Below are 115,343 nucleotides of genomic sequence, written 5' to 3'. Positions count from 1 at the left end.
CACGGACGATGTCTTCCAATGGGCTATGGAAGTACATAAACGTACGCCGCCTGTTCATTTTCCTCGAACAATCGATCAAAAACGGGACAAACTGGGTGGTATTTGAGCCGAATGACGAGAGGCTATGGGCCCGTGTCCAACGCACGATCGATTCTTTCCTGACGCGTGTCTGGCGAGATGGCGCGTTGATGGGCTCAAGCCCGCAGGAAGCCTTTTACATCCAAATCGGCAGAAGCACGATGACGCAAGATGATATCGACAATGGCAGATTGATCTGCGTGATTGGTGTAGCTCCTGTCAAACCAGCAGAGTTCGTCATCTTCCGTATTACACAAAAAACATCTGATCAGCAATAATTCACGGTGAAAAATGGTGTGAGGAAAGGGGTACAGTATGGCAGATCGCAAGGATCCATACCGCAAGTTTCGGTATCGGGTAGAGATGGACGGCATTCAGCAGGCGGGATTCAGTGAGGTGTCGGGCTTTGATGCGTCTGTGGACGTAGTCGAGTATCGCGAAGGCAATGAGGTGATTACACCGCGCAAGCTCCCGGGCTTGGCGAAGTACGGGAACATCACGCTGAAATGGGGCGTGACGGATTCGATGGATTTGTACAACTGGATGCAGGATACCATCCAGGGCAAGGTCGCACGCAAAACGGTCACGATCATTGCCATCAATGAAGCCGGAGATGATGTCGCTACATGGAAGGTCATCGAAGCATGGCCGACCAAATACACGGCGCCTGATTTTAATGGTACGTCTTCAGAGGTAGCGATTGAGCAGCTGGAAATCGCCCATGAAGGAATGACACGCACGAAATAATAGAAAATCCCGATGTCAAAGAGTGGCAAAGAAAAGGCTTATCTTTGTCACTCTTGCTGGCCTCGGATGATGAGGAGGATGACACCATGGCATTTAAAACGGAATATGAATTTGAGCTCCCGCGCGGCTATGTGGATGAAGAAGGGAACCTGCACAAGCGGGGCGTCATGCGCTTGGCGACGGCTGCCGACGAAATTTTGCCGATGAGAGATCCGCGTGTCCAGCAAAATCCCGGCTACTTGACGATTATTTTGTTGACGAGAGTGATTACCAAGCTGGGAGATGTACGGGGAATTGACACAAGAGTGGTGGAACGGCTGTTCACGGCGGATCTCGCGTACCTGCAAAACCTGTACAGACAAATCAATGAATTGGACAGCTCGATGTTCAAGACATCTTGTCCGAAATGCGAGCATGAATTTCAGGTAGACATGGCTTTTTCAGGGGCGCTGGAGGGAGTATGAGTGGATACCCCGTCGACAAGATCTATGAAGAAGCCGCCTTCATCGCCTACTACTTTCACTGGCCTCACGACGAGATCATGTCGATGGAACACAAGGAACGGCGGCGCTGGTGTGAGGAGATATCCGCCATCAATCGCAAGCAAAATGACGAACCGGAAAATGTTTTTGATGTGTTTAAGCGGAGGTGATTCTGGTGTTCGCCAATGAGAATCCGTTTTACACCAACCTCCGATTTCGCGTGGACTTTCTTCCGTTTGGATTGGAGATGGATGGCATCTGGGTCGCTGGATTTAGTGAAGTGTCCGGACTGGCAGTCGAAACAGAGCTGGAGGAGTACCAAGAGGGCGGCGTGAATCATTTCGTCCACAAGCTGCCGAAACGCAGCAAGTTTCCCAACTTGGTCTTCAAACGAGGGTTTGTGAGATCAAACGAGCTGTGGAGATGGTATGAGGAATTCCACTTTGGCCCGCCAGAAAAGCGTAAGCGAAAGCAAGGGGCAATCATTCTTATGGACGCAAACGGAAACGACGTGGGGGCTTGGGCATTTGAAGGGGCGTATCCGGTCAAGTGGGTAGGACCGGAGTTCCGGGCCACGCATGGAGAAGTAGCCGTCGAGACATTGGAAATCGTGCACCACGGCTTAAAATCGTATTTTTAAGCCTTATTCCGTCTGCAAGGAGCAAAAGAAACGATGATAACGATCAAGGCGCTCCCACCTTCGCGTCGTCCATTACTGTTGCCAAGGGCGTCCAACCAAGGCTTTGCACAGAGTATCATGCAGAAGTATCGGCACGGGGAAGGTCGCGATCCCGGCTATCTCGCTTTGATCCATCGTGATTTTTCGCCGAGTATCGGAGGGCAGGAAAACCACTATTATCAGACCTTCATTTATGTACGCATGCACGGACAAATGGGCTCCTACCTCGGATTGAATCGAGAAAGGTTGCCGAACGGACAGGCAGGCTTACCAGGGTCAAAAGAGCCCGTAGTCATGACGCAAGCATCGGGATCAGGACGAAAAGTACGACCTGCTACTTTGATACATGAGCTTTTTCAGAAGTGGGAGTCATCCAAAATAACCGAGAAGGTTTACCTCCCACGGCTCACAGTTGTCTCAAATGGACCAGATAGATATCGCTGGTCCAGCTATGTTCAGTCTTCGGTTCAGCGAGCAAGCTCATTTGAAAAATGGCTGCTGCTGTGGCGGTTAAAAGAGCAGATACACCCGGTCGATTTTGCCGCGCCTCTTTTGAAAGCAATTGTTTCAGACAGCAAGGAAACCGTACGTGAAAGTTTTTGGACACCTGAGACTCCCTATGTTTCACCGGAGTTTTTGGTACACACGATGCGAATGGGTGATCCTGCTGGACGCAGGAGCTTGCAACATGAATTTGAACGGATACGGTTCGAATCAGCGACAAAAGTAGATGTAATTTCGATTTCACGTGTCAGATTGATACTTTCTAAAGCTGGCCGATTCGAACAATTTGGAGTTCGCAATTTTTTGCAGTCGATCGGTAGAGGGATGGAACCAAAGGCTGGGACTTGGTTTTTTCCTGTTTTGCTAAAAAGAGTAGAAGGACGGGCTGCGAGATCTTTCTTGGATCGCTTGGCGTGGACAGAGAAAGCCGGAAATGACGGCAGAGATTTTACAAGTCCAGTTGTTCATAAAAGTGAAAGTACACGTTGGTCTGTAGCTTCTCAGCAGACTGAACTTTGGGGGCGTTGGTGGGAAAACCTGAGTCTGTACTGGCAGCAAAGTCCAGCAATTTGGCTGATAAGGACGATGAGCGCGCATCCACGTCTACGTGTATTACAGCCGATTGTTTTCCCGAGAAGCCGTCAACATTCACAAGCAAAAAGCGAGTGGATGATAGAAACGCAGTCTGACGTTTCTTTTATCCCATTGGAACGGAAGATACTTCAGAGCATTGAGCTTTCGAAGTTGTTCTCGTCCTTGATACCTAGCATGCTTCATCGAGCGGATGCTGGTCGGGCCAACCAGCAGGCTGTAAGGGAACGGTTTAAACAGCTATTCCAGTTGGCTCAACAGTTTTCGAAGGCAGAAAGCGATCCTGTGCATGCCGCTGTACATGGTTCTCGAAAGAGCTTGATGCAGATAGAGAGGTGGCGGGAACAACAGTCGAGTACTTTGTTTCATTGGTTGCGCCAGCCTGAGCAACTAGCAACCATGTTGGTGTCTCGGATTGGGCAGAACCCCCCTGGCATTCCATTACATACGTTGCAATTGCTTCTTTTTGAAATGATGGCAACAGGGAATCAAAGGAATCAGTGGACATACGAGTTGCGGAGGCAACAGCTAATCTCACAGGAAGCTAGGTTGAACGAGATTGCTAGGGAGCAGTCCATTCGGTTGAGATCAAGTCATGAGCAAACCCATGTTGATAACAAGAGTGTCCTTCCAGCTTTGTCCCGTGCCTCGTATAAGCAGGTTGACATGCTACAGCAAGAGTGGCGGACAGATTCGCCGTTACACGTTTTTCACTATATGCAAGGCCTACTTCTGTTCCCATTGCATATAACGCGTATCACAGAAAGCTCCCGAACACTTCCGCTTCTCTCGCAGTCAGTTGTCAGGAAATCGATGGCTGCCTATCGGATTCGGAGCTTCCAGTCCGCCATTGATCCTGTTTTCTTTGAAAAACGAGGATGGCAACCGTGGATCAAGGAATATCTTGAAACTCATAACGAAATCAAGCGTGAGCCAACTGGTATAGCTAGTAGTGCACGATTTGTATGGAATCGCTTTGTACCTGTCTTCCGTGTGAATCGCCAACTCTGGCAGACGCTACAGAATCGTATCGTGAGTTTTACCCATGACAAGACGAACGGGAAGTCTGTGATGGAGTGGGTGCATTTTCAACAGATGGCGGCAAGTGCACCTAGTAGATGGTTGATGCAACAGCTGAATGTTTTGACGAAAGAGAATACATCCGTCAGTAATCATGTCCAGCCAGCTATTCATTTTTTGCAAAATCAGCACGTTTTTCAGATGTCAAACGAGATGGTACGTCAGCTACTGTCGTTTCAGGGGGAGAGGGACAAGCAGACAGATGTCGCTTCCTCTTTCTCCAAAAATCAAGAAAAGTTCAACCTCTTGGGACGAAAAACGACGATCTCGATAGTACACGAGCGCGAGCATAGACCAATAGGGCATTCCATCTTCCTAAAAAATGAACAGAGTATAAGTCGAACATTCGTGCATACTCATCGTCATGATCGGGAAGCCATTTTACTCAGGTTGAACCGCTTTGGTTTTGCAAAGCTTCGTGCGTCAAAGTGGATTGGACTTGGAGGAACAGATCATCAGCAATTGCAAAGTACGTCTGCGAAGCTGGCAGCGATGAGCGAGTTTGCAAAGCTAGCATCAACAAGTGAGTTTGCAAAGGTAGGCTCAACAAGCACAAGTAGGAAAGCTCCCCCGAGCAGTGAAAAGCAATCGAATGATCAGTCTAGGTATCGCAAGGGCGAAAGCAATCCATTACGAGAAAGCCGTCGCTCCCACTTCTTGCAGCAGACAGCCAGCTTGTGGACAAACTCCGTTGCCCTACGTGCCCGCTCCTTTCTTCAAGTCATGGAGGAAATCAGAAAAGCTATCCAGACTGATTTCCGGACGGAAACATATGTCCAAAAACATCACCCACTCTCGACTGTTCTGAATCGTCACGATGCACAAATGGTTGTCCAGAAAAAATGGGGACCATTCCATAGTCTTGTGCATGGTCAAATCGTGGGGATACCCGACAGTATCGCGCATGAGAGTGGAAGCAGACGTGCAATAGAGCCACTACAACGACAAGATCGAGTTAACAGCTTAGAGCCATTTTCTCGCCATCATCCAATTATATCGGGCTCATTCTCGAGAGAAAAATCCATTGATTTTGTTTTGGACAGATTGCATTCCAGACAGCTTAGTCGCCGGAGCCGTTTTCAACAAAGCAACCATGAACATATTCTGACGGTCAACCAGAAGACGCAAACGGTCAAACGGCTAACAAGTGATGAGGCGCAGGAGATCGAGGTTCGAGACGCTAGGCTCACGCCGCTGCAAAGACTAGGGCTATTCAACCTGGGGTCTGCAACAATGGCCACGGAAAAAGTAGAACAGGCGGAAAAAAACACATCCCTAACACTTGTTTCAAAGCCAATGGTTGCAAAGACAATTCAGCTACCACTCCTGCATGCTTTGCAACAAGGCCAAAGAACGCCCAGAGAACCCGAGCAGCACTCCCTGTCCGAAAACGCAACCCATATTCATCGACGAGGATTACACACAGCAGATAGCGACGCAAGCCCTGCGGCTGTCGTTCAGTCGCCGCCGTCCATGGAGTATTTGCGAAAAGGCATCCCTCCTCAAGAATCCGCATTACAGCAGACGGCAACACTTCCACTCCAGCGACAAGTCGATCTACACGTGCAAGAGAGAGCTGGCAATCAGCCATCGTTATCTCCACAAGAGGTGGATCGATTGATGGATAAAATGATGAAGGAGCTGGACAAGCGCCTCACTCAAGAGCGGCAGCGACGAGGTCTATAGGCATAAATTGCCTTATATTCACAGACGACTATTTCTTCGGTAAAGAGAGGCAAATGCCAATGATGGGTCAGGAGAAAAAGGCCAAAATTTTAGTGGATCGCAACGGGCAAGGAGACTTCAAGGAGAGTATTTCCGTTCTCTTTAACCCATCAGAATACAAGGTAGATGCTTCCAATAACTACTCTTGGCAAAAGATATTGGGGCAATCGGTACCAGTCGGGATGTTCACGAGCGGTGATATCGAGACATTATCGGTCGACTTGTTTTTTGATACATACGAGGCTGGAGTGGATGTGCGTGCATTCACGAATCAGGTGCTGGGACTGATGGCCGTAGAAAAGAAAATCAGTACGCCGCCCCTATGCAAATTCGTATGGGACAGCTTTCAATTCACTGGTGTAGTCGAAAAGGTTTCGCAGCGGTTTACAATGTTTCTCGACCAAGGGACACCGGTACGAGCCACGTTAGGCGTCACGTTTAAAGGCACGAGCGTGAAAAAGTCCGCGGACGATATCGGGGCTGCAAGAGAAAAGGTCGCACAACAAACGGTCAACCAAGGAGACCAGCTGTACCTGATGGCGTATCGCACGTACAATGATGCGTCGAAATGGCGAAACATAGCGAACGCCAATCAGATCGACAATCCCAGACTTCTAAAACCGGCTACTACCCTGCATGTGCCACTTGTGAGGTGACGAAGAAATGAGCGAATTGAAATTGACGACAGATCGCCATTCCTTCGATGACCTGCGCCAAACGTACAACAATTTTCATTCTCCAGCCTTGGAAATACTCGTTGGAGGGAAAAAACTGATCAGCCAGGTAGGTGTCGCTATTACCAAAGCAACGATCAACTCCACCTTGGAAGGCAAAGCAGATACGTTCTCGTTTTCGGTAACCAATGCTTTTGATACGGCAGCGTGGGAGTTCCGCTGGGTAGATGACTATCTGGTTCCAGGCAACGAAATTGAAATTCAGATGGGCTATGGAACCGAGCTATCCAGTCTCTTTTACGGACATATTACAGCCGTTTCGTTTGCATGCGAGGAGACGCCCACCATAACGGTAAAAGGGATGGACAAATCGTTCCTGCTAATGGTCGATAACAAGTCTACCTCCTGGAATAAAAAGAAATACAGCGATGTCGTGAAAGAGCTGGGACAAAAATACGGCTTGTCAACGCATGTGGATGATACGGTTCAGACAATCGAGACCATTACCAAGACGGTGTCCGAGACTGACTTTCAGTTTTTAAATCGTCTTGCAAAAATTTGTAACTACGACTTTTTTATCGTCGGGAAGAACTTGTATTTCCGTAAGCCACTGAGCAACATGACTCCGGTCCTCACCTTGATCTGGGGAGTGTCCTTGCGTAGCTTTTCTGTCGATGTCAACATTGCTTCTCAAGCCTCCTCCTATACAGTGCGATGGGTAGACAAGGACAAAACAACGGTGCTCCAGGAAGCGAAAGCAACGAGCGCAGATATAGGGAAGCTCGGGACCAATTCGAAGACTAGCGCTGATCTGCTGCAAGCAATCGGTGATTATTTTGATAAATACGAGTCTACGAAAAAGCTGGACTCACCTGAGGAGATAAAAGCGGTCGCCAAGGCACGCCTGAATCAACTCGCCATGAACCTTCTCGACGGCAACTGCGAGGCCATCGGTCTGCCAGAAATTCGTGCTGGCCGCTATATCATGCTAGAGGGCATGGGGAAAAAGCTGAGTCAGCCATATTACATCACATCTGTTACACACACCATCGATGTGGCATCTGGATATGTGACGACGTTTCAAGTGAAGGGAAATACGATATGAGCTTTGATCAATGGTTCTACCAGGATGAAATAACAGAAGAAGAACGGGCAAAAATCCACGGTGTCATTGTGGGGATTGTGACGAACAATGAAGACCCCGAAAAGCTCTCGCGTGTAAAGCTGAAGCTGCCTCTGGTTGATAACGAGCGGGAGACAGATTGGGTACGAATTGCCACGCTGTTTGCAGGAAAAGATCGCGGCAGCCTGTTTATTCCGGAGGTAGGCGACGAGGTGCTGGTCGCTTTTCACTGGGGAGATGTACGCGAGCCATTTGTGATCGGGATGTTATGGAATAAGGAAAACAAAGGCCCGGAAATGGCGGAGAAAAACAACATCCGAAAAATCACGACCCGTGCAGGCCATGAAGTGATTTTTGGCGATGATCCGAATGACGGGAAGATCACGATTGCCACGAAAAAAGGACAACAGGTGGAGCTGTCGGACAAGGATGAGAGTATTGTGCTTACGGAGAGCAGCGGAAACAACCAAATCGCCATGAAAGGCGGCAGCACGGGCGAAGTTACGGTGAAGAGCGGCTCAAGTACGATTACATTGAATGCAAAAGGGCAAGTGACCATTCAGTCAGACACATCGCTGACAATCAAGTCCACCCAGTTGAATCTGGAGGCGCAGGGAGCCATGTCGATTAAAGCAGGAGCGTCTCTGAACATCAAATCTGACGGAATTGTTGCCATCAACGGTTCGGTGATCAAATTGAATTAATTCGTGGGGGGATTCCATGCAGCAGGCATTCGGTGAAAAAGGATGGAAGTTCCCTATTCAGGTGGATCAGGCTACAGGCCGTATTCGTTTGTCTGATTACGAGGATGACATCGCGGAATCCATTCGTATCATTCTTTCCACTGCAAAGGGAGAGCGTGTGATGCGACCGAAATTCGGGAGCGGATTGCAAGGCTTCATGTTTGATGGCACGGACGGAACGAGTCTGGCTTTGCTCCAATCGGACATCGCAGAAGCAATCTTGATCTGGGAACCGCGTGTGCGGGATGTGCAGGTGGAGGCCAAAGTCGACAAAACTCATTCCGAAAAGGTGAACGTTACGATCAGCTATACCGTACGTGCGACAAACAAAGGCTATCAGCTTCTGTATCCTGTCCATCGCCTCGGTCCACATGGATAGCGCAAGAGTCACAGTCGCGTGAAGCAAAAAGGAAGGGAGGTGGGTAATGTGAAACCACCGTTGGTCGATTCGCGGGATATGCAGGCAGTCATCCGAAAAATGCGCGAAATGGTGCCATTCTACACCCCGGAGTGGCGCTTCACTCCAGAAGATCCTGATGCGGGTACGGCTTTATTTCTCCTTTTCGCAGACATGCTGATGAATAATCGTGAGCGTTTGAATCAAGTTCCGGAACGAAATTTTGTTGCGTTTCTCAATATGCTCGGTGTCGGAATGGCTCAGGCAAGACCGGCAGAAACCTTTTTAACATTTGAATTGAGTACAGGGGTGCAAAAGCCGGTGTGGATTCCGGCGGGCACAAAGGTTTCGGGTAAGTCTGCCCTTGGTGATGAAGTGGTTTTTGAAACAGATCAGCCTATGCTGGCTACCCCCTCTCTCCCGACAGATCTGTTGTTTTCCAATGGCAGTCGAGACTTTTTAACAGATGCAACGAGTTGGCTTGGAACAAATGCGCCGCTCTCTCTCTTGGACTGCCAGGCTTTGCCTAATCACCAGGAGCATTGCTGGTATTTGGGGCATGAGAACTTGTTTTGTTTAGGGGACCGTGCTTCCATCCAGCTCACGATGGTTTCCAATCAGGAACGCTACCTGGAGTCCTTGCTGACAGAGAAGCTGGCGAATCCAGCGCTGGTCGAGTGGGCGTATCAGTCAGAGGGCGAATGGGTTTTGTTCGACAAGATCGAGGCTGATCAAAATCGGCTGCGCTTGGAAAAAAAGCAGCGGAAACAATGGCAGTCCAGTGAAGTGCAAGGAATCGAAAATCGTTGGCTTCGCTGTAGAGTGAAGCCAGGCATGATTCATGAGTGGATGAAAAATGGCGGGAGCCTCTCTCTGACCCACATCCAGATGAAGACGGATTATTTGCCGACTGATGATCCGAAGGGCCTTTCACCCGACATGCTTTTCTCCAATGATGTGCAGGTTTCTGGGAGTGGCTGCCTTGCATTTGGCGAGCAGCTCGCACCGTATGGCATGTTTTTTTTGTCCTGTGAAGAGGCGTTTACGAAGCATGGAAGTACGGTTGCCCTTCGTTTTCGGATGAAAACGATGCCATATCCCGCTACGCATCTGTCACAACCGGAACCGAAATGGAAATGGATCATGAAGGAATCGACCTTTGATCCTCCTGCGACGACACCCGTCACGGTCAGCAAGGTGGTATGGGAATACTGGAATGGCAGCGGATGGATGGTGCTCCTGTCAGGTGAGGATCGTGAGAAGCTGTTTGCTGGCACCGATTCGGATGAGGAGATTGTGGTTACCTTTACGTGTCCAGATGATTTGCAGCCGACAACCGTGCAATCCCAGTATGGGTATTGGATTCGTGTGCGAATTCTTCAGGTGGAAGGCTTATATGGCCCGAATCCTGTAAACATGGCCCCGTGGCTGGAAGACATGCGCCTGACCTATTCGTACCGAGAGTCCCTGCATGTGCCGGAAGCGATTCTCACACAGAACGACTTGGATTGGCAGCAACCTGTTGGTACAGGCAATCATCAGGCTAGCTTCCAGCCCTTTTTGCCATCCGAATGCATGCATCCCGCCATCTATTTTGGATTTGAGCAGCCCCCGTTGCAAGGACCGCTCTCTTTCTACTTTTCTATTCTCCCAATGGAAGAATCCCCAGGGGCTGCTCCGGTTGTGCAATGGGAATACAAGCGCGGAGATGCAGGAGTGACGACTTGGGCCAAGCTGCAAACGATTGATCAGACCGCTGGTTTTACGGAAAGTGGTACTGTACGTTTCGCTGGTCCTTTTGATATGGAAAAAAGCAAAATGTTTGAACGGGAGCGTTATTGGATTCGCGCCGTCAATGTAGACAATCGTCTTGGAGGATGCGATTCGGATGCACGACATCCCGTGCTAAGCGGCTTTTATCCGAATACGATACGAGCCATTCAACAGGAGACGATTCGCAATGAAATGGCAGAGCGGATAGCAGAGGGACCACAAGCCGAGTACAGACTGATCCGACATCCCGTCATGGACGAAGAGGTATGGGTAGATGAAACAGGCTTCTTTTTGCCGAGTGAACGAAAGAGCTGGCTGGAGCATCCGGAAAATCGGGTGGAGCTTCTCTATGATTCTGAAGGGAACGAGCAAAAATGCTGGGTTCTGTGGAAGCGAGTAGAGCATCTGCACGATTCTGGCCCGGATGATCGCCATTACTGCTTGGAGAGTGCCACCGGGAAAATTTTGTTTGGCGATGGCAGACACGGTAGGGAGCTTCCACAAACCGGACTCGGCTCCGTGAGGGTGACGTATAAGGTCGGAGGGGGAACAGCAGGGAATCTTCCTGCTGGGCAGTTGAATCAACTGGAACAATCGATTCCGTTTGTCCAAGCTGTCAGCAATCCGGTTCCTGCGATTGGGGGAAGTAATCGGGAAATGCTGACAGAAGCCTTGCATCGCGGTCCTCAGACAATCAAGCATCGCTATCGAGCGGTGACGGCTGAAGATTTCGAATGGCTCGTCCGTGAAGCGCATCCGGGGATAGCCAAAGTGAAGTGTCTGCCGAATCGGAACAGCCGCCAGCAAAAAGAAGCAGGGCATGTCACTGTGATTGTATTTCCCGCAGCGGGATGCTTCGGCACACAATTTTTGGAGCTTCGGCGTTCTGTCACGAACTACTTGCTTACCCATGCGGCAGCGACGATAGCCTCCCCCGAACGGATTCATGTTAGGGAGCCTGTCTACTTGGAAATTGCGGTGACAGCAGAGCTGGCAGTAGGGTCTTTGGAGGAAATCGTTGAGGTGGAGCTGGAGACACTTTGCAAGCTCGCGCGATTCCTTGACCCCATATCAGGAAATCTGCATGGTGGAGGCTGGGAAATAGGCCAGCGTGTGCACACTTCGCTCTTGTTTGCCTTGCTGAAATCCGTAAAGGGCGTCCGCTTTGTGGATCATCTGACCTTGACTGTATTTCGAACGGAAAATGGGCAACGAAAGGAAATACTCGCTTCTGAATACGAAACGATTGTACATGGGATCGTCACAGAGGGAGCACATCGAATCAGCGTCCGCGTTCAGGAAGGACATTCTTTCTTCCCACCCAAACATTGAAAAAGGAAGTGTGCGCTATGCTTCCATCCAAAAATCTGGATGATCGCCACTTTGAAGAGATCGTCGAACAAGCAAAAAACGCGATCCCCAAGCTGCAGCCAGAGTGGGGGGATCACCGTCATCACGATCCAGGCATTACGCTTTTGGAGATGTTCGCGTGGTTGATGGAAATGCAACAATACTATCTCAACCGGATAACGGAAAAGAACGAACGCAAATTTTTGCAGCTCATGGGTGTACACCCAAAGAACCAGTCATGTGCGACGACGGATGTAACGTTTTTCGACGTGTCAGAAGAAGCGATCCTTCCGGAGAAGACGAGGTTGTTCGCGGGGAGTCTTCCTTTCGAGACGGAACATTCGCTTGTTCTGGTACCGGCCAGCCTGGAGCGTGTTCTGGTTCATACAGAAAGCGGGACGGCAGATGTAAGTTCATCCAATGCGCATAATGGTGTTTCCTACTACGCATTTGGCCAGGAACCAAAGATAGGGAACAAGATTTACTTAGGCTTTGATCGGCCACTCCCAGTAGGGAAGGCAGTCTCCATCGGATTGCGATTGTTTGAGGACTATCCTCTCCCAATCGCCCCGCTTACACACACATCCCTTTTCGTTCCATCAGCCACTCTCGTGTGGGAGTACTATGGACAGAACGAACGCACGCAAGAACTGGGATGGAATCCGTTGCCAACAGTTTCGGATGAAACGATGAATCTCTCCTTTTCGGGACGAGTCCTGATTGAGCTGGAAGGAGCTATGAAGCCGCTCATGCTTTACCCCGCCAATGATCGGCCGCGTTTCTGGCTTTGTGCGACATTGCGTGCAGGTCGATTCGAATTAGCTCCTCGCATGGAAAAAATCGAGCTGAACACCGTGAGCGCTATTCAACGCGAAACCTTCAGTCAAGTGTGGGAGTTAGATGGAACGGGGCAAGCGGATCAGACGGTTGTCCTTACCAGCTCGCTATCGTACGACGGCATTGTGGAGGTTCAATGCAAAAAGGGACGTCATTGGCAATGTGGTTGGGATCAGGATGAACCAGACCAAGCCGATACAGGCGTATTTTCGTTTCGCGTTTCGCGTGACCCAGAACAGGGCACAACGATGATTCGGTTTGGAAGTCCAATGCCTGAAGGCCAGAAAAATATTCGGGTCATTGCCTATCGGAGTGACTTTGCAGGGCAGCGGTTCGTTGGAGAAAGCAGTGGCTTGCCACATCAAGTGTTTCGGCTGAATGTCCAATCGATCTTGCCGGAAACGTTTGTCATTCAGGTGGCGCATCAGATCGAAGGCAGTCCGTTTCCCGTCTGGGAGGACTGGTCGCTGGTCACTGATTTTGACCGATCGGGGCCACAGGATCGCCATTTTATGCTGACGGATGTGGACGGGGCAGAAATTGCCTTTGGCAACAATGAGCACGGAGCTATACCCGAAAGGCTGGAAGGCATGGCGGGCATTCGGATCATATCTTGTCAGACAGGCCAAGGGGCGAAGGGGAATGTACAGGGGGGCCAAATTACCTGGTTTCACCCGCTCGCCCGGCAGCGAACCACCGCGCAGGTGACGAATCCCCGTCCAGCCAGTGGGGGAAGCGAGCGCGAATCAATTGATCAAGCCAAGCGCAGGATGAGAATGGAATGGAAAAAAACGCAGCGGGCCGTTACAGCAGAAGACTATGAGGCGATCGCGCTATCGACCCCCGGATTGCGTGTGGCCCGCGCGAAGGCAATCCCCCTATACAAAGTAGGGGAATTGGGAGCTTCTGAGCAAAACGCAGCCGCTCAAATGACCGTGGTCATCGTTCCATTCAGCGATCAGCCGACACCACTGCCAAGTGAAGGTTTCTTAAGGACCGTTCGCTACCAATTGGAACAGCGGAGGCTGCTGACGACAGAAGTCCATGTGGCTGCTCCAGCCTATATCAAAGTGACCGTTTTCGCGACAATCGTGGTGGAGCCTGCGTTTGCAGACAAAAAGCAGATCGTGCTACAAGCATTGCAGCGATATTTGACACCATTGGATTTGCACAATCCTTCCACTCATCAAGGAAAAGGATGGGAATTTGGCCGACCAGTTTATAAAAGTGATCTCTATGAGGTGTTAAACCAGATCGAGGGTGTGCTGTACGTGACGGATTTGTGGGTTTCCGCAGAGGGCACAAGCATCGTCAGGGATGAAGGGGGCGATATTCAGATTCCGCGCCATGCGCTGGTGTACTCAGGAGAGCATGTTCTGGAGCTCGTTGTGGATAGAGAAAGATAGACGGGAACAAACGGAGGAGTGGGCGTGGATACAATGAATCGTTTCTTTTCCCTGAACAATCCGTCCGATTGGCAGCGGGGGGTCTGGTATAACCTCCATGTCTCTAACGAGGGGATCGGGCTGAATAAATCGCCCGAATATGTGATCGATCATGTGCATCAGGCCGGGACGACACATCACTCTCGACTCTTGGATTTTGCCATGGCACGCGTTGGCTCGTTGCTTTGGCTGGATGAAAGCGGGCATATCACGCATTACGATGACAGCAACAATTTCAAGGAGACGGTGTTTCGTGCTGGACGCGGGTTGTATTCCAAAGACTCGTTTCTCGTCGCTGACGATGAATACGTGTACATCATCGATCCCGAGGCGAGGCGAAAAGTCGGTGCGTATTCCATAGCCAACGGCCAGTGTATTTGGAGCTGCGAAGAGGGGGAGGAACCGCGGCTTTTTCCTTTGGATGCAGGGCTGGATGGAGAAGGACGTCTATACATCACGACACCTGTGGTCGTAGATCGAGACAATGAACGGAAGGAAATCGCAGCGGGAACACAAGTGGTCGTCATTCGGCTGAATCGGGCAGGCAAGATAGACGCTACATACACGCATGCGGAATTGAAAGTGAAAGAGGCAGCTACCCTTCGTGAGATCAGGCGAAGAAGGTTGTTTCGTCTGTCCGTTGCCGAAGCGGGCAAGGTCTATCTATTTTGGGCACAGACGAATCAAGTGTTTCGGTTCTCTTCGGAAGGCTCCGATGTGTGCACTCTGGCGATCCCGTCAGGCACTAAGCCCGCGGGGTTTGCAGTGGGTCCAGGTCCCATTCTCTATGTGGGTGATAGTCGTTCCATTGATTCGGCTCATGATCATACCCGATTCATTTTGCGTTTTCAACCAACGGGAGAAGCACTTGCGCCATTGATCAACTACCACGGCCGAGCAGACAAGCTCGTTTTTGACAACCAGCAACGGCTGTATGTTTGGGACGCACAGAAAAATGTGCTGACTATGTTGAGGCTCGTTTCGCGGACGTCCAACCTAGATACGACTGGGATACCGATGGGCATCTACTTTTCTCGTGCATTGGATAGCACGGAATTTGAAACGGTGTGGCATAAATTCACGCTGGATGCAGACATACCGGAAGAAACGCAGTTACTCATCTCGACGTTTTCTTCTGATCGAAAAGAGCATGTGATTCATGGAGCCGTACACAATCTGGAGGATTTTTTGCTGGCATCCGACATGGACTGGAAAACCAAGCTGCAAAGGACGGCCAATCTATGGTCGGAGCCGGTAATCAACGCTTCAGATGCGCTGATTCATTCAGCAAAAGGCCGCTATTTATGGCTCAAAATCGAATGGCTCGGAACGGACCGCCACTCCCCGTTGCTCAGACAAATGCGGATTTACTCGCCACGCGACACATTTTTGCGCTATCTGCCAGCGACCTATCAAAGCGAACCTGCCAGTGCGGATTTTCTGGAACGCTTCCTCTCCCTTTTTGGGACGTTTTACTTGGAGCTGGAGGAACAGATTGATACCATCTCACGTTTGTTCGATCCTGATACGACACCTAGAGAGTTCGTCCCTTGGCTTGCTTCCTGGTTAGGGATGGGCAGGGATGAGCATTGGACAGAGGCACAACGCCGAGAACTGATTCGCCGCGCGCCGGAGCTGTATGCAGAGCGGGGCACTCGTGCCGGGTTGGAAAAGATGGTGGAGCTGTATACCGGGGAGCGTCCGATGATCGTTGAGTATTTTCAAATCAGGGACATGAAGGCGATCCCGGAGCTACACGAGCTGATTTCTTCCCTGTACATGGATCAACCGTATCAATTTTGCCTGATCGTTTCGCAGGAATCCGCGAAAACAGAGCGGGAGCAGTTGGTTCTGCAAAAGATTTTGGAGGATCAAAAGCCTGCTTTTACAGAGGCGAAGCTCATTGTTCTGCGCCCGGGCATCTACGCCGACCTCCATAGCTACGTGGGGATTAATTCTTATTTGACGGAGCCGTCGTTCCTCACTCTTGATCAAAATTTATCCATGCCGTACAACACGGTGCTAAGCGGGAAAGACCGCAGCAGACGAATCGATTATGACACGAGGATTGGCCTGGATGCAGAGCTGGAGTAAGAAGCCGAGATTTTTACGCAAAGTGAGGTGTTCGAGATGAAGAATCTGCGTTATTTTCCACATGAACGGAATGTGTATTTCAAAGGGAAGCTGTTGACCGTCAGAGATTTCGAATCAGAACAGCGCTATTTCAATGACAAACGTCGACTTACCAATCGCTTGCTTCACGGGGGTGGGGTGGTATGCGGTTTGCAAGTGATCGCTGTGGACGAAAAGCAGATTTCGGTCGAAGCCGGAGTCGCTCTCGATTATCTCGGAAGAGAAATCGTGCTTCCTGAGCCTGTGAAGCTGAAGCTGTCTATGATGGAAGGCTTTAGTAACAACGATTACGCGAAAAATGTGTACGTCTGCTTGGCTTATGATGAAAAAGGCAAAGAACAGGTCTTCTCCGTCTCCGAAACCGTCGAGCAGGAAATGGCTGAATACAACCGGGTGGCAGAAGGATATCGGCTTTTTATCAAAGAGGAGGCACCGCATCCTGCTTCCATCGAAGGGGTGCAACTGGTAGAGCAAAGAGTGCTGCTCTATGCAGATCCACAGGTGCGCATTTGGCAGGCAACTCCGCGATACGTCAATCCGGGTGAAGTATTTTCATTGCAGTTGCACATCGAGAAGACGGTACAAACGTCACGCGTGCAATTCCACTACAAGCTGGATGTGCCAGGGCTGACAGTCTTGGAAAGTACTGACGGTAGCGTATCCTTCTTAGAGCCTGTTGACGCGAAAGAGACGGATTACGTTGTTTCCATTCCGATCAAAGCTGGCTGGGATCGTGGAACGGTGGAGCTAGCAGTGCTGGGGGGCAAGGCAGAGGTTCGACTCGGCGATCGCTTGGTGCATAACGATCTCCTTTCCGTAGGAAAAATCGAAATTACGCCAGACGATCTGGTAGAGCGGCTCGTGTCCGATTACTACAATCGCAAGCTGGATCAGGTGACACAGGCAAACGAACAGCCTTTTCTTTATTTGGCAAAAGTATGCTTGCTGCAAATGAATGCGACTTATGTCATCGAGAAGGTTGTTCCTGTTCCGTTTGGTGAGTACGTGTACACGCCAGCGCTTTTGCAAAAGCTTGCGATGCGTGCGCAGAAGGGAAAGCAAGTCGAGCAAGGGTCCCCTGCGGATTCCTTTCGAGTGACCACGCGTGTGAAAGAAATCGCGGCAGGCGATAAGCCGCAGTTCGATGTGAGCTACGATAACCTGGCGTCTGTCTACCAGTTTGAGCTTGGACTGCCCCGACCAGGAAAGACAAATGAACAAGTAGCAACTGGCGTGGTAGAAATACCGATTGAGCCATACTCCTCCAACTGGCCGTTTGGGGTCAAGATCGGCAATCGTTATTTTTCTGAGGAGCTCAAGCATTCTCTCGGAAAGGGGAATGTGTATGTCAGTGCAGGAATCGAGGATTCTCATGCAGATGTGATCGATGAGTTGCTTTCCCAACATGAGCAAGTGATGTACGGGCATAGCAGTGTTTTTGATGATTCGGAGTATGCGGCAGATGCAGCGCATTTTGCCGTAGGGGTCATCGTTTATCCGCAAAAAGGAACGTTTCGGATCGGCGTCCAGGTGAAGGGACCTGTTCAGACAGATCGGGCAAGGATCAGGTGGTGGGCGATCAAACCGCTGGAAGCAGGGACAGAGGACGTGGCGTATCAAGATTCGCAAGAGTAGCAAGGTTTGCTTCATTTTGAATTTGTGCTACACTTTCTTAATGTAAGTACATATCAGCGTAAGACGGGAGGAGATCCAATGGCAACACATATCACAGATCATTCCGTTTTGAACAACGGGGTGAAGATGCCCTGGCTGGGTCTGGGTGTCTGGAAGGCAAAAGACGGAAACGAAACGTTGGCCGTTCGTTCCGCGATTGAGGCGGGTTATCGCAGTATAGACACGGCAGCTATCTACGGCAACGAGGCCGGCGTAGGCGAAGGAATTCGTCAAGCCGGGATCGATCGCGATCAATTGTTCATTACGACCAAGGTGTGGAATGCGGATCAAGGCTACGAGTCAACGCTGAAGGCTTTTGATGAAAGTATGAAAAAATTAGGCATCGATACGCTGGACTTGTACCTGATTCACTGGCCCGTAAAAGGCAAGTATGTCGATACGTGGAGGGCCTTGGAAAAGCTGTACCGCGATGGATATGTACGTGCGATTGGCGTCAGTAATTTTCATAGTCACCATCTCGAGGATTTACGCCAACATAGCGAGATCATTCCGGTTGTCAACCAAGTCGAGTATCATCCATTGCTTACCCAAAAAGAATTGCATGCGTATTGCAAAGAGCACCACATTCAACTAGAAGCATGGAGCCCATTGATGCAAGGAAATCTAGATCATCCTCTCTTGGTGGAATTGGGACAAAAATATGGCAAGTCTCCTGCGCAAATTGTGCTTCGCTGGGATTTGGAAAACCAAGTGGTGACGATTCCGAAGGCGATCACACCAGAGCGGATTCGCCAAAACGCAGATGTTTTTGATTTCTCCCTTAGTGCAGAGGATGTAGAAAAAATCACTGCCCTAAATGACAACAAGCGTTTTGGGCCAGACCCGGATGATTTTGATTTTTAAAGGGACAATCACATCAGATCAAAGGGGGGCCACGAACGAACGGCTCCCCTTTTCTTATACGTGCCTCCGATAGGCACATATATGGTTGTACATCGATTTGTCGGCAAGCTTCAGGAACAGGGTAATGTCTGGTCGTAGATTGGCTTCAATAATCCATACCCGGCCATTTGCGTCAATGCCCATATCCAGACCAAAGACTTTCTGGCGCGTGTAATAGCTTGCCAAACGATTCGCAGCGAGTATGGCGATTCTTCGCAGGCGAGCAATAATCGTGGAGGCAGAAGCACCGCGAATCGAAGAGCGTTGAATGGCTGAGCGGATCGGAAGCACCCGTCCCTTGCTTCTTTTGACATTGGTAATGATATAGCCTCTGCCTGCTACTTTTGCAAGCATTCCGGTGACGGCCCAGGGAGAGCCTGATCTTCTTTGGACCATCACTCTTACATCGAATAAGGAACCATTGACGCGTGCCAGCGAGATCCCGCGCTGAATCAGATAAGGGGTCGTTATTTTTCTGCGCAGATACCTGTACGTCTCCAACTTTCCACGCAACATGCGGTGTGAAGGCCCACGCTGGACGCGGTAATGGCCCTTGGCTTTTCGTGTGATGAGCATGACGCCAGCACCACCACTCCCTGCTGCTGGTTTGAGGATTACCTTTTTGTATTGATCCAGAAAAGCAGACAAAGACTGCTTGGAAAAACGACATGTCCGGGGTAAGGCCGAGACGAGCGAAGAGCTTGCCCGGAGCACTCTATGCTTGGTCAGTTTGGATTTGCTCTTTTTGCTCAATGAGGTCATTCCCCCAATCGAGAATGGAATCGTTGCAATTTTGCTGTCAGTGTATGTCCTATCTGGTTTCAACGCTTGTGGGAGTGTCCTCGTGAACAGAAAATAGGTGGGGGAGCCTTCGGATTCGCTCTTTACTATAGTTTATTTTTTCGTATACTGAAAAGTAGCATATTCGTTTCATCAGATGAAACGATCGGAACAAAGTAGGAAGCAGGTGTCAAACACTTATGGAAGAAGAACAAAAAGCAAACGTTCGGGCAGTCGATCGGGCTTTGGATATCCTGCTCTGTTTTACGGACGCTACGGATTTGGGCCTGAGCGAGATAGCGAGTCGACTCTCCTTGCATAAAAGTACCGTGCATCGTTTGCTGGCAACGCTGGAGAACAAAGGGTTTCTGATCCGAGATGTCCAGACGGAGAAGTATCGACTTGGGTTTCGAGTTTGGGAGTTATCCGCCAATTTGTCGCAAAACGATGATCCAGCGACATTGCTGCTGCCAGAAATGGAGCGATTGCGGGATTTGGTGGAGGAAACGATCAGTCTGTATGTGCGGGATGGAAACGAGCGGATACGCGTACAGGCAGTCCAAAGCAAGCAGCCCATTCGCAGGGTGGCGCCAATCGGAGCGCGTATGCCACTCGCGGTGGGGGCATCCAGCAAGGTACTCGTTGCTTACGCAGAGCCTTTCATTTTGCAGGAAGTCATCAGCGATCCGAATTGGCCTGACTATGTGAACAAGGAGTCTTTTATTGAGCAATTGGATCAAATCAGGAAGCAAGGCTTCGCGACTAGTGTGGAGGAGCGGGAGCTGGGGACAGCAGCTGTAGCCGTCCCGATATTCAATCGCAACGGACAATTGGTAGCGTCTATTGCGGCGTCGGGTCCTTCCAACCGCCTGACTCCTGAAAAAATGAGCCAATATGCCCCTTACATCATGGAAGCAGCCTATCGAATGGGAAAAATGATGAAATAACGAAGAAGCCAGCACATCGCCTCACATTAGGAGGGATGCACTGGCTTTTTTTGATTGTGCTCCTTTTGCAAAATCCCCCAAAAAGACTGAATCGCATTATCAGCGAGAAAACGTTCCCCCCGAGACGCAACGTATTGACTCATTTGCTTATAGTAATCGGGGTCGCACAGCTTCTCATACCGGAAGCTTATATCGTAAGCATCTTGCACGAAGAGAGGATAATGTTCACCTAACAAAGCGACATTGCCGATGGTTTTGGTCGTAAGGACGGGGACACCCAATGTCATACATTCGATGATTCGAGACAGGTACGAATGAGAAGGGTTTTGATCTTCTGTATTATCATACAACAGAGCAATGCCAATTCCGCTCTTCACGATCATTTTTTTGGTCGTCCACATTGATTTTTGCCCGTGATCGACCACGCCACGAGAGCGGAGCAGGATACGTGCTCTTTTTTTGTACGCACCTACGATCGAGGGGTAGAGAACGCGGAGCTTGGCTTGCGGATAGCTTTTGCGAATCAGGCCAATCGCCTTGGCAGCAACTGCAAGTCCATAGCGGGGACGGATCACCCCTGCCCAGATCAAATCAAGCGGATCTTCCGGCTGGCGAGTGATGCCAGGGTCTTGTGATTCCTCAGCGAATTGGGGCAGAACCTGAATTTTTCGTTGAAGCTCCTGGTTGGCGTATTTTCCTTTGTTCAAATGGTACATACGATATCTTTCTGCATTCGGTTCCGTTTGGAAAAATACGATCCGTGAATGCTGAAAAATATGGTCAAGCCTTCCCATAATATATTTGTCATCGAGATTGTATTGAACTGCCAAGTACAGGAGCTTGCTTGCGAGATGCGGATAATTCTTTAACAGATGAAATGATTCATTACGGCCGCGGATAAACAAAAAGTCGTAATTATGCTTTTGATCACGAGCAAAGATGTCAGCTATGAGCTGATCGGATTGAAAGAAGGAAACGTGTTGAAACGTAAAGCCACCCATTCCATTGCGAAATTGAAAAGGGAGGATACAGTGAAGCAAACAACGGTTTCGATCTCGGGCAGGCAAACGGGCTACTTTTCGATCGAGTGCAGCAAGCATGATAAAAAATTGCAGAACATTTCCCTTAGGTTTGAATTCTACAAGATTGCAAGAAAAACAAATCCGCATGAAATTCTCTCCTTTATAAGGCTATATCCTATCGTATGGATTTATTGCCTGATGGGTACTGAATTGGAGTAATCAGCAACAAACTTGAATAAAAATATTTACTCGAGTAAATTTATATACTAATATAAAGGAAAATGGAGAAAGGAGAACAAGATGGCAGAAGCGATATCATTACGAGAAAAGAAGAAGGCGAAAACGAAATTTGCTCTTTTGGATGCTGCCTTAGAGCTGATTGGAGAAGGCAGCTTCCGAAATGTTCTGGTGGAAGACATTTGCGAACGAGCAGAGGTGTCCAAGGTCACATTTTTTAAATTTTTCCCGCAAAAGGAAGAGCTTCTGATTTATTACATGAGCATATGGCAAGCAGAATGCTTTGTCGAACTACAGATGACTGGCAAGAGAGGCTGGGAAGCCGTTCGGCATATTTTTGCCAAGGTCACGCGCGATACCGAGAAACATCCAGGAATTATGCTCAGTCTCGTCAGTTTTTTGGCAGAGCAAAAAATGCATCCATGTGTGCCCATTTTATCCGAGGCGGAATTGTTTTTGCGCTTCCCTGAACAGGTGGGGAGAGAAGCCATTCGAGCTACTGATCTTCATCAAATGTTACAGAAGTGTGTACAAGAAGCAGCCGAAGATGGTCAGCTTGCTATTCATGTTAAGGAAGAGGAAGCGATTATTTTGCTGTTTACCATGTTTTACGGAGCCTATCTGACGGCACATTTGTTTCATGTGTCTGATTATATGGCGTGTTACGAGCTGCACCTCAAATCTTTGATAAGGTAGGGGAGTCGGATGGCAAAAGTAGTTCCGGGGCGTTTTACAGCACAAATGGAAGGACCTTTCGTCGTATTTATCATCGGGATGCGAATCAACCGTATGCTTGCGGTTCATAAGTGGATGCCAGTAGCCAACGCAATGGGAGGCATGATGCGAGAGTTGTATCAGCACCCGGAGCTCGGACTTTTGGGGCACACGTCGCATTTTAATCTCCGTGAAATCACCCAAATCCAGTACTGGCAATCCTATGAGCATCTGGAAAATTACGCGAGAAAAAGCCACAATCATTTAAGCGCTTGGAAGAAGTTCAACCAAGCGGTAGGAACGGATGGAACGGTTGGGATTTTTCACGAGACGTATTTGGTCGACGCGGGAAAATATGAATGTCTTTACGGAAATATGCCTGTCTGGGGATTGGCCAAGGCAGGAGAGCATCTACCGGCAGTAGGAAAAAGAGAGACAGCACGCCGCCGTTTGGGCGGTGAGAACGAGCCGGCCGTTCCTACTCCTACTCCTATACCTTGATCGATTGATGTCCAAGTCAATCAGGAAATTTTCCTAAACCGTGTCACAAAAAAAAGCCCTCTAAAGACTTATGTGTAAATCGATTGGAGGGATTGAAAGATGGAAAAGTGGGATGTTGCCGTTATCGGCGGAGGAATGAGCGGTTGGGTTGCCGCTGCGTATGCAGTGAAAGCTGGCCAGCGGGTGATGCTAACTGAAAAAGCGAGGATGTTTGGCGGCAGGGCCCTGACGGTTCATAAAAATGGAGTGTTCCTTAGTCTGGGCGCGCATGCGATTTACAGAGATGGTGAATGCTTTCATATCCTCAATGAGCTTGGCGCAACACCAGATGGCAACGTACCGGCGATGGCTGGTCATATGCTACGAGAGAGACAGCTCCATGACTTGCCCGGGTCTCCCATTTCGCTTATGACATCACGTTTGCTTTCGATCAGGGGCAAAGTAGAGCTGGCTCGCATTATGATGTCCCTAAAAAAGCTGGACAAACGAAACCTCCCACAAGGCTCGCTGAAGGATTGGGCGGAACGCTCCATCCGCGAACCGGAGGTCAGACACATGATCTACGCCTTGTGCCGTACAGCCACCTTTGCACATAGGCCCGAGATTCAATCGGCTGGGCCGGCTCTGCGACAAGTGAATCACGTCCTTAATGGCGGCGCATTGTATGTGAACGGTGGATGGAGTTCCATTATAGAGCGATTGCGCCAAACAGCGATGAAGGCGGGTGTACGGGCCGAGACGGGGAAAGCCGTGGTTAGCATCACTCGGCAAACGTCGGCCCAACCGGATTCAGTAGAAAGCTTCTACGAAATCCGGTACGCGGACGGTGGGGTCGGTTATGCAAATGCAGTCATCTTGGCCGTCCCCCCGACCGAATGCTACAAAATCGTTAGCGGCTCCGAGAAGACAGCTCTCGAAAGATGGTGTCGGCAAGCGCGACCAGTCACGACGGCCTGTCTTGATCTCGGGATGCGAAGGCTGCCTAATCCAAAAGTACAGTTTGTCATGGGGCTTGATTCTCCTTTTCTATTTAGTAATCAGTCGAGAGCGGCGAAACTTAGCGATAACGGTGGGCTTGCGGTTCATATCCTGAAATATCACGGTTCTTCGCAGCCTGACGCTGAGCAGGATAAAGCCGATCTGGAGCGAACGATGGATATTTTGCAGCCAGGATGGAGGAAGGAATTGCAAGCGACTCAATATTTACCGCATATAACGGTTGTTCACGACTATGCTCACAATGAACGCATGGAAGCGCCCGGGCCTGCTGTCCCCGAGTTGCCAAATCTTTATATCGCTGGCGATTGGGCCGGACATGGCGAACTGCTTGTGGATGCCGCGGCGGCCAGCGCCAAGCGCGCCGTCGTTGAATTACTAAATCGATTAATGCCGAAACAAGGGGAGTACCATGAATATCGCAGAACAATATGAAATGTATAGACCGTTGTTATTCTCGATTGCTTATCGGCTGCTCGGCAGTGTGTCGGATGCCGAAGATATTGTACAGGAGACGTTTGTGGCTTGGACGGAACGAGATGGCGATAGATCCGTTACCAACACAAAATCGTATCTTTGTCGTATTGCTTCCAATTTATGCGCAGACCGAATTCGGAAACAGACCAAACAACGGGAAACTTATATCGGTCCGTGGCTGCCCGATCCGTTGGTCGAAGGAAGGGGTGGACCCGAGGATATTTGCATAAGGAGAGATACGATCAGCACGGCCTATTTGCTCTTGCTGCTACAGTTGAGTGAAGTCGAACGCATTATCTTTGTTTTGCGAGAGGCGTTCGGCTTCAGCTATGAAGAAATTGCCGCCTTGACCGGCAAAAGTGTAGCCAACTGCCGACAAATCTTTCACCGGGCAAGGCGAGGCATGCCGCGCTCTACGGAAGAGGAGACTCCGACGTCAAAACAAACTGTGCGTACGCATCAGATCGTTCGCCAGTTCATGCAATCGTTCGAAAGCGGTGACATCAGTCGTGTGATGGAACTGCTAACGGCGGATGTATCACTTATCATGGATGGCGGCGGTAAGGTGAAAGCAGCACTTAACCCGATTCTTACAATGGAACGGGTTATTGCTTTCTTTACTGGGACGGCCAGCAAGCTTCCAGAAGGCATGGTTTATCACCATGCAACGGTTAATGGATTGCCAGGCTTCCTATTTATGATCGGTGAAACCGTCCATTATGTCCTATCCATGGAGTTCGAAGGTAACCGAATCTCAAGATTTTATATGACGGTGAACCCTGACAAGCTGGCCCACCTGAACATGGCAAAGACTTCACCATCATAGACGGCGAAGTCCGGAAGCTGCCGAAAGGGATAGGATAGATAGCCAAGATCAGCTGCGCAAGTCTGACCTCACTTCAATTGAGTTATATTCACGAATGACCTCTTGTGCAGCTCGTTTCGCACTAGCAAAAACCGCGTCTACTAAAACTTCACCTCGCCCAGTCCAATCACCGGCCACATACAACCCGTACACTTCTGGAACGGAGGGGCCATAACTTTTATCGATCCGATCGATAGAATCAAAGTCGTGAGCAACTTTGATTTTTGGCAAAAATTGACGGGCAACCTGTTCATTTTTCCATCCAGGTTGTATAAAGTCTAATGCCTCCTCCAATTGGCTTTCTTCGTTCTTTGAGTGGTCCGAGCCGAAACCGATATCTTTGCATGCATGGATGATGACCGATCCATCGTCACTTGCATGGGAAATAACGGAGGGGGTACTAATAAAAATGGGCCGATCCAAAAAGAAAGTAAAGTGCCGTTTGGGATTAAAAATGGGCAGCTTACGCAATGCGACATCCAGACAAGCGGCATATATTGGTTTTGTACGATCCCGCCACACTTTCAGCGATGTACGCTCCGCATTCTTAACCATCTTGAAGGTTTCGGATGGTCCTGCTGTGACGATGACATAGGAGGTTTCCAGTTTATCGCCATCCGCAAAATAGAGCTGCCGGACTTTCCCGTGATCATGGACAATCTCTGCTATACTTTTACTGTTTAAAATCGTTACACCTGTACGGATTGCTTCCTTCTGCAGATGATCAACCAGTTGCCCCCAACCGTGATCGAGATATAACACTTGGTTTCCTTTAAAAACAAGTTGCAATCGTCTCACTCCTGGAGCCGCCAAGAGTAGCTCCGGGTAAGGTACAAATGTATTCGTCCTGCAAACAGCGTAAATGAGCTGACGAATCATGGAATCGCGTATTTCCTGTTCGACCCATTCTCGAAAACTGATGGGGGGTAAAACTTTTGTATCGATTCCCCTCAATCGGTTCACAAATCGAGTCAATTCCCATTTAGCCGAAGGGGACAGCAAGGGATTCCTCAAAAGGGAGAGTGGACTTCCGGGGAGTTCGAAAAGTTTGCCATTCCACACCATGCCGCCTTTTGCAGGCGCGTACGCACCTTCGACGGAGATTCCCAGCTCCTGTAGAACTTCTTCGGCAGCTCCACCTTTGTAAAGTGCATGGAGGCCAAGATTGAGAGAAGCTCCATTCTTTTTGATCGTTGCGGCCCGTCCCCCTAGCTGACTTGATTTTTCTAACAGAACGACTGACAGACCAGCTCTTGCCAAATAAATGGAACTGGTTAATCCAGACAACCCGCCGCCGATTACTGCAACATCATACGCATCCATGATCATCACCCTTTCTCATATATATTACTAAGTCGTAGATAATCGGCTTTTTGTGACAACTCAAGTCGTCAAGGCTCGCAAGTATTCAAAGAACGTTCGCCGCTCCAATCCCTTTCCAGATTCATCCACGAAGTCAATGCAAGTAGATACAAAAAAGGTCGACCCATAGCAGTGGGCGACCTTTTTACCGTCAAAAGTCAGGCAAATTATCCAAATTGTTTTCCTTAATCCCATCTGGCTCACTCCGCAGAATGTCTCTCCCATACTTGTGAAATACGTCTACATGAGCCAGCTTGCCAGCCTTTGCATCATTGAGTGCGGTGATATAGTCGAGCTCGCGGCCTGTGTCTGTTTTAAAGGCGATCAAGTCTCCATCGTCGTTTTTCCTGACAGCCACGATTTGCTCTTTTCCCGGATTCGTCAGTGGGCTGTTATCTTCATTTTCTTGCATCGCCTGTTGTTCTCCGGCATTTTTGTACGCTTCATAAACTTGTTCAAAGTTCCGTTGATCCATGCATCATCCCTCCTCATCAGTAGGGTGCCTAAAATGGAGGAGAACATGTATTCGTTTTTTGTTTTCTGGGACTATGCTCGCCGTGAACTTAGAGGAAGCAAGGTCGCGGCTATCCGCTTATATTTTTCCTGGTCGTCGAGTGCAATCGATAGTAGCTCTTGCAGTTGTTCAGGGGTGAGCTGCCTCACTCACTCGGTTGTCAGGCGCAGCAGCCAGTCTTTCAAGTCGACGATACGCAAAGATTGGGGACGCGTCGTTGTCCCGATTACTAGCATGGGAACGAGTGAGTCCATTTCGTGCAGGGAACCGTGTGCAGCACCGCCGATATGGGTGGGGGAGTTTTCCGTTATAAGCTCATGGCCAGGCTGAACCGTAACGACTACATATCTGCCTTCATGCGAATTCATTGCGCCATAGAGCCTCGCTAAAACGTCCGGATATTTCCCATACGTGATCCGGTTCTTGTTGATGGTGATATCGAGCAGACGCGGATCACCACTGAAGGTCCATGCTTGACCGTATGGATCGGTATAGGAACCCTTTTGCTGAAAAGTAAATTGTCGGTTGACCGTGCCTGCTGTTACGATAATCTTGTTGCCTTCCTTCCGCGCAATGATGTCCAGCTTCGGTTCACGCTGCAAACGGTTAACAATATCGGGTAACGGAATACGCGGGTCCAGGGCATAAATATAAGCCATCCGTTCGTTGGTCGAGATCACGATTTGGTCAGTGGGGGTGAGGGGTCGACCGATTTTCGCGATCTGATAAGGGGTTAAAAAGTCGCGCAAATCGATGGTAGCGGCCTGGCGATCATCAAGAACAGCGCTCTGGGCACTGTCTCCCATGACGATCCATCGCGCTTCCTTGACTGCCTTGTCCCATGAACCAAAAGCATCAAGCACGGTTTGCAGGGCTTTATCTGCTTTTTCAATCCCTTCGATGGAAGCTGCTCCCTTCCTGTGCACCTCCATGTCATTTTCCGGGAAATACGCGATGGTAAGAGGGGGGAGCTTCTTGTTGGTGATGAGATAATTGATCTCCTGTGCGGAAAACTCATCATTCATCCCGTATTTTCGCCAAATGCGCTTTTCGCTTTTTTGATTCGGATCAAGCTGGGCAAATGCTGCATACGACAGCAGTTTTGGCCCGTTCACTTTCACCTCGCCTGGCAAGCGCGTACTGAATTCAACGAGACGGGGAATCTGCAAGGTGTGAGCTGTTTTGCCTCGCCATATAATACCATTGATCGAAGCGGTATCCTTGCCTTTTTCAGCCAGTTCTTCATGGATGGTTTTCGTATGCGGATTGAGCTGGACCAAATTCAATTGATGAAGGATATCTAGCAGAACCTGTGGCTGATCGATCTTCAGACCTTCTTTGGGCCCATACCCGTAATAAATCATTCGCTTTTCCTTGTTGCTGAACCAAGATAATCCCGGTACATAATGCTGATTGGCATACGTACCTGTAAGGAGGGTGCTGTCGATCGTTACCGACATGGTAGGAAAAGAACTCACAACCTGCGGGTAATAGCGCCCGTTTGCAAGCAAATAACCCAAAGCGGGAGCGCGGCCTTGCCGGATCGCTTCTTGCAATGGTTTGTCCATTAACGAATCAATGAGAATGAGCAGGACAGGTTTTTGCGATTCGTTTCTCTCAGCTAAGGGTTGAGCTTTAAGGCTTTGCTGACGGATTTGGGAAGCTGAGTCTGGCTTGCAGCTGATCACAGTCAGACTCAGCGCCAACAGGAGAAGGATGGCGTAAGTGAATCGCGACTTCATGTTTCCATTCCTTTCCGCGAAATCGTTTCCCCTATTTTTTGTTTTCGGGGAAAAATTATTCTCCAAGCCTGCCTCAATTACCCTTCTGGCAATAGATGAGAGATCTCTACAACCACTCCTTTTTCCAAAAACAAACGAGGAATGCGATTACTGAGGGTGGCAACGACTTCATAATTGATCGTTCCGAGCATTTCGGCAATCTCATCGACAGTAATCTCGTGGTTTCCTTGCTTGCCGTAAATCACGACTTCATCGCCTTGCTTTCCACTGCCTTCTCCCAAGCTGACCATCATCTGATCCATTGTCACTCGCCCTGCGATCGGCAACCGTCTGCCTCGATACAGAACAAATCCCCGGTTAGAAAGTGCGCGCGAATAACCGTCGGCATAACCAATGGGAACCGTCCCGATAACCTCTCCGTGCTTTGCTATGTATGTAGCCCCATAACTGATGGTATACGGTGGCGTCAGCATTGTCTTCACATAGGAGAAGCGCGATTTCAAGCTGAGTGCCGGAACGAGCTTGACACGATTGAGTTGTCGGATATAAGCGGATGGATACAGTCCGTACATGCCGATTCCGAGGCGGATCATATCGGCGCTGTATTCGGGAAAAGCAATGGTTGCAGCGGTGTTGCTCATGTGTACGGTCGGAAGCTCGAAGTCTTTTTCCTTCAGATAACGAAGATAATCAACAAATAGCTCGTGTTGCGCTTTGGTCAATGTGTGATCAGGTTCATCCGCAGTGGAAAAATGAGTGAAGATTCCGGTCCATGCAAGGGAAGAGCTGGATGTTAAGGCCTTCACGACTGCAAGCAACCCGGATTTTGTCCGTACGCCCAATCGTCCCATGCCCGTATCTACGTTGATATGGATGTTCAGACGATTGGAGAAAGAGGTTGCTTTGACAATTTTATCGGCTTTTTTGATCCAATCGGCCTGAAACGCGGACAACTCAATATTCCAGGCGACCGCCTCTTTGACACGTGAAAGAGGCGTGAATCCCAGCACGAGTATAGGTGCGGCAATTCCAGCCTTTCGTAAGACAATGCCTTCTTCCAGGATGGCGACAGCGAGGGAAGTAGCCCCGTACTCGAGGGCATGGCGTGCTACTCCGGCCGAACCATGGCCATAGGCATTTGCTTTTACAACCGCCATAATTTTCGTTTGTTCAGGAATATGCCGGCGTATTGCCCGAATGTTTTTCTTGACGGCATCGAGATTTACCTCGATCCAGGTTTCGCGAAACAACTGTTTCATCACGAATCCCTCCCTTTTTCTGGGGAACAATTCCCCTCTTCCATGCGTATTCACAGTATCTTCCACTTAAGCGTGGCCCATCAGGAAGAGATAACAAAAAGCAGACCATGTTTCTGGCTGGAAACGTAAAAAGAGCAGACTTCCGAGATACTCGGAGCCTGCCCTTTTCGTTGGGTGGGTGCTGATACGAACTTATTTTTTATTCGTTTGCTTACGCGTTGACTGGTTTGCCTTCATCCAGCAATTGACGCAGAACCGTTTGCAGGATACCACCATTGCGGTAGTAGTCTACGTCTACCATAGAATCGAGGCGCACGATTACTTCGAATTCGAAAGTGCTGCCGTCTTTCTTCGTTGCTTCAACTTTTACGCGTTGGCCAGGTTGAACATCATCGGAGAGGCCTACAATGCTGAAGGACTCAGTACCGTCGATGCCGAGGGACTTCCAGCTTTGGCCATCAGCGAATTGCAGAGGCAGAACGCCCATACCAACCAGGTTAGCACGGTGGATACGCTCGAAGCTCTCAGCGATAACCGCTTTGATACCCAAGAGGAATGTACCTTTTGCTGCCCAGTCACGGGAAGAACCAGTACCATACTCTTTACCAGCCAGTACAACGAGTGGAGTACCGTCTGCTTGATACTTCATGGAAGCATCGTAGATGGACATTACTTCGTCAGTTGGCAAGTATTTGGTTACGCCGCCCTCAGTGCCAGGAGCCACTTGGTTGCGGATACGGATGTTCGCAAATGTACCGCGCATCATTACATCGTGGCTACCACGACGAGCACCGTAGGAGTTGAAGTCTTTGCGCTCTACGCCGTTTGCTTGCAGATACAGACCTGCTGGGCTAGTTGGCGAGATGTTACCAGCTGGGGAGATATGGTCAGTTGTTACAGAATCACCGAAGAGTGCGATGGTGTTCGCTGCTTTGATGTCTGCGATTTTTGCAATTTCTCCAGCCAGGTTTTGGAAGAATGGCGGTTCTTGGATGTACGTGGATTTTTCATCCCACTCATACAGGTCGCCAGTAGGAACGTCGATTTTGTTCCAAGCTTCGTTTTGTGTGAACACTTGGCCGTACTCAGCGCGGAACAGAGCTGGATTCATAGCTTTGTCCATAGCAGCTGCGATCTCTTGTGGAGTTGGCCAGATGTCTTTCAAGAATACAGGTTGACCGTCTTTGCCAGTGCCGATTGGCTCTGTAGTCAGATCGATATTTACAGTACCTGCGAGTGCATAGGCGATAACCAATGGAGGAGAAGCGAGGTAGTTCGCTTTTACCTGTGCATGGATACGGCCTTCGAAGTTACGGTTACCGGAGAGTACCGCTGCAACTGTCAGATCTTCGTCAGCGATAGCTTTGCTGGTTTCCTCTGGCAATGGACCGGAGTTACCGATGCAAGTGGTGCAACCATAACCTACGACGTTGAATCCGATAGCATCCAAGGAGTCGATCAGACCAGCGTCTTTCAGGTATTGGGTAACTACGCGGGAACCTGGAGCCAGGGAGCTTTTTACGAAAGGAGGCTTTTTCAGGCCTTTTTCCACAGCTTTTTTCGCCAGGATACCTGCACCCAGCATTACGCTAGGATTTGATGTATTGGTACAGGAAGTGATCGCTGCGATAACAACCGAACCAGTTTTCAGCGTAGCTGTTTCACCGTTTGGATATGCAACTGGTGCGCTAGCTGCGATTTTCTCTTCGGAGAGACCAAATCCGCCTTTGTCGATCGGCGTCACGAGGCTGTTATTGAAGGATTCCTTCATAGCAGTCAGTTCTACGCGGTCTTGAGGACGTTTTGGACCAGCCAAGCTAGGTACGACAGTGGACAGATCCAGTTCCAATGTTTCGGAGAATACTGGGTCTGGAGTCTCGTCAGTACGGAAGAGGCCTTGTGCTTTGGTGTAAGTTTCAACCAAGGAGATCAGGTCTTCTTCACGACCGGTTTGACGCATGTAGTTGAGTGTCTCAGCATCTACTGGGAAGAAGCCCATTGTAGCGCCGTACTCAGGTGCCATGTTTGCTACGGTAGCGCGGTCAGCCAGCGAGATGTTGGACAGGCCTGGTCCGTAGAACTCCACGAATTTACCTACAACGCCTTTTTTACGCAGCATTTGCGTAACAGTCAGAGCAAGGTCGGTTGCAGTCGCACCAGCACTCAGGGTACCAGTCAGTTTGAAACCAACTACTTCTGGGGTTACGAAATACAGAGGTTGGCCAAGCATTCCTGCTTCTGCCTCGATACCACCAACACCCCATCCAAGAACACCAAGACCGTTGATCATAGTGGTGTGGGAGTCAGTACCTACGAGAGAGTCAGGGAAAGCAACCAGTTCTCCATCTACTTCGCGAGTAGCGATTACAGTTGCGAGGTACTCCAAGTTTACTTGGTGAACGATACCAGTAGCTGGAGGAACCGCACGGAAGTTGTCAAACGCAGTTTGTGCCCAACGCAGGAAGCGGTAGCGCTCTTGGTTGCGTTCGAATTCCAATTTCATGTTGTTGTCCAGAGCGGACGCGTTACCGAAATCGTCAACCATGACGGAGTGGTCGATAACGAGGTCAACTGGAACCAATGGGTTGATTCGTTTTGGATCTCCACCAGCGCGCTTCATAGCGATGCGCATCGCTGCCAAGTCAACTACAGCCGGTACACCGGTGAAGTCTTGCAGAACGATACGAGCTGGCATGAGCGGTACTTCTTGGTTTTCGTCGCGGCCTTTTGTCCAGGTCGCCAATTGTTGTACGTGTTCTTTCGTGATCGCGCGGCCGTCGAACTGACGTACAGCAGCCTCGAGTAGAACTTTAATGGAGAACGGCAGTTTGGAAACATCGCCCAATCCTTGTTCTTCCAACCCTTGCAGGCGATAGTAAGCAAAAGACTTGTCGCCTACTTGCAGGGAAGACTTTACTTTGTAAGCATCTTTGTTAGCCAATGTATACAACCTCCCTATAATAACTTGGAGTTTCATCTGGTGAAACGTTGTTTCGTTTCTTCATTACGAACCTATTATATACGATTTGTTTCCCGGCTTCTACCCCAAATTCATCATTTATATACAAAAATCACAGGTAAAGAAAATTGGATCAAGAACGTCTTCTTATTAGAAAGAACAAAATTGCACGCACTTCAATTATTATCTCGTTTATATTTCGTTTACATTCATGCAGTATCTTATCTCTTGCAAGTGAAAATGACGTGGAGGAAAAAGGGGAGAAATGAACGAATGGAACAAACGAATAGCGTAGCGAAATGGGGAAACTGGCGGCCTTTCTTTCGATTAATCATGGAAACAAAGCCATCCAAACTAAAAATCGGTGTCGCGTTGTTCATGAGCATCGCTACCACACTGGTTAGCTTAGTGATTCCGCTGTTTACGAAGGATTTGGTGGACAGCTTTTCCTTATCTACGATCACAACACCACAAATCATTCTCTTGATCGTTGCCTTTGTCGCGCAAGCCATTGCCGGAGGGCTGTCCATCTACTTATTAAATCATGTCGGCGAGAGTGTGGTAGCCTCACTCCGTGAACGACTCTGGAAAAAACTGCTCGTCCTGCCGATCTCCTATTATGATAACAACCGGACAGGTGAGACGATCAGTCGAATGACGAACGATACCGGCGTAGTGAAAAGTCTGATTAGTGATCAACTGTCCAACTTTTTCACAGGATTGATCACGATCGTTGGTTCTGTGGTGACTTTGCTCTACCTCGATTGGCAAATGACGTTAACCATGCTCGTTGCGGTACCGCTGTGCATCGGGATTCTCATTCCGCTTGGCAGTCAGATGTACAAAATTTCGAAAGGACTCCAAGACGAGACTGCTAGCTTTACGACAATTATGAATCAAGTGCTCCAAGAGATGCGGCTCGTCAAATCTTCCAATGCCGAAACCCGCGAACTGGGAATGGGAACAAAAGCAATCGGGAATCTGTTTCGATTCGGGCTGAGAGAAGGAAAAGTCCAAGCCGTCATTGGACCGTTAATGTCCTTTATCCTGATGGTGCTGCTCGTGGTTGTGATCGGCTATGGTGGCATGCGCGTATCCACGGGAGCATTGACAGCTGGTGAGCTGGTCGCGTTTATTTTGTATCTGGTGCAAATCGTCATACCGCTGGGACAATTCACACAGTTTTTCACCTCCTTGCAAAAAGCCATGGGGGCAACAGAGAGAATCATTGCGACTCTGGACGCCGAAGAGGAAGATCTTCTTGCAGGACGGACGCTTGAAAACGCAGGTCTGCCCATTCATGTGAACCATGTGAGCTTCGCGTATGAGAACGGGGAAACGATTCTCGATGATGTCAGCTTTACGATTGGGGCCGGAAAAGTAAATGCGATTGTCGGACCGAGCGGCAGCGGCAAGACCACGTTGTTTTCCCTAGTTGAAAGGTATTACCAGCCACTGACTGGAGAAATCAGGCTGGGCAATGATCCCATCACGGATTTTTCCTTGAAGTCATGGAGAAGTCAAATCGGCTACGTGTCCCAGGAAAGTCCATTGATCGCCGGAACCATTCGAGAAAATATTTGCTACGGGATTTCACGGACGATTAGCGAGGAGGAGCTGAAGGAGGCGGCAAAGATGGCCTATGCGGATCAATTTATAGAAGAATTGCCGAATGGCTATGAGACAGAAGTAGGGGAGCGAGGCATGAAGCTATCGGGTGGACAGCGCCAACGAATCGGGATTGCCCGTGCACTGCTTCGGGACCCGCAAATCTTGATGCTGGATGAAGCGACCTCTAGCTTGGACAGTAATTCGGAGATGATCGTCCAGAAGGCGTTGCAAAATTTGATGAAGGGACGTACCACCCTCGTGATTGCCCATCGCTTGTCGACGGTGGTGGAAGCAGATCAAATCATCTTTTTGGAAAAGGGAAAAATCACAGGTATGGGTACACATGAAGAGCTTTTTCAAACCCATGAGATGTACCGGGAATTGGCTAGTCAGCAATTGCTCGTAAAAGAGAGGGTGTAGAACGTGACCACAATTATGGTAGTCGACGACGATCCGCATATTCGCGAGCTCGTCAGCGTCTTCTTGCGCAATGAAGGCTTTACGATAGTGGAAGCCGCTGACGGACAGGAGGCACTGGACAAACTGGAGTCGGTTGCCGCACAACTGGTGATTCTTGACATCATGATGCCGAACATGGACGGCTGGGAGCTGTGTCGAAAGCTTCGCGAGTATTATGATTTTCCCTTGCTCATGCTGACTGCCAAGGGAGAGACATCGCAAAAAATCAAAGGCTTTGAGCTAGGGACAGACGATTATTTGGTGAAGCCGTTTGATCCGCAGGAGCTGGTCGTCCGGGTAAAAGCGCTGCTCAAGCGTTACCGGATTGCTGCTTCGCATCAGGTTCAAGCAGGAAGACTGCTGCTTGATCGTAAAACGTTTGCAGTCGCCAGCGGGACGAAAACCTGGACGATCCCACTAAAGGAGTTCGAGCTGTTGTTCAAACTGGCCAGCTATCCCGGGCAGACGATTTCCCGCGAGCAGCTGATCGAACAAATATGGGGCTATGATTTTGAGGGAAATGAGCGTACGGTAGACGTGCACATCAACCGATTGCGGGAGCGTTTTCCAGAAGCGATGTACGGCTTTTTGATCCGGACGGTCCGGGGACTTGGCTATCGTTTGGAGATTGTGGTATGAAACAGCGAAGGCCAGAACATTCCCTTGTTTTGCTGAAAAGAATCGTCGGGGTTGTGGCCTTATGTGCTGTATTTGCTCTGTGCGGGCTAGGTGCATATGGGATTACTACTCTCTTATATGGCTATATGGGCTTTCATCCCAATAATCTTGTAAAAACGTTGATCCATTCCGTTTTGAACTGCATGTTGTTTATTGGGGTAGGCATCATCATTTCTTTCTTCACTATGTCAAGGCATCGGGGCAGGTTTCAACCATTGATTGATGCGCTTAGACGGATTGCCATGGGGGATTTTCGGGTCAATCTCGATATCAAGCTGGCGCATGAATGGGGGGAGCTGGTGGACGGCATCAACCATGTGGCGGAACAATTAAATGAAATGGAGAAGCTGCGGCAGGAGTTCATCTCCAATGTTTCCCACGAAATCCAATCACCTTTGACGTCCATTAGCGGGTTTGCTCGCGCCCTGCATAATGAAAGACTTAGCCAAGAAGAGCGTAAACGTTACTTGGAGATTATTGAGTCGGAAAGCAAGCGGCTGTCCAAGATCAGCGACAACCTGCTTAAGCTCACTGCGCTAGAGGGCATCCAGCATGATTTAGAGCGGAAGCCATATCGGTTGGACACGCAACTGCGCGCACTCATCCTCGCATGCGAGCCGCAATGGATGGCGAAAGAGATTGATATGGACATAGACTTGGAAAAAGTCGAAATCGTCGCCGACGAGGATATGCTGAGTCAAGTCTGGACCAACTTACTTGGCAACAGCATCAAATTCACGGAGGCAGGCGGAAAAATTAGCGTAAAGCTGGAGACGGTAAACGGAGAAGTGCTCGTGAAAATAACCGATACGGGAATCGGGATATCCAAGGAAAATCAGGAGCGCATTTTCGAAAGATTTTTCAAGGCGGACCCATCGCGGAATCGAGCCAATTCGGGCAGTGGTCTGGGGCTGGCGATCGTGAAAAAAATAATGGATTTGCATCATGCCAAGATCGTCGTTGAGAGTGACGTAGGGAAAGGTACGACGTTTACGATTACATTTGTTCAAACGGCATAAAAAAGCTGCCCCTTCGTCTCGACGACGGTCTGGGACAGCTTATTTTCATTACGGGTTAACCAGTTACGCGCCGATATACTTGGCATGGAGCGAACGTGCCAGGCTGACGTCATCTGTGCCTTGCACGAGGACGCGACCATCTGGGAAAATGACGAGCGTGTAAGAATCGACTCGGAAACGCAGCAAAAACTTGTTTTGCTCAATTTGCCCCAAAGGTGAGAGTCTATCAGCCAATGCGTTCAGATCAAGTGTCATTGCAACGGCTGGCGAGATTTGTACGGTGTCTCGACCGCAAAGCGAAACGGCTTGTCCATCTTGGGTATCCGGCTGCAAAAATGAAAATTGCTTCTGCCCACATGTCGGACAATCGTCTCGGCGGGCATTGACCACCTTGATTTGCTGATGGCGATTATGCCAAATCTCAAAGTGCTCCAAATTCGGATTGAGTTCATCGGTTGCGCCTACTAACAGCTTGAATGCTTCTGTTGCCTGATAGGAGGCGACGATGTGAATGATCGGTCCGATGACGCCAGCCGTGTCACAGGTAGGCATCTCACCCGGGTTTGGCGCCTCAGGAAAAAGACAGCGCAAGCAAGGCGTGATTCCTGGGCGAATCGCGGTAAAGGTTCCGGTCGCACTCACAGCGCCACCGTACACCCACGGAATGCCATGCTTGACGCAAACATCGTTCACGAGGTATCTCACCTGAAAATTATCCGTCGCATCCAGAACGAGATCGACGTCTGCCAGCAATTCCTCCGCATTGTAAGCGGTGAGGTCTGCAACAATCGGTTCAATCGTGACAGCTGAGTTGATCTTTGTCAGCTTGGCGTGGGCTGCGATTGCTTTTGGCAAATGCTCGGCTGCATCGGATTCGTCGTAGAGCATTTGACGCTGCAGGTTGCTCGGCTCGACGAAGTCGCGGTCAATGATGCGGACAAAGCCTACTCCAGCACGGACCATATGATTGGAGAGAACAGTTCCGAGCGCCCCCATGCCGACGATCGCTACACGGCTTTGCCCAAGCTTCTCCTGTCCACTCCGCCCGATAGGATGAAACAATATCTGACGGGAATAGCGAGTATCCAAGGCGTTACTCCACCTTTCCTTCTGGCATCGCAAGCGGATTCCACGGTCCTTGCTGATGTCCCTTCCATTCGCTTCCATCTTCCCACATTTCTTTTTTCCAAATGGGAACGATCTGCTTGAGTCGCTCGATGGCATAACGGCCTGCTTCAAACGATTCGTTGCGATGGGCTGTTGCAACGGCACAAACAACCGCAATCTCTTCCACAGCCAAATTACCGATACGATGGTGCATCGCGACTTGCGCTCCTGGCCAGCGTTCCTCGATCTCAGCTGCGACCTGCTTCATTTTTTCAACAGCCATAGGGGCATACGCTTCATAGGACAAATACACCGTGCGTTGACCATGGGTAAATTCCCGAACAGTTCCGACAAAAGTAAGGATCGCCCCTGCATGCGGGTTGCTCACCAGACGAACGAGCTTGTCCGCAGAAATGGGCTCCTCGGTAATGGCGAAGCGGGGGTCTTCCTCTCCGCCGCTTACAGGAGGCAAGAGGGCAATCTCATCGTCGGCTGAAATAACCTGGTTTTTCGCCGCATATTCATGGTTGATGGAGACAAAGCAGCTGCCCAAAAGCGCAGAGAGCGCAGGATATTCTTTTTCCACTGCTTGCAGAAGATCGCTAACGGTCGCGCCTTCAGATAAGGTCAACTGTACTTCCCGGGCATTCGCGCGTTCAGCGAGTCCGGCAAATAACAAGATCGTAATGGTCAAGACAATTCCTCATTTCCCTGGATGATACTACTCTCTAGGCTAGACGATATCATAAACCAATCAAAGTTGCCAATGAATGGGGTGTGTCAATCAGGGGTTGTGATGCTAAGGGGCGAAGCCTTCCTGACTCAAATAAATCTGATCCGGGGGGAAGACACGTAATAGCCGATCATAGACGATTCGATAGGCGGAAGGGTCATACCATTGTTCCAGCCCAAGCTGTTCATAGAGAGCGGGAATTCCGTTTCTTTTCGTTCGTTTACCGCCGCTGCCATCTCCCATGTAAAAATCGTCGACACAGACACGGGTGACCAAGGGGCGCAAAATCTCCGGGAATGACTCACTGCTAGGCAAAACAGGGGCAATCGTTGCTTGTGTAGGAATACCTGCTTCCGCCAAGCGCTGGAGTGTTTTGAGCCGCGCTTGAATGGGGGGAGCTTGTGGGCTAAAGTGCCTGCGAATCTCCTCCAAATCGGTCTCGACGGTCATGCTGACGCGGACGCGATCACCCAGCAGGAGCAACAAATCGGCATCCCGCCAAACCAAGGGACTTCTCGTCTGCACCAGCAAAAAATCGGGTGGATTCTCTACCATGACTTCGAGTAAAGACCGCGTTACCTTTTCTGTTTGTTCGATGGGCTGGTACGGGTCTGTACTCGAAGACATGAAGATGGTCACCTTACCTTTTTTCTTAGCCCGCAAAAGCTCCTTGCGCAATAAATCGGCAGCTTGCTGCTTGATGTCAACCCACGTGCCCCATTGCTCGTTGCGAAACAAAGAGACAGGCATTTGCCGAACATAGCAATAGGAGCAGGCGAAGGAACAGCCCGTATATGGATTGAGCGAGTGGGTGTAATCCGCAAGAAATCCGCTTCCTTTATTGAGGAGGGTTTTCGGCATTTTATAGGAAAGGATGCTTTTCATATGGGGCGTTCCTCACTTTGCATCATGAAAAATAATTCCGAGGCTGTAGCGGGTTCCTGAGGTAATCGTGCTGACACCGTGGCGCAGCGTGTTTTTATAGTAGCCTCGCGTTCCCTGCACAGGACGGTAGGATGTCGGGAAAATCAGGCCAGCGCCTTGGTCCAAGGTTATCACATGTCCCCGGCTCTGCGCGCGCGGCCGTTGCTCCATCAGCAGAAATTCTCCGCCTTTGTAGTCCTTTTCCTTTTGATTCAAGGCAAAAACCACTTGAAATGGGAAGAATACGTCTCCGTACATATCCTGATGCATGCAATTATAGCCACCTGTCTCGTATTTCAAAATCAGTGGGGTAGAGCGCAGCTGGCCCTGATCGTGACATTGCGCCAAAAATTCAGGGAGGGTAGCAGGATAAATAGCTTCGCGACCAAGCATTTCCTGCCACCGATTCGCAGTCTGCGCAAGCATCGGATAAAAGCCTTCGCGAAGCTCCTGCAAAAGCGAGGGAAGGGGCTCCTGATAATAACGATACTCTCCTTCACCGAAACGGTACCGCGCCATCTGGATCGTATTGCGAAAAAGGTCGTCTTGTCCGTACGTAGCGATTAATTCTTCGCAATCATTCCCGCTTATTAAGGAAGGAAAAGCAGCATACCCTTGTCCGTCCAACTGCTGTTGCAGGGAATGCCAGTCAAGCGCAGCGATCCTCTCGGCAAGTGAATTAGCCATGCTTCACACCCCGATTCGTCTTTTTCTCCAGATCAAGCAGAGTTGTCTTCATGGGCAGTCCTCCACGATAGCCAGTCAGTGAACCGTTTTTACCGACGACGCGGTGGCAGGGGACTGTAATGAGAACTGGATTGGCACCGATTGCAGCACCGACAGCACGAACAGCAGCGGGCTTTTCAATGATGTTCGCAATGTCGGTGTACGATGCCGTTTGACCGTATGGGATTTGGCGCAGCGCCTCCCAGACAGCGAGCTGAAAAGGCGTTCCAGACAGGTCGCAATCCATAGAAAAATGCTCACGCGTTCCCTGCAAATACTCCATCAGTTCTGTTGCAAAAGGCTTTAGCCACGGATCGTCTTGCACCAGTGCACTTTGTGGGCGATGCTTTTCAACCCAGGCCTCCAATTCAGCAAAAGGCTGGTTAACCGAGCCGACATAACAAAGCCCGGCAGCGGTTGCAGCCAAAAAAATGTTCCAATCACCATGCGTAAGCATTGACCAGCGTACCGTCTGATCCTTCCTCGTTTCCATATCCATACGCCTCCTTTGAGCTGTGTACGCACAGTATACCTCCAGTACCTGTTCTTCGTACGTTTTTAGGAGTGGATGAGCAAGATAACGAAATAGTCTCATCTACATTCCCATTGCTTTTATCCAGCGGCGGGAGTAAGGTAGGAAGAGATAGAGGAGGAACGATGCTAGTATGACTGATCAATTAACACATTTTAATGAACAAAATCGAGCGCGGATGGTGGACGTATCTGAGAAGGACGTCACAAAACGGGTGGCTGTAGCCGAGAGCCAAATCAGCATGAAACCCGAAACACTCGCCCGAATCCGGGAAGGTCGAATCGAAAAGGGCGATGTACTCGCAGTTGCGCAGGTAGCAGGTGTCATGGCTGCCAAAAAAACGTGGGAAATCATCCCGATGTGTCATCCGCTGCCATTGACTGGCATCGACATACAATTTGCTTTTGTAGATGAAACGACGCTTGCGATTACAGGAACCGTGAAGACGACAGGGAAAACAGGCGTCGAGATGGAGGCGTTGACCGCTGTCAGCGTAGCGGCTTTGACGGTGTATGACATGTGCAAAGCCATGGATAAAGAAATGATAATCGGTCCGACCAGTCTGCAATCCAAAACAGGCGGAAAAAGCGGCGATTTCCATCGGGGAGAGAAGTAAGCCATGAGGCAAAAGTGGGAATCCTATCCGAGCAGCATTCGTCTATTGGCGATTGCTGCCGTCATTTTTTCTACCGGAATGGCATGTATTTGGCCGCTGGTCACGATTTATATTCATAACCATCTCGGAAAGCCGCTGACTGTAGCCGGCTTCTTGTTGCTTTTAAATCAAGGCGCATTCTTGATCGGGAGTATTGTTGGCGGGATGATGTTTGACCGCTGGGGCAAAATGCGCACCATCATTGTCGGTTCCATAGGTGTTATCCTGATTTCGCTCGGATTAGGTGTTACGCAGGATTTTACGATTTATGTTGTCTTGCTTCTGTTGAATGGACTTTTTTACGGATCACTTTCTCCTGTGATGAATGCACTGGCCGTCGTGTTATGGCCGGACGGAGGACGGAAAGGAATCAATCTGATTTATGTCTCCCTCAATGTGGGAGTTGCTGCCGGTTCTGCGTTGGGTGGCTTTTTGGCAAGTGTGTCATTTGCCTGGACGTTTTTCGGTAATGCCATCTCGCAAGTGATCGTCCTCGCCATGTTCATGCTCATTTTGCCGCGTCAGCTAAAAAAGGCGGAACAACAACGCCAAAACCCGACCGCTGGACAAAGCATGTCTGAAGAGGCAACTGGTGATGTGCCGCAACAACCACAGCAAGAGTCAAAGGTGGTATGGGGAGCCTTGCTGCTATTATGCGGGGGGCTATTAATTAGCTGGATTGTCTATGTACAATGGACGACGGTGCTGTCGACCTATATGCAATCCTTGGGTATTTCTCTTCGTCAATACAGTCTGCTGTGGACGCTGAACGGCGGTTTGATCCTGTTTGGTCAGCCATTGATTGCATGGGTCATTCGACGCTTTGCCCGTACGCTAAAAGCGCAAATGCTCTTGGGCGCTTATATTTTTGCCTTGTCGATGTTGATTTTGTCTCAGTCAACCGTTTATGCAGGCTTTGTAGCGGGAATGTTCATCATGACGCTGGGTGAAATGCTCGTGTGGCCAGCGGTGCCGGCAGTAGCTGCACAGTTTACGCCTGAGGGACGAGAGGGCTTTATCCAAGGACTGATTGCAGGGACTGGATCGGCTGGGCGAATGCTTGGACCATTGCTCGGCGCCTTCATCTTCCAATCAATTCACGCACAGGGGCTCTTGTTCGTGATGGCAGGCTTGTGTCTGTTGTCTGTTGCCTTCTTCGCCTTCCACACCTCTTTTCGAAAAAGAAGACATCAAGTGCCGGTACAGAATCAAGCATCTTGACACGGTTTACGTGCTCAAGTAGTATGATATAGACGAAAAAACAGTATATTCCGTGTGTTTCACTTATTCAGAGAGGTGGAGGGACTGGCCCTATGAAGCCCGGCAGCGGATCTGTTCCATGAGATGGACAGATGCTGTGCCAATTCCAGCAGGATTTTTTCCTGACAGATAAGGACGTGACCAAGCTGATCTCCCCCTTTTTCTGTATGGAAAAAGGGGGTTTTACTGTATTGGGCCCAAGAAAGGAATGGAAGAAAGATGCGCATTCAACCCTCCGACATGATTGATCGACTCCCTACCCAGTTTTTTGCGACCCTGGTGGCAAAAGTAAACAAGGTCATTGCGCAAGGCCATGACGTCATTAACCTGGGGCAGGGCAATCCCGATTTGCCGACACCGCCGCACATTATTGAAGAATTACAGGCGCAAGCGGCACAACCACTCCATCACAAATATCCGCCTTTTCAGGGACGCGTGGAACTGAAGCAGGCAGTGGCTCATTGGTATAAACAAGAATTCGATGTGGACCTCGATCCGGAGGAAGAAGTAGCGATTTTGTTCGGCAGCAAAACCGGACTCGTAGAGATTTGCCAAGTACTCATGAACGCAGGCGATGTCGCACTGGTTCCAGACCCTGGCTATCCGGATTATTGGTCGGGGGTTGCTGTTGTCAACGGACGGATGGTCATGATGCCGTTAAAGGCGGAAAATGACTTCTTGCCAGACTATAGCCAGCTGTCCCAAGCTGATTTGGATCGAGCGAAACTGATGTTTCTCAACTATCCGAACAATCCGACAGCAGTCAACGCACCACTGGAGTTTTATGAAGAAACCATTCGTTTTGCCCGAAAACATGAAATCGTCGTCTGCCACGACTTCGCCTATGGGGCGATCAGCTATGACGGGAAAAAGCCGGTCAGCTTCATGCAGGTTCCGGGTGCAAAAGAAGTGGGCGTAGAATTTTATACCTTGTCCAAAACGTACAACATGGCAGGCTGGCGTGTTGGTGCCATGGTAGGAAATCGCGAGCTGGTTCGCCTGATTAACCTCATTCAGGACCATTACTTCGTCAGTCTGTTCGGTGCAGTACAGATGGCGGCAGCCAAAGCGATGACGGATTCGCAGCAGTGCGTCCGCGATCTCGTCGCTGTCTACGAGAGCCGCCGCAATGCCTTGTACTCCAATCTCCATCGGATTGGTTGGCAAGCTCCGCCATCTCAAGGTTCTTTCTTTGCTTGGCTTCCTGTTCCAAGCGGCTTCACATCCGTGGAGTTCTCTGACCTGCTTTTGGAAAAAGCGCATGTCGTCGTAGCGCCAGGAAATGGCTTTGGCCCGACAGGTGAGGGCTATGTGCGAGCGGCTTTGTTATCAAATGAAGAGCGTCTCGCAGAAGCGGTTCAGCGGATTGAGCGGTTAGGGTTATTTACGAAAACAAAATAAAGGCGAGGCAAATTGGCCACACTACCATGCATATGGAGTGTGGCTTTTTCTTCTGGAATAAAAATCATTCTCATTATTGACAGATAATGATTTTCATTATACGATGTCATTGTTAATGATAATTAGTCTCAGCGAGAGCGGGAGGGTACCATGCGCTATCAGATTAACGGTTACACGGATATGTATACGGTGATCGCCAACGAGAGAAAAATCGGCGGAGCCATTGAAGCAGGCCAGATTCGCTTGCGGACGGGAGAAGTTTACGCCAATGCTGTTCTCACTCGTTTGGAAATGTCAGGTGCGCATTTTTGCTCGATCGGATTTGTTACAGAAGAAGGCAAAAGGCTGATTGTCCATGTGAATGATATCAGCATGATTGCTGATGCTCGTCACGTCAACGTATGTGAGCTGACGAATGAATGCATGAGAGTGGAGAAGTCCGCAGAGAGACTGAAGCGATTGAAGCGTCTCTGTGAACTGAATGAAGGCAGCTGTACGCCGACCTTCCAGGAAGAGGCATTGCTGCTGGCTAGCGATATCGGTATGGAAGAAGCGTCCGCGCATGTAGACCTCTCTTTCCTCCCACACACAGAGAAACCGCGTGTGTTCCGAATCGCCTAGGAAGATATAGCCCCTACATATGGACCCCTTTTCGTTTGATACGAAGAGGGGTTTTTTGCATGCAGGGTGTCAAGACTAACGATTGAACAACCGCTCGACATAGTCAAAACCTATCTACTTATAGCTAGCAAGGATTGGACTTACGCTATTGACAGTGATAAAACAAGGATAAGCAAAATCAAGGGGGAACGGAACATGGAGTACTCATTTTCAAAATCTGTGGAAGCACTATCCTCCTCGGCTGTCCGGGAAATCTTGAAGCTGACCCAAGGCAATCAAGTGCTCTCGCTCGCAGGTGGCCTGCCAGCAGAGGATTCTTTTCCAATCGCAGAGATGCGCGAAGCGTTCAACCGCGCATTCGAACAAGGAGCAAAAGCTCTTCAGTACGGATTGACTGATGGCTACCTGCCGCTTCGTGAGTGGATTGCATCCCGCATGAAGCAAAAGCATATGGACGTCGGTGCAGATAATATGATCATCACTACGGGCTCACAGCAAGCAGTAGACTTGTTGTGCCGTGTATATTTAGACGAAGGCGATGTCGTTCTCGTCGAAAACCCTACCTATTTGGCAGCCGTTCAGTTGTTTCAATTCCGGGGAATCAAAGCGATTCCCGTAGATGGTGATGCTAATGGGATGGATCTGGACGATCTGGCGAAAAAAATAGCCCAGTATCGCCCGAAAATGGTGTACGTCATTCCTACCTTTGCCAATCCGACAGGAAAGGTATGGAGCCTCGAGCGCCGTCTCGGTTTGCTTCGTCAATGTAAGGCACAAAACATTCTCATCCTGGAAGACGATCCATATGGAGAGATCCAATTCGATGGGGAAGCTCCGTACCGCTCGATTTTCTCACTGGATGAGCATCCGACCGATTCCTGTGTGGTGTACACCAGTACCTTCTCCAAAATTGTCGCGCCAGGCTTGCGTACCGGATGGGCGATCGGAGATACCCGCGTGATTCAGATGATGGTGAAGGCGAAGCAAGCAGTTGATTTGCAGTCGAGCACAATCGACCAGTACGCCCTATATGAGCTGTTGTCCCGCTTTGATCTGGAGCGCCACATTGAGAAAATCCGCGAGTCCTACAAGGCACGCATGGAATGGATGCATGAGCTCTTGGTTGCGCAAAACTGGGAGGGCGTACAGTGGGAAAAACCAAGAGGCGGAATGTTCCTCTGGGTGAATCTGCCTGAGCACGTCGATGCAGAAAAGCTGCTGGCCCGATCCGTACAGGAAGGCGTGGCATTCGTGCCAGGGAAGCCGTTTTATGCTGCCGAGCCGCAAGTCAATACGATGCGCTTGAACTATACGCTCTTGAACCGAGAGGATACGGAGCTTGCGATTTCACGACTGGGCAAAGCATTCCACGCCTACAGCGAATCTCTTGTGACAAATGTTTAATGGAAGCAAAAAGACAACCATTCTCATTGAGCTGGTTGTCTTTTTTATGCTTGTTTACAGGGAGAGGGAGAGCTCTCTTTGTGCCCGATCCAGCCATTCATTCACAAGCTCTGTAAACAGAAGCGGCTGCTCGATCTGCAAGTTGTGTCCGGCACAATCGAGAGCGGCAAAAGAAGAGCGGGGATAGCCTTCGATGATATCCCAAATATCGCGATAACCGACAGAATGATCTTGTTTGCCTACAACAAAAAGACTCGGATGCGGGAAGGGGGCGGTTTCCAAGGGGTAGGACACGCCATACGCTTGTCTGATTTTACTGAGGAAAGAAGGGTCAGACAGCATATAGCCGTCGATAATCTCTTTTTTATAGCGATTCCACGTATAATCGGTAGCGACTACCGCCATCGACTCAAACTCCGCACGTTCCGTCTCGCTTAGCTTCTCCCAGAGAGAAGGCTCCTTGACTAGGACGGGTTTATCCGGCAGTGTGCGCTTTTCTTTATCAGGAATGACGTTCGGGCAAATGAAAAGGGCGCCCTTCACTTGATCCCGGCGCTTCTCGATAACGGCTCGTGTAAGATATCCGCCGTATGATTCACCTGCAATGAAAAAGGGCTCTCCTGGAATAAGCCGATCAATGAAAGCGAGGACAATCTCCAGAATATCGTCTGTGGTGTGGATATGGTCGTAGTTTTCCGTTTGTCCCATTCCCGGCAGGTCTATGTAAAGTCGTCGGTATCCCGGACGTTTCTCAAAAACTGGTTCCAGACAGCCAGTCATGCAGCGGTGGTCAAGTGAAAAGCCGTGAATCATTACGACAGGAAAACCACTTCCGATCTCCTCATAATAAAGGTTGACGCCATTGACCTCACATCTCATAAAAAGCCCTCCAATGACATTTGTGTCAGAGTGTTTCGAAATTTCGGAGCGTACTTTCTAATTATAACTGAAACACACCCACAACGAGAATCGTCAATGGGTGTGCCAAAGGGCTTCTTATTCTTCGGTTTCTTCCAAGGTGCAAATGGCGCTTGGACGCTTGATGCGCAATACAACGCACTCATATACACGGAACAGACTGTTCATTTGCTCGTCTCCGAGGAATGCGGAGTCGAAGTCTTCTGCAATCGCCAGGTCGAGATTGTGGCGGCCAGTCGCTACCAATACGCCGGAGCGGCCTTTAATGGTAGGGGACTGGAAAACACCATCTGTAACGAGATTGCGAACGTGCTCGATCTCGAGCACGTTGGTGCCTTTGTGCACGCGATGCAAGAGAGAGTAGAGCTCAGGAGAAACAACCAGTGCATACGGACCGCTATGGCCCATTTTCAACAGCTTGTTGCGTGCTTCCACGATATCGGCAAACGCATTGCCAGATTCCATCCAATCGCTCTTCAGATGAGTGAGGCGGCCTTTTACGTTCATCAGACCAGGAAGGTCGAATTCCGCAGCACCGTTGAAGATCAGATCGTCTTCCATCAGTGCACCACCAGCAGCTGCGTTGGCAGCCGCGCTCATGTCCAAAGGCATGCCCAGTGTGCGTGCTTGGGCAACATCGCGCCAGTAGAGCATGAAATCCTTGTACAGGATCGGAATCGTCATGCTGACACGGCGGCTAGGCTGTGTCATTTCCAGTGATTCTCCACGAAGGGAGAGACCGCCAAAACGAGATTCCTCATATACATCGTTGGTAATGGTTTGGATGCCTTCACCCAATGGTCCATAAATATCGATAAAACGACGTCCTACCAGCTGGCGGCGAGCCATGTCAACGACAGTTGCGTCCAGTTGGTTCCATTCTTCGGTCGTCAAGGGAGAGTCTGGGTATTTACGAAGCTTGTCCATAGTGTAACCTCCATGTTATTTCGGATTTCCGATTCTTTACATTCCTTTCAAGCTGCCAACTGTCAGTCCTTTTTTGCCAGAAAGGGCAGGGGCGGAATGCTTGATCACGGAAGCAACACCGTGAGGAGCGGAAGCCGAGGCTTTCAAATGATCGACCTGGTGAATGTCGTGCCCCTCATCGTGATCAGTGAGATCAGGATGAGCTGCATCAGAGAAGCGTTGGCTTATGTTCGCCATGATCTCTTTGACTGTCAAATAGTCTGTATGCGTCTTTTCACGCATGCCATCCAGGAGCTGACGTGTCTCGTCATCCTTGAATTCATACAAAGAGAGCTCCAGATGCTCGCGGAAATTGTGCAGTCCAAAACGCTCCAGATTCACATCGGACAGCATTTGCGAGAGGTCGCGATCACTTAGCTGATCCAGGCTTTTTCCTGCTGACAGCTTCTCCAGGTAGGGAACCAATTCCTGCAAGCGTCCCATGCGCTGTTCTTCTTCTTCCAAAATATGATGGTAGTAAAGACGAGTATGCTCGTCCGTTGCCGCGTCGATAATCGGCTGGATAACGCCCATGAAGCTGTTGATATAACCTCTGGTGCGATCAAAAATGGCGTGCAGCTGTGTAATTTCTTGCACCCTACGCCACCTCCTCATTCACAATCTATTTTTTCATTATACCGTTGGAAAAAACACCCGGGCAACACCTATGTACATTTTCCTATGATTACGAAGAATATGGTGTGGTGCAATTTGGAAAAGGGGGCATGAACGTTAGAGCCCTGCGGCTTTGTCTATCGGCGTCGTTTTTAGTTTTGTTTTTTGACAAAAAAGTTATCATGGAGAGTATTGTCAAAGCCAATTGGGAATGATAATATTTATCAATAAGAGTGATATTCATTATCAATTAGCATTCTAAGAAGAAAACATAAATCCTACATTCACCTAAATTTAAGGAGGTAACAAGTTATGTCATCCATTTTAGTAATAGGCGGAGATCGCCTGGGCAATATTATCGAATTTTTGCAAGGTCAAGGCTTCAAGGATATTCACCATGTAACTGGACGGAAAAGCTCGCAAACCGGGGTGAAAATTCCAGCTGGTATCCACATGATTCTGGTGTTGACTGATTTCGTCAATCACAACTTGGCCAAAACTGTGAAAAACCAAGCCAAAGATCGCGAGCTGCCCATCGTTTTCTGCAAGCGTTCATGTTCTGCTATTGCCAAAGCTTTTGATCTCACTGCGTAAATACATACTCTCCAGATCGGGCAGACTACGATCGTGAGTCTGACACCAACGGAGGAATGACGCATGGAACAGAATCGTTTGGGTGAACTGCCTATCGCACAGCTTACGGCCGCTCAGCTGCAACAATTAAAACAGGCAGAAGAACAAATCAACACAGAAGGTCCAAATGTATATCTTATTGCACTAGAGAAGCAATCCCCGTCCTCCTAGACGGGGTTTTTTTATTGAATCTTTGCTTCTCACTTAAATACGTACTGCTCAAGTTGCATTTTGAGTGCGTCAATTCCGATGGCGAAGCCCAAGCATTGGCTGGATTGAATGATGAATGCATTGAGACCAACGACTTCCCCATTCAAATTAATGAGTGGACCTCCACTATTTCCTGGGTTAATCGCAGCATCCGTCTGAAAAATTTCTTCGTACATTCGCTTCGCAACCTGTAGGCGGCGGTTTTTGGCACTGATGATTCCCGCTGTCACAGAATTTTCCAAACCAAGTGGGGAACCATCTGTCGCCATACAGACAAAATAAGAGGAAAATTTAGTGAAAAGACAACAGACGCAGGCAGACCTCTCGATTTTTTTGACCAGAGACAGCGTCTGTTGCTTCCGCGTCAACACGTTTGATGAGCGTGCATACGAGCAATCGCCGTTCTTTTTCATTTGCGTGCGTCCAAATGAGCTTCCAATTGGAAAGAGCATCTAGATCAAGCGGTTTTATGTTTGAAAAAGCAGGGTAAGTTCGTTCCCATTCTTTTGCAGCCAGCTCTAACGAATTGATTTTCTCTCGTAAGGCAGAGAGAGTAAGGAATCCTTCTTCATAAGCCTGTTCCCAGCGCTGCCTCCGAATATGCAGCTGCTGCTCAGTTTCTTTGGCGGGAGCGCGGGAATTCGTCTGTAACACAGTCTGATACACTTCCTTCAACGCAGCGATTGACTCTGGCGAATGCTGTATCAGCTCGTGGACAATGGCTTTTTCCAAGCGATCCTCACGTATGGCAGGAGCATCACACGTACCAGCGAGCTTGTTTTTACATAAGTAGTAGCGGTGCGTGTAGCGTTTTTCCCCTTTTCCCGTGATTGTGGTTGTTTTCCCGCGCATAGAGGAGCCGCAACGCGAGCAGTACAGCAATCCGGAAAAGAGGTAACGGGAGCCGAGAACGCGGGGGTGCCTTGTTCCGCGAGCACTCATTCGCTCCTGAACCCGCGAGAAACATGATTGATCGATGATGGCCGGATGAGTCGCCTCTTGGATAATCCATTCTTCCGGGTCATTGCGTTGTTGGTCGGCGTCGGTGTAATTCCAACGCAGCGCACCATGATAGACTGGATTTTTTAACAGGCGAAGCACGGCACTTGCACTCCATGAAGCGCCATTTTTCCCGCGCAATCCGGAATGATTCGCCCATTCAGCAATTTGGCGCGGAGATTCACCTCGATCATAGCGCTCGAACATACTGCGTACGCCTGCTGCTTCCCTTTGATTTACGACCAGCGTTCCTCGCACCAGATTGTATCCATACGGTGCAGGTCCTCCTGGTCGTTTTCGTTCTCTTGCCATTTGACTCATCCCCAGCTTAACCCGTTCCGCCAAGTTTTCCCGCTCCCATTGGGCGAGGGCAGCCACTAGGGTTATAAAGAGTCGCCCGATTGCGGTAGTCGTATCGTATACCTCAGTACAGCTTTTGAAGTGTACCGCAAATTGATCGAACTCCTGCAGGAGCTGATACAGATCAAGGACAGAGCGAGTGAGTCGATCGAGTCGATAGACGAGGACGACATCGATTTCACCCGTTCGGATATCTTGCAGGAGCTGACCGAGTGCGGGGCGATTCGTATCTTTGGCACTCACGCCTTCATCTGCGTAGACTGCATGGACTTCCCATCCTTGGGAGTGAACATACGAGAGCAGCTTTTCCCTTTGAGCGGGGATCGAAAACCCTTCGCGTGCCTGATCCTCTGTGCTGACACGAATGTAGACGGCCGTTCGCATTGCCCGTTCTCCCTTCACTATGGGTTGCTAGAGTGTACAGCAAAAGGGAGGAGCTTATGCCTGACCGCAATAAAAAACCCCGCTTATCCGTCTTGGACAAGTGGGGGTATGCTACATCCATTTTTGGCCCCATTCGTGAATGGAATCAATGACAGGACGCAGATCTTTTCCTTTTTCGGTCAATTCGTATTCAATGCGAACCGGGATCTCTGGGTACACTTTGCGCTCCAAAATCTCGAGCTCTTCCAGCTCCTTCAGCCTTTCCGAGAGCATTTTATCGCTCATATGTGGAACCATTTCCCGGATATCTTTAAAACGTACAGTTCCGCGTAGCAACACATGAATAATCAGGCCGGTCCAGCGTTTTCCAAGGACGTTTATTGCACATTCATATTTTGGACACATGTGTTCGCCAGAAAAATCATGACTCATATCGGCGTCACCTCTATCTTGCAGCATTATTGTTGCCCTTTATTTTAACAGATTAGCTTGAAAAAAGTAAGTAACGAAAAGTTGGAATGACACTTTGTCAATGGCTGAGAGGTTAAGCCCGTTTTCATGGACAAATGTTTCCCTATAAGGTGTCCACACATACACTAATGCGAAAGAAAAGAAGTGAAGAGGGTGTTGGGATGATTCCAAAACGGGTAATCGGCATTTTAACCTGGCGGGAGGGGTTACGCTTTGAGGAACCAGGTTATTTGCGAAAGCTGGTTCAAACAGGGCAAAAGCTAGGCGCACAAATCTACCTGTTTTCGCATCAGGACGTCAATGTTCCCGCCAGAAAGATCAAAGGCTTCATCCCCAAACCAAACGGGGGCTGGATGAGTAAAACGTTTCCTTGGCCAGAAGTTGTCATTGATCGGTACCGACGCAGGGTAAAGGAGTATATCCGGCTGCGAAATAGCGATCTGTTTTTCTTTGCCAACAGTCCGTTCAGTAAAAAATGGAGAGTGACGAATCTGCTTGCTTCTGATGAACGCGTCAAACGCTGGATCCCGGAGACGCATGTTTACGAAAAAGGCAAGGTCCGAAACATGCTCGCACGCCATGGGCTTGTCTATGTCAAACCAGGCAATGGCACAGGGGGAAGAAGCATTCTCAGAGTGAAGAGCAGCGGCAAGGATTATAGCCTTTCTGGACGTGACAAAAAGCATAAGCACCACGTAGCTCGAATTGGTACGGTGGAAGGCGTGGAGAAATGGGTCAAAACGTGGGTAGAGGAGCAGCGCATTCGCGATGGCAATTTCCTGGTGCAGCAAGGTTTGGACCTTGGACTGCTACGCAAGCATGTCGTCGATGTACGGCTATTGATTCAAAAGGACGAGCGTGGGGAGTGGGAGGTGACAGGGTGCGGAGTACGCATGGGGGAGAAGGGCAGTGCTACTTCCAATTTGCATGGTGGAGGCAGAGCGATTCCCTTTGAATGGCTAATGTTCAAGCGATTCGGCGAGGAGCGTGGAGAGCTGATCAAGCAGGAATGTTATCAGCTTGCTTTTGATGTAGCAAACACGCTCGAGGACTATTTTGGCCGCATGATGGAATTCGGACTGGACATTGGGGTAGATGTGGACGGACGTGCGTGGTTAATCGAAGTGAACCCCAAGCCGGGGAGAGAGGTTTTTCGCCAGATGGGTGACATGGCGCTATACAAAAAGGCGATAGCTCGTCCCGTTCAATTTGCCCTGTATTTGGCCCGGAACAAGGCTCGTTTTTTGTCTCTTTGAATACAGATGGAGAACCGACGCTGATGACCCATTCTCCTACTTTTGTATGAGAGGAGTTGCCTAGTGGCAGCGGATATAGCTTGCAGTCTGCATCAATTTTGATGACGGCGTAATCCCGAACTCGATCAGCTATAATGCGTTTGGCTTCAAACACTCTACCGTTATATAGCTTCACGAAAATGTTTTTGGATTTGCCGATGACATGCTCGCTCGTCAAGATATATCCTTTCGGATGAAAAAGAAATCCGGAGCCGAAGCTTCGTTCCATGGGTGGAGAATTATCTTCATGATCCATAAGGCTGCGAATTAACGAATCCACGTCTTTGGAATGGGGAGCATCCTCTGTCACGATGGAGACGACTCCCTCTTGAACTCGCTCGACAATGGGAACGAAGAAATTGAATGGGTGCAGACTGCTGCTGCTCACAGGGTACTTTACTCGCGTATACTGGGACCATTTTTTACTTTTCACCGATCTCTCCCCCTACAGCAGATAGGTATGTATCATCTTATGGGGAGTGGAGAGGGAAGGGACGCCCAATTTCTAGTCGAGTGTAAGGATATATCATTAATTTTGATTGATATAATAAAGAAATAGCATTGGTATAATTATTTAAATCCATTTATAATAACATGTAGTTAAAGAATATTTCGAACATAAAGGCTAAGTCCTAGCCGCTAGAGAGAGAAAAAGAACGGTAACGGAGGATGCGAAGAGATGGATGTTAAAACGATCATACTGGGTTTCTTGAGCTATGGGGAAATGAGTGGCTACGATATTAAGCAAGCGTTTACAAATAGTATTGGATTCTTTTATGACGCTAGCTTTGGTGCTATTTATCCAGCATTGCGCAAATTGGAGGAAGAAGGCTTCGTGACGAAGCAAGAAATCATTCAGTCTGGCAAGCCGAACAAGATTTTGTACCGTATTACAGAAGCCGGAAAACAATCTTTCCGTCAAGAAATTCAGACGCCTATCTTGCCGCCAGTATTGCGTTCAGACATGCTGGTTAAGATTTTCTTCGGCAAGAGCCGCACGATCGACGAACAAAAGGATTTGCTAGAGGGCTGCTTGGATACGCAACGTCAATTGCTCCAACAAAGTAAGGCCTCCTATAAAAAGCTGGAAGTAAATTTTGACGAATACCAACGTTTTTGCTGGGAGTATACCATTCATCATCTGGAGTCAACGATTTCCTTTATGGAACAAAAAATGACCTCCTTGTTGAAACAACCAGCATATTCCGTTTAGCCAATAAAGCGAAGGGCTCATGTCTTGTGAACAATGAGCCCTTCGCTTATTTCATTTACTTCAGGTTTTCTGGATTGAGGCATTCGAGCTCTGGTACAACGAAACGTCCGTCTTTTCGGATCAGGCGATCGTCAAACCAAATTTCTCCACCGCCCCACTCAGGACGTTGAATCATGACCAAGTCCCAGTGAATGGAGGATTTGTTTCCGTTAAACGCTTCATCGTATGCCTGTCCCGGTGTGAAGTGGAAGCTTCCATCGATTTTTTCGTCGAAAAGGATGTCTTTCATCGGGTTTTGGATGTATGGATTCACACCAATCGCAAATTCCCCAACGAATCTGGCACCTTCATCAGTGTCAAAGATTTCATTGATCTTCTCTGTATCGTTTGCAGTTGCCTCGACAATTTTGCCATCCTTGAAGGTCAGCTTGATATTGTCGTATGTAAAGCCTTGGTAAGGAGATGGCGTGTTGTACGCGATCGTACCGTTGACGGAATCACGGACAGGGGCAGTGAATACTTCTCCGTCCGGGATGTTGGCTTCACCAGCACATTTGATTGCCGGAATATCTTTGATGGAGAAGGTCAGATCGGTGCCTGGCCCTACGATACGTACCTTGTCGGTTTTCTCCATCAGCTCGACCAGGCTGTCCATGGCTTTATCCATTTTGCCGTAATCAAGGGTGCAAACCTTGAAATAGAAATCTTCGAAGGCGGCCGTGCTCATATTAGCTAACTGAGCCATGGATGCATTTGGATAGCGAAGCACGACCCATTTGGTATGCGGTACGCGAATATCTAGTACAGGACGCGCTAGCAGCTTGGAGTGCAGCTGCATTTTGTCTCCAGGCACATCAGAGAGCTCACTAATGTTGTCGCCACCGCGGATGCCAATGTAGCAATCCATTTGTTTCATGAAAGCCACATCTGCTTCACGCATGATCCCCAATTGTGTTTCATTGGCGCCCATCAAGAGTTCACGCTGAACGGATTGGTCGATCAGTTGGACAAACGGATTTCCCCCGGCTTCGTATACTTTGGCAATGACAGCCTTTGTCAGATCGGTAACATTGCCAACAGAGTAAATTAAAACGTTTTCACCAGGCTTGACAGTCACCGAATAATTGACGAGGACGTCAGCAAGTTTTTCAATTCGTGGATCTTTCATAGGAAGGGGATCCCTCGCTTTCCATATCATTCTTATCCATTGTACACAACTCAAACAGAAAAAAGCTACCCACTGACGAGGGTAGCTTGCGGAGGAAACGCGCTTGAAGGATTCGGTACTTCATGTATATGCAACGACCTGCTGAATATGGCTATATCTTCGGGGAAGAAAGATTAGTCGCAGCTGCACCCGATAATAACCAGCAGGATGAAAAGAATCAAAACCAGAGTGAAGCCGTCGAATTCTCCATTAAAGATGCCGCTCATCGAATAAACATCCTCCTCATGTGTGTGTTAAGCCTCTTGTGCTTACATCTACAACATATGGGTGATCGCATAGGACCGCACCGGGCATCCGCCCATTTTTGAGAAAATTGTTTGGGGAATCTCTCGTTTTTCATACTCTTGCAATTCTCGATGTTTATTATTCTGAAAAGCAGGAAAAGCTAGAGGATACCAAAAGACTTTGCAAGTATGAAAGGATGTTTATGTGATGCAAAGATCATTATCTAGCATGCAGCATGATTTGGTCCAAATTACGATTAATGTTGGAGAAGACTTTAAATCCATTGTGTGGAAAGCGCAATACGACATGGACTTCAATACAGAATGTCTCTTTTGTTTCTCCGAGCAAATTACTGGCTACCGTGTAGAAGATGAAGAAGGAAAAGCAGGGAAAGTTGCTGTTTGTCCGCATTGTGAAAAAGTAAACGCCATCTACGCGTGAGATTGAAGTTTGATCACAAAAGAAAGACGATGCTACTTGCTGGCATCGTCTTTTTAACGTTCTTTCAAGTTTTAGAAGGTACCGATGAACTGACAAAGCTAGTGAGAAGAAAAAGCACAGGGCTCGTAGACCTTGACAACGCCTACCCAGTCGGAACTTAAAATAGGGGACCTGCTTGTCGAACACTTCTTCCCTGAGAAACTTCCGCCCGTAGGGTGGCTTTGGCTCGACGTCCCCTTTTTGAAGTGTAGACGGACAGTGACGCCCCAAGCTGGCGTGTCAGAGTCGAAGAGAACTGTGCTTTTTCTTCTCCTCCACTATGCTGACCCTAGTCTATATCTGACTCTATATCCACCAAGTACCACCTGCTCTTTAGCAGGATTGAAAGGAGGCATCTCGAATAGTATGAGAGACATACATAAGTAGATAGGTAGGGGTGAACACCGTGCAAAAGAGATGCAGCCGCTGCGGGAACGAAATGGACATCGAGCTGCGCAACGTCGTGTACCGGAAACGAGTTAAAATCATGAATGTACCTGTACACGTCTGCGTGGACGAAGACTGTGACCATTCCCAAGTGGTAGATGTGATTAAGGATGATTTGAAGTCACTCATGGAGGAACTGGGCCAACATCCGCAGCGCCAGGCAATCGAATTCGAAGAAATGTCAGAGTTATCCAACTTATTGGTATTGATTGCTAATGAGAAGGTGAATTCGACGGTAAGAGAATTACTTGGTGAAAAAGTCAACGAGCTATTGGATCTGTTTTTGTTGGCGCAGTCCCTTGGCGATGAAAAATGGATGCTGGAGCTACGCGAACGACTAACGAAAATTATGGTGTAAGGAAAAAGAGATGCCTAGAAGAAAGGTATCTCTTTTTCATTTCTCCACTGCACCGCAAATGTAGACTTTGCTGCTTGGACTTATGTATACTGATAGGCACATATGATAAGGAGAGATGAATCATGTCACAAAAACAGCTTCACTCCATAGAAGAACTGGATGAGTTCGTAGCGAAAAATGGTAAAAAGCTTTTGTTTAAGCATAGTACGATCTGCCCAATCAGTACGTCCGCTTATGAAGAGTTTCAAGCGTATTTGCAGGACAATCAAGTCGAATCTGCTGTGATTCTGGTACGGGAGGATCGCCCTGTCTCCAACGCTGTAGCGGATCGTTTTTCCATCAAGCACGAATCCCCGCAAATCTTTTTGCTGGAAGACGGGGAAGTAAAATGGCACACGTCTCACTGGAAAATTACAAAGGACGCGATTGGCCAGGCGCTCAACGCGTAATCAAAAAGCCGGTACACCCGATTAGCGAGGTGAAACCGGCTTTTTGTATGGAGAAAAAGCACGTGAGAGACTATTCCCAGAAAAGCTCCAGCTTGTCTCCACTTTTCAATTCTGTCTGGAAGTTGGCCTGTTCGCCGTTGACGAGCATCACGAATCCGGAGATACTCTCACGGTCGGGCTTTTCCAAGGAAACATCGACAAAACGGAAGACGTCGCTAAACACAGGGATAGACGCAGGTGAGGATTTTACCGTGATTTCGGCACCTTCGCTCACGGGATCGGCGGCATTCGCTGCTTTTCCGTCTACGGTAATCGTTACCTGTGCAACAGGCAATTCGACCCGTTCACCATTGAAGTGTACGATCATAGTCTCCTGTACCCATTCTTCCAAGGGGATGACATCTTGTATGGAAGGGGCGGGGACTTCATCCAGTCGGTATACGAGGACATCACCTTGCCGGACAATATCTGTCAGAGCTGCTGGTCTTCCGTTCAGCTCGATCACCTCGATACGGGACGGAATAGAATAATCTTGTCCATTCACAGAAAAACGCAAGCCTAATTCTGCTGACGTTTTCAGTTCAGTGAGCTCCAGTACTTCATAGACAGTGCGGGGAAGGCGAATATCCACCTCGGCTCGATCAGAGATCAAGGTATCGAGAGTAGCAACCGCTCCGTTAACATGTACCACTGGACCGAGCGAGTAGGGACGATCATTGCAGATCACCTCGAGCGTGTCCAGCTCATCGAATAAATCCTTGGCAAACACACGTGCATCATCGCCATTTGTACCTGCCACTACGGTGATTTGATCCCCATCATTGATTGGGGTGTCGAGACTGACGGCCTCCCCGTTGCGCTCAATCACCGGCGGCGTACCGTGACCACCCGGAATCATTTTCATTCGTCCGTTTACGGTGACGGTCATCGCCAATCCGGGACGACCATACAAACGGCGGATATCCAGTCCAGAAGCAATGAGCGCATCACCCAACGTCATTTTTCGCAGATCGAAAATGCGCACTGGAGCGTCATTGACCGTAACGGTTACATAGCGCAACGGATGACGGCGCGCAGCAACAGCAATACCGACTGGCGTTACGAACTCAGGTCCACTGAGCGCAGGATTGTCTCCGACGTACTGTTTAATCGCATCCCCGCCTCTAACGGCAACACGGGCGGCAGGAATATTCAAGACCTGAGCGACTCGTCCTGTAAGCCCAGGGGTGAGGCTGCCGCCGCCGATCAGCATGACCGCTTGCGGAGCTTTTCCGTTGAGCTCCAGTATTTTGAAGGCAATTTTATCGGCGAGTTGCTGGATGTCTGTCTCAATCGCACTCGTTACCTCGGAAGCGCTCAGCGTATGCTCCATTCCGAGAATGTCGGTGAAGGTGACGGACTCCTCGGTGGATAAGAGACGCTTCACCTCTTCTGCCATCGGAAAATCCATGAGAAAGGCATTCATGAGCGCATCCGTGATTTCATCGCCTGCAACAGGCACCATGCCGTAGGCGGTAATTGCCCCTTCCTCAGTCAGTGCTACGTCAGAAGTACCTGCCCCAATGTCCACTAAGGCGATATTCAGTCTGCGCATAGTCACGGGAATCAGGACATTAATCGCCGCAATAGGCTCAAGCGTCAATGCCTGCATTTCCAGGTCGCATCGTTTCAGAGCAGCGATCAGCGAGTCGACAACCACGCGTGGAAGGAAAGTTGCGATCACATCTGCGCTTGCTATGTCACCCCGCTGGTCAATCAGACTCCCGATCAACTCTCCATCCAGATGGTAATTAACAACGCTGTAACCCACGCAATAATAGCGGGTGACGTCTTGATCCTTTAGCTCTTGGGCTAATGCGGCTTGGGCCTCCTGTACAGCGGAAAACTCCAAAGCGACAACATCTTCACGCGAGATGAAGGCATGTCTGGCTAACGGCATGTCCACACGAACGCGGCGGGTGCGCAATGACCGACCGGCAGCAGCGACCGCTACCTGATGCAGTTTGCCATACTTTGCCTCCAGATCTTCTTTTATTTGTTGAATCACCTTAGCTACGGCGACAATATCGTGAATTTGCCCATCGAGCATAGAGCGTTCATCGTGCTCTCGAATGGCGCAGTCCAACACGCGGTACTGCTCGCCGGTCGTTTCCACGATCAGGCCGACGACGCTGCGCGTTCCAATATCTAATGAAAAAATAAGCTCAGGGGCTGTGATGTCAGACAAAAGTAGGTCACTCCTTGTAAGAGGTTGTTCATGAAGTCTTTACAATACTTATCGGTAATTTTGGTCTGTATCGGAAAGGAACAATCACTTTTAGCTAGAACATATATCCAAAACTATTCGATTTGAAAGGAAAAGAATCCTGTCGAATCAAGGAATCTTCTTCGTTTTGACGAATAATTGGAAAAGATAAAAAAACAGAAAAAATTTACTTTCGCGCTTTTTGGCGCTAAACTGCTGACAAGGGTGTTTGAATCGATTATAATTACCCTAATTTATCGATAAATCCCTATATAAAAAGAGGAGAGTGGAGAGAGATGGCACACGATCAAATCGAAACTATGCGCAAGCAGATAGACGAGATCAACCTGCAAATTCTTGAATTGATCAACAAACGAGCTACCTTGGTTCAAGAGCTCGGCAAAGAAAAAGAAAAACAGGGCAGCAACCGTTTTGACCCAGAGCGTGAGCGCCAAATGCTCAATCTGCTCGTTGAAAACAATAAAGGTCCTTTCAATGACAATGCAATTCGTCATTTGTTCAAGCAAATATTCCAAGTTTCCTTAGATCTGCAAGACGATGATAAGAAAAAAGTACTTCTCGTTAGCCGTAAGAAAAAGGCAGAGGACACGGTTATCACGGTAAAAGGCGTTGAGTTCGGAGGAAAAAATCCGATTCTTATCGCAGGTCCATGCTCCGTGGAAAGCTACGAGCAAGTAAGAGCAGTAGCAGAAAACCACGCAAAACGCGGACTGCGCACCCTGCGCGGCGGCGCGTACAAGCCTCGTACTTCGCCATACGACTTCCAAGGTCTGGGTGAAGAGGGCTTGCAAATTCTCAAGCGTATCGGGGATGAATTCAACCTCGTAACGATCAGTGAAATCGTGACGCCAGCAGATCTTGAGATGGCAACGAAATACATCGATGTTATCCAAATTGGTGCTCGGAATATGCAAAACTTCGAGCTGCTGAAGGCGGCAGGTCGTGTGAACAAGCCGATCCTCTTGAAGCGTGGCCTCTCTGCTACGATTGAAGAGTTCATCTACGCGGCAGAGTACATCCTGTCTGAAGGGAACACACAAGTCATGCTGTGCGAGCGTGGAATCCGCACGTACGAAAAAGCGACTCGCAATACGCTCGACATTTCTGCTGTACCACTCCTCAAGCAAGAGACGCACTTGCCAGTGTTTGTAGACGTGACGCACTCTACAGGTCGTCGTGATCTGCTCTTGCCTTGCGCGAAAGCAGGTTTCGCAGTCGGTTCTGACGGAATCATGGTAGAGGTTCACCCTGATCCAGATGTGGCACTGTCTGATGCGAAGCAACAGTTGAACATTCCACAGTTCAACGAGTTCGTTGATGAACTGCTTGCTTCTGGCCTGTACAAAGGCGAGATTGTGGCAACGAGAGCATAAGAATACCTTTCGGGTATGTTTTAAGGTCCTTCCTGCGCGCGGGAGGACCTTTCTCATTTGACGAACCATTGGCGACGAAGTAAGCTAGAATTACGTGCTGATATTGGTGAAGGAGGATAGGCCATATGGAAGACAACCATCAATGCTGCTCGACTGATCGGTCCACTGAAAGGCCGGAGAAAATCAAGTCTAATCTCATCTCCCGTCTCAATCGGGTAGAGGGGCAAGTTCGCGGAATTCGTGGAATGGTAGAAAAGGATGTCTACTGCGACGACATTCTCAATCAAATTGCGGCTGTTCAGTCTGCACTGAATGCGGTTGGGAAAATGCTCCTCGAAGGACATATGAAAAGCTGTGTGATGGATCGCATTCAGCAAGGCGATCATGAAGTGATTGACGAACTTTTGAAAACGATGAACAAACTTATGAAGTAACGGGTGCGCAAGCCGTCAAAAACAATTGCAACGGCATACGGCTTGTCGTATCATAGGTGCATATATTTATGAAAACGCTTATGAAAACCAAAAAATAGGGAAAAGTGAGGGTGCATGATGCCGGTTACTATATACGACGTAGCAAGAGAAGCGGGGGTGTCGATGGCGACAGTTTCCCGCGTAGTCAACGGGAATCCCAACGTAAAGCCTTTGACCCGTAAGAAGGTATTGGCTGCGATTGAGCGCTTGGGATATCGACCAAATGCGGTTGCTCGTGGACTCGCCAGCAAAAAAACGACAACAGTTGGTGTCATCATCCCGGATATCTCCAGTTTGTTTTTCTCCGAATTGGCGCGAGGGATTGAAGATATCGCTACGATGTACAAATACAACATCATCCTATGTAACTCTGACCAACGGATGGAAAAGGAATTGCAGCTCATTAATACCTTGCTCGAAAAGCAGGTGGACGGGCTTCTGTTCCTGGGGGCAGAAATCAAAGAAGATCATTTGCAGGCATTAACAAGCACATCTGTACCGACTGTGCTCGCTGCGACTCGCGATGCGGACAACGTACTGCCGTCGGTTAGCATTGACCATTTCCAAGCCGCATATGATGCGACGGAAGCACTGGTTTCACGCGGGCACAAGCGTATTGCAATGATCGCCGGCCCTGCAAACGATCCATTGGCAGGGTTGATGCGCTATGAAGGCTATAAAAAGGCGTTGAAGGATGCGGGTATCGAGCTGGATGAAGAGCTGATTGCGACAGGCAACTACTTCTATGAATCAGGCTTGTCCACTACAAAAGCGTTTCTTGCCCTTAAAAATCCACCAACGGCTATTTTCGCAGCAAATGATGAGATGGCCATTGGTGCGATCCACGCCATTCAAGATTCTGGCCTGAACGTGCCAGGTGACATCGAAGTCATCGGTCACGATAATATTCGTTTGGTTGAAATGGTACGTCCACGACTGACTTCTGTCGTACAGCCAATGTATGATATTGGTGCGGTAGCGATGCGCCTGTTGACCAAGTACATGAATAACGAGAATGTCGAAGAGCATGTCGTGCTGCTGCCGCATCGAATTGAGTATCGGGAGAGTACGAAGCCTGAGCAAGCTTGATCGCAAAGGAACGCAGGAATTGACAGCAAGAGGGGGATGGGAAATGCGTTACGGAATTATTGGCGCGATGGATGAAGAAATCGCGCTTTACTTGGAAGCGATGCAAGAGACGACTACTGCCACCAAAGCAGGCATTACCTATTACACAGGTAAAATGGAAGGCAAGGATGTCGTGCTGTGCAAATCAGGTGTCGGCAAGGTGAATGCGGCCGTGACAACACAAATCCTCATCGATTCATTCCAAGTGGAGCGTGTCATATTCACAGGTGTGGCAGGAGCCGTTCACCCTGAATTAAATATTGGTGACATTGTAGTTTCGACGGATTGCATCCAACATGATATTGATGTGACACCGCTTGGCTTTGAGCCAGGACAGATTCCGTTTACAGAGCAATGGACTTGGCAAGCGGATGCTGGCCTGATGCAGCAAGCAATCGATGCGGGCAAAGAGCTGGAAGCGGGAGTTCAGGTAGTAAGCGGGCGTATCTTGTCCGGCGACCAGTTCGTTGCCAGTCGGGAAAAGGTTCAATGGCTGTATGAGCAATTTGGAGCACATTGCACCGAAATGGAAGGGGCATCTGTTGGACAAGTATGTGCGATGAATGGAGTCCCATTTGTCGTGGTTCGTTCGATGTCGGATAAAGCAGATGGCTCCGCGCATGTTAACTTCGTGGAATTTACCAAGCTGGCTTCCCAGCGCTCCTACGCGATTGTCCGTAACATGCTCACAGCTTCTCAAGCATCGACAACTTCGGGAGTTATCGTCTACTCGACGAAAAACTGTGTAGATTGCGACATGGTTAAGAATTGGCTGACCGCAAAAGGGGTTTCCTTTGAAGTGCGCGATGTCATGACGAGTCGTGCCTATCAAGAGGAAGTGGAGCGCTTTGGCTTCATGGGTGTGCCTGTAACAGTCGTAGGCGATAAAGCGGTAAAAGGCTTTGCGCCGTCTGAGCTGGAAGAGCTTGTGAAATAGGGTTTGGAATAGAAAAAGCGTGCTGACCAGTACCAAAAGGTACGAGGGCAGACGCTTTTTTTTTACGTATAGGAATTTATAAAATAAATTCCGGAGCGCATGACAAGGTGCCTCAGCGTCTGCTTCTGGCATTACTTCGGTAAAACTTTCCATTTAAACGCGGTCGCTCCTCCTTGAATAGGCCTCGGTAGAGGTTTTCTTACTTCTCTGATCCAATAGGTGCGTACAGCATCGCACGTTCTAGCGTAAGCCGATTTTTTTCCGTGATCTCTGCTCGTCGTGGGATTGTTGGGAATGGTTCGTCAAAAAGCCGAGGCGGCAAGGGCAAATCCGTCTCGGGTTGCCAGCGCTGGAGCCAGGCTTCAGGAAGATCACCGTCCACCAGAGGCTGATCGCTCATCTCACTCCATACCAGCGTCCACGCCCGTGGCACCACCCGCCAAATATCGTAGCCCCCGCCGCCTACAGCAATCCAACGACCGTCACAATATTCATGAGCAAGACGGTGAGCAAGACGAGGAATCGCTTGATAAATCTTCATCGAGCAAGACAAATGGGTGAGGGGATCGTACGCATGAGCATCACAACCATTTTGTGTCAGGATGACATCAGGCTTGAAGCCAGCCGCTAGCTTTGACACCAGCTCTTCATATACTTCCAGAAAAGAATCGTCTTCCGTGAAGGCATCGAGTGGAACGTTGACAGAATAACCGTAACCGCTTCCATCTCCACGTTCAGACAAATTGCCTGTTCCCGGGAAGAGATACTTTCCCGTTTCGTGAATGGATACAGTCAGTACATGAGGGTCATCGTAAAAAGCCCACTGTACCCCATCTCCATGATGGGCATCTGTGTCGATATACAGTACGCGCGCATTCCAGTTTTTACGCAAATAAGCGATCGCGACGGAGCAATCATTGTAGATACAAAATCCAGAGGCGCGTCCACGAAAGGCATGGTGCAATCCTCCGGCGGGATTGAAGGCGTGTTCTGCCTGTCCACTCATAACCGCGTCCACTGCGTTTAACGTACCTCCGACGATCAGCGAGGATGCTTCATGCATGTTTGAAAAACAGGGAACATCCTCGGTTCCCAAGCCATAGCTGGCAGCCTGCGGAAGCTCGTGTTCACTATGGCCCTGATCGCGTACAAACTGGATATAACGTGGGTCATGCACCAGAGCGAGTTCTTCATCTGTCGCCGGTCGGGGAGTCAGGATGTCTGAGGCTTGGAGTATTCCGTAACTGCTCATCAGATCGTGTGTGAGGAGCAGACGACGCTGGTTGAACGGATGATCATCATGAAAATAATATTGCGTGTAGTCTGGAGAGTAGATCAGACGAGCATTTCGGCTCACTGGAATATCCCCCCTTCCGTAGGGCCGATTACGGAAAAGCCTTTTTCAAGGAGCAATTGCGTCACAATACGAGGATCGATGGTCTGTACCCGAAAGACAAGATTCTTTTTCGCGGGCTTTTTCCCAGGAAAGACCACGACGCTCGTGACATTTACTTGTGCATCGCGAAAGACCTGACTGACTTCTGCCAGCATGCCGACGCGGTCGTCTACTTCGACTTCGATATGGGAGCTAGGTTTATTTACGCCGAAAAGTTCGATAAGGCTAGAGAAAAGATCCGATTCTGTGATCAATCCTACGAGCCGATTCCCTTCGACGATGGGTAGTGAGCCGATTTTGTGCTCGTATAGTTGGAGGGCTGCATCTTCGATGAAATCTAGTGGATGGGCAGTGATGACTTGTTGATTCATGATATCGGCTACAGGCTTGTGCAGGACGGTGTCATCATCGTCATGCGTGAGCAGGCGAGAGGGGAGAGCGTCTCGCAGGTCACGGTCCGAGACAATGCCTACGAGTGAGTCGTTTTCAATGACAGGCAAATGCCTGATTCTGTTTGCACGGAGTAGAAGAAGCGCTTCTCCGATTGTAGTGGAAGGCTGGATCGTGACAATAATTTTCCGCATAATCTCTTCAATACGCATAAGAGTGACCTCCTGGAATCAAAAGGCATCCAAACTAGTAAAGAAAACGATTTTGAAACCGCATAGCATCAAAGGCAACAACTGTTTCTGGGGGTACTCGTTTGCCGATTTTTGCCATTAGACAGTTGGCGGGATGCGAACATATTTCCGGATCGTCTGTCGCCATCCAGCTCAGGCCTACGCTGCCCATGACCTTTTCCATGACCTTTCTGTATTGCCACACATCGAGTCCTGTTCCTTTCAGATCCCAATGCCAGTAATACTCCGTTGTAATAATGACGTAGTCTTCCATGGCGTCGTCCAAGAAGGCGACTTCCAGCAGCTTTTTGCCTACGCCACCCGCCCTTACCTTATGACTGATTTCAATTGCTCCCAGCTCCAGCAAATCGGGCAGTTGGGCTTGTGACCATCGCTCCAGTGGATCGGGGTGCAGAAAGGTTACGTAGCCGAGGACGAGGTCTCCTTCACGTGCAATTATAATGCGCCCTTCAGGCAAATCAGCGATTTCGATGAGAGCTTCATGCTGCTGTTCAGGGATACGAAAAGCTTTCAGCCCCTCATCAAAGCGTAATGAGGCCAGATAACTTCCTGTAATCGGTCCTTCGACGAGCAGCTCCTTGTTGTTCACCATTAGGCTCAATGAATGATAGCGTTTGACGTGCTCCATCAGTTCCCCCCCTTACGTTTGTAGAAAAACAGAGATGGCGTCTAACCATCTCTGTCAGTTGTCATTCCAGTTTATTCTGTGGTGTTGGCAGTTACGATGTTAGAATGTGGCGATTCTCCGTAACTGTTGACTGCGGTAATGTAATAGTTACTGCCATTCGGTACTTCTGCTGCGTGTGTAAAGCTTGTGCTAGAGACAGTCCCGAGTAGCAAATAGCCGCTTGCTGAGTCTGGGCTAAAATATACGTTGTACATCTGCTCAGACGAGCTGCTTCCTTTCCACTTTAGCTGCCAACCGTTAGGCGTATTTTTGATAGACAAGGATTTCGGAGCAGCAGGTGGTGAAGCGGAATCTGTGTTTGTATTCGTGCCTCCTGATCCATCTTCTGGGTTAGTCGGAGTTCCACCTGGATCTGTTTGACCATTCCCGTTATTGTCCATCGGATTCGGGATGCCTGTTTCCGTACCTTGATTTGGATCAGGCAACTGCCATGTCTGTGTTGAACCGACAGAAGCGATTGCGGAAGGCTGCGATTCATGACCAGCGATATCCACAGAAGTGACATAATAGCCTAAATCTCGATGGATAGCAGTCGTATCGGCAAAAGTCAATTCTGATGGATCTTTCACAGTTGCTACTTTGACAAAGCCGTTCTGTACATCAGCGCGGTAGATGCGATAGCCGACCAAGTCAGCTTCTTTGGCGGATTGCCACGTAAGCGTAACTTGCTTGCCTGAACCTGTAGCTGTTACACCGCTAGGCGAAGATGGCGCTCCACCTGTCTCTGTGCGAGGGTCTTCCTTGTCAGGTAGGCGCTGCTCCCAATCTGGTGGTTGGGTGGCGACCCTACTGTTTTTCGTTTGAATTTGCTCTTTGGTAGGGAGCGGATCAGGTGAGCGGTAGAAGACTCCTTCGGTAACAAAATCTTCAGGTGTTCCTTCCTTCGCCAAGTACCGTTCGCCATTATACGTAATAACGCGTGCTTTTTGGTGGGTATCGTCCACCTTCCTCGGAACGAACTTGCTGTTGAACAAATCAGTGATCAAATGGCCAGCTTCTTTCGAAAGCTCACTTGGCAAAAGACCTGATTTCGAGTCAACGGTCGCACTGACTATTCCCGCGGGCTTTTTAAAGGTGGAGTCAGGAGGTGAAAGGTTCGGATGCTTCGCGATGACATCCTTCATGACCTTACCCCATACGACCATCGGAACATATTTGTCCGCGTCTGGCATTGGATATGGCTCGTCAAAGCCAACCCATACTCCCATGGACAACTCTGGCGTGTAACCGACGAACCAGAGGTCGTTGCTGTTGTTCGTTGTTCCGGTTTTACCTGCCACATCGACTTTGCGCGGCACGTATTTACGGACGTGTGTACCTGTACCGTTATTGACGACGGAACGCATCAAATCCGTGATCAAGTAGGCTGTTTGCTCGCTGTACACTTGTACAGGCTTGGATTCATGGCGATAAATGACTTTTCCGGTGCTATCCTCAATTCGGTCAATCAAGTAGGCATCCACAAAAGAACCGTGATTTGCAAATGTCGCATAGGCGTTTGTAATTTCCTCGGCAGTTGTGCCGTAGGTAAGACCGCCAATTACGCCAGTGGCCGCATAGTTGTCAGCATCCACTAATGTTGTGATTCCCATTTTCTTCACGTATTCAAGAGCGGTTGGAATGCCAACTTTCAAATACGTCTTGATCGCCGGAATGTTCCAGGACATCCGCAGTGCTTCGCGGGCACTCATAATCCCTTGCCATTTGTTGTTCCAGTTCTTAGGTAAATGGGAACCGTTCTGGCCGTCGGCGAGTAGCACCGGAGCGTCATCGATTGGGGATGCTGGCTGGAGCAATCCCAGTTCAAAAGCAGGAGCATAAGCGGCAAGTGGCTTCATGGCCGAACCAGGCTGGCGTGGCACGGTGGCGTGGTTCGTCTGTTCCACCTTGAAGTCACGTCCTCCGATCATACCGAGGATGGCTCCTGTTTTGTTGTGAATCAGCATTGCGCCGACTTCTTCCAGAGCATTTTCGATTTTCTCTGTTTTACCGTTAGAGCGACGAATCGTATAGGTGCGATTCTTACCGAAGTTTTTCGGATCGGCTGCAACAGCCTGCATGATGTCATATACGCTCTTGTCGATTGTGGTATGTATTTTGTACCCTTTTCGCAGTATGTCGCGACGTTTCTCTTCAACCAGCTGTCGGTATTCGTTGCGGCCGATGGTTGATTTGTCTCGCCCTTTTTCCAAGAGGTCTGCATCCACAAGTTGACGTGCGGCACGATCTTCAATTTCCATCATCAAGAAAGGTACTTCTCGATAAGCTTGCTGCGTCGGTTTTGCTAGCTGTGCCTTCAAATCACTGGTGAGAGCTCCATCGTATTGGGTTTTTGTGATAAAGCCATTCTCCAGCATGCGATCCAACACCATTTTTTGACGTTCCTTCCCGCGCTGATAGCTTTCTGCACGGAATGGAGAGTAGGCACCTGGGTTTTGAATCATACCTGCAAGATAGGAGCCCTCAGCGAGCCCGAGCTCTTTTACATCTTTGCCAAAAATCCCTTTCGCGGCAGCCTGAACGCCATAAACGTTTGATCCGTTGGCGTTTTTTCCAAAGTAAATTTCGTTCATGTAGGCTTCCAGAATCTGATCTTTGGAAAACATACGCTCGATTCGAATGGCGGTAAAAATTTCACGGGCCTTACGGGTGTGGCTAACTTCAGCAGAAAGGATTGTATTTTTTACAAGCTGCTGTGTAATCGTACTACCACCTGTTACGACAGGCTGGTTGGTAAATTCCTGAATCGCTCCGCGCATGGTGGATTGAAGCGAAACTCCGGAGTGGTGGTAGTAGTTATGGTCCTCAGTTGCGATGATGGCATTAATCAAATAGGGAGAAACGTCTGCTTTCTTCACCAAACGTCGATCGCCTTCTTCGGCCCGCAATTGGCCGATCAGAGAGCCGTCGCTGTAGTAGGCGAATCCAGTCAGATAGTTGGTGAAGATTTTATTCTCCAGTTCCTCCTTGCTGCGCACAGGCTCGTCCTTCACGAGTGCGGCAACATAACCTGTCACGATTCCTCCCGCAACTGCAGCTCCCATTAGCCCTAGCACGAAGACGATCTGGAAGATGATCCAGAACGCTCTACCGCGGCTTCTGCGTCGCTTTTTCTTCGTCGGTTCAGAGGAAGATGTGTGGTTATTCGACATAATCTACGACCCCCTAGCATACCCCCTGATTATACCATACGAGGAACCTAGAGGATAGAAAATGCGCAGCAGATAGCAAAATGTGTCAAAAAACGTTGGAAGTTGTCAACGCCATGTGATTGATTGCGTTTTACAGACATTGTTAAGCTTACAGAGGAGCAGCAGCTACTCTCCCTGCATCTGGTTGTCTGGGTGAAAGGGATTGAGCATTTTGGGAGCACGGCTATTGATGGAATGACAGCGAGGCCGATCATCGAAGAGGCCGTCCGTTACGGGGAGTTCAAGAAGCAGATGTGCAAAAAGGGGCACAAACACTGCTGGACTATTCCAATCAGAAAAATGAATTCGTCCGCGAGGTGTTGGCGCGGGCGAAAGCGTGGCATAAAGCAAATACATAAAAAAAGAGCAGGCCGACGAGCGGCACTACTCTTTTTCTTTTTATCCTCAAACGATTAACGGCTGTAGAACTCAACGATCAGAACTTCGTTGATTTCAGCTGGCATTTCTTCACGGTCTGGCAGACGAGTGAAGGTACCTTCAGCAGCAGCATCGTTGAATGTAACGTAGTTCGGCAGGAAAGTGCGGCTTTCCAGAGAGTCCTTGATCAGTTGCAGACCACGGGACTTTTCACGAATGGAGATTACATCACCCGGTTGTACGCGGTAGGATGGGATGTTTACTTTTTTGCCGTTCACCAGGAAGTGACCATGGTTTACCAACTGACGAGCAGCTGGGCGAGTTGGAGCAAAGCCCATGCGGTATACCAGGTTGTCCAGACGGGATTCCAGCAATTTCATGAAGTTTTCGCCCACTACGCCAGCCATTTTGCTAGCATTGTCGAAAGTGCGGCGGAATTGTTTTTCGTTAAGGCCAAACATGTGGCGCAGTTTTTGCTTTTCTTGCAACTGGATTCCGTACTCGCTCAGTTTACGACGGTTGTTGTGACCGTGTTGACCTGGAGGGAAGTTGCGTTTGATGTCTTTTCCTGTACCATCAAGGGAGATACCCAGACGACGAGCCAGTTTGTGACGAGGTCCTGTGTAACGTGACATGTTTTCATTCTCCTTTAATATGGATTCGCAGGTGTTTACTTCCGGCAGGTTAGTTCCTACTTTATCTACACGAACTTCGGACGGTAGCGTTTCCGCATCGTGCTCCTCACAGATGATCAGCCGCAGTCTGTAAAGGGAGGGAACTAAGAGGGTACATCCTTCCGTTTTTACCTACAATCAATGCTACCCTGTACACATACATTCAATAATACTAGGCGCGATATAGTAAAGTCAAGGGAAAAGAAGCGCGCCATCCGCCGCAAGAAGTGGGATGGATGGCGCTTTTTGGGTTTTATTTTCGCAACAAAGTAACCGGACCGTTTGGAGTATCCCGTTTTTCGAGGAAACGGGTAAAGGTAATGGCTGCATCGGCACGAGGGACGAGGCTTTGTGGCTGGAACTTCTGCTTATCGGTCGGCACGATACCGAGTGTAGTCGCGATGATGATCGAACCGCGGTATTTCGAATTGGCAATGTCTGAGAGCTCGGACTGGAACATGCCGGGGAAGTCCGTCAGTTTTTTGTAACCGAGTGCACGAACAATCATATCAGCGAGCTCTTCGCGTGTAATCGTCTCATTTGGGTTCAGCTTGGAAGTGTTTTTATCGAGAAGTCCGCGATCAACAGCACCTTCAACGGCTGAGAAGAAGCGCGAACCATTTGCCACATCGCTATAGGTGGCCTTGCGTTCCAGAGAGTACTGTGGATAGTGTCTGCCTTGGTTGAGACTGATCATGAGCATCTCAATCATTTCACCGCGTGTGATCGGCTTTTGCGGCATAATATTGCCGTTTTCAAGCGTGAGTGCGTCGTATTCATACATCAACAAGAGTTCCTTCTCCGCCGGATGATCCTTTAAATCGGCAGGAGCCGGACGATGCAGCGCAATCGTTTTGCCAGTAGAGGTGGAGCTCCACTCGCCTGTTACAGCGTCTAGGTAATACGGCTGCTCAAATGGGGTCATTGTCGCCCGATAAACGATCTTGGCGGTTCGCTTCGGTGTGTGGGAAGTCTGCTCTTTTGCACGTTTGGCATCCTCAGGAGTAAGAGGGACGAGGGCGTATACTGCCTCTGCTTTTGTCTCTGTCCACCACTTCTCGCTTGCTTCGGCAGCAGGCAGGTGCTTGGGAACTTGTGTCGGGTATGTTTCGTTGCCCAAATCAGCGCTGTAATTCAGCAGATCGCCTGTCTCTATGTCAAACGTGAAGTGGGCAGAGCCGCTAGCTGCAGCAATTCCATTGATATAACGCTCAAATCGGATCTGCGTCCGCTCGGAATCAACAACGGGTTGGTTTTCTTCCTCGATACGTTCTGCCCAGTAAAGCTGGTGGGCCATGGTTGGCGCCAGCTCGCGAATCGCTTCCATTGCTTTTGCCTTGAATTTTTCCATATCTGGTTTTTTAGTAGCGGTTGTTTTTTCTTTATGGCCGCGGAAGTCCTTGTTTAACTGGTAGATGTCCCCGGTTACTGCATCCACGGAGACATACGCAAATCCGTCTTCGCTATTGCCTTTTTCGCCGAATTCGAGATCCCAGACAGGACGATTGCCACGAAAGTCTTTTTCATTGTAGTTGGCAGAACGAAGCTCGTAGTTGGACAAATTCAATGTTCTCGATGCCCATTGTACAGCTTCCTCTTGGGAGAGCGGTTGTCCGCTGCGGCGTGCAGGAAGGACTTTGCTGCTAACAGGCTCAGGTTCTTTTGTTGGTTGATACGGGGTCAGCGATTGTGTCAATGCTTTGCCAGTCTCCGCATCAATGTAGAAGGTGAAGGGATTCATATACCCGAGAGACGGCTTGTTATTTTGAGTCTCCCCCCGCTCCCACGGCAGCAGGTAAACTGGTTTTGGATTCGCTTGTTCTTTAAACAGTTTCTCGGCCTCTTCTTCTGAGAGTGTCTTATCCGTATCCTCGAAAGTCACGTCGTTCCACGACAGAGAATAGTTGGTCACTGTGCCGGAAGCATCTACGGTAATATCTGCGCCGTTGTCGGGAAAGAGAATGCCGTCCACGTCTCGAACATAACGGAAATTATAGTAGACTTCCGAGTTTAGCGGAGTTTTCGGCTCTGGCATGTCGCGCGTATACAGTCTTGTTTCCACTGCTTTTCCTGCATTGTTTTTCTCGAAAAAGCGCTTCGCCTGCTCTTGTGCCTCCGTATAGGAAATTCGCTTTGCATAGGGAAGAGAGGATGCTTCCTGCTCATGACGCGAATAGGAAGTCAGCTCGCCTGTATTGGCGTGGATGCTGACGCTATATGATAGAAGGACTTTGCCGTTTTCCGGATCTTTCTTCACCCAACTAAACGACCATTCTGGAAATGAGCGCCAGCTATCCGCTGAACGAAATGATACATTTTGCACCGTCATCCCGGCGGTAGGCACTATTTTTGTAGCGAGTGCCAAGGCAGCTTCCTTGGAGAGCTTTGCTTTGGCTTGTGCCACGGAGTCTGCTTGTGACACCGTAGTCGCCATTTTATTGGTACTCACATGAGGTGATTGTGCATGTGCTTGAGCCACAGGCAGCAACAGACTGGCAGATAGAACAAATGAGCTAGACCGAATGATCCACGGTTTCATAGGAACCCCTCCAACGATGTCATATTCTTCTTATCACCTCTGACGAGGGGAATAGAAAGTTCGTTTCAGTTCAAATCCCCGAAAAAAAGCGACTGGTATTTGCAGAAAGGAATGAAATATAGGAATTTTGTACCAAATGTTTTTTTATCAATCTAGAATTGTGAACATCCATCTTATATAATAAGAAATACTATCCATAAGAATACAGAACGGTAAGGAGATAAATCGTTTTGGAAACCATCATGTATCTCATTCGTCATGGAGAGACGGAGTGGAATCAGCTTCGTCGTATACAAGGCCACAGTGACATCGCATTAAACGAGCTCGGGGTACGCCAGGCCGAGCAAGTAGCAGACAGGTTCCAAGGCGAGACGATTCACGCTTTTTATTCGAGTGATCTTAGTCGCGCGCGTGATACGGCTGCCAAGATTGCTGATAACTTCCAATTCTCTGTTTCTACGCGAACAACCTTGCGAGAGCGCTCCTATGGGGAGTGGGAGGGGCTCACCTATGAAGAAATACGTGAGCGATTTGAGAATCAGGATGAAGCCTCCTGTGGAATTGAGACATTTGAAGACATGCAGCGTCGAGCTGTAGCTGCCATGACAGAAATAGCAGGGAGCCATCCAGGTGAGGCGATTGTCGTTGTCTCGCATGGCGGTCTCATAAATAGCTTCTTGCATTATGTAACGGTAGGAGAACAAGGAACGGGGATCACACGTATCGATAATACCGGTATTTCGATATTTCGGTATGTAGATCGCAGGTGGGAAGTTCTATCCGTTAATGATACAGACCATTTGAAAGCTTGAGAAAATGCTGAGAGAGGGAGTTTCTCGTGTCAAGTAAAATGTTGGGGAAGTTAGAGACGGTCTTTTCCTACACGGCCCATTTTATCTTACAATCTTGGCCGGAAAAGCGCCCAGGCATCCTTTTCTTGACAGATTCCGGGGGTCGCGTAATCAACTTCATGGAAATGCAGGTTGGTCCATCTCGGAATTCTCAAGGGCTTACCCTGCAACACGATGTATCGATTGGCAAAGTCTTTGATTTTATTGTAGAGGCACTTTCTTCCAAAGAGATCGTAGTCAAAACGAGAAGTGAAACGAACAACGTGTGTGGAGCCTTTCCTTTGTGTGAAGAAGATGGTAGGGTTCGAGCTGTCATTGGCATGATCGCACCCCAAGACCAAATCCATTTCGATTTGTCATCCTATATGCGCGGGTTAGAGCCATTGATTCGCATGGGATATGATGCTTATATTCAACACGTAACAAGCCAGATTGTCATGGATTTGACGCTGCATGATACGACCAAAGAGCTGCTGCAAAGCTTGACGGGTCAAATCAGTGACATTATCCAGAAAGGCTATTGTTCGGCCGTTAAGCTCGCGGACAACGCCACGTTGATTCCGCAGGAGAGCGTAACAACGCAGGAGGCCGAAGGTGGACAAACCCATATTGCCCAACTGGTTTCGAGATTCGGTACAACGCAAATCATGCCTTCCATTTTGGATGACCACAGGCTTGTCGTCGTTCCTGTCTCCTTGAACCAAACGCCGCTCTACGCGCTGTTTTTGCATCTGCCACCCGAAGAGACAGATTACGTGTACGATGAACGGGATGTGGCTTTTTTGCAGGAAGTAGGCGCGAAGGCAAGCTGTGCGCTTTGGCGTTCGATTATGTCGGACGATCTGCGTCGTGAAGCGAGCAAAAAAGACTTGTTGTATCAGTTGATGTCAAAGATTCAGGCATCGATTGATGTGAATGATGTTTTGCATGAAATCGTGACGAGCATTCCCAGCCTTTATCCGTACTTGTCGGCAGAGCTTTTCCTGACGGTTGAACCCAATGCAACCACCCCGGTCAAACAGCTTTCTTTTCAAGAAGTAGAGCCGTCTACCAGTACAAAGGCCTATTTGGAAGGACGTCTCATTGCCGAGGAAGTGGGGGAAGGGGAGCAACAGGTGACGGTGATCGCAGCTCCACTTTTGGGCAAGCAAGGCATCTACGGAGTTTTGCAAGTGACATCCGATCAACGAATTACCTTGAGTCAGCATGAAAAGGACTATATCTCTATCTTGGCGGATACGGCTGGCACTGCGTTTGAAAACGCACAGCTCTATCAGCAATCGCGCAATCTCATTCGCGAATTGCGCTTGATTAATGAAATGGCACGCCAGTTGAACAGAAGTCTTGATTTAAAGGAAATTCTCGATTTTGTTACGACGATGATGCGGGCTACCTTTGATGCCGAGTTTTGTGCCATTTTGCGAAAAACGCCGGGAGAGGATTGCTTCAATGTGCTCTCTTCCTCCATACCAGCATTCAATGGCAGGACTATCGATTCTACAGAAAAGCCATTTCAGCAAATCTTGCAAAACAAGCAGGCATTGTTGCTAGCTCAGCCAGGGGCAGGACCGCTTCCTTTTTCGCTCTTTTCGTGCTGTTCCTTCATGGGGGTTCCGCTCGTTGTCGAGGGTGAGATTAGTGGAGTCCTTTTAGTCGCAGATTCCCGTTATCATTTTTTTAGTTTTGACGACTACAAACTCCTCGAAATATTTGGCCAGCACGCGAGCTTGGCAATGACCAACGCCGTCCTGCACAATGAAATGGAACGAATGGTCATTACGGATAATTTGACAGGTCTGTACACGAGAAGACATTTGAATGAACGAGTAAGAGGATCATTACAAAAAGACAACTATGGCTCGTTGATCTTGATTGATATTGATTATTTTAAGAATGTGAATGATACATTTGGCCATCAGGTAGGGGACGAGGTACTGATTCAGGTCTCCAATCTGATTCGACATAGCATTCGAGACAGTGATATCGCGGCAAGATGGGGTGGAGAGGAACTCGCTGTTTATTTGCCGCGTGTGGACAAAAACACCGCGCATTCCGTGGCAGAGCGCATACGCGAATGCGTCGAGCAGGAGACGTCTCCACAGGTCACGATCTCGTGCGGACTAGCGAAATGGAGCAGGGAGATGGATGTAAACCTGAGTGTGGAAGCGCTGTTCCATCAAGCAGATATTGCTCTGTATGAAGCCAAAAATTCAGGTAGAAATCAAGTTGTTCTCGCCTAGAGCCAAAACAATGGCTCTTTTCTCTTTTTCGGAAAAAAAGGCAAAAAACTTGAGAGGTAGATAAAAAATGACAACGAACGATGGCAAGCAAAGGATCGCGACGCAAGTAGCGCCTGATATTTATTGTCTCGAAATACCTACGCCTTTTGATGTGGGCGCAGTAAACGTCTACTTGCTAAAAGGGGAGCGCTTGACCTTAGTTGATGTGGGGCCGTTGACCGACGATGCGTGGGTGGCTTTAACAGAAGGCTTAGAATCGATTGGGGTAAGCGTGCAAGATATCGAGCAAGTCATTCTGACGCATCATCATGTGGATCATTGCGGGCAGTTAGAAAAAGTACGGGAACGATCGGGAGCAAAGACATTTGCCCATCCGCAGGCAACGCCTTATGTACAGCTGGATGAGCAGTTTATGACATTTCATGATCAGTTTTTCGAAGAGCTGTACATCCAAAGCGGTGTACCAGAAAAAATGATGGTCGTTATCTCGAAATTTCACAAGCTGATGAAGACGTTTTCTGAGCCAAGCCAGATTGACTTTCATCTGAAGCATGAGCAAAAGGTGCCGTACATGGATGACTGGCAGGTACTGTATACACCGGGACATAGCCAAAGCCATTTGTCGTTGTATCGGGCAAAGGATCGAGTCATGATTGGTGGAGACCATATCATCAAGCGAATCTCATCCAATGCATTCATTGAACCACCCCGGAATCGCACGAGTACAAGACCACTGACTTTGATCCAATACCGCACAGCGCTGCAAATGTGTGCGGACATGGAGATCGAACAAGTCCTGAGCGGACACGGTGAACCTGTTTACAATCATCGAGAGCTCATACTCACTCGACTGCAAAAGAACTGGGAGCGAACAGACATGCTCCGCAGGCTTCTTGCAGATGGAGAAAAAACAGCTTTTGAACTGAATGCTCTCTTATTTCCAGGCTTGTACCAAAAAGAATTGCCATTGACGCTATCCGAGACTTTGGGGCACATCGATTTGTTGATGATTCTCCATCAGATTGAAGTGAGAGAGCAGGATCGAGTCTTGTATTACCACCTGTAAAACCTGATTGTGCAAGAGAGGTTTGCAAGTAGAATAAGCCTATTCCTCCCCGGAAACGCTAAAAGGGACAATTACCCTGGGACCCCACATGAGGCTGACCCAAGGTAACCGAGGAGGGTAGCATCTATGCAGAAGTATTGGCCCATTTGCGTGATGGCTCTAGTGTGTACAGTTGTTGCAGGTGGCTGTAATCAAATGAATGTGAAGCAGGATGCGAATACAACGTTTGAGCAGGTGCGTGACAAGTTCGATGCGCAGAAATCGTATGCGTTCTACGGCCAAACCAAGCTGTTGACGGCGAACAGTGCCAATGCGAACATGGTTAACTTTTCGGGCAGAAAAGACGGAGAGGCTGTTTACATGAACGTGAAGCTCTCTGTCCCAGAGGAAAACAGAGTGGACAACTTATCCTTGCTCAGCCATGGGGACAAGCTGTACACCAAGCATGGACAAAACGAAGGCTGGAGCCATGCTGCAGGAGATAGTCCGGCCCTTCATCAAGAAATGAACAACTGGAACCCTATCGCTTCGTTTCAGCAAATCGACGATATGAAACGAAACGTCCGGATGCTTCCTGATGACAATCCAAAAGATGATTTTGAAGCGCTCGGGGTCGTATTGGATTCTGCCAAACTAAAGAGCTGGCTTGTTGCCCAAATGCAAGAACAAACAAAGCCGGGAGCAAAAGTCCAATCGATAGCAGGGCGAGAGAAACCCTACATACCGAAGCTAAAGCTAGCGATGGCACTCTCGGAAGGCAATTGGAGAGGGACGCCTGCACAACATTCTGGACCCACGATTCAGTCCAAGAAAAAGGTGGACGTAAACGAGCTCGTGAACCAGATGGAAGTGGAGGCAGAGTACACGATTCACTACAACAAAAAAACGATGCTCCCTACGAATATGACGATGTCCATTCGATCTTCGTACGATTTGAACGATCAGCGTGTAAAAGAGCATACCCAAGTAGAAACGTATTTGCAGCAATATGGGACAGTACCCCCCATCATAGCTCCAACGGAAAATAGCAAATAAAGAGTAAGAGTAATCAAGTGAGACGTTCCTCTTGCAAAACAGACAGGAGCGTCTTTTTTCTGTCAGGGAAAATTGAAAAGATAAAGTAACGTGCTCGATACTTTTTACGTACTTCTTATGTGGAAGGAAATCATGTGCGGTAACGGTTTTTTTCAATAGAATCAGCATGATGGGAAGGAATCATGGAAAACATTGTCGAACATACAACAAGACTATCTTTTTTCGTCGAATAATCTGTACAATGGGAAAGATGCCTGATGGATCAGACGAAAATGCGTATTTTATCCGCAGCAGCGAAGCTTTTTGATGTCCATGGCTACAAAGGAACCTCCGTAAGACAAATTGCCTCTGTTGCTCAAGTAAATTCCGCGCTGATTTCCTATCACTTTGAAGGGAAGCAAGGAGTCCTGGAGACGCTGATTGCTTCTTACTTTGAGACGTTGTTTCGCTTTTTGGAAGAACTGGAAAACGAGCAGGAAAACATCCCTGCCTATCAACGATTGGAACAAGTTGTGCAGCTGTATTTGCAATTTCAATGTGAGCATGCGCCTATTACACGTTTGATTCACCGAGAGCTGAGCGTAGAATCTATGCTTGCTCGTGAGGTGATGACACTATATATAAGCCGATGGAAGCATGGGCTTTCGCGTGTAATCGAGGGCGGTGTCGTCTCGGGTGAGTTTTTGCCCGTTTCTATTGATCGTACAGTACTGGCTATGACGAGCCAGATGATATATCCATTTTTGCAACCACAAATGGTTCGCCAGGTCTATGATCTGGAGCCGTCTTCCGAGGAGTTCGTCCAATGGCTGCAAACCTCGATTATGTGTTATCTGCGAGGTTCTTTGCTGCCTGCTTAGGCGTGGCCTCTCCCAATGAATGATTCTAGTAAGGGGATGTATGACAAGTGAAACGAAAACTATTCATGCTCTGTTTGGCAGGCATGTTGTTATATACGAATCCGGCTTATGCAACACCGTTTCCAGATAAAAAAGACGAAGTTGTTCAGGACGCTGACAACTATTTGAAAAAAGAAGACAGAACCGCCTTTGCAAATTCATTGAAAGGCATACCAGGCAGCTACAAAGTCGTGGTCGTGGAAAGCACTGCACCGGAAGCTGAATCGCCAGATATGTACGCGCAAAAGCTGTTTGACAATTACAATTTGGCCGACGATGCACTGATGATCGTACTTGACATAAACACCGAACAGCTGGGGATTTATGCCGGTCCTTCTTTGCAGGCAAAAGGTGCCACGATGACATTGCTGCATGACAAGATCGCGTCTTTTTATGAAGCATTCCGCACACAAAAGCAGTATTTGACCGGTATCCAAACTGTAATCGCGGAAGTAAACAGGGAGCTAAGCCGCATTGAAAACAAACAAGCAACAGCAAATCCGGGCACAGCTGATGCTAGCAAAGCAGAAGAGAGCGAGAGCAGCAGCGCACTCGGAGGTATTCCGTGGTGGATTTATCTGGTTGGTGCGGTATTTGCTGGGCTGTCGATCGGCTTGATTTACGCGATGATCAGACGCCGTGCTATTTTTGCCCAAGTAGACGATGTAGAGGATTGGAAGGAAGAGCTCGTTGAGAAGATCAATGTCATCGAGGTGGAAAAACCGCTTCGCCGTTCCAGCGGCATGACGGAAGTAAGTTACCACCACTTGGCTGACAAAAAAGAAAATCTGTTGCGCGTTCGTATCCCTGATGTGGAAATGATGATTCTCGATGCGGAAGAGGCTTGTGATCGTTTCCGTTTTACGTTGGCACTTGGCATGTTGAATGAGGCGAGGGAGGCCATTTCAAAAATTGAGGAAGAGTTGGATGAGCTAAAAACAGACACATCCAAAGTGGCTGTTACCAAGCAAGAAAACAAGGTTGTTGTTCCTGAGATCGGAAAGCAAGTGGAGCAGATGGAACGACGCTTGTCCGATTTACGTCTGGAGTACGGATTGTCTTTCCATGAATTGAAAGCATCGCTGGATGAAGTAGACACAATGCGAAAACTTGTGAAAACTTCGCGGGCAGCAGGAGACGACATTGCCGCCTACGAAACCACACAAAAAGCTCAGCAAGTACTGGAGCAGGTAGGACAAGCGATGGAGCTCATTCCAAAGCTTGTGCAACGCGTGAAAAAGGAAATGCCGGAAGAATTCAAGCATCTGGAGGAAGGAATTGAGCAGGCGGTTCGTGACGGCTTTCATTTAAAGCAGGATTCCTTTGACAATGCTCTTTTGCAGGCAAAGCAATTGGTCATGTCTGCAAAGAGCGCTTTGGAAGAGGGCAGCCTGGAAATGGTGTTAACCCATGTCAAAGCGTTCGAAGTGCTCATTGATGCGACGTATCAAGCGATAGAAGATGGCGTTCTTGCCCGCGATGAAGCCGCAGTGACGGTGTATGCAGAAGTTGAACCGGAACTGCAAGCAGAAGTGAATCAAGGCAAAGCTGAAATAGAATTTGTGCAGGAAGAAAACCGAACAGAAGTAGGAGAGGTGGAACAGGACAATTCGCTACAGCAAGTAGCTGCGACATCCGCGCCTGTGGAGCCGGAGATTCGTACACCTGAGCCCACTCTCGCTAGTGAGAACGAGCATTCTACCAGCGAAGAAGAGCGGGCGGACCGAGGAAAATCCTCAGAGCTGAGTGAAGCTGAACGTTCCGTGTTGTTGCAAGCAATTCCTCAGCTTTTTAATAAAAAAGCACAAAAGCCTACTCCAGCAGTCAAAGCTGAGGAGCCTGCGTACGAAGAAGAAGAGTATGAACTGGTCATGCCGAAGAGTCAGCCTGAACAGGAAGAAATAATTCCGGAAGAAGAAGAGCAAACGTATTTGGTCATCGAAACGGAAGACGATGCGCTGGATGAGCTGGAGCGAATTTCCAACACGTTAGTCCGCGTCCGTCAGCAAATCAAACGCAGCTACTTGCCGGGCATTCCGGATCAATTGAAATACATGTTTGAAGAAGTCGTGCAAACGTTGGGCCGCGTGCAAACGATTATGGAACAGTACCGCTATGATCTGGAAGAGGTGGCCATGCTGGTCCAGGACGCGAGTGATTTGGTCGACGAAACAGAGCGGATGGCAGAACGCATTATCTCAACATGTCAGATGGCAGAGGGGGCCATTCAGTATACAAACCGTTATCGCCGCCAAAATCGCCAGGTCAATGATTTGTTGACGAAGGCAGAGATATCATTTCGACAGCTTGCTTTTGCAGAAGCTTTTCAGCTTGCAGAGGAGGCCCGTCTGGTAATCGAGGGCGCTCCAGCCGAAGATGACAACGGTTGGCTTCTCCGTCGTAAGAAAAAGGGATGAGCCAGATGATGATCTTTCCTCTCTTCTTACTGGCAGTTGGTATTCTCGTCATGATACAACCGCGGACAAAACGTTGGCAATCGCGAATGAACGCTTATTTTCAGGGAGACGAAAGGCGCGTCAAGCAGCGTGCCAATACGTTTTTTCTGTTGGGCCTAGCCTTTTTGCTAGCTGGATTTGCGTATTTGTTCCGCCTTGTGGGATAAACCGATATTCAGTGATAAAGCACCTGTTATGAAAAGATGGACTTGCCGTCTTTTGTAACAGGTGCTTTTTCGTGGGCAAAAAAAAGAAGCATCGCTCACGCAGGCGATGCCCCATCTAGGAAGATAAAGGGAGTAAGGTCTGTTAAACCAGCACATTACAACTAGGGGGGAGTAATGTGCTGATTTCTCTTTTCATGAAAAGAGAACCTGATTCATAGTTTCCCCATTCCTTTATAATCTAAACGTCATTCTCGGAAAAAAATTCAAATGCTTCCTGCGCACTATGCGTACCCGCGGAATAGCCAGACGAAAAGGCGATGGTGATGTTGTAGCCACCGGTATGGGCGTGGACGTCCATGACCTCTCCAGCGAAATACAACCCATCCATGAGCTTGGATCTCATCGTGCGTGGATCGATCTCTTTTACACTCACACCGCCACCTGTAATGAACGCTTCCTCAAGAGAGAGCGTCCCCGTAATGGTGAGTGGAAAAGCTTTGATCAAGCCCGTGAACTTGCTCCACTCTTGTTTCTTCATATGGCTGTAGGTCGTTTCTTCCGAAATTCCTGCCATTGCAAGCAAGAGTGGGATAATCCGTTCGGGGAGGAAGCCTTTGATTGCATTTTTTACTGCCTTTTTTGGCTGCTCCTCGATCAGCTGCCAGCTTTCCGCCATGATTTCCTCGGCTGTTTTGTCAGGCATGAGATCGATCGTCAGAGATAGAGGAACCGCTCCGTATTTTCGTTGCGACACAGAGACATAATGTCCCATGCGCAGGGAGGCGGGGCCTGAGATTCCGAAATGAGTGAAGATCATATCGCCTTCCTGTATATTGATCTTTTTCCCATTGGGCGCATACAACGTCATCGTGATGTCACGCAGCGACAGACCTTGGATCGATTTATCGCGAATAAAAGAGTCATTGGCTGTAAGCGGTACTTCAGTAGGATACAGCTCTGTGATCGTATGCCCGGCTGCTTTCGCCCATGCATAGCCATCGCCTGTAGATCCTGTCTGTGGCACAGAACAACCCCCAACGGCAATAATCACACAAGGCGCGGTAATTTTCTCACCGGACTGGAGCAGGATGCCACCGACTCTGCCTTCCGAATAGAGAACTTCTTTTACAGCGGCATTTAAATGAATGCTGGCACCTCTTTGCTTCAACAAATCAATCAACGCTTGGGCGACTGTCACTGCTTTATCCGTGACCGGAAACATACGGCCTCGATCCTCTTCTTTTAACGCGACACCCAACTCCTCAAAAAACTGGATAATCTCTCGGTTGCCGAATTGGGTGAGAGCACTGTACATGAAGCGGCCATTTCCCGGCATTTGTTTGATTAATTCATCTTGTTCCTTGGCATTGGTTACATTGCAGCGACCGCCGCCAGATATGATGAGCTTGCGTCCGAGCTTCGATCCTTTTTCCACGAGACAAACTCTTGCTCCTTGGCCAGAAGCAGCAATAGCAGACATCAACCCAGAGGGGCCGCCGCCTATGATGATAACGTCATACTTGTATTGTGATCGATTCATTTCATTCTCGTCCTTTGTTGTATAGGGTTGGGCAACCACCATTTTACCACAACCTGTGCACCCGGCGCGCAATTCTAGCTAGGATAGAGAGGATGAGACACCTAAAATATCAGTCAACGGCTGATTTTCTAAGACGTAACGAACGGTGGATTCATCTCTGATGATATTCGTAACGACATAACCTTTGGCAAAATACGCCGTGAACAATTCGCGGGTCATCTCTCGCCACGAGGAAGCGACAGTCATATCTGCCCGTTTTACATCCTGGAAGAAGGCTGGGACAGGTAGCAGCACGACAGGCTCTTCTCGTGACAAATCGATTTCGACAGGATGTGGAATACCATCCTTGATTTCTAGACGCAACAGGTCTGGCGCCTGTTCTAAAGAGGGAGTAGAGTTCTTTCCTGCCTGGCGCGATTCCACACGATCGCTTCTGATAAACCATTCCACGAGGAAACGGTCTGTCGGCAGTCCTCGATTGAAGTCGTCATCGAGCTGTCCGTAGCAGTTTGGTAAATAGGTTCGAACGATTCCACCGAGCTTGGCGATGTTCAGAACGCCATTTACTGTCTCAAGCGGATCGTATGTCCATGTAATTTTGGAGTAGCCAGCAGCTGCCGCTTCTTCTTTTTGCAGCCATTTCATTTGTACACCTAACCCTTGCTTGCGATACTCTGGCAAAAAGCCGAGCATGTGCGAACAAAGATGTGGTTCCCCGTTGGTGAAGCCCGGGAAGCTGTACAAAAAGCCGATCATTTTCTCATCGTCGAATGCCCCTAAAAACAGACCGCCAAACTTTTGCATGGTGAGTGTCATATGGTGGGGAATAGCACTAGAAGGGTCCCATATTTTTCCCTCCATTTCTTCTAATTGCTCAATCTCACTGAATTCGGCCAACTTTCGTAATGTGATTGCCATCTGCTTTTTCCTCCTCAAACCATTCGTGTTGTTTTCTTCATTCGGGACAAGCTCTTGCATTCCTGCTTGGGAGTAGTTGCGTCATAATTCTCTCTCGCTGATAATAGAGAAGGACAACATGCATGAAACTAGGGTCGAGGAGGATTTTTGGCGATGGAAAATAAATTTCAAGTTGAACTGTGGAACCGTTTGGCGCAGGCACCAGGAGCGCCTGGCTTCGAAGGTCCGGTACGCGAGATTATGCGGGAATACATAAGCAGCTATACGAGTGAACTCATGTACGACAATTTGGGCAGTATTTTTGGCGTAATGCGTGGTGACGAGAACGGTCCCAAAATTATGGTAGCGGGTCACATGGACGAAGTGGGCTTCATGGTCACCCGAATTTCGGATAAAGGATTTATTTCCTTTCAGACGTTGGGAGGCTGGTGGGGGCAGGTCCTGCTCGCGCAACGTGTACAAATTATTACGGACAATGGACCAGTTGAAGGTGTAATCAGCTCGATCCCGCCGCATGTCTTGAGCGACGATCAGCGCAATCGCCCGATGGATGTACGCAATATGTTTATTGATATCGGTGTGGATTCACGTGAGGAAGCAGAGCAGGTAGGGATACGAGCTGGCCAGCAAATCGTACCGGTTTGCCCATTGCAGGTCATGGCCAATCCGCGCCGCATCATGGCTAAAGCATGGGATAATCGCTATGGTTGCAGTTTGGCAGTGGAGCTCGCAAAAGAGCTGCACGAAAAGCCCGATCATCCGAATGTCGTCTACGTCGGGGCTACTGTTCAGGAAGAATTGTCCGGGCAGCGCGGCGCGAGAACTGCCGCTGCTTCCATTGATCCGGATTTGTTCCTGGCATTGGATGCGAGTCCAGCCACAGACATTCCAGGGGTAAAAGATGATGGCGGCAAGCTTGGCGGTGGACTTTTGATGCGCATCTACGATCCGTTGTACGTCATGCCTGTAGGTTTGCGTGATCTTCTTATCTCTACGTGTGAGGAAGAGAACATTCCGTATCAGATTTATGTAGCAAAAGGCGGGACGGATGCAGGTGTCGTTCAGTACCATGGCAAGGGAGTGCCGTCTGCCGTTATTGGAATTCCTTCCCGCTACATTCACAGCCATGCTTCGATTATTGATCGCGAGGATTATGAGGCAGCCAAGCGTCTCTTGTTCAGTGTCATTCGCAAGCTGGATCGTGCGACGTGGGAATCTATTTTGCCTAGATAAATGGCAGGGAGAATATCGTTGAGTGAGTAGAAAGCGGAGGAATGCTTTTGAACGCGATCATATTGTATACACGTCGTCAGGGCGAGGCTACGTCCTTTGAATTTAATGTGTTTGACAATCAATTCGCTACGGAGAATCTGGCAGTGCGCAAGGTGTTGATGGCCATGCTTTCAGCCGTTTCCAACAAATTGACCGATCTGGAAGTGGAGTACAACGACAGCATACTGGTGGAAAAGGTCGGGGCGAAGCGTGCCGGTGAACTGCTTCGTTTTCTCGGGGCAACAAAAGAGAACATGCGGGAAAATCTGAGCAATGGTGTAGTCGTCAGCCGGATCTTTCATGCTCCTTTTACACTGGAGCACTATGAATACTTCTACAACTTGACAGACATCGCACAGCTGTCACATTATCGCTTAAAAGAAGGCAAAGAAGATCGCATCGTGTTTTATTTCATACGCTATCTCCAACTCATTGCGCCTGATGAAAAGTCTCGCGAAGCATTTTTGGAGAGATTGGAAGCATTTTCTTTGCCGTACAAGCTCGTACCGATTGCGTAAAGGAAACAAAAAAAGTCATTTTGCCCTTGCATGAAGGCGCAAAATGACTTTTTTTATTGATTGACTAAGGATTAGGTGGAAGGACGATTTGGTCCCTCCAGTTTTTTGTCTCCATAGCCCGGTGCATCGTTTTGAACGTTTTTGGGTTGGCGATTGCGCTCGTCTTGTTGATTTTGCTGAACAGAGGAATCCTTGCTTTGCTTTGTCATGGAACTACCCCTTTCTGTTTACAGCCAAGGCTGCCTAGTCGAATTTGTTTTTTGGCGAATCTGGGAGGATGCATTATCCTCCAGTTGGATGAATAGGGAGGTGAGCGGCACTCGCCTAAGCACTTCCATTTGCTTTTCGGGTTGGTGTTGTGCGTGTTCCTCTACGTTCATGTGGCCCCTTCCTTTCTGCGGTTTTTTAAGGGAGAGTCAAGTACAGCATTTTTGTGGCGAGGAATGGCATATAGGGCAAACAGACCCAGAATGGCCGCCAAAAACAACGTAATCACTCCATAGCCGATCCACGGATAATGGCTGCCGACTCCTCCTAGTTTTTCAACCATCGCTCCACCCAATCCCGTCCCAAGAGCCGTTCCAAGACCAGATACGAAATTGGAAAAGCCAAAGTACGCCCCTAGCCATTCTTCCTTTGCAAAATGAGTGACGAGACTGTCCAGCATCGGCATAAACAGCATCTCACCCAAAATAAAAAGAATCGCAGCCCCGCTAAGTGTGAGGAAGTGATTTGCCCATCCCATAAGCGTTAGCCCTGCACCTAACAAGATCGTACCCAATGTGACAGACAAGTATGGATTGATGCGCTGTAGAACAAAGCGTGAGATCAAACCTTGCAGGACGACGACACTGAGCGAGTTGATCGTCCAAATGAGGCCAATCATCGTAGCGGAATGCAGGACATGCTCACCCCGCAGGGGCAGGATCATGGCGAATTGGGCGTAAAGCGACCAGATTAAGAGCGAGATCACGGAAAAAAGCAGAAAGCTGCGATGGGTCAAGATGTGACGATACTCCTTGATCGGCGTTTGCTTGCAATCTGTTCCCACACAGCGATCATCGGGAAGGATGAAGCGAGAAAAGACAGCAAGTGTTCCATACACAAAGGCAGCTACGAGAAACGGCTGTTTCCCACCCGCAGTCATCCATGTAATGACCAAGCCTGCGACAATAATCCCGCTATGAGCGAGTATCCCTCTCCACGAGAAGGCAGCAGTTCTTTGGCTCTCATCCACTTCATCCGCAATCATGGCTTTAATGGTAGGAGCGAGCAGGCCAAGACCCAAGCCGTTGACAGAGGAGAATAACAAGAAGAAACCATAGGAATGGCTGAAGTGATAGCCTGCCATGGCACATCCTTGAAGGAGTGCCCCCAAGGCTAAGATGGTGCGTTTGCCCCAGCGATCTGACATCAAGCCGCCTGCCAAGCTTCCGATTTGGTATGTGATGCTTCCTGCTGCCAAAATGATGCCGACTTGGGAAAGAGAAAGAACCCGTACCTTTTGCAAAAAGACTGGGAAGACGGGAATGACCAGATAAGAGGCCATGTGCATGAAAAAGACGACTATCAGTAACAGCAAGTAAGGCTTGTTGCGTAACAGTGATCCAGTAGAGGCTGTCATGTTCGTCTCCTCTTTGATTCATTCCTCTCTAGTATGAGTGGAAAAGGATTGTCCCTATGCGTGGTTTTCACAAACAAAAAGTAGGCCAGCACACAAAATCGATATGAAGGCAGGCAAGCGTCCAATCCAACAAGCGTGGAACCACATATACCTATAGGGAAAGGTACCATGGGCGGTATGGAATGGTGCGAGGAGTACGGCAAAATGAAGGGGGGATCTGACGTGAGAGGATTTGGATTCTTCAACGAGGAAGGTTTCGAAGTGATCATCTGGATCATCGTGATCGTTTTTCTCCTCGTTATATTTTTTGACGAAGGGATAGATTAAGATGAGTGGATATCGACCGGTTCGGCAATTGAATCACTATTACAAAACAAACGAGGCTTTCAAGAAATGGATTCGTGCCAATGAGCAATGGTTCAAGCAAAATCCAGAGGTGTTTAACCAGATGCTCCGCAATCCGAAAATGGTTAACTTGTTTACGGATCTCATGATCATGAACTCGCCGCGCATTGAAAAGAAACTGAAGAAATGGAGAAGGAACCAACGCTGATCGATCCGGCATGCTGCCAAATAGAGCATGCCGCTTTTTATTTGGAACGCTGACGAGTTCTGTTATAAAACCGGAATGACGAGCGTAGGGATAAGCATATGCTGCTTGTTCGAAGAAAGGATGAAGCACAGCATGGCACAAGTCATTTTGACGTTTTTCGTGGCTTATGGCATTGTGGTCGGCGGTTCTCTTTCAGGTGGAGTGGGCGCATTTCTCACAGAAAAGCCCCCGCTGTTATCTATGGCTCAATTGGCTGACCAGCTCAAAATATGGGGATTGGTTGGGGCATTGGGTGGAACTTTTGATTCGTTTTTGCAGATCGAAAAAATATTGATGGGAAATTTGACACCTGTCTTTAAACAGCTCGTCATGATTGTTGTCGCATTTTTGGGTGCCCATATCGGAACGATTTGTGTGCATTGGCTGGTACAGGTGCGCTCATGAAGGTGATTCTTTGGAAGCGTTACCTCGCTCTTTTGCTCATGGGGTGCGTGTTTGGCGGAACCGTGATTTTATTTACATACGGACGCGAAATGGAGCAGATGATGCTGATTAAAAAAAGCCTGGAGCTGCAGAACAAAAAACTGTACGAGGAGAATCTGGAGCTGAAGCAAAATCAGCGGGTCTATCGCAAAAAGCAAGAGACCGTCATCGAAGACGTACGCGCCTCCGTACTCACTGCGGATCAGAAGCAGCCGCTTCATGCCACCATCATGGTACAGGTAGTCGATCGGGTGGAAAAGGATCTCGCTTCATTGAAAGGGAAGAAGGTTGAGCAGGTTGCGGAGGTCCATCAGGTCTTGCATGAAATGCTGCGACGCCGCGAATATATTTTATCTGATCGAACGACCGTGGAGGTGCGAATCAAAACGGTTGTGATCAGTAGAACGCTGCATGTGTTTGTGACAGCCGACGTTATACCCGATGATGTTTGGCAAAAGATTGCGCGAAACTTTCTATTTCTTCCGCCGTATATTTCAATATAGAATATCTGATAGCCAGATGTAGGTCTGGGTCGGTATAAAGGAGAGGCGAACACATGTCCATGTTCAAAAAATTATTGGCTAGTGTAGGTATTGGCTCTGCGCAAGTAGATGCACGTCTTGAGCAGGATTCACTCATTCCCGGAGATATGGTCAGAGGTGAGGTCCATATCAAGGGAGGAGATGTCGCCCAGGAAATCGACGAAATTTACATGTATGTCGTCACACACTATGAAAGAGAAATCAATGACTCTAAGACGAAGGAAGAATGCACACTTGTAAAATATCGTCTGTCAGAGCGGGTACAATTGAAACCGAAAGAGGAAACCGTGCTGCCATTCGCTTTTCAATTGCCGTATGAGACGCCATTGACGATGGGGCGTCAACCCGTTTACCTACGGACAGGTCTCGATATTAAAAATGCGATTGACCCGGGTGATTCCGATTTCATCGAGGTTCGCCCACATCCGTTAATGTCCAAAGTGTTGGATGCTGTTCAGCAGATCGGATTCCAGCTGTATAAGGTAGATTGCGAATACAATCGCCACCTTGGTCGCAATCATCCGTTTGTACAGGAATTTGAATTCCGTCCGACAGGGTCATACCGCAGCCAATTGGAGGAGCTCGAAGTAGTCTTCTACCTGCGCGATGGCGAGTTGGAAGTTTTATTGGAACTGGATAAACGTGCGCGAGGCTTTATGGGAGCATTTGAAGAAGCATTTAATCTTGATGAACGCTATATCCGTTTCCGCTTAACGAATGCAGACTTGAACAAACATACGCATGTCATTGCAGAAGCGATTGAAGCGCTCATTAAGCAGCAGCTTCGCTAGAGAATGATACAAAAAAGGCCTGACGGAGTGAAAATGAACACTCTGTCAGCCTTTTTTTTATGGAGGTCTTAATCATCGCCAACGCCTACGATAGTCAACAGAACGAACAAGACGAGAACCAGCGCAATTCCATTAAAGCCGCCGTTAAAAAAGCTCATCGATTTTCCTCCCACCCGCAAGAAGTAGTTAATTCCCTATAGGATAGTCACTGATCTATGAATCGGTGTCGAGGCGTCTACCTAAATTCCTGTACACAACTCTCTTTCTAATTTTTCGATTTGCATGTATAGGGCTGGATTTTTCTGACAATACTGTGAGCATGAAGAATCCAGAGGAGGATATTATTATGAATTTGTTAGAAAAAACGAGAAAAATTAATGTGATGCTTCAAAAAACAATGGGTGGCAGCGGAGTAGGCTTCCAAGATCTTGCAAGACTTTTATCTGAAGTGATTTCTGCAAATGTTTACATCATTACCGCAGATGGCTCGATCCTGGGAAGTGGAATGAATCAGGAGATTACCCTGCAAGAAGAAGGTCGTTCATCCACGCAGCTGCAGGAAGGTGTACATCAAAAGCTGCTGGAAGTTTCACAAACCTTGGCGAACGAGCCGATTACCAGTCCGTACAGCCTTGTTCCAAAAGAGATGAATTCGATCTTCCCGCAAATGATGACGACGATTGTTCCTATCAATGCAGGGGGAAGCCGTCTTGGCACACTCGTCCTGCTGCGTGCTTACGGTCAGTTTGAAACAGAGGATCTGATTTTGGGAGAGATCGGTGCTACCGTGATCGGTATGAAAATCGTTCGTCAGCGCACAGAACAGATTGAAAATGAAGTGCGCGACAAAACTTTTGCCAAAATCGCACTCTCATCGTTGTCCTACAGTGAACAGATCGCGATTGAAAAAATTATGGAGCAATTGGATGCACGCGAAGGTTTGCTGGTAGCTAGTCAGCTGGCAGATCAAGCAGGTCTGACACGTTCCGTCATTGTGAACGCTCTTCGCAAGCTAGCAAGCGCGGGTGTGCTGGAATCCCGTTCGTTAGGGATGAAGGGCACATATATCAAAGTGCTGAATGATAAATTCCCATCTGAATTGGCGAAATGGAAAACCTCATAAATGGCACGAGCTATGCGGAAGCTCTCCCTGTACTGGGAGGGCTTTTGTTTATGAATCAACAAGTATAGCAGAATCGATAAAACGTTCATGATTTAGCGATTGAATAAATGATTTTCTTCCCTTTATAATGTCCACAAAGGTTTAAACTTCAAAAAATTCAAAAATTAAAGTTCATACTTCAAAAGCGAATGGAGGGTCAAAGAATGAAGGTGATTATTGGTGGGATTGCGCATGAAACGAACACGTTTTCCAATGTGCCCACGACGCTTGAGATGTTTCAAAGCTATGAGTGGGATTATCATGATACAATTGTGAATCGCAATCGGGGCGTTCGCAACTTTCCAGGAGGGATGGTGGATCGCGCCGAAGAGCTGGGCATCGAGCTCCTGCCGACCTTTCTCACCTTTACGTATCCAGCGGGGACGATTTTGCGAGAAGCGTATGACCGGATAAAAAAGGAGCTTCTTGACACGATTGCTGCGACAGAAGGCGCAGATGCCATTTGTCTGGGGCTTCATGGAGCGGGGGTTGTAGAAGGAATAGATGACTTGGAGGGAGACATTCTGGCATCAGTGCGTCAATTGGTCGGTTATGACATTCCCTTAATTGTTACGCTCGACCTCCATGCAAACATGACACAAAAAATGGTGGATGAGGCCGATGCGCTCCTGGGTGTTCATCTCTACCCGCATGTGGATTGCTATGAACGCGGGATTGAAGCCATCGATCTGGCGCATAAGATGGTTACGGAAGGTATCAAGCCGACCATGCATTTGACCCGACTGCCACTATTGATTCCGACATCAGCTACTCATCATTCCCCGGCACGCGAAATAAACGAAGCCTGCTGGGCGTGGGAAAAGGAAGCAGGTGTCATCGACTGTGCATTCTTCCACGGTTTTCCGTACACGGACATTCCTGATCTGGGCGTCTCTGTTTTGAGCGTTACGAATAACGATCCAAAGCTCGCCAAAAAAGTGAGCGAGGATGTCGCCAGTCTGATTTGGGAAAAGCGGGATGAATTCGAGCTTAACATGCCTTCTCCTGCTGAGGGAATTGCGATGGCACTTGAAACGGAAGGCATGCCCATCGTAATCAATGAGACCTCAGATAATCCAGGCGGAGGCACACCCGGAGACGGAACGCATTTGCTGCGGGCTATGCTGGAAGCCAAGCTGACAAATGCATGCTTTGGTTTTATTTACGATCCCGAAGTGGTCCAGATTGCCCATCAGGCTGGAGTAGGTGCTACCATACAACTATCACTGGGTGGAAAGACAGACTACTTGCATGGAGAACCACTTGAAGTAACAGCTTACGTCAAAGCTTTGACAGATGGAAAATTCATTGCGACGACGCCGATGGGGCAAGGGGGCCTTGAGAATTTTGGCAAGTCCGTACGCTTGCAAATTGACGGGGTTGATGTACTGGTTTGCTCTGTGAAATCGCAAGTACTGGATGAGCAAATTTTTCTGTTGCACGGAATTGACGTGACCAAATACAAGATCGTGGCCTTGAAATCGAGCACACATTTCCGGGCATCCTTTGAACCGATCAGCGCACGCGTCATTACCGTCGATTCGCCGGGATTGACGACGCTCAACTTCCGCTTCTTCAAATACGAGCGCGCTATTCGTCCGATTTATCCGTTAGACCCAGCCACAGAGTGGAACCTACATCAATTGACAAGGAAGTAGATGATCATGGAATCCGTACAGGAGCGCATCCGCAAGCATTATCCGGAATTGACCAACCAACAAAAACTCGCAGCCAAATACATTCTCGCCGAGCCGAAAACCGTTGCCCTGCAACCTGCCAAAGTTGTCGGGGCATTGAGCGGCACAAGCGAAACGACAATCATCCGACTATCCTATGCTCTCGCCTACTCCGGGTACAGCGAATTGCAAAATGAGATTCGCAGCTCCTTATTGGAAAAAGTCCCAAAAGCTGATGCCATCCACAGTTTTCGAACAGCGGCTGTGGAGATGAAGGGAAAACAAGACCTGATTTCTTATAACATGGAGCAGGATGTTGCGTATATTCGGCAAACGTTAGGGGAGCTGCAAAAGAACCATCTTTTGCAAGCGGTTTCAAGTATTATGGCAGCCAAAAACATTCTCGTTGTAGGGTTTCGCAGCTCTTATGCTCCAGCCCATTGGCTCGCCTTTACACTGAATGTCGTCAGAGGAAACGCGCATCTGTACAATGGGCCAGTTGATGACGTCAACTATCTGTTGACCCAGATCAATCAGGAGTGGCTCGTGATCGCACTCTCCTTCCCCCGCTATACGAGTGAAACGATCCTGTTTGCAAAAGCAGCCAAAGAGAGAGGCGCCAAAATCATCGGGATTACAGACGATGAGCTATCTCCGATTGGGCCGGTAGCCGATCAGATTTTGAAAGTTAGCGCACCTGCTCCTACTGCCTTAAAAGGAATGACGGCGATCTTTTCCATGCTGAATATTTTGATCAGTGGTGTGGTTCAGGCTGATGGAGAACAGGTACAACAAAGACTGAAAGAATACGAAGAGACAAGTCGACAAATATACCCGTTTGCGGAAGGGACAGAAGTGTAACGGCAATTGATAAGGGGGATGGACATGAAGATTCACAGATGGAAGCAAGGGGCCATAAGTGTATTAGTGGCAACGGCGGTGATTGCAGGCTGCTCCTCACAGCCGACCAATCAAGCGGGGAATGACACGTCGGCCAAAGGTAACACATTAGTCATCGCTTCCTTGACAGACCCAGACTCGCTTGATATGCACAAAACGAGCTGGCTGAGTATGGAAAACAGCTTAATATACGAGCCTCTATTGACCCGCGATGCAACAGGCAAACTCCATCCGCGTTTGGCAGAAAAGTACGAAATCTCGCCGGACGGCAAGGTTTGGACATTTACCCTTCGAAAAGATGTCCGCTACCACTCTGGCGATCCAATGACGGCAGCGTCCGTAAAAGATTCCTTTGAACGTTTGCTTGCCATTTCGCCTGTGAAGGGGCTTACAGGTCCGATTGAAAAAGTGGAAGCAACAGACGAGCACACGCTCAAGGTGCATTTTAGCCAACCGTTTGCCCCTTTTGTGAATGTCATTGTCGGTGGGTTAGTCTCACCTCTTGACGCCAAAAAGGCAAAAGAATTAGGGGATGGCTTCTCAGATAACCCGTCTGCAACGGGGCCGATCATCTTTGACAAACGCGAGCGGGGTGCTTCGCTCACCTACAAGAAAAATCCTGATTATAACTGGGGACCGGAGTACGCAGCCAACAAAGGTCCTATTCAGATGGACAGCATTATGTTCCGGCTTATGAAAGACGACGATACGCGACTGATGGAATTCAAAAAGGGTACGGTCCATGTGTTGTATGATGCGCCGCCGAACTCGGTTGCGGAGCTTGAGACACTGCCCGGAGTCAAGATTGAGAAAGTGATGGACATCGGAAACAAATACATCGCTTTTAACAATAAGCACCCGTTGTTTTCAGATGTCCGTCTGCGCAAAGCAGTAGCCCTCTCCGTAGATCGAGATCCAGTAGTTCAGGTAGCGTTGAACGGCTTCGGCAAGCCGGTTTATGGTCCATTGGCACCCACGATTTATGGCTACAGTGAAGCGATTGAAAGCAAGGCGAAGCAGTTGTATTCGAGAGATTTAGGCAAAGCCAAGCAGTTGCTGGCGGAAGCGGGCTGGACGGACAGTAACGGGGATGGAATCGTAGATAAGGATGGAAAACCGTTGTCTGTAGAAATGCTTGTCTCTCAAGAGCCAGCGTTTCAGCGTGCGGTGCAGATTTTGCAGAGTCAGCTAAAAGAAGCAGGTATTGATATGAAAATCAGCGTGCAAGAAATGATGACGATCAAAGATCGCATTTCGAAAAAGTCGTATGACATGGCTTTGATGTACTACGGCTGGTTTGATGCTGATATCTTGTACCTCATCTTTGAAAAGAGCAATTCAACAAGTCGTACTCAATACAACAGCCCTGAGTTGGATGTTTTACTGAACAAAGGACGTTTGGAAATGAATGAGCAGGCGCGTCTCAAGGTTTACGAAGACGCACAGGAGATATTGCTAAAAGATTTGCCGTGGGTCCCTTTGTGGGTAAGCGAGACGGTAATCGCCACACGCGGCGTCAAAGGCTTTACGGTCAATCCGTACACGCAAGGCATTACCTTGCATGATGTCACGCTCGAAAAATAGACAGCGGAGGTGAAGGCATGCGCCGATATGTAATAAAAAGATTACTTTCCCTGGTGGGTACACTGCTTGGCGTATCCGTCCTGATCTTCTTGATGGTGCACCTCATTCCGGGCGATCCCGCAACACAAATACTCGGACAGTTTGCGACACCAGAGGCCATCAGTCAAATGAGAGCGACGCTCGGTCTTGATCAACCACTGTGGCAGCAATACTTGCGGTTTGTCGGAAACCTGTTTGCGGGCGATTTGGGAACATCGTTATTCACTGGTGAAAAGGTATGGGATCAGATTATCAACCGTTTTCCGATCACCATGCAGCTTGCCATCCTTAGTGTAATTATTGCCGCAATATTCGGCATTTTGTTGGGCACGATTGCTGCCGTCAAGCAAAACACTATCGTCGATCGGCTTGTGGTGCTTACCTCGTTACTCGGTATTTCGGCACCGGGCTTCTGGATTGCCTTGTTTCTCATCTGGATTTTTGCTTACAAGCTGGCCTTGTTTCCGATTTCCGGTTATGAGGGGATTCACTCCCTGTTGCTGCCAGCGATTACCTTGGGTATGGCGGAAGCAGGGATGATCGCACGAATGACCCGCTCCAGTATGCTGGAAGTCATCAAGCAGGATTACATGCGGACAGCCGAGGCTAAGGGAGCGGCGCTTTTCCGAATCATTTTGAGCCACGGTCTGCCGAACGCCATTATTCCTGTTGTCACGATGCTAGGCTTGCAGTTCGGTTCGCTCATGGCTGGAGCAGTGGTGGTGGAAACCGTGTTTTCTCTGCAAGGGATCGGCAGCCTGGCAATTGAGGCGATTGGTAAACGGGATATGCCGACTATACAGGGCATGGTGTTTTTCATGGCGTTGATTTTTGCCTTAACCAATTTGATCGTGGATCTTATTTACAGCCGGATTGATCCGCGAATCCATTTCGACTAAGGAAGGAGCGGATGGATGTTGAACAGTAATCGTCCGGAGTCGTATTGGGGAGGGATGGGCAAACGGCTGAGACGCAATAAGACAGCAATGGCGGGTGTGGTCATTCTGATCGTCTTTACACTGGGATCGCTTCTTGCTCCAGTCATTGCCCCTCATCCTGTCGAACAAATGAACTTTAACAGCCGATTAAGCGCTCCGAGTCTGACTCATCTTCTCGGAACGGATGATTTCGGCAGGGATATTTTTTCCCGTTTGTTGCATGGGGGGCGAATTTCCTTACTGATGGGTTTGATAACGGTTGTGCTTTCTACCTTGGTAGGTGTAACGCTCGGTATTATCGCTGGCTATTATCGCCGTGCGGATCTGTTTATCATGCAGGGCATGGATATTCTCATGTCACTTCCTGCACTGCTTCTGGCGATCGCTGTCATTGCGGTCTTGGGTCCTGGGTTAACGAACGCCATGATCGCGGTAGTGATTGCCGTCATTCCGTCCTATGTGCGGGTCGTTCGCTCTGCGGTCTTATCTATAAGGGAGAAAGAGTACATTGAGGCTGTTCGCGCTCTGGGGATCAGGGACTGGCAGATTTTGCTGAAACATGTTTTACCGAATATTCTCTCCCCAATCATCGTGCTTTCCACCATTCAATTCGGTGTGAGTATTTTGGCGGCAGCGGCCTTGAGCTTTCTCGGACTGGGTGCGCAACCGCCGATGCCTGAGTGGGGGGCCATGGTTTTTGTCGGCAAGGCATTCTTGAGTCAGGCCTGGTGGATGTCCATTTTTCCTGGATTGGCCATCATGCTGGTTGTCCTTGGCTTCAATCTGTTAGGTGACGGATTACGGGATGCATTCGACCCGAAAACGAGGTAATGGATGAAGGGGGGCACAAACTGATGAAAGAGGTACTTTTGGAAGTAAAGGATTTACGCTTGCAGTTCAAGACGGATAAAGGCGAGCTGCCAGCGCTGCAAGGCATTTCATTTCAACTGAAAAAAGGTGAGACGGTAGCGCTAGTAGGCGAATCTGGCTGTGGAAAAAGCGTGACGTCCCTGGCGATAATGGGACTCTTGTCCCGGGCGAATGCACAGATGGAGGGAAGCATTCGATTTCGTGATATCTTATTGAACCAGTTGAGTACGGGTGAACTTCGCAACATTCGCGGCAAAGATATCGCGATGATTTTTCAGGAGCCGATGACGTCACTCAATCCGGTCCATACGATTGGCCGACAGCTAGAGGAAGTGTATCAGCTGCATACCGATTTATCGAAAAAGGAACGCCAAGCAAAAGCAATTGAGATGCTCAAAAAAGTGGGCGTGCCGAGGGCAGAAGACATCATGCGAGAATACCCCCATCAGCTCTCAGGGGGGATGAAGCAGCGGGTCATGATTGCGATGGCGATGGCTTGCAACCCGGATTTATTGATCGCGGACGAGCCGACGACTGCACTGGATGTGACCATTCAAGCGCAAATTTTGGAACTGATGAACGATCTGAAGGAGAACGATCATACCTCTCTGCTGCTCATTACGCATGACTTGGGTGTCGTGGCTGAAATGGCTGATCGTGTACTTGTGATGTACTACGGGGAGATCGTAGAGGAAGCTGACGTTGCCAGTCTGTTTTCGCATCCCAAGCATCCGTATACGATTGGACTTTTACGCTGCATCCCCGATCTGGATGAGGAGGAGAAGCTTCGTCTCGATCCGATTGAAGGCAGTGTCCCGCTACTGGGTGAAGTGACACAAGGGTGTGCATTCCGCTTCCGCTGCTCGCAGGCCGAGGAACGATGTTACCAAGAAAAACCGCCGCTGATGGCAACGGGCACAGGCACGCAGGCCGTGCGATGCTGGCTGTACGAGAACAAGGAGATGGCGGTATGAGTGATATCTTGTTATCGGTAAATGATTTGAAGACGTATTTTCCCATTAGCAAAGGACTGTTTCGCAATAGCGACGAAATGATTAAGGCAGTCGATGGGGTTTCCTTCCAGTTGCGAAAAGGCGAAACGCTTGGGTTGGTAGGAGAGAGCGGTTGTGGCAAGTCAACGACGGGTCGCAGCATCATGCGACTCATTGAGCCGACGGGTGGAACGATTGAATTTGAAGGGCAAAACATTTCGGAGATGTCGGCTGCACGTTTTCGTCCACTCCGCAAACGAATGCAAATCGTGTTTCAGGACCCGTATGCGTCGTTAAATCCACGGATGACCGTGCAAGGGGCTTTGGAGGAGGCGTTAGGCGTCAAAGATCCACAGATGTCGGCGAAAGAAAGGCGCGATCAAGTAAAAGAGTTGCTTCAGATGGTCGGACTGAATGCTCAATACGCTACACGCTTTCCCCATGAGTTTAGCGGGGGGCAGCGGCAGCGGATCGGGATCGCTCGCGCACTGGCGGTAGAACCTTCATTGATCGTGGCAGATGAGCCGGTTTCAGCACTGGACGTGTCCATTCAGGCGCAGATCGTCAATCTTTTGCAGGATTTGCAGCAACGTCTAGGCTTGAGCTATCTGTTTATTTCACACGATCTAGGTGTCGTTCGCCACATCAGTGACAGAATTGCTGTGATGTATCTCGGACGAATCGTCGAAATCGCCAGCAAAAAGGATTTGTTTACGCGCCCGTTACATCCGTACACAGAAGCGCTCATGTCAGCGGTTCCCAAAGCCAATCCGTTTCGGAAGAAGGAGCGAATCGTTCTTTCCGGGGATGTTCCCTCTCCGGCGAATGTTCCCGTTGGGTGTGCATTTCATACCAGGTGCTCATATGCTACGGAAATTTGCCGCACAGTGCGTCCTGTCGCTACATTAGCTTCACCGCAACATTATGTCACTTGTCATTTATATGGAACAGAAGGGATGAAGTACATTGAAAATCGAACGAATTGAATTGCAGCAACTACACATGCCACTTCGTTTCCGTTTTGAAACGAGCTTTGGATATACGACCATCAAGGAGCTTATTTTGGTCAGTGTTTATGGAGAAGGAGAGGTAGGGCACGCGGAAAGTGTGGCGATGTCGGCCCCTTATTATAGTGAAGAAACGACAGAGACAGTGTGGCACATGATGGAAAAGTTTATGATACCGAAGCTGTTCGCGAATGAGATCGAGACTCCGGAGGATGTGGATCGGCTGTTTGCCCCGATTCGCCGCAATAACATGGCGAAGGCCGCTTTAGAAGGCGCAATCTGGGATCTCTACAGTAAGCAAAAAGGAATCTCTCTCGCCAAAGCATTAGGAGGCGAGAAATCTGTCATCGACGTTGGGATCAGCATCGGTATCGAACCGACTGTCGAGCAAGTTTTGGCAAAAGTAGAGCGCCACCTCGGTGAGGGCTACAAGAAGATCAAGGTAAAGATCAAGCCGGGCTTTGACGTAGAAGTGATTCGAGCGATCCGCGAACGCTTTGGCGAGGGTGTCCCGTTGATGGCAGATGCGAACTCCGCTTACACGATGGAGCATTTGGATGTGATGAAGGAGCTGGATCAATATGGGCTGATGATGATCGAACAGCCACTCGCCCATGACGACATTATTGATCATGCCAAGCTGCAAAGGGAGCTGTCCACACCCATCTGCCTCGATGAAAGTATTCACAATGTGGATGATGCCAGAAAAGCGATAGAGCTAGGCAGCTGCGGCATTATTAATATCAAGGTGGGGAGGGTCGGTGGACTAACAGAGTCCAAGCGCATTCACGACCTGTGTCAGGCACACGACATTCCGGTTTGGTGCGGAGGCATGATTGAGTCGGGTGTTGGCCGCGCACACAACATTGCGATTACTTCTTTGCCGAATTTTACGATCCCAGGTGATACAGCCGCCTCCAGCCGTTACTGGGAGGAAGACATCGTGGAGAATGGTGTAGAGCTGATGGCCCCAGGTCAATTAGCAGTTCCAGATAGCCCGGGCATCGGTTATACCCTGAACCAAGAGGCGATCGGCAATTATGTGATTCGCACGGCAAACTTCCGGCCTTAAACCAAAGCTTAAAGAAAAAGGGGAGAAGGAACATGGCGGATTGGGTACAGTCGTTTGAGGAATACGCGCAAAAGCTGCTTGCAGAGTCAAAAGTAACAGGAACAGCAGTCGGATTGGCAGAGCAAGGAGAGCTGAGGTATTTCCATGGCTTTGGTTTGGCTGATAACACAGAGGATGCAAAAGCATTAACCGCTGATACGGTGTTTGGCATCGGTTCTGTGACCAAATCCTTTACATGTGTGGCCATCATGCAGCTTCAGGACGCAGGAAAGCTATCCGTTCATGATCCTGTCATCAAGTATCTCCCTGAGCTCCGCACGCCTAATGAAGCTTATATCCGTGAGATCACGATCCATCATCTGATGACACATACCGCAGGTTTTCCTCCTTTGGATACATTAGCGGGTGCAATGAAAAAAAGCATTGTGGAGGGAGGGGATGACCTGTCCTCTAGCTCCGGTCTTGCTTTTGATCTCGATAAAGCGGAAGAGATCAATACAAAAGAAGAATTCATGGCCTATATCGGCAAGCTGAATTACGAGTTTTTAGGTGCGCCTGGAACGGAGTTTAGCTACTCCAACGATAGTTATGCCATGCTCGGACTGATTATTGAGCGAGTGAGCGGGAAATCTTACGAGCAGTTTGTGCAGGATCATATTTTGGTGCCTGCCGGAATGAAGAACAGTGCTTTTCTCGTCGAGGATTTGCCAGAGGGGGCAGAGGTAGCTACCTTGTTTACCCGAAAAAGCCCAAAGGATGGCGGTGAGGTATACCGTTCCCCTTCCTGGTGGGATTCACCATCGATGCGTGCCGCTGGTTTTCTGAAATCGACCATTCACGATCTATTGCGTTATACGGAAATATTCAGAACAGGTGGATTGGTTGGCGAGAATCGTTTGCTCTCACCCGAGAGTGTGGAGGCCATGACGGCGCCTCATTTCTCGATTGCGCCGTTTCAGGCATACGGCTACGGATTGTTTGTAGCCAATTGCCATGATGGAACACTCATTGAGCACGGAGGAGCGATCAAGGGAGTTGCGGCACAAATTTTTGTTTTACCGGAGCGGGGTCTGACAGGAGCCGTACTGATGAACACAGATGGCGGGCCAATGGCAGACTTGATGCATGGAATTTTAAACGCAACCAATGGGCACTCTCCGGATACAGTGCCGTTCCAATATCCGGATTATGAAATTTCTGTAGATGCACTCGCTGCATTTACCGGGGAGTACCGTTCGTCCGAAGGGGCTACTGTATCGGTAGAAATCGAAGAGAACGAGCTGGTAGCGAAGAGTAATGGAACGAATATTCCACTTCGTTCAGTGGGAGAAGACAGCTTCGTCATGAAGCGGGGAGAAACGGATGCGTTTATCCGCTTCGTACGCGATGAGGCAGGAGTAGTTACGCGGATGGGCTTTGGCGCTCGTCAGCTGATAAAGGTCCTTGCCGAAAAAGAACAAACCGTATAAAAAGCAAAACGCGTACCTGCAAGAGCTCATGCTTGCGTGGTACGCGTTCTTTTTATTTATAGGAGAAACTAAGAAGAAAGGGTGGCAGGAAGCAGCTCCTCCTCCATTGCGGGTTTTTTCCAGTTCGGATGCTGCTCCATTTGCCGGAACGAGCGGAAAAAAAACAGGCTGAGGCTGACACTTGCAAATATGATACCGCCAAAGAATAATAGATGCCCCGGTGTTGCGATGTTTTTGGCGAGAAGAAAGGAGCACAGTGCATAGCTGACTGGCCCGAAGCCAACGGACATCAAGGAAAGCAATGACATGACACGACCGAGCATGTTGGCAGGGACGGTACTTTGAATGTAGGTGATAAATGGAATATTCGTCATACTAAGTGCCATTCCGATGAGAAAATGAGAGACAAGTCCAAAGGAAAGCTCCTCAATGAAATAATACGAGCTGATTCCAACTCCCATACATCCGAGAATAACAGGGAGTAACATAAATTTTCCACGGAATCCTTTAAACAATCCAGTCAACATACCCCCGACAATCATGCCGACTCCAAGTGAGGTAATGAGTGAGCTAAAAGCACTCCCGTCCCATCCGAGGTCATTTACATGAATGGGAATGATCATGTTAACTGGGCCGGAGAACATCATGTTGGTGAATAGGGATGTTGTTAAAATAATCGCAAGGATCGGGATTGAATACGTAAAACGAATTCCTCCGACGATTTCCTTGAAATATGAGCGTGCCTTTGAATCTGTTGTAGACTCTGAAGTTGTGTCTTTGGTGTTTGAGTGTGAATGGAGAGAGAGTACAAAGAGTGTTCCTACGAAGAAGGTGCATGCCAAGATCATAAACATGATCGGGTAACTAACGGTTCCAATGAATAAGGCCGTAATTATCGGTCCGGCAACCAAGCTAATCTGATGGCATAGTTCCATTAAGCTGTTAGCTGGCGCAAGTTGTTCTCGAGAGACAAGACAAAGTCGTGCCGAGGATTGCCCCTGAGCCCATGGCATTCACGATATACCAGTTGAGCAGGATGAAGAAAGCTCCGTCAGCCATTGCCGAAAATAAAGTGCCGCACCATAACCGGACAAACGATCCATTTTTCCAAAGGGAATTATTTGTCGCCAGCGTGCTCATCTCCATCTTCCCCCTTCTTTTTCTTCACCACAATTTTGCCGGTGAAATGCTTGAATTCAGACTTTTGGTGCTCATAGTTATCTGGCAAGGAATCGTCTTCTGCGACGTAGTAACGTACATTCGTCATGAACCCGACCGTGACCATGTAAAAGTTTTCAACCGTATCCTCCGCTTCTCCAGCAGCAATCCTCTCTAAGTAGCGATCTTCCATTTCGGACAGCTCCTCAAGTAAAGCCTTATATTTATTGAGCCAAGCAACTATTTCTTTCCGAGGTGCTTTCACTTCAGAGTTAACTGCAATGGCAGGAGGACGATCCTCTTGATCCGAAAAGAGCATGAATGACTCGTCTGGTGCGTTATACAGGCGATTCATACTGGAGCGCAGGTGATTTAGCATCGTTTCCTGCAACAGGATACTGTCTTCGCGCAGGGAGGGCAGCAAATCTTCACTAACCTTGAAATCGTAAGCAACAGCCCGATAAAACTTTTGCACGATCCCGTTCTTTTCTTCCGTACGCACGACCTCAACGAAGCCGTGGTTTTCCAATTCCTTCAGGTGATAATGCACCTTAGAGGGAGAAAGGGAGAGAAGGGTCGCGAGCTGCTTGCCTGTGTATTCCTCCTTGACCAGCATCGTGATGATCTGTAGGCGCAAGGAATCGCTGACAGCTTTTAATTGATCCAAAGTTTCCACAACTACGTATCGTTTCAAGTCGATCAACCTCGTTTCGCTGAACGTGAATGTTTTATTATTTTTAGACGTTCAGTTTTATTTGAACGTGTTGTAACAACAAAACGATCCACTTCGCAAGATTGATTTGCGCTTATTTTTCGACAAATGCTACAATATTGAAAACGGTGAGAGGGTGCATTCCTGTGGCGATCTTGCAACATCCCGTCTTTCGCCGTTTGTATACGGCCCACATTGTACACATCATCGGAAATGAATTTACATTTATTGCGGTCGTTGGACTTTTACATGATTTAAGTGGATCGGGACTTTCTTTTGCGGCAGGGACTGTGTTTCGCATGATCCCCTATGTATTTGCCAGCTTTTTCGCAGGGACGCTTGTGGAGAATTGGGATAAACGGCGGGTCATGATTGTCGTCAATCTGCTTCGCGGCATTCTCGTCAGTTTGTTTTTCTTCATCACATCTGCGACCTACTTATGGGTGGCTTTTTTGTTATTGATTCTGGTCAATATTTGCAGTGCTTTTTTCCAACCAGCCATGCAAGTCGCGATCGTACAATCCGTGGAGGAAAAGGATAGACTGGCTGCCAATTCCCTTTTGCAGGGGACGACTTCGTTTCTCATTATTGTTTGTCAGGGTGTGGCAGCAGTTCTGGTTTACTTGTTCTCTTACCGTTACAACTTTTTGCTTGATGCCGCCTGTTATTTGTTGTCGTTGTTCATCTTGCTACCGCTCCCGCATATCGCCAACTCTGTTGCATCGAAAGCGTCTGTACCTTTTATGGAAAGGCTAAATGAGGGCTTCCGCTATATCGGCAAGCATCGGGAAATTGCAAGTGTGATCGGCTACCAGATGGCGGAACGGGTATGTGGGGCCTATTACATTATGCTGATGTACTATGTTCTTACGGAGCGTGGAGAGGGCTTGTATGTATTCGGACTCTTGGATATTCCTTTGGGACTCGGGGGCGTGATCGCTGGGATTGCCGTGAACAAGCTGTCTGACAACCTGAGTGAAAAAGCAACATGGCGTGTCCAAGGCTGGGCACTCGTTGCGATGGGATGCTCGATTGTCGCCGTGTTTCATACGAAACCACTACTTGGACTGGCAATCGCTATCCTCTTTGCATCAACGGCTCAGTTTAGCTCATCGATATTGTCTGTGACAAAGCTTCAGCGGCTGTCTGATCCTGCTTATCTGGCTCGCGTTTTTTCCATTCGGGAAATGGCGACCATGGGAAGCTTTTCTGCGAGCTGCTTGATTCTCGGTTTCACTGCGGAGCAGGTCGGGAGTGCTGCTGTCTCCGTGTGGCTTGGTTTCTTTGGGGTTGCAGCAGGACTCCTGTGGCTTTGGAGCCGTCGCAAGTTGCAAAGGATCGCAGACGTCAGGATAGATTCCTCTGCTTAATGGGAGCAGAGGTTCTTTTTTTATATAAAATGAAACTTTTATATATAATAAATATAATTATTGAAAAAGTATGAATCTAATTATACAATGAATGGAAAATAGAGAAAAAGGAAGATGCAGCATGAAGGAATTATGGCGGCAGCGTTCATTTCGTTGGTATTGGCTGGGGATGTTCTTATCTAGTCTGGGGGATCAATTTGGCTGGATGGGCTTGACGTGGTTTGTCATGAAGAAAACAGGCTCACCTGCTGCAATGGGTGGGGTCGTTCTCGCATATATGCTCCCTGCTGTTTTTGCTGGTTTAGTAGCGGGAGTTTTGCTGGATCGATTTGATCGACGCAAGCTCATCATGATGGACAATATGGCGCGAGGACTTATTTTTATAGCGTTGGTCGCATTATTGCAGATCGATCAAGTTCCCTTGTTGGTGATATACGTACTGATTGTGATTGCAGGAATCCTTTCTCCGTTGAGCACAGCTGGGGCGCAAACTTTGTTGCCTAGAATTGTCTCGGACAAAAATCAATTGGTCAAAGCGAATGGTGTGATGGAAACGCAATGGCAAATTGTATATATGTTTGGCCCGGCACTCGCGGGTGTTTTAATTGGGTTGATTGGGGAAGCTTATGTTCTGTTGATTGATGCGGCAAGCTTTTTTGTATGTGCATTCTGCTTCTCCCGGTTGCCGCGTGAGCTGACAAAAAGCGCGAATCCTACAGCGATTGCAAAAGGTCAAATGGGAGTCTTCTTTCGTTCTCTCTGGAGTGACATGCGAACAGGGTATCGCTACATATTTGGACGCAAGCAATTGATCATTCTTGTTTTCTTTACGTTTTTGTTTAACATGTCGTATGGCCCGATTGAAATTGCGCTACCACTGTATGCGAATCAGGATTTGGCAGGAGGATCTGTTGCGTTAGGGATGCTGTGGTCTTCTTTGGCAATCGGGGCATTACTAGGCTCTCTCTTCTTTTCGACGGTTACGTGGAAACTTCCGTTGGGTTCGACGCTAGCAGGGATTATCGTGGCGTGGGGATTAACCACATTGCCAATCGCTTTATTCTCAAGGCTGGAGATCGCGATGGCTTCGATGGTTGTGGCGGGCTTTTGCTTTGCTCCCTATAACATCATGTATAGAAGCTATCTGCAAAAGCAGGTGCCCGATGCTCTCTTGGGGCGGGTATTAACCAGCGTTCGCACGATTACGGGGACAGGAATGCCGGCGGGAGCGGCTGTCTCTGGCTTCCTCATACCCTTCCTGGGCGTTCAAGGGATCATTGGAGCCGGAGCAGCCGTATGTATCATTTTCGGTATCCTTGCATTCGGGGCATTGAAAAACTTGGAGGATTCCTCATCACTTCCGATTGATGAGAGGTGAGACGAGGTGTTTTAGCCACTGAGGCAATAGGAAGTAGATGCGGGAGAGCGCATGCAGACGAAATGGCATGGCAACCTCCGGACGTTTTGCTTCTGCTGCTCGATAAATGGCCCTTGCCGTTTGTTCCGGTGTCAACAAATACCGACTTACTTTACTGCGATAGCTACCCGTTTTGTCTGCCTTATCCAAAAAGGGTGTGTCGATCGGCCCTGGCATTGCACACGTCACAGCGATTCCACTGCCTTGAAGCTCGTGGCGCAATCCTTCACTAAAGCGGATGACAGCTGCTTTGCTGGCAGCATATACCGCAGCTTTGGCTGTAGCGACCTGTCCAGCAAGTGAGGCAACCGTGATAATATGACCTTGCTTATGTTGGAGCATCATCGGCAAAAAGGCACGGGTCATGTAGAGAACACCGGAAATATTCGTTCGCAGTGTTTCTTCCAGCTCCTCTACGCGCATTTCGATAAGTGGTTCAAAGACGGCCATCCCGGCATTGTTGTAAAGAAAATCGCAACGTTCGAAGCGGATGTGCACCCATGCAGCGAACTGCCGAATGTCTTCGTTGCTGCTGACGTCCAACAGGTAATGATGGAGCCGATCAGGATAATCTTTTTGTAACGAAACGAGTTCCTGGGTAATCGTTTTCCGGCTTGTGGCAATGACACAGTCTCCTTTTTCCAAATGAAGTTGAGTCAAAGCTAGACCAAGACCACCAGAAGCCCCGGTGATGACAACAATACGGGGAATCGACATGTCATTCTCTTCTTTCTTTATAGAGTTTGTTTCCATTGTAAATGGCAAAGTATAAGCCCCTGAGTTGATGTGAAGGCTAGCCTCTAGGGGGTGAATGCACATGCCAGCAGTAAAATGTTCTGTAGCAAACTGTGAGTACTGGGCGAAGGGCAATCTTTGCAGCGCCGAAGAAATCATGGTAGAGATTGACGCTCACGCAACTGTGAACTTGAAAGAAGAGTTTGCAGGTGAGTTCGGTCAAAATACGCAGCATAAGGATCAGGCGTCCACTTCGTCTGAGACCTGTTGTCTGACGTTTAAGCCGAGGAAATCAGAGAAGGAGTAACGATGCTTCGGCGCAAAAAGGACGTATCCCATTAAGGTGATACGTCTTTTTGCTATTCAACCTATACGCTTGTCTTAGCTGGGAAAAGCTCGTTGACTTTTTGGGCAACTTCTTCCCAAGCAGTGACTCGATGGACGAGTGGAGGAAGAGAAGCCTGATTATAAGGAGTGTTAAACAAGAACACAGGAATTTGCAGCGCTTCTGACAATTGCAAAGCGTTCTCCAGACGATCCTCCAAAAAAAGGTCCACGCCCCATTTGCGGGCAGCTGACAGCTTGTCGTGGCTCCCAATCAAATCCACTTCATGATGAGGGATATTGTAGCGAGCGAACCATTGTAAGGTCACATCGCGGTGACGATCCTCACGAGCACTTATATATACCAGCTTGTGGGAGGTAAACCAATCGCGCAAAACCTGATCGGCAATTCCATGAACAGGCGCACCATCATATAGGCGCTCCCCATTTTGATCCAGCCACATTTCAAACTCTGCGTCCGTGATTTGATACACGTTGGCTAAATTGTATTCCACACAATCTTCATATCGTAAATCTCTTCCAAAGCTCTCATTCATCAACGGAACAATACTGCTGGGTGATGTGACTGTACCGTCAATATCAATGCCAATGGTTAGGATTTTGTCTGGTTTCATTCTCTCGCCTCCCGTTTAAATTGTACAACGTAGGCAGACAATAAGGCTACTTCCTTCACTTAATTAATCCTTTACCAAAAAAGGGGCTGAGCATGCTATGTTGGATCGACACGAACGTAATGATGCGAAGCGGAAGGAAGACACCGGTTTTTCCGAGACGGTTGATCAGCACGACAGGGAGTTTGCAGCGAATACTTGGACACAGGCCGTCTTTGATGAAGAGGAAGATCGGTCGAGGCGCAGGATTCACTATGACCCCCATTCCTTGACAGAGCGCTATTCAGGCGAGCTGGATGAGGAGCGAAAGGACTTTTCGGAGCGTTTGGATGACGTTGTTTTGACAAAAGAGGACCGTTCACCGGTTGCCGAAGTCAGAGATGACGACATCGAAGCGGCGGCGGAAATTGCCGAGCCGTTTCCGACCAATCGTGCCACACGTGAGATCGACACAGACGAGGAAAACCAGGAAAATGGGGCCAGAGGTATCGGGATGACTGGCTTGGGCTTATCGATCCTGTCCCTGTTTCTCATGCCGTACTTGGTGGCTCCAATTGGTATGGTGCTTGGCTATCTGGCGTATCGACGCAACTCGAAGACGCTGGGAGTCTGGGCGATGATTATAGGTGCTGTTGCCATTTTGGGCGCATTAGTCATCTACCCGTATTATACGGCTCGCTAAAAGCATCAAACTGTAAACCCTCTCCAGTTCTTTTTGCCGGAGAGGGTTTTTTAGTTGCGCCACTGCTATTTGTACAAAGAGGAAACAAAAGGCGTAATGGCTGCGATCACGGCGTCAGAAAACACATCGGAACGACGTACGCGATTATCCGTTAAGAGGGAATAGGCGCCGCCGCGATGATTACTGCCCACGGTTTTCCCCCATTCATCTATGATCGTACTGAGCTCAATTTGCTCCTGCTGAATTCGGTGAACGGCATGATTCGGGATAGGAAAAGCCAACCCCTTTCCAATAAATAGCTCACTTCCATTCCACGCCGCGCAGATAGAAATCAAATACCACTGCTTTGTAAACTGCTCATCGTACATAAGTCCGCCTTCCAAGCCTAGCCCAATGTCTGCTTCTGGGGTTTGACTACGTGCAGCTTTTGCCCGATTGATCGCTCCAGTAATCGTTTCTTCTTCACTCATTGGCTGAGCCGCTACGCCTGAGGGGACGGATATGCAGAAAGGCTCCGTGCCAGTTGCTTTTTGAACCGCGAGACGTTTTGCTTCATTTTTCGTTCCGAGTGCATAGCGGAAAATATGATAATCCAACAGCTTGTTCCACCTCTTTCCATCAAAGATGCTAGTGGTAGTATACCACCTTTTGATTCGACCGCGATTCCTTAGGTTGTGGTAAGATAATAGGCATAGATAAAGAGGCAGACCTAGCATACGAAAGAGAAAGAGGAGTGGACGATGAAATTTACGAAGCTGCATGGCTTGGGTAATGATTACGTTTACGTCAACTGTTTTGAGGAAGACTTGTCGCGTGTAGATTTACCCGAATTGGCTAGAAGGGTGAGTGATCGGAATTTTGGCATTGGGGGCGATGGACTGATCCTCATTATGCCATCTGATCGGGCAGATTTTCGCATGCGGGTCTTTAACAATGATGGCAGCGAAGCAAAAAATTGCGGAAACGGCTTGCGCTGTGTGAGCAAGTACGTATACGATCACGGTTTAACTCAGCAAACAACGTTTACCGTGGAGACGTTGGGAGGGACCGTCACTCCTGTTGTATCGCTAGGAGCAGATGGTAAGGTCGATCAAGTAACGATAGATATGGGAGAGCCTCGTTTTGAGCGAGCAGCGATTCCGATGACAGGCATTCCTGAAGAGCAAGCGCGAGAAGAGGTAATCGAGGTCGATGGAACCTCATTTACGATGACGGCTGTTTCGATGGGTAATCCTCATGTCATCCTTTTTGTGGATGAAGTGAAGGAAGAAGATGTTCGCCACTACGGGCCAATGATCGAGTATCACCAATGGTTTCCTGAGCGAACCAACGTCGAATTTATCCAAATATTGAATCAGGAGGAAATTCTTTTCCGTGTTTGGGAGAGGGGATCAGGTGTAACGCTTGCCTGTGGGACAGGAGCTTGCGCTGCTGCTGTAGCTGCCCACCTGAGTGGAAAGACCGATAGAAAGGTCACTGTTCACCTGGCAGGAGGCGATCTCTTTATTGAATGGAAGGAAGCGGATAACCGAGTGTATATGACGGGGCCGGCTACTGAAGTTTTTTCTGGTACGTATTTGGGGGAGATCCCGTTTAAATAACAGCAAGCCAAAACCGTTCCGTCGAAATCGACAGGAGCGGTTTTTTTACAAAAAATAGCGTGGTCACGGCGAATCCTTCATGCCGTCACCACGCTATCGAATTCGAATGAGCGTCACGCGTTGTACACCTCATTTAGGTATGCGACTTCCGTGCGGTCGTACTGAGGGGTATTTTTGTTCATCTTCGTAAGTTCCGCTTGCAGTCTTTTCAATTCGGCTTCCATCTTCTTGATTTCTTCTTGCATAGCTTGTGCTGTCATGGTGGTTCTCTCCTTGTTGTTGTTTTTTATCTAAATTTATTGACTATTCTAACGAAAGGCCAAAACAATGTAAATAGCCTATATTTTGATGTAAGCGCTTTATCAGTGAATAGTCTGTGAACGGTTGTTCAGATTGTCTGTTTTGGTCTTTTGCGATCAACGCACTCTGGGAAAAATAAGGTCGAGAAGTGTAATACTTTGTATGTCCTTTACGAAAAGTCATGTTATGATGAAGCGTAGTATTCGGGCATCTTGCCCTTAGGAAGGTGTGTACCGCTGGTGATTTACTTGGACAACAGTGCGACTACCCGGCCTCATCCTCAAGTGATTGAAACCGTTAGACGCGCGATGGAAAGCTACTATGGAAACCCGTCTTCTTTGCATCAAAAAGGAGTAGAGGCGGAAAATGTACTGAAGCAGGCGCGAAAGGTTGCCGCTCAGTATTTGGGCTGTAAAGAAAGTGAAGTGATTTTCACTTCAGGTGGTACGGAGAGTAATAATACGGCAATCAAGGGTGTAGCCTTTCAATATCAAAACAGAGGGAAACATATTATTACGACGCAGGTAGAGCATCCGGCTGTTTACGATGTTTGCAAGCAGTTGGAAGGCCTGGGATTTACTGTGACGTATCTGCCGGTTGATCGTGAAGGCCGCGTATCGGTAGAAGCTGTTCAAAAGGCAATGCGTCCGGATACGATTCTCGTATCGGTCATGCATGTGAACAACGAGTTGGGAACCATTCAACCGATCCTGGAGATCGGACAATGGTTAAAGCAATTCCCGAAAGTCTTGTTTCACGTCGATGCTGTCCAAGGAATTGGGAAAGTTCCTTTGCGGATCAAGGATTCAGGGATTGATCTGTTGAGCGTCTCTGCGCACAAATTTTACGGCCCCAGAGGAGTCGGCATTTTGTATAAACGAGAAGGCTTGATCATTCACCCGTTGATGATGGGTGGCGGTCAAGAAGGCGGAGTTCGCTCAGGAACGGAAAACCTCCCAGCCATCGCCGGTATGGCAAAAGCAATTCGGATTCTAGAAGAACTGGGCAGCGTCGAGATGATCAGGCTGCAAAATTTGAATCAACAGCTTCGTGAAGGGATTGCAACGATTGAAGGTTGCATTGTGAATACCCCGGAAGCGAATACGGCTCCCCATATTATGAACTTATCAGTACCAGGAGTAAAAGCGGAAGTCCTGTTGCATGCTTTGGAGGAGAAAGGCTTTCTGATATCCACTAAGTCGGCGTGCTCATCCAAAGTCAATGAGCCGAGCAGAGTACTGACTGCGATTGGGATCGAGCGGGATTGCGCGTTGTCCTCTCTGCGAATCAGTCTGGGCCGGGAAAATACAGCGGAGGACATTCAGCAGTTTTTGAAGGCGTTAGAGGAATGCGTCAGTGTGCTTCGAACTTATATCAAACAACAACCTGCCCCTGCTCATAGAAAATAGTGTGGACAACTAAAAGGAGATAAACATGAACTACGATGTTATTTTAATTCGTTATGGTGAGTTGGCGCTCAAAGGTAAAAACCGCGATCAATTCGAAGAAGCTCTTGTCAAAAGCGTGAGAAACGTACTGCGCTCATTTTTTAAAGTAAAAGTTCGACGCAATTACGGCCGGATGTATGTGGAGCTGCATGGCGAGGACGCCTATGCGGTTATGGAGCGGTTGAAGCGCGTTTTTGGCATTTCTTCCTTTAGCCCAACGATCCAGGTAGATCCTGATATTGAAACGATCAAGGAAAAAGCGCTGGAGCTGGTCCGTCAAATGGACCCTCAGCCGCGTACCTTCCGCGTGGTTTCTCGTCGCGCAGATAAACGCTATCCAATTCAATCGATGGAAGTGAACCGCATGGTGGCAACACACATCTTGCGTGCCCTTCCAGCTATCAGTGTAGATTTGCACGAGCCGGATATGGTTGTGAATGTAGAAATTCGTACGGAGGGTACGTACATTAGTTGTGAAACCATCCCGGGACCAGGTGGTTTGCCAGTTGGGGTGAGTGGAAAAGTATTGCTGCTTCTCTCAGGCGGTATCGACAGTCCTGTAGCGGGTTGGATGATGCTGAAGCGTGGTGTGACGCTTGAAGCGATTCATTTCCACAGCTATCCGTTTACGAGCGAGCGCGCTTTGCAAAAGGTACGTGACTTGGCTCATAAGTTGACGAAATGGGGAGGAACTGTCCGTCTCCACGTCGTACCGTTTACCGAGATTCAAACTGCCATTCGTGAAAAATGCCCAGAAGATTATTTGATCACTATTATGCGTCGTTTCATGATGCGCATTTCGGAACGCGTAGCGGAAAATACCAATGCCAAGGCACTCGCAACAGGGGAAAGCCTCGGACAAGTCGCATCGCAAACCTTGGAAAGCATGGACACGATCAACAAGGTCATTTCAATTCCGATCCTGCGACCACTCGTCGCCATGGACAAGGTAGACATTGTGGACATTTCTCGCCAAATCGATACGTACGAGCTGTCTATTTTGCCGTATGAAGACTGCTGCACAGTGTTTACACCGAAAAATCCTGTGACAAGACCGAAGCCTCGCCTCGCCGCAAAATTTGAGGAAGCGCTGGATGTAGAAGCGTTAGTAGCGGATGCTGTAGCGCGGACTGAAATCGAAGAGATTACAACGAAGCCAAAAGAAACGACAACCGACCTGTTCTAACTATAAGTTATAGAGAAACTCGCGACACGGGGGAGAAGGAACCATGATAATCCGTTATGAGCGCAATGGTAAGGTGAAGCATGGCTGGATGGTGGAAGAGGATCACAAAGTACGCGTGATTGAAGGGGACATTTACAAAATTCATACGGCAAAACCGATCATGACGGGCCTTGAGCTGCCTTTGGATGAGGTCACGTTGAAGGCGCCAAGTGATCCAAGCAAGGTCATATGCATCGGATTGAATTACCGAGACCATGCGGCTGAGATGGGGATTGACCTGCCAGAAGAACCGTTGATGTTTTTGAAGCCATCAACCACTGTCATTGGGCCTGGCGAACCCATCGTCTATCCAAAGCTGACGCAGAACCTTCATTATGAAGGCGAGCTCGCCGTGGTGATTAAGAAAGAGGCTAAGAAGATCAAGGCTGCGGATGCAGATGATTATATTTTGGGATTCACTTGTGCGATTGATGTGACTGCGCGCGATCTACAAATGAGCGATGGGCAATGGACGCGGGCAAAAGGCTTTGATACGTTTTGCCCGCTCGGACCTGCTATAGCGGCCAAGCTGGATTATCATAATTTGCGTATCGTGACACGAGTAAACGGGGAAGTTCGTCAGGATGCTCGCACAGACCAACTGATTTTTTCGATCCCGCAGCTGATCGAGGCTGTATCGGCGGTCATGACGCTTCGTCCTGGCGATGTTATTTTAACTGGGACTCCATCTGGTGTAGGTGAGCTTGTTCCAGGTGATGAAATTTCGGTAACCATTGAGGGGATCGGAACCTTAACGACTCATGTAGTTGCTGAGGAGTAGTCATATATTCTTAGTAAGATCGACCAAGCCCCCTGCTTGTTTGAAGTGGGGGGCTTGGTCTTTTATTTTATTCTTCTTCGTTTGGGTCATCATGAATGGGGTGCGCCGATGGGTCTTGTCTAGGAAGGTCTTGATGCATCAGCCTTGTTTCGTAAGTAAAGCGAGTGGTAGTGGAATGCTGTCCAGGCTCCCAGCCTGTTGCTTTCCCTAAGCGAGCTTCGTTCGTGGCAGCCCCAAATGGCCCCTCAGGGAATTCTTCCTGAAGGATTTCATTGCGCTGCGACTCTACAGTAGATAATTCACTGTAATGATCGTTTTCGTATTCTTCATAGGTTGGTTTTGGATCCATAGTAACACCGCCGTTTATTTGTTGGATACTTCACGGGTACACAGCTAAAATGCCAAGCGTTTATAGTGTGAAATAAAAAGAGAATCGCTATTCGTTTTTCCTATTGACTCCGTCACTTATTTCATTTATATTTAAATTCTGTTCGAAACAATCAATACAAATGAAAAATCATCATTAAAAAAGTGAGAAAAACACTTGACTTATATCTGGTGATTTTGTTATATTAGATCTTGTCGCTGCTGAACAAAGCAAAATGGTCGAAAAAACCTCTTGCCAAAACGGATGCGATATGATAAGATAGAAAAGTCGCTTTTGGGCGAACAACACAAAATGTTCCTTGAAAACTGAACAGCGAAAGCGTTAATGAGTCTATCATGAAATGATTTGCCAGCTTTGAACCAGTAACAAACTTTATTGGAGAGTTTGATCCTGGCTCAGGACGAACGCTGGCGGCGTGCCTAATACATGCAAGTCGAGCGAGTCTCTTCGGAGGCTAGCGGCGGACGGGTGAGTAACACGTAGGCAACCTGCCTCTCAGACTGGGATAACATAGGGAAACTTATGCTA

General features: G+C 48.7%; 111 protein-coding genes, 1 rRNA gene, 1 pseudogene and 1 riboswitch (1 of these 114 running past the window's edge). Of the genes and pseudogenes, 72 read left to right on the top strand and 41 right to left on the bottom strand.

Annotation, left to right across the window (positions count from 1 at the left end; translation table 11 throughout):
* The 15 genes from C7R94_RS26000 to C7R94_RS25930 all read left to right on the top strand — a co-directional run.
* On the top strand, positions 1 to 356 hold the end of the coding sequence (locus C7R94_RS26000) for a phage tail sheath subtilisin-like domain-containing protein (protein ID WP_106785539.1). 1,405 nt of this gene lie to the left of the window's left edge; the window shows 356 of its 1,761 coding nt (coding positions 1,406-1,761); its start codon lies beyond the left edge, outside the window; it ends in the stop codon at positions 354 to 356.
* Between the two features lie 37 nt (positions 357 to 393).
* Positions 394 to 825, top strand: coding sequence for a phage tail protein (locus tag C7R94_RS25995; RefSeq protein ID WP_007721341.1), 432 nt, complete (start codon positions 394 to 396; stop codon positions 823 to 825).
* Positions 826 to 911: 86 nt separating this feature from the next.
* Positions 912 to 1,289, top strand: a complete 378-nt coding sequence (locus C7R94_RS25990) for a hypothetical protein (protein WP_007721338.1) — start codon at positions 912 to 914, stop codon at positions 1,287 to 1,289.
* Positions 1,286 to 1,477, top strand: coding sequence for a DUF6760 family protein (locus C7R94_RS25985; protein WP_007721336.1), 192 nt, complete (start codon positions 1,286 to 1,288; stop codon positions 1,475 to 1,477). The genes C7R94_RS25990 and C7R94_RS25985 overlap by 4 nt, the downstream gene beginning before the upstream one ends.
* Positions 1,478 to 1,482: 5 nt before the next feature.
* On the top strand, positions 1,483 to 1,947 hold the full coding sequence (locus C7R94_RS25980) for a phage tail protein (RefSeq protein WP_015892460.1): 465 nt from the start codon (positions 1,483 to 1,485) through the stop codon (positions 1,945 to 1,947).
* A 33-nt stretch (positions 1,948 to 1,980) separates the two neighbouring features.
* Entirely contained in the window at positions 1,981 to 5,847 is a 3,867-nt protein-coding gene (locus C7R94_RS25975) for a hypothetical protein (protein ID WP_106785538.1), read from the top strand.
* Positions 5,848 to 5,906: 59 nt separating this feature from the next.
* Positions 5,907 to 6,542 (top strand): CIS tube protein, encoded by a 636-nt coding sequence (locus C7R94_RS25970; RefSeq protein WP_106785537.1) that lies wholly within the window; start codon positions 5,907 to 5,909, stop codon positions 6,540 to 6,542.
* A 7-nt stretch (positions 6,543 to 6,549) separates the two neighbouring features.
* Positions 6,550 to 7,665: a phage late control D family protein gene (locus C7R94_RS25965; RefSeq protein WP_106785536.1), complete on the top strand. Its 1,116-nt coding sequence runs from the start codon at positions 6,550 to 6,552 to the stop codon at positions 7,663 to 7,665.
* Positions 7,662 to 8,387, top strand: a complete 726-nt coding sequence (locus C7R94_RS25960) for a phage baseplate assembly protein V (RefSeq protein WP_106785535.1) — start codon at positions 7,662 to 7,664, stop codon at positions 8,385 to 8,387. Before C7R94_RS25965 ends, C7R94_RS25960 begins: the two co-directional genes overlap by 4 nt.
* Before the next feature lie 16 nt (positions 8,388 to 8,403).
* On the top strand, positions 8,404 to 8,805 hold the full coding sequence (locus C7R94_RS25955; protein ID WP_106785534.1) for a GPW/gp25 family protein: 402 nt from the start codon (positions 8,404 to 8,406) through the stop codon (positions 8,803 to 8,805).
* 48 nt (positions 8,806 to 8,853) lie between these two features.
* Positions 8,854 to 11,928, top strand: coding sequence for a putative baseplate assembly protein (locus tag C7R94_RS25950; protein WP_106785533.1), 3,075 nt, complete (start codon positions 8,854 to 8,856; stop codon positions 11,926 to 11,928).
* A 17-nt stretch (positions 11,929 to 11,945) separates the two neighbouring features.
* Positions 11,946 to 14,189: a putative baseplate assembly protein gene (locus C7R94_RS25945; protein WP_106785532.1), complete on the top strand. Its 2,244-nt coding sequence runs from the start codon at positions 11,946 to 11,948 to the stop codon at positions 14,187 to 14,189.
* A 33-nt stretch (positions 14,190 to 14,222) separates the two neighbouring features.
* A complete protein-coding gene (locus C7R94_RS25940; protein ID WP_233220673.1) occupies positions 14,223 to 16,322 on the top strand; it encodes a phage tail protein I in 2,100 nt (699 codons plus the stop codon).
* Positions 16,323 to 16,358: 36 nt separating this feature from the next.
* Complete coding sequence (locus C7R94_RS25935) at positions 16,359 to 17,996, top strand: hypothetical protein (RefSeq protein ID WP_106785530.1); 1,638 nt, start codon at positions 16,359 to 16,361, stop codon at positions 17,994 to 17,996.
* A gap of 78 nt (positions 17,997 to 18,074) precedes the next feature.
* The gene (locus C7R94_RS25930) at positions 18,075 to 18,899 is read left to right on the top strand and encodes an aldo/keto reductase (RefSeq protein WP_106785529.1); all 825 of its coding nucleotides are present in this window, start codon (positions 18,075 to 18,077) and stop codon (positions 18,897 to 18,899) included.
* 54 nt (positions 18,900 to 18,953) lie between these two features.
* On the opposite strand, the gene C7R94_RS25925 is transcribed toward C7R94_RS25930, so the two are convergent.
* Complete coding sequence (locus tag C7R94_RS25925; RefSeq protein WP_233220672.1) at positions 18,954 to 19,700, bottom strand: YheC/YheD family protein; 747 nt, start codon at positions 19,698 to 19,700, stop codon at positions 18,954 to 18,956.
* 218 nt (positions 19,701 to 19,918) lie between these two features.
* Between C7R94_RS25925 and C7R94_RS25920 the strand changes: the two genes are divergently transcribed.
* Positions 19,919 to 20,665 carry an IclR family transcriptional regulator gene (locus C7R94_RS25920; RefSeq protein WP_047071855.1) on the top strand — a complete coding sequence of 249 codons (747 nt, stop codon included), beginning with the start codon at positions 19,919 to 19,921 and terminating at the stop codon, positions 20,663 to 20,665.
* A gap of 26 nt (positions 20,666 to 20,691) precedes the next feature.
* Here C7R94_RS25920 and C7R94_RS25915 read toward each other — a convergent pair whose 3' ends face one another.
* A complete protein-coding gene (locus C7R94_RS25915; RefSeq protein WP_106785527.1) occupies positions 20,692 to 21,834 on the bottom strand; it encodes a glycosyltransferase family protein in 1,143 nt (380 codons plus the stop codon).
* A gap of 153 nt (positions 21,835 to 21,987) precedes the next feature.
* Here C7R94_RS25915 and C7R94_RS25910 point away from each other — a divergent pair, with 153 nt between their 5' ends.
* The 4 genes from C7R94_RS25910 (at position 21,988) to sigJ (ending at position 25,438) form a co-directional block, all read left to right on the top strand.
* A complete protein-coding gene (locus tag C7R94_RS25910; protein ID WP_106785526.1) occupies positions 21,988 to 22,620 on the top strand; it encodes a TetR/AcrR family transcriptional regulator in 633 nt (210 codons plus the stop codon).
* A 9-nt stretch (positions 22,621 to 22,629) separates the two neighbouring features.
* Positions 22,630 to 23,139: a DUF4188 domain-containing protein gene (locus tag C7R94_RS25905; RefSeq protein ID WP_106785525.1), complete on the top strand. Its 510-nt coding sequence runs from the start codon at positions 22,630 to 22,632 to the stop codon at positions 23,137 to 23,139.
* Between the two features lie 99 nt (positions 23,140 to 23,238).
* On the top strand, positions 23,239 to 24,570 hold the full coding sequence (locus C7R94_RS25900) for a phytoene desaturase family protein (protein WP_106785524.1): 1,332 nt from the start codon (positions 23,239 to 23,241) through the stop codon (positions 24,568 to 24,570).
* A complete protein-coding gene (gene sigJ, locus C7R94_RS25895; protein WP_106785523.1) occupies positions 24,548 to 25,438 on the top strand; it encodes an RNA polymerase sigma factor SigJ in 891 nt (296 codons plus the stop codon). Before C7R94_RS25900 ends, sigJ begins: the two co-directional genes overlap by 23 nt.
* A gap of 48 nt (positions 25,439 to 25,486) precedes the next feature.
* On the opposite strand, the gene C7R94_RS25890 is transcribed toward sigJ, so the two are convergent.
* The 5 genes from C7R94_RS25890 to acnA form a co-directional block, all read right to left on the bottom strand.
* Positions 25,487 to 26,800, bottom strand: coding sequence for a phytoene desaturase family protein (locus tag C7R94_RS25890; protein ID WP_158264711.1), 1,314 nt, complete (start codon positions 26,798 to 26,800; stop codon positions 25,487 to 25,489).
* Between the two features lie 190 nt (positions 26,801 to 26,990).
* Positions 26,991 to 27,314: a DUF3892 domain-containing protein gene (locus C7R94_RS25885; RefSeq protein ID WP_106785521.1), complete on the bottom strand. Its 324-nt coding sequence runs from the start codon at positions 27,312 to 27,314 to the stop codon at positions 26,991 to 26,993.
* Between the two features lie 188 nt (positions 27,315 to 27,502).
* A complete protein-coding gene (locus C7R94_RS25880) occupies positions 27,503 to 29,095 on the bottom strand; it encodes an alkaline phosphatase family protein (protein ID WP_106785520.1) in 1,593 nt (530 codons plus the stop codon).
* Between the two features lie 77 nt (positions 29,096 to 29,172).
* On the bottom strand, positions 29,173 to 30,354 hold the full coding sequence (gene alr, locus C7R94_RS25875) for an alanine racemase (RefSeq protein ID WP_106785519.1): 1,182 nt from the start codon (positions 30,352 to 30,354) through the stop codon (positions 29,173 to 29,175).
* 211 nt (positions 30,355 to 30,565) lie between these two features.
* Positions 30,566 to 33,295, bottom strand: coding sequence for an aconitate hydratase AcnA (gene acnA / locus C7R94_RS25870; protein ID WP_047071873.1), 2,730 nt, complete (start codon positions 33,293 to 33,295; stop codon positions 30,566 to 30,568).
* Between the two features lie 291 nt (positions 33,296 to 33,586).
* On the opposite strand from acnA, the gene C7R94_RS25865 reads away from it, so the two are divergent.
* From C7R94_RS25865 to C7R94_RS25855, 3 genes are read left to right on the top strand one after another with little or no spacing between them, the layout of a single operon-like run.
* Positions 33,587 to 35,344, top strand: coding sequence for an ABC transporter ATP-binding protein (locus tag C7R94_RS25865; RefSeq protein ID WP_106785518.1), 1,758 nt, complete (start codon positions 33,587 to 33,589; stop codon positions 35,342 to 35,344).
* 3 nt (positions 35,345 to 35,347) lie between these two features.
* A complete protein-coding gene (locus tag C7R94_RS25860; RefSeq protein ID WP_106785517.1) occupies positions 35,348 to 36,022 on the top strand; it encodes a response regulator transcription factor in 675 nt (224 codons plus the stop codon).
* Positions 36,019 to 37,080, top strand: a complete 1,062-nt coding sequence (locus C7R94_RS25855; RefSeq protein WP_106785516.1) for a sensor histidine kinase — start codon at positions 36,019 to 36,021, stop codon at positions 37,078 to 37,080. Before C7R94_RS25860 ends, C7R94_RS25855 begins: the two co-directional genes overlap by 4 nt.
* 63 nt (positions 37,081 to 37,143) lie before the next feature.
* On the opposite strand, the gene C7R94_RS25850 is transcribed toward C7R94_RS25855, so the two are convergent.
* The 5 genes from C7R94_RS25850 to C7R94_RS25830 form a co-directional block, all read right to left on the bottom strand.
* Positions 37,144 to 38,169, bottom strand: a complete 1,026-nt coding sequence (locus C7R94_RS25850) for a ThiF family adenylyltransferase (protein WP_106785515.1) — start codon at positions 38,167 to 38,169, stop codon at positions 37,144 to 37,146.
* Positions 38,170 to 38,173: 4 nt separating this feature from the next.
* Complete coding sequence (locus C7R94_RS25845; protein WP_047071883.1) at positions 38,174 to 38,881, bottom strand: molybdenum cofactor biosynthesis protein; 708 nt, start codon at positions 38,879 to 38,881, stop codon at positions 38,174 to 38,176.
* Between the two features lie 105 nt (positions 38,882 to 38,986).
* Positions 38,987 to 39,805 (bottom strand): SPL family radical SAM protein, encoded by an 819-nt coding sequence (locus tag C7R94_RS25840; RefSeq protein ID WP_047071884.1) that lies wholly within the window; start codon positions 39,803 to 39,805, stop codon positions 38,987 to 38,989.
* A 12-nt stretch (positions 39,806 to 39,817) separates the two neighbouring features.
* The gene (locus C7R94_RS25835) at positions 39,818 to 40,531 is read right to left on the bottom strand and encodes a 2OG-Fe(II) oxygenase (protein WP_106785514.1); all 714 of its coding nucleotides are present in this window, start codon (positions 40,529 to 40,531) and stop codon (positions 39,818 to 39,820) included.
* Entirely contained in the window at positions 40,524 to 41,063 is a 540-nt protein-coding gene (locus C7R94_RS25830; RefSeq protein WP_106785513.1) for a methylated-DNA--[protein]-cysteine S-methyltransferase, read from the bottom strand. The genes C7R94_RS25835 and C7R94_RS25830 overlap by 8 nt, the downstream gene beginning before the upstream one ends.
* A 172-nt stretch (positions 41,064 to 41,235) precedes the next feature.
* On the opposite strand from C7R94_RS25830, the gene moaC reads away from it, so the two are divergent.
* The 5 genes from moaC (at position 41,236) to C7R94_RS25805 (ending at position 46,443) form a co-directional block, all read left to right on the top strand.
* Positions 41,236 to 41,718 (top strand): cyclic pyranopterin monophosphate synthase MoaC, encoded by a 483-nt coding sequence (moaC, locus tag C7R94_RS25825; protein WP_047071888.1) that lies wholly within the window; start codon positions 41,236 to 41,238, stop codon positions 41,716 to 41,718.
* Between the two features lie 3 nt (positions 41,719 to 41,721).
* Complete coding sequence (locus C7R94_RS25820) at positions 41,722 to 42,978, top strand: MFS transporter (RefSeq protein WP_047071889.1); 1,257 nt, start codon at positions 41,722 to 41,724, stop codon at positions 42,976 to 42,978.
* 60 nt (positions 42,979 to 43,038) lie between these two features.
* Positions 43,039 to 43,153: riboswitch (SAM riboswitch) on the top strand.
* An 83-nt stretch (positions 43,154 to 43,236) separates the two neighbouring features.
* A complete protein-coding gene (locus C7R94_RS25815; protein ID WP_047071891.1) occupies positions 43,237 to 44,418 on the top strand; it encodes a pyridoxal phosphate-dependent aminotransferase in 1,182 nt (393 codons plus the stop codon).
* A 150-nt stretch (positions 44,419 to 44,568) separates the two neighbouring features.
* The gene (locus C7R94_RS25810; protein WP_047071893.1) at positions 44,569 to 45,039 is read left to right on the top strand and encodes a hypothetical protein; all 471 of its coding nucleotides are present in this window, start codon (positions 44,569 to 44,571) and stop codon (positions 45,037 to 45,039) included.
* A 195-nt stretch (positions 45,040 to 45,234) separates the two neighbouring features.
* Positions 45,235 to 46,443 (top strand): aminotransferase-like domain-containing protein, encoded by a 1,209-nt coding sequence (locus C7R94_RS25805; protein ID WP_047071895.1) that lies wholly within the window; start codon positions 45,235 to 45,237, stop codon positions 46,441 to 46,443.
* 54 nt (positions 46,444 to 46,497) lie between these two features.
* Here C7R94_RS25805 and C7R94_RS25800 read toward each other — a convergent pair whose 3' ends face one another.
* From C7R94_RS25800 to C7R94_RS25790, 3 genes are all read right to left on the bottom strand, one after another.
* The gene (locus C7R94_RS25800) at positions 46,498 to 47,322 is read right to left on the bottom strand and encodes an alpha/beta fold hydrolase (RefSeq protein WP_106785512.1); all 825 of its coding nucleotides are present in this window, start codon (positions 47,320 to 47,322) and stop codon (positions 46,498 to 46,500) included.
* Between the two features lie 117 nt (positions 47,323 to 47,439).
* Positions 47,440 to 48,288 carry a family 1 encapsulin nanocompartment shell protein gene (locus C7R94_RS25795; protein WP_007721249.1) on the bottom strand — a complete coding sequence of 283 codons (849 nt, stop codon included), beginning with the start codon at positions 48,286 to 48,288 and terminating at the stop codon, positions 47,440 to 47,442.
* Positions 48,289 to 48,324: 36 nt separating this feature from the next.
* The gene (locus C7R94_RS25790) at positions 48,325 to 48,924 is read right to left on the bottom strand and encodes an IMEF encapsulin system ferritin-like cargo protein (RefSeq protein WP_106785511.1); all 600 of its coding nucleotides are present in this window, start codon (positions 48,922 to 48,924) and stop codon (positions 48,325 to 48,327) included.
* A gap of 330 nt (positions 48,925 to 49,254) precedes the next feature.
* Between C7R94_RS25790 and C7R94_RS25785 the strand changes: the two genes are divergently transcribed.
* Positions 49,255 to 49,536 carry a DUF2325 domain-containing protein gene (locus C7R94_RS25785; protein ID WP_007721245.1) on the top strand — a complete coding sequence of 94 codons (282 nt, stop codon included), beginning with the start codon at positions 49,255 to 49,257 and terminating at the stop codon, positions 49,534 to 49,536.
* Positions 49,537 to 49,599: 63 nt separating this feature from the next.
* Positions 49,600 to 49,746 (top strand): hypothetical protein, encoded by a 147-nt coding sequence (locus tag C7R94_RS30430; protein ID WP_162837758.1) that lies wholly within the window; start codon positions 49,600 to 49,602, stop codon positions 49,744 to 49,746.
* A gap of 29 nt (positions 49,747 to 49,775) precedes the next feature.
* Here the strand turns inward: C7R94_RS30430 and C7R94_RS25780 are convergent, their stop codons facing one another.
* The 3 genes from C7R94_RS25780 to C7R94_RS25770 form a co-directional block, all read right to left on the bottom strand.
* Positions 49,776 to 50,054: a S1C family serine protease gene (locus C7R94_RS25780; protein ID WP_047071901.1), complete on the bottom strand. Its 279-nt coding sequence runs from the start codon at positions 50,052 to 50,054 to the stop codon at positions 49,776 to 49,778.
* A gap of 22 nt (positions 50,055 to 50,076) precedes the next feature.
* Positions 50,077 to 51,528 (bottom strand): recombinase family protein, encoded by a 1,452-nt coding sequence (locus C7R94_RS25775; RefSeq protein WP_106785510.1) that lies wholly within the window; start codon positions 51,526 to 51,528, stop codon positions 50,077 to 50,079.
* Positions 51,529 to 51,639: 111 nt separating this feature from the next.
* Positions 51,640 to 51,960, bottom strand: a complete 321-nt coding sequence (locus tag C7R94_RS25770; protein WP_047071905.1) for a winged helix-turn-helix transcriptional regulator — start codon at positions 51,958 to 51,960, stop codon at positions 51,640 to 51,642.
* A 200-nt stretch (positions 51,961 to 52,160) separates the two neighbouring features.
* Here C7R94_RS25770 and C7R94_RS25765 point away from each other — a divergent pair, with 200 nt between their 5' ends.
* Positions 52,161 to 53,255 carry a YheC/YheD family endospore coat-associated protein gene (locus C7R94_RS25765; protein WP_047071907.1) on the top strand — a complete coding sequence of 365 codons (1,095 nt, stop codon included), beginning with the start codon at positions 52,161 to 52,163 and terminating at the stop codon, positions 53,253 to 53,255.
* A gap of 64 nt (positions 53,256 to 53,319) precedes the next feature.
* On the opposite strand, the pseudogene C7R94_RS30755 reads toward C7R94_RS25765, so the two are convergent.
* Positions 53,320 to 53,523 (bottom strand): annotated as a pseudogene (locus C7R94_RS30755) (trypsin-like peptidase domain-containing protein); the annotation flags it as partial.
* A 450-nt stretch (positions 53,524 to 53,973) separates the two neighbouring features.
* On the opposite strand from C7R94_RS30755, the gene C7R94_RS25755 reads away from it, so the two are divergent.
* A complete protein-coding gene (locus C7R94_RS25755) occupies positions 53,974 to 54,507 on the top strand; it encodes a PadR family transcriptional regulator (protein ID WP_047071910.1) in 534 nt (177 codons plus the stop codon).
* Positions 54,508 to 54,562: 55 nt separating this feature from the next.
* Here the strand turns inward: C7R94_RS25755 and C7R94_RS25750 are convergent, their stop codons facing one another.
* Positions 54,563 to 55,675, bottom strand: coding sequence for an aminopeptidase (locus C7R94_RS25750; RefSeq protein WP_106785509.1), 1,113 nt, complete (start codon positions 55,673 to 55,675; stop codon positions 54,563 to 54,565).
* Between the two features lie 173 nt (positions 55,676 to 55,848).
* Complete coding sequence (locus C7R94_RS25745; RefSeq protein WP_017250455.1) at positions 55,849 to 55,941, bottom strand: YjcZ family sporulation protein; 93 nt, start codon at positions 55,939 to 55,941, stop codon at positions 55,849 to 55,851.
* 226 nt (positions 55,942 to 56,167) lie between these two features.
* On the opposite strand from C7R94_RS25745, the gene C7R94_RS25740 reads away from it, so the two are divergent.
* The 3 genes from C7R94_RS25740 (at position 56,168) to ytxJ (ending at position 57,694) form a co-directional block, all read left to right on the top strand.
* Positions 56,168 to 56,401, top strand: a complete 234-nt coding sequence (locus C7R94_RS25740) for a hypothetical protein (protein WP_106785508.1) — start codon at positions 56,168 to 56,170, stop codon at positions 56,399 to 56,401.
* 445 nt (positions 56,402 to 56,846) lie between these two features.
* On the top strand, positions 56,847 to 57,245 hold the full coding sequence (locus tag C7R94_RS25735) for a hypothetical protein (RefSeq protein WP_083995130.1): 399 nt from the start codon (positions 56,847 to 56,849) through the stop codon (positions 57,243 to 57,245).
* Positions 57,246 to 57,367: 122 nt separating this feature from the next.
* Entirely contained in the window at positions 57,368 to 57,694 is a 327-nt protein-coding gene (ytxJ, locus tag C7R94_RS25730; RefSeq protein WP_047071916.1) for a bacillithiol system redox-active protein YtxJ, read from the top strand.
* Positions 57,695 to 57,764: 70 nt separating this feature from the next.
* Here ytxJ and C7R94_RS25725 read toward each other — a convergent pair whose 3' ends face one another.
* The gene (locus C7R94_RS25725; protein WP_106785507.1) at positions 57,765 to 59,921 is read right to left on the bottom strand and encodes a cell division protein FtsA; all 2,157 of its coding nucleotides are present in this window, start codon (positions 59,919 to 59,921) and stop codon (positions 57,765 to 57,767) included.
* Positions 59,922 to 60,235: 314 nt separating this feature from the next.
* On the opposite strand from C7R94_RS25725, the gene C7R94_RS25720 reads away from it, so the two are divergent.
* The 4 genes from C7R94_RS25720 (at position 60,236) to C7R94_RS25705 (ending at position 63,871) form a co-directional block, all read left to right on the top strand.
* The gene (locus tag C7R94_RS25720; RefSeq protein WP_047071919.1) at positions 60,236 to 61,333 is read left to right on the top strand and encodes a bifunctional 3-deoxy-7-phosphoheptulonate synthase/chorismate mutase; all 1,098 of its coding nucleotides are present in this window, start codon (positions 60,236 to 60,238) and stop codon (positions 61,331 to 61,333) included.
* Between the two features lie 125 nt (positions 61,334 to 61,458).
* A complete protein-coding gene (locus tag C7R94_RS25715; RefSeq protein WP_047071921.1) occupies positions 61,459 to 61,767 on the top strand; it encodes a metal-sensitive transcriptional regulator in 309 nt (102 codons plus the stop codon).
* 117 nt (positions 61,768 to 61,884) lie between these two features.
* Positions 61,885 to 62,895, top strand: coding sequence for a catabolite control protein A (ccpA, locus tag C7R94_RS25710; protein ID WP_047071923.1), 1,011 nt, complete (start codon positions 61,885 to 61,887; stop codon positions 62,893 to 62,895).
* Between the two features lie 43 nt (positions 62,896 to 62,938).
* On the top strand, positions 62,939 to 63,871 hold the full coding sequence (locus C7R94_RS25705) for a 5'-methylthioadenosine/adenosylhomocysteine nucleosidase (RefSeq protein ID WP_106785506.1): 933 nt from the start codon (positions 62,939 to 62,941) through the stop codon (positions 63,869 to 63,871).
* A 199-nt stretch (positions 63,872 to 64,070) separates the two neighbouring features.
* Here C7R94_RS25705 and C7R94_RS25700 read toward each other — a convergent pair whose 3' ends face one another.
* The 4 genes from C7R94_RS25700 to C7R94_RS25685 form a co-directional block, all read right to left on the bottom strand.
* Positions 64,071 to 65,228: an acetoin utilization protein AcuC gene (locus tag C7R94_RS25700; RefSeq protein WP_106785505.1), complete on the bottom strand. Its 1,158-nt coding sequence runs from the start codon at positions 65,226 to 65,228 to the stop codon at positions 64,071 to 64,073.
* Entirely contained in the window at positions 65,225 to 65,869 is a 645-nt protein-coding gene (locus tag C7R94_RS25695; protein WP_106785504.1) for a CBS and ACT domain-containing protein, read from the bottom strand. Before C7R94_RS25695 ends, C7R94_RS25700 begins: the two co-directional genes overlap by 4 nt.
* A gap of 34 nt (positions 65,870 to 65,903) precedes the next feature.
* A complete protein-coding gene (locus C7R94_RS25690; protein ID WP_106785503.1) occupies positions 65,904 to 66,536 on the bottom strand; it encodes an N-acetyltransferase in 633 nt (210 codons plus the stop codon).
* A gap of 71 nt (positions 66,537 to 66,607) precedes the next feature.
* Positions 66,608 to 69,748, bottom strand: a complete 3,141-nt coding sequence (locus C7R94_RS25685; protein ID WP_106785502.1) for a penicillin-binding protein 1A — start codon at positions 69,746 to 69,748, stop codon at positions 66,608 to 66,610.
* A gap of 192 nt (positions 69,749 to 69,940) precedes the next feature.
* Between C7R94_RS25685 and C7R94_RS31055 the strand changes: the two genes are divergently transcribed.
* The gene (locus C7R94_RS31055; protein WP_369835026.1) at positions 69,941 to 70,204 is read left to right on the top strand and encodes a hypothetical protein; all 264 of its coding nucleotides are present in this window, start codon (positions 69,941 to 69,943) and stop codon (positions 70,202 to 70,204) included.
* Here C7R94_RS31055 and rpsD read toward each other — a convergent pair.
* The gene (gene rpsD / locus C7R94_RS25675) at positions 70,201 to 70,800 is read right to left on the bottom strand and encodes a 30S ribosomal protein S4 (protein WP_047071935.1); all 600 of its coding nucleotides are present in this window, start codon (positions 70,798 to 70,800) and stop codon (positions 70,201 to 70,203) included. The two genes, C7R94_RS31055 and rpsD, sit on opposite strands and share 4 nt — an antisense overlap.
* 292 nt (positions 70,801 to 71,092) lie before the next feature.
* Entirely contained in the window at positions 71,093 to 73,378 is a 2,286-nt protein-coding gene (locus C7R94_RS25670; RefSeq protein ID WP_106785500.1) for a YcdB/YcdC domain-containing protein, read from the bottom strand.
* Between the two features lie 230 nt (positions 73,379 to 73,608).
* On the opposite strand from C7R94_RS25670, the gene C7R94_RS25665 reads away from it, so the two are divergent.
* From C7R94_RS25665 to C7R94_RS25630, 7 genes are all read left to right on the top strand, one after another.
* Entirely contained in the window at positions 73,609 to 74,190 is a 582-nt protein-coding gene (locus tag C7R94_RS25665) for a histidine phosphatase family protein (protein ID WP_047071939.1), read from the top strand.
* 38 nt (positions 74,191 to 74,228) lie between these two features.
* Positions 74,229 to 76,469, top strand: a complete 2,241-nt coding sequence (locus C7R94_RS25660) for a sensor domain-containing diguanylate cyclase (protein WP_106785499.1) — start codon at positions 74,229 to 74,231, stop codon at positions 76,467 to 76,469.
* Positions 76,470 to 76,536: 67 nt separating this feature from the next.
* Positions 76,537 to 77,535 carry an MBL fold metallo-hydrolase gene (locus C7R94_RS25655; RefSeq protein WP_106785498.1) on the top strand — a complete coding sequence of 333 codons (999 nt, stop codon included), beginning with the start codon at positions 76,537 to 76,539 and terminating at the stop codon, positions 77,533 to 77,535.
* A 126-nt stretch (positions 77,536 to 77,661) separates the two neighbouring features.
* Positions 77,662 to 78,570, top strand: coding sequence for a hypothetical protein (locus C7R94_RS25650; protein WP_106785497.1), 909 nt, complete (start codon positions 77,662 to 77,664; stop codon positions 78,568 to 78,570).
* Between the two features lie 257 nt (positions 78,571 to 78,827).
* Complete coding sequence (gene refZ, locus C7R94_RS25640) at positions 78,828 to 79,430, top strand: forespore capture DNA-binding protein RefZ (protein ID WP_106785496.1); 603 nt, start codon at positions 78,828 to 78,830, stop codon at positions 79,428 to 79,430.
* A 47-nt stretch (positions 79,431 to 79,477) separates the two neighbouring features.
* Entirely contained in the window at positions 79,478 to 81,886 is a 2,409-nt protein-coding gene (locus C7R94_RS25635) for a septation ring formation regulator EzrA (RefSeq protein ID WP_106785495.1), read from the top strand.
* Entirely contained in the window at positions 81,883 to 82,092 is a 210-nt protein-coding gene (locus C7R94_RS25630; RefSeq protein WP_106785494.1) for a hypothetical protein, read from the top strand. Before C7R94_RS25635 ends, C7R94_RS25630 begins: the two co-directional genes overlap by 4 nt.
* Before the next feature lie 238 nt (positions 82,093 to 82,330).
* Here C7R94_RS25630 and C7R94_RS25625 read toward each other — a convergent pair whose 3' ends face one another.
* Both C7R94_RS25625 and C7R94_RS25620 read right to left on the bottom strand, forming a co-directional pair.
* Entirely contained in the window at positions 82,331 to 83,632 is a 1,302-nt protein-coding gene (locus C7R94_RS25625) for a BaiN/RdsA family NAD(P)/FAD-dependent oxidoreductase (protein WP_199197963.1), read from the bottom strand.
* 78 nt (positions 83,633 to 83,710) lie between these two features.
* Positions 83,711 to 84,550: a GNAT family N-acetyltransferase gene (locus C7R94_RS25620; protein ID WP_106785492.1), complete on the bottom strand. Its 840-nt coding sequence runs from the start codon at positions 84,548 to 84,550 to the stop codon at positions 83,711 to 83,713.
* A gap of 153 nt (positions 84,551 to 84,703) precedes the next feature.
* Between C7R94_RS25620 and C7R94_RS25615 the strand changes: the two genes are divergently transcribed.
* Positions 84,704 to 85,783, top strand: coding sequence for a M42 family metallopeptidase (locus C7R94_RS25615; protein ID WP_106785491.1), 1,080 nt, complete (start codon positions 84,704 to 84,706; stop codon positions 85,781 to 85,783).
* Positions 85,784 to 85,824: 41 nt separating this feature from the next.
* Positions 85,825 to 86,340: a hypothetical protein gene (locus C7R94_RS25610; RefSeq protein ID WP_106785490.1), complete on the top strand. Its 516-nt coding sequence runs from the start codon at positions 85,825 to 85,827 to the stop codon at positions 86,338 to 86,340.
* A gap of 71 nt (positions 86,341 to 86,411) precedes the next feature.
* Here the strand turns inward: C7R94_RS25610 and C7R94_RS30425 are convergent, their stop codons facing one another.
* Genes C7R94_RS30425 through C7R94_RS25605 form a run of 3 tightly spaced genes read right to left on the bottom strand, consistent with a single transcriptional unit; the run spans position 86,412 to position 87,964 of the window.
* Positions 86,412 to 86,549, bottom strand: coding sequence for a hypothetical protein (locus C7R94_RS30425; protein WP_197239475.1), 138 nt, complete (start codon positions 86,547 to 86,549; stop codon positions 86,412 to 86,414).
* An 18-nt stretch (positions 86,550 to 86,567) separates the two neighbouring features.
* Positions 86,568 to 86,720 carry a hypothetical protein gene (locus C7R94_RS30420; RefSeq protein WP_197239473.1) on the bottom strand — a complete coding sequence of 51 codons (153 nt, stop codon included), beginning with the start codon at positions 86,718 to 86,720 and terminating at the stop codon, positions 86,568 to 86,570.
* Complete coding sequence (locus tag C7R94_RS25605; RefSeq protein WP_106785489.1) at positions 86,717 to 87,964, bottom strand: MFS transporter; 1,248 nt, start codon at positions 87,962 to 87,964, stop codon at positions 86,717 to 86,719. Before C7R94_RS25605 ends, C7R94_RS30420 begins: the two co-directional genes overlap by 4 nt.
* A gap of 328 nt (positions 87,965 to 88,292) precedes the next feature.
* Between C7R94_RS25605 and C7R94_RS25600 the strand changes: the two genes are divergently transcribed.
* The 4 genes from C7R94_RS25600 to C7R94_RS25585 all read left to right on the top strand — a co-directional run bounded on the left by C7R94_RS25600 (position 88,293) and on the right by C7R94_RS25585 (position 90,333).
* A complete protein-coding gene (locus C7R94_RS25600) occupies positions 88,293 to 88,517 on the top strand; it encodes a hypothetical protein (protein ID WP_047071961.1) in 225 nt (74 codons plus the stop codon).
* A 132-nt stretch (positions 88,518 to 88,649) separates the two neighbouring features.
* Entirely contained in the window at positions 88,650 to 88,961 is a 312-nt protein-coding gene (locus C7R94_RS25595) for a YtrH family sporulation protein (RefSeq protein ID WP_047071963.1), read from the top strand.
* Positions 88,958 to 89,503: a sporulation membrane protein YtrI gene (locus tag C7R94_RS25590; protein ID WP_106785488.1), complete on the top strand. Its 546-nt coding sequence runs from the start codon at positions 88,958 to 88,960 to the stop codon at positions 89,501 to 89,503. The genes C7R94_RS25595 and C7R94_RS25590 overlap by 4 nt, the downstream gene beginning before the upstream one ends.
* A 53-nt stretch (positions 89,504 to 89,556) precedes the next feature.
* Positions 89,557 to 90,333 (top strand): sporulation protein, encoded by a 777-nt coding sequence (locus tag C7R94_RS25585; RefSeq protein ID WP_106785487.1) that lies wholly within the window; start codon positions 89,557 to 89,559, stop codon positions 90,331 to 90,333.
* A gap of 68 nt (positions 90,334 to 90,401) precedes the next feature.
* On the opposite strand, the gene C7R94_RS25580 is transcribed toward C7R94_RS25585, so the two are convergent.
* The gene (locus C7R94_RS25580; protein ID WP_047071969.1) at positions 90,402 to 90,491 is read right to left on the bottom strand and encodes a sporulation protein YjcZ; all 90 of its coding nucleotides are present in this window, start codon (positions 90,489 to 90,491) and stop codon (positions 90,402 to 90,404) included.
* Positions 90,492 to 90,679: 188 nt separating this feature from the next.
* Between C7R94_RS25580 and codY the strand changes: the two genes are divergently transcribed.
* From codY to C7R94_RS25530, 10 genes are all read left to right on the top strand, one after another.
* Positions 90,680 to 91,456, top strand: coding sequence for a GTP-sensing pleiotropic transcriptional regulator CodY (codY, locus tag C7R94_RS25575; RefSeq protein ID WP_106785486.1), 777 nt, complete (start codon positions 90,680 to 90,682; stop codon positions 91,454 to 91,456).
* Positions 91,457 to 91,659: 203 nt separating this feature from the next.
* On the top strand, positions 91,660 to 93,153 hold the full coding sequence (locus C7R94_RS25570) for a M81 family metallopeptidase (RefSeq protein ID WP_106785485.1): 1,494 nt from the start codon (positions 91,660 to 91,662) through the stop codon (positions 93,151 to 93,153).
* Complete coding sequence (locus C7R94_RS25565) at positions 93,154 to 94,032, top strand: MurR/RpiR family transcriptional regulator (protein ID WP_052773424.1); 879 nt, start codon at positions 93,154 to 93,156, stop codon at positions 94,030 to 94,032.
* Positions 94,033 to 94,056: 24 nt separating this feature from the next.
* Positions 94,057 to 95,655, top strand: a complete 1,599-nt coding sequence (locus C7R94_RS25560) for an ABC transporter substrate-binding protein (protein ID WP_106785484.1) — start codon at positions 94,057 to 94,059, stop codon at positions 95,653 to 95,655.
* A 17-nt stretch (positions 95,656 to 95,672) separates the two neighbouring features.
* Positions 95,673 to 96,593, top strand: a complete 921-nt coding sequence (locus tag C7R94_RS25555; protein ID WP_106785483.1) for an ABC transporter permease — start codon at positions 95,673 to 95,675, stop codon at positions 96,591 to 96,593.
* A gap of 15 nt (positions 96,594 to 96,608) precedes the next feature.
* Positions 96,609 to 97,463, top strand: coding sequence for an ABC transporter permease (locus C7R94_RS25550; RefSeq protein ID WP_047071980.1), 855 nt, complete (start codon positions 96,609 to 96,611; stop codon positions 97,461 to 97,463).
* 23 nt (positions 97,464 to 97,486) lie between these two features.
* Positions 97,487 to 98,476, top strand: a complete 990-nt coding sequence (locus C7R94_RS25545) for an ABC transporter ATP-binding protein (RefSeq protein ID WP_088908700.1) — start codon at positions 97,487 to 97,489, stop codon at positions 98,474 to 98,476.
* A complete protein-coding gene (locus tag C7R94_RS25540) occupies positions 98,473 to 99,480 on the top strand; it encodes an ABC transporter ATP-binding protein (RefSeq protein ID WP_047071984.1) in 1,008 nt (335 codons plus the stop codon). The genes C7R94_RS25545 and C7R94_RS25540 overlap by 4 nt, the downstream gene beginning before the upstream one ends.
* Complete coding sequence (gene menC / locus C7R94_RS25535; protein ID WP_106785482.1) at positions 99,461 to 100,573, top strand: o-succinylbenzoate synthase; 1,113 nt, start codon at positions 99,461 to 99,463, stop codon at positions 100,571 to 100,573. The genes C7R94_RS25540 and menC overlap by 20 nt, the downstream gene beginning before the upstream one ends.
* 32 nt (positions 100,574 to 100,605) lie before the next feature.
* Positions 100,606 to 102,042, top strand: a complete 1,437-nt coding sequence (locus C7R94_RS25530) for a serine hydrolase (protein ID WP_106785481.1) — start codon at positions 100,606 to 100,608, stop codon at positions 102,040 to 102,042.
* Between the two features lie 68 nt (positions 102,043 to 102,110).
* On the opposite strand, the gene C7R94_RS25525 is transcribed toward C7R94_RS25530, so the two are convergent.
* Both C7R94_RS25525 and C7R94_RS25520 read right to left on the bottom strand, forming a co-directional pair.
* Positions 102,111 to 103,055, bottom strand: coding sequence for an MFS transporter (locus C7R94_RS25525; protein WP_233220667.1), 945 nt, complete (start codon positions 103,053 to 103,055; stop codon positions 102,111 to 102,113).
* 104 nt (positions 103,056 to 103,159) lie between these two features.
* Complete coding sequence (locus C7R94_RS25520) at positions 103,160 to 103,894, bottom strand: transcriptional regulator (RefSeq protein ID WP_106785480.1); 735 nt, start codon at positions 103,892 to 103,894, stop codon at positions 103,160 to 103,162.
* A 164-nt stretch (positions 103,895 to 104,058) separates the two neighbouring features.
* On the opposite strand from C7R94_RS25520, the gene C7R94_RS25515 reads away from it, so the two are divergent.
* Positions 104,059 to 105,282 carry an MFS transporter gene (locus C7R94_RS25515; protein WP_106785479.1) on the top strand — a complete coding sequence of 408 codons (1,224 nt, stop codon included), beginning with the start codon at positions 104,059 to 104,061 and terminating at the stop codon, positions 105,280 to 105,282.
* 121 nt (positions 105,283 to 105,403) lie between these two features.
* Entirely contained in the window at positions 105,404 to 106,660 is a 1,257-nt protein-coding gene (locus C7R94_RS25510; protein WP_106785478.1) for an MFS transporter, read from the top strand.
* Here C7R94_RS25510 and C7R94_RS25505 read toward each other — a convergent pair.
* The gene (locus tag C7R94_RS25505) at positions 106,637 to 107,416 is read right to left on the bottom strand and encodes an SDR family NAD(P)-dependent oxidoreductase (protein ID WP_199197962.1); all 780 of its coding nucleotides are present in this window, start codon (positions 107,414 to 107,416) and stop codon (positions 106,637 to 106,639) included. The two genes, C7R94_RS25510 and C7R94_RS25505, sit on opposite strands and share 24 nt — an antisense overlap.
* A gap of 100 nt (positions 107,417 to 107,516) precedes the next feature.
* On the opposite strand from C7R94_RS25505, the gene C7R94_RS25500 reads away from it, so the two are divergent.
* Entirely contained in the window at positions 107,517 to 107,741 is a 225-nt protein-coding gene (locus C7R94_RS25500; RefSeq protein WP_106785476.1) for a DUF1540 domain-containing protein, read from the top strand.
* A 61-nt stretch (positions 107,742 to 107,802) separates the two neighbouring features.
* Here C7R94_RS25500 and C7R94_RS25495 read toward each other — a convergent pair whose 3' ends face one another.
* Positions 107,803 to 108,393 carry a hypothetical protein gene (locus tag C7R94_RS25495; protein WP_106785475.1) on the bottom strand — a complete coding sequence of 197 codons (591 nt, stop codon included), beginning with the start codon at positions 108,391 to 108,393 and terminating at the stop codon, positions 107,803 to 107,805.
* Positions 108,394 to 108,490: 97 nt separating this feature from the next.
* Here C7R94_RS25495 and C7R94_RS25490 point away from each other — a divergent pair, with 97 nt between their 5' ends.
* Positions 108,491 to 109,072: a DUF1700 domain-containing protein gene (locus C7R94_RS25490; RefSeq protein ID WP_106785474.1), complete on the top strand. Its 582-nt coding sequence runs from the start codon at positions 108,491 to 108,493 to the stop codon at positions 109,070 to 109,072.
* Positions 109,073 to 109,137: 65 nt separating this feature from the next.
* Here the strand turns inward: C7R94_RS25490 and C7R94_RS25485 are convergent, their stop codons facing one another.
* Positions 109,138 to 109,668, bottom strand: coding sequence for a DUF84 family protein (locus tag C7R94_RS25485; protein WP_106785473.1), 531 nt, complete (start codon positions 109,666 to 109,668; stop codon positions 109,138 to 109,140).
* A gap of 144 nt (positions 109,669 to 109,812) precedes the next feature.
* Between C7R94_RS25485 and dapF the strand changes: the two genes are divergently transcribed.
* Entirely contained in the window at positions 109,813 to 110,673 is an 861-nt protein-coding gene (dapF, locus tag C7R94_RS25480) for a diaminopimelate epimerase (protein WP_106785472.1), read from the top strand.
* 113 nt (positions 110,674 to 110,786) lie between these two features.
* Here dapF and C7R94_RS30415 read toward each other — a convergent pair whose 3' ends face one another.
* On the bottom strand, positions 110,787 to 110,933 hold the full coding sequence (locus C7R94_RS30415; RefSeq protein WP_162837761.1) for a hypothetical protein: 147 nt from the start codon (positions 110,931 to 110,933) through the stop codon (positions 110,787 to 110,789).
* 279 nt (positions 110,934 to 111,212) lie between these two features.
* Here C7R94_RS30415 and C7R94_RS25475 point away from each other — a divergent pair, with 279 nt between their 5' ends.
* Genes C7R94_RS25475 through C7R94_RS25465 form a run of 3 tightly spaced genes read left to right on the top strand, consistent with a single transcriptional unit; the run spans position 111,213 to position 114,427 of the window.
* A complete protein-coding gene (locus tag C7R94_RS25475) occupies positions 111,213 to 112,382 on the top strand; it encodes a cysteine desulfurase family protein (protein ID WP_106785471.1) in 1,170 nt (389 codons plus the stop codon).
* A 25-nt stretch (positions 112,383 to 112,407) separates the two neighbouring features.
* On the top strand, positions 112,408 to 113,607 hold the full coding sequence (gene thiI, locus C7R94_RS25470) for a tRNA uracil 4-sulfurtransferase ThiI (RefSeq protein WP_106785470.1): 1,200 nt from the start codon (positions 112,408 to 112,410) through the stop codon (positions 113,605 to 113,607).
* 43 nt (positions 113,608 to 113,650) lie between these two features.
* On the top strand, positions 113,651 to 114,427 hold the full coding sequence (locus C7R94_RS25465) for a fumarylacetoacetate hydrolase family protein (RefSeq protein ID WP_106785469.1): 777 nt from the start codon (positions 113,651 to 113,653) through the stop codon (positions 114,425 to 114,427).
* A 67-nt stretch (positions 114,428 to 114,494) separates the two neighbouring features.
* Here C7R94_RS25465 and C7R94_RS25460 read toward each other — a convergent pair whose 3' ends face one another.
* Positions 114,495 to 114,776: a hypothetical protein gene (locus C7R94_RS25460; protein ID WP_015892359.1), complete on the bottom strand. Its 282-nt coding sequence runs from the start codon at positions 114,774 to 114,776 to the stop codon at positions 114,495 to 114,497.
* A gap of 411 nt (positions 114,777 to 115,187) precedes the next feature.
* On the opposite strand from C7R94_RS25460, the gene C7R94_RS25455 reads away from it, so the two are divergent.
* Positions 115,188 to 115,343, top strand: a 16S ribosomal RNA gene (locus tag C7R94_RS25455); the annotation flags it as partial.

This window comes from Brevibacillus sp. NRRL NRS-603 (assembly GCF_003013445.1).
GTDB classification, from domain to species: Bacteria; Bacillota; Bacilli; order Brevibacillales; family Brevibacillaceae; genus Brevibacillus; species Brevibacillus formosus.
This window is presented reverse-complemented; position numbering and strand designations above follow the sequence as displayed.

Coding starts and splice junctions, on each gene's coding strand:
- C7R94_RS25995 (WP_007721341.1), top strand. CDS start 394: ATGGCAGATCGCAAGGATCCATACCGCAAGTTTCGGTATCGGGTAGAG.
- C7R94_RS25990 (WP_007721338.1), top strand. CDS start 912: ATGGCATTTAAAACGGAATATGAATTTGAGCTCCCGCGCGGCTATGTG.
- C7R94_RS25985 (WP_007721336.1), top strand. CDS start 1,286: ATGAGTGGATACCCCGTCGACAAGATCTATGAAGAAGCCGCCTTCATC.
- C7R94_RS25975 (WP_106785538.1), top strand. CDS start 1,981: ATGATAACGATCAAGGCGCTCCCACCTTCGCGTCGTCCATTACTGTTG.
- C7R94_RS25970 (WP_106785537.1), top strand. CDS start 5,907: ATGATGGGTCAGGAGAAAAAGGCCAAAATTTTAGTGGATCGCAACGGG.
- C7R94_RS25965 (WP_106785536.1), top strand. CDS start 6,550: ATGAGCGAATTGAAATTGACGACAGATCGCCATTCCTTCGATGACCTG.
- C7R94_RS25960 (WP_106785535.1), top strand. CDS start 7,662: ATGAGCTTTGATCAATGGTTCTACCAGGATGAAATAACAGAAGAAGAA.
- C7R94_RS25955 (WP_106785534.1), top strand. CDS start 8,404: ATGCAGCAGGCATTCGGTGAAAAAGGATGGAAGTTCCCTATTCAGGTG.
- C7R94_RS25945 (WP_106785532.1), top strand. CDS start 11,946: ATGCTTCCATCCAAAAATCTGGATGATCGCCACTTTGAAGAGATCGTC.
- C7R94_RS25940 (WP_233220673.1), top strand. CDS start 14,223: ATGAATCGTTTCTTTTCCCTGAACAATCCGTCCGATTGGCAGCGGGGG.
- C7R94_RS25935 (WP_106785530.1), top strand. CDS start 16,359: ATGAAGAATCTGCGTTATTTTCCACATGAACGGAATGTGTATTTCAAA.
- C7R94_RS25930 (WP_106785529.1), top strand. CDS start 18,075: ATGGCAACACATATCACAGATCATTCCGTTTTGAACAACGGGGTGAAG.
- C7R94_RS25925 (WP_233220672.1), bottom strand. CDS start 19,700: ATGACCTCATTGAGCAAAAAGAGCAAATCCAAACTGACCAAGCATAGA.
- C7R94_RS25920 (WP_047071855.1), top strand. CDS start 19,919: ATGGAAGAAGAACAAAAAGCAAACGTTCGGGCAGTCGATCGGGCTTTG.
- C7R94_RS25915 (WP_106785527.1), bottom strand. CDS start 21,834: ATGCGGATTTGTTTTTCTTGCAATCTTGTAGAATTCAAACCTAAGGGA.
- C7R94_RS25910 (WP_106785526.1), top strand. CDS start 21,988: ATGGCAGAAGCGATATCATTACGAGAAAAGAAGAAGGCGAAAACGAAA.
- C7R94_RS25905 (WP_106785525.1), top strand. CDS start 22,630: ATGGCAAAAGTAGTTCCGGGGCGTTTTACAGCACAAATGGAAGGACCT.
- C7R94_RS25900 (WP_106785524.1), top strand. CDS start 23,239: ATGGAAAAGTGGGATGTTGCCGTTATCGGCGGAGGAATGAGCGGTTGG.
- sigJ (WP_106785523.1), top strand. CDS start 24,548: ATGAATATCGCAGAACAATATGAAATGTATAGACCGTTGTTATTCTCG.
- C7R94_RS25890 (WP_158264711.1), bottom strand. CDS start 26,800: ATGGATGCGTATGATGTTGCAGTAATCGGCGGCGGGTTGTCTGGATTA.
- C7R94_RS25885 (WP_106785521.1), bottom strand. CDS start 27,314: ATGGATCAACGGAACTTTGAACAAGTTTATGAAGCGTACAAAAATGCC.
- C7R94_RS25880 (WP_106785520.1), bottom strand. CDS start 29,095: ATGAAGTCGCGATTCACTTACGCCATCCTTCTCCTGTTGGCGCTGAGT.
- alr (WP_106785519.1), bottom strand. CDS start 30,354: ATGAAACAGTTGTTTCGCGAAACCTGGATCGAGGTAAATCTCGATGCC.
- C7R94_RS25865 (WP_106785518.1), top strand. CDS start 33,587: ATGGAACAAACGAATAGCGTAGCGAAATGGGGAAACTGGCGGCCTTTC.
- C7R94_RS25855 (WP_106785516.1), top strand. CDS start 36,019: ATGAAACAGCGAAGGCCAGAACATTCCCTTGTTTTGCTGAAAAGAATC.
- C7R94_RS25840 (WP_047071884.1), bottom strand. CDS start 39,805: ATGAAAAGCATCCTTTCCTATAAAATGCCGAAAACCCTCCTCAATAAA.
- C7R94_RS25835 (WP_106785514.1), bottom strand. CDS start 40,531: ATGGCTAATTCACTTGCCGAGAGGATCGCTGCGCTTGACTGGCATTCC.
- C7R94_RS25830 (WP_106785513.1), bottom strand. CDS start 41,063: ATGGAAACGAGGAAGGATCAGACGGTACGCTGGTCAATGCTTACGCAT.
- moaC (WP_047071888.1), top strand. CDS start 41,236: ATGACTGATCAATTAACACATTTTAATGAACAAAATCGAGCGCGGATG.
- C7R94_RS25820 (WP_047071889.1), top strand. CDS start 41,722: ATGAGGCAAAAGTGGGAATCCTATCCGAGCAGCATTCGTCTATTGGCG.
- C7R94_RS25815 (WP_047071891.1), top strand. CDS start 43,237: ATGCGCATTCAACCCTCCGACATGATTGATCGACTCCCTACCCAGTTT.
- C7R94_RS25810 (WP_047071893.1), top strand. CDS start 44,569: ATGCGCTATCAGATTAACGGTTACACGGATATGTATACGGTGATCGCC.
- C7R94_RS25805 (WP_047071895.1), top strand. CDS start 45,235: ATGGAGTACTCATTTTCAAAATCTGTGGAAGCACTATCCTCCTCGGCT.
- C7R94_RS25800 (WP_106785512.1), bottom strand. CDS start 47,322: ATGAGATGTGAGGTCAATGGCGTCAACCTTTATTATGAGGAGATCGGA.
- C7R94_RS25795 (WP_007721249.1), bottom strand. CDS start 48,288: ATGGACAAGCTTCGTAAATACCCAGACTCTCCCTTGACGACCGAAGAA.
- C7R94_RS25785 (WP_007721245.1), top strand. CDS start 49,255: ATGTCATCCATTTTAGTAATAGGCGGAGATCGCCTGGGCAATATTATC.
- C7R94_RS30430 (WP_162837758.1), top strand. CDS start 49,600: ATGGAACAGAATCGTTTGGGTGAACTGCCTATCGCACAGCTTACGGCC.
- C7R94_RS25780 (WP_047071901.1), bottom strand. CDS start 50,054: ATGGCGACAGATGGTTCCCCACTTGGTTTGGAAAATTCTGTGACAGCG.
- C7R94_RS25775 (WP_106785510.1), bottom strand. CDS start 51,528: ATGCGAACGGCCGTCTACATTCGTGTCAGCACAGAGGATCAGGCACGC.
- C7R94_RS25770 (WP_047071905.1), bottom strand. CDS start 51,960: ATGAGTCATGATTTTTCTGGCGAACACATGTGTCCAAAATATGAATGT.
- C7R94_RS25765 (WP_047071907.1), top strand. CDS start 52,161: ATGATTCCAAAACGGGTAATCGGCATTTTAACCTGGCGGGAGGGGTTA.
- C7R94_RS25755 (WP_047071910.1), top strand. CDS start 53,974: ATGGATGTTAAAACGATCATACTGGGTTTCTTGAGCTATGGGGAAATG.
- C7R94_RS25750 (WP_106785509.1), bottom strand. CDS start 55,675: ATGAAAGATCCACGAATTGAAAAACTTGCTGACGTCCTCGTCAATTAT.
- C7R94_RS25745 (WP_017250455.1), bottom strand. CDS start 55,941: ATGAGCGGCATCTTTAATGGAGAATTCGACGGCTTCACTCTGGTTTTG.
- C7R94_RS25740 (WP_106785508.1), top strand. CDS start 56,168: ATGCAAAGATCATTATCTAGCATGCAGCATGATTTGGTCCAAATTACG.
- ytxJ (WP_047071916.1), top strand. CDS start 57,368: ATGTCACAAAAACAGCTTCACTCCATAGAAGAACTGGATGAGTTCGTA.
- C7R94_RS25720 (WP_047071919.1), top strand. CDS start 60,236: ATGGCACACGATCAAATCGAAACTATGCGCAAGCAGATAGACGAGATC.
- C7R94_RS25715 (WP_047071921.1), top strand. CDS start 61,459: ATGGAAGACAACCATCAATGCTGCTCGACTGATCGGTCCACTGAAAGG.
- ccpA (WP_047071923.1), top strand. CDS start 61,885: ATGCCGGTTACTATATACGACGTAGCAAGAGAAGCGGGGGTGTCGATG.
- C7R94_RS25705 (WP_106785506.1), top strand. CDS start 62,939: ATGCGTTACGGAATTATTGGCGCGATGGATGAAGAAATCGCGCTTTAC.
- C7R94_RS25695 (WP_106785504.1), bottom strand. CDS start 65,869: ATGCGTATTGAAGAGATTATGCGGAAAATTATTGTCACGATCCAGCCT.
- C7R94_RS25690 (WP_106785503.1), bottom strand. CDS start 66,536: ATGGAGCACGTCAAACGCTATCATTCATTGAGCCTAATGGTGAACAAC.
- C7R94_RS25685 (WP_106785502.1), bottom strand. CDS start 69,748: ATGTCGAATAACCACACATCTTCCTCTGAACCGACGAAGAAAAAGCGA.
- rpsD (WP_047071935.1), bottom strand. CDS start 70,800: ATGTCACGTTACACAGGACCTCGTCACAAACTGGCTCGTCGTCTGGGT.
- C7R94_RS25670 (WP_106785500.1), bottom strand. CDS start 73,378: ATGAAACCGTGGATCATTCGGTCTAGCTCATTTGTTCTATCTGCCAGT.
- C7R94_RS25660 (WP_106785499.1), top strand. CDS start 74,229: ATGTTGGGGAAGTTAGAGACGGTCTTTTCCTACACGGCCCATTTTATC.
- C7R94_RS25655 (WP_106785498.1), top strand. CDS start 76,537: ATGACAACGAACGATGGCAAGCAAAGGATCGCGACGCAAGTAGCGCCT.
- C7R94_RS25650 (WP_106785497.1), top strand. CDS start 77,662: ATGCAGAAGTATTGGCCCATTTGCGTGATGGCTCTAGTGTGTACAGTT.
- refZ (WP_106785496.1), top strand. CDS start 78,828: ATGGATCAGACGAAAATGCGTATTTTATCCGCAGCAGCGAAGCTTTTT.
- C7R94_RS25630 (WP_106785494.1), top strand. CDS start 81,883: ATGAGCCAGATGATGATCTTTCCTCTCTTCTTACTGGCAGTTGGTATT.
- C7R94_RS25625 (WP_199197963.1), bottom strand. CDS start 83,632: ATGAATCGATCACAATACAAGTATGACGTTATCATCATAGGCGGCGGC.
- C7R94_RS25620 (WP_106785492.1), bottom strand. CDS start 84,550: ATGGCAATCACATTACGAAAGTTGGCCGAATTCAGTGAGATTGAGCAA.
- C7R94_RS25615 (WP_106785491.1), top strand. CDS start 84,704: ATGGAAAATAAATTTCAAGTTGAACTGTGGAACCGTTTGGCGCAGGCA.
- C7R94_RS25610 (WP_106785490.1), top strand. CDS start 85,825: ATGCTTTTGAACGCGATCATATTGTATACACGTCGTCAGGGCGAGGCT.
- C7R94_RS30425 (WP_197239475.1), bottom strand. CDS start 86,549: ATGACAAAGCAAAGCAAGGATTCCTCTGTTCAGCAAAATCAACAAGAC.
- C7R94_RS30420 (WP_197239473.1), bottom strand. CDS start 86,720: ATGAACGTAGAGGAACACGCACAACACCAACCCGAAAAGCAAATGGAA.
- C7R94_RS25605 (WP_106785489.1), bottom strand. CDS start 87,964: ATGACAGCCTCTACTGGATCACTGTTACGCAACAAGCCTTACTTGCTG.
- C7R94_RS25600 (WP_047071961.1), top strand. CDS start 88,293: ATGAGTGGATATCGACCGGTTCGGCAATTGAATCACTATTACAAAACA.
- C7R94_RS25595 (WP_047071963.1), top strand. CDS start 88,650: ATGGCACAAGTCATTTTGACGTTTTTCGTGGCTTATGGCATTGTGGTC.
- C7R94_RS25590 (WP_106785488.1), top strand. CDS start 88,958: ATGAAGGTGATTCTTTGGAAGCGTTACCTCGCTCTTTTGCTCATGGGG.
- C7R94_RS25585 (WP_106785487.1), top strand. CDS start 89,557: ATGTCCATGTTCAAAAAATTATTGGCTAGTGTAGGTATTGGCTCTGCG.
- C7R94_RS25580 (WP_047071969.1), bottom strand. CDS start 90,491: ATGAGCTTTTTTAACGGCGGCTTTAATGGAATTGCGCTGGTTCTCGTC.
- codY (WP_106785486.1), top strand. CDS start 90,680: ATGAATTTGTTAGAAAAAACGAGAAAAATTAATGTGATGCTTCAAAAA.
- C7R94_RS25570 (WP_106785485.1), top strand. CDS start 91,660: ATGAAGGTGATTATTGGTGGGATTGCGCATGAAACGAACACGTTTTCC.
- C7R94_RS25565 (WP_052773424.1), top strand. CDS start 93,154: ATGATCATGGAATCCGTACAGGAGCGCATCCGCAAGCATTATCCGGAA.
- C7R94_RS25560 (WP_106785484.1), top strand. CDS start 94,057: ATGAAGATTCACAGATGGAAGCAAGGGGCCATAAGTGTATTAGTGGCA.
- C7R94_RS25555 (WP_106785483.1), top strand. CDS start 95,673: ATGCGCCGATATGTAATAAAAAGATTACTTTCCCTGGTGGGTACACTG.
- C7R94_RS25550 (WP_047071980.1), top strand. CDS start 96,609: ATGTTGAACAGTAATCGTCCGGAGTCGTATTGGGGAGGGATGGGCAAA.
- C7R94_RS25545 (WP_088908700.1), top strand. CDS start 97,487: ATGAAAGAGGTACTTTTGGAAGTAAAGGATTTACGCTTGCAGTTCAAG.
- C7R94_RS25540 (WP_047071984.1), top strand. CDS start 98,473: ATGAGTGATATCTTGTTATCGGTAAATGATTTGAAGACGTATTTTCCC.
- C7R94_RS25530 (WP_106785481.1), top strand. CDS start 100,606: ATGGCGGATTGGGTACAGTCGTTTGAGGAATACGCGCAAAAGCTGCTT.
- C7R94_RS25525 (WP_233220667.1), bottom strand. CDS start 103,055: ATGCCATGGGCTCAGGGGCAATCCTCGGCACGACTTTGTCTTGTCTCT.
- C7R94_RS25510 (WP_106785478.1), top strand. CDS start 105,404: ATGAAGGAATTATGGCGGCAGCGTTCATTTCGTTGGTATTGGCTGGGG.
- C7R94_RS25505 (WP_199197962.1), bottom strand. CDS start 107,416: ATGTCGATTCCCCGTATTGTTGTCATCACCGGGGCTTCTGGTGGTCTT.
- C7R94_RS25500 (WP_106785476.1), top strand. CDS start 107,517: ATGCCAGCAGTAAAATGTTCTGTAGCAAACTGTGAGTACTGGGCGAAG.
- C7R94_RS25495 (WP_106785475.1), bottom strand. CDS start 108,393: ATGAAACCAGACAAAATCCTAACCATTGGCATTGATATTGACGGTACA.
- C7R94_RS25490 (WP_106785474.1), top strand. CDS start 108,491: ATGTTGGATCGACACGAACGTAATGATGCGAAGCGGAAGGAAGACACC.
- dapF (WP_106785472.1), top strand. CDS start 109,813: ATGAAATTTACGAAGCTGCATGGCTTGGGTAATGATTACGTTTACGTC.
- C7R94_RS30415 (WP_162837761.1), bottom strand. CDS start 110,933: ATGACAGCACAAGCTATGCAAGAAGAAATCAAGAAGATGGAAGCCGAA.
- thiI (WP_106785470.1), top strand. CDS start 112,408: ATGAACTACGATGTTATTTTAATTCGTTATGGTGAGTTGGCGCTCAAA.
- C7R94_RS25465 (WP_106785469.1), top strand. CDS start 113,651: ATGATAATCCGTTATGAGCGCAATGGTAAGGTGAAGCATGGCTGGATG.
- C7R94_RS25460 (WP_015892359.1), bottom strand. CDS start 114,776: ATGGATCCAAAACCAACCTATGAAGAATACGAAAACGATCATTACAGT.